Annotated in this window: 118 protein-coding genes, 2 riboswitches and 3 other annotated features (2 of these 123 cut by a window edge); of the genes, 66 read left to right on the top strand and 52 right to left on the bottom strand. The window is 45.8% G+C overall.

Annotated elements, in window-relative coordinates; genetic code table 11:
* Positions 1–144: the 5' end (the start) of a peptide deformylase gene (def, locus tag I2B62_RS04925; protein ID WP_195267839.1), read on the bottom strand. It extends 303 nt beyond the left edge of the window; only the first 144 of its 447 coding nucleotides appear in the window; it begins with the start codon at positions 142–144; the stop codon falls past the left edge of the window.
* Positions 145–282: 138 nt separating this feature from the next.
* Between def and I2B62_RS04920 the strand changes: the two genes are divergently transcribed.
* The 5 genes from I2B62_RS04920 to I2B62_RS04900 all read left to right on the top strand — a co-directional run bounded on the left by I2B62_RS04920 (position 283) and on the right by I2B62_RS04900 (position 5,128).
* Positions 283–726, top strand: a complete 444-nt coding sequence (locus tag I2B62_RS04920) for a GNAT family N-acetyltransferase (protein ID WP_195267838.1) — start codon at positions 283–285, stop codon at positions 724–726.
* Between the two features lie 185 nt (positions 727–911).
* Complete coding sequence (locus tag I2B62_RS04915; RefSeq protein ID WP_347707793.1) at positions 912–2,291, top strand: MATE family efflux transporter; 1,380 nt, start codon at positions 912–914, stop codon at positions 2,289–2,291.
* Positions 2,292–2,513: 222 nt separating this feature from the next.
* Complete coding sequence (locus I2B62_RS04910; protein WP_195267837.1) at positions 2,514–3,047, top strand: CarD family transcriptional regulator; 534 nt, start codon at positions 2,514–2,516, stop codon at positions 3,045–3,047.
* Complete coding sequence (locus I2B62_RS04905; RefSeq protein ID WP_195267836.1) at positions 3,023–3,505, top strand: hypothetical protein; 483 nt, start codon at positions 3,023–3,025, stop codon at positions 3,503–3,505. Before I2B62_RS04910 ends, I2B62_RS04905 begins: the two co-directional genes overlap by 25 nt.
* A 354-nt stretch (positions 3,506–3,859) precedes the next feature.
* Positions 3,860–5,128 (top strand): M23 family metallopeptidase, encoded by a 1,269-nt coding sequence (locus I2B62_RS04900; protein ID WP_195267835.1) that lies wholly within the window; start codon positions 3,860–3,862, stop codon positions 5,126–5,128.
* Positions 5,129–5,197: 69 nt separating this feature from the next.
* Here the strand turns inward: I2B62_RS04900 and I2B62_RS04895 are convergent, their stop codons facing one another.
* Entirely contained in the window at positions 5,198–5,656 is a 459-nt protein-coding gene (locus tag I2B62_RS04895; protein WP_207735934.1) for a TspO/MBR family protein, read from the bottom strand.
* A gap of 398 nt (positions 5,657–6,054) precedes the next feature.
* Between I2B62_RS04895 and I2B62_RS04890 the strand changes: the two genes are divergently transcribed.
* Positions 6,055–6,972 carry a ketopantoate reductase family protein gene (locus I2B62_RS04890; RefSeq protein ID WP_195267834.1) on the top strand — a complete coding sequence of 306 codons (918 nt, stop codon included), beginning with the start codon at positions 6,055–6,057 and terminating at the stop codon, positions 6,970–6,972.
* A gap of 145 nt (positions 6,973–7,117) precedes the next feature.
* On the opposite strand, the gene I2B62_RS04885 is transcribed toward I2B62_RS04890, so the two are convergent.
* Positions 7,118–8,008 (bottom strand): SDR family oxidoreductase, encoded by an 891-nt coding sequence (locus tag I2B62_RS04885; protein ID WP_195267833.1) that lies wholly within the window; start codon positions 8,006–8,008, stop codon positions 7,118–7,120.
* Positions 8,009–8,207: 199 nt separating this feature from the next.
* Between I2B62_RS04885 and I2B62_RS04880 the strand changes: the two genes are divergently transcribed.
* A complete protein-coding gene (locus I2B62_RS04880) occupies positions 8,208–8,375 on the top strand; it encodes a hypothetical protein (RefSeq protein WP_195267832.1) in 168 nt (55 codons plus the stop codon).
* A 60-nt stretch (positions 8,376–8,435) separates the two neighbouring features.
* Here the strand turns inward: I2B62_RS04880 and I2B62_RS04875 are convergent, their stop codons facing one another.
* From I2B62_RS04875 to I2B62_RS04865, 3 genes are all read right to left on the bottom strand, one after another.
* Positions 8,436–8,648 carry a hypothetical protein gene (locus tag I2B62_RS04875; RefSeq protein ID WP_195267831.1) on the bottom strand — a complete coding sequence of 71 codons (213 nt, stop codon included), beginning with the start codon at positions 8,646–8,648 and terminating at the stop codon, positions 8,436–8,438.
* 64 nt (positions 8,649–8,712) lie between these two features.
* Complete coding sequence (locus I2B62_RS04870) at positions 8,713–9,003, bottom strand: hypothetical protein (protein ID WP_195267830.1); 291 nt, start codon at positions 9,001–9,003, stop codon at positions 8,713–8,715.
* Positions 9,004–9,125: 122 nt separating this feature from the next.
* A complete protein-coding gene (locus tag I2B62_RS04865) occupies positions 9,126–9,971 on the bottom strand; it encodes a pirin family protein (protein ID WP_195267829.1) in 846 nt (281 codons plus the stop codon).
* 339 nt (positions 9,972–10,310) lie between these two features.
* On the opposite strand from I2B62_RS04865, the gene I2B62_RS04860 reads away from it, so the two are divergent.
* The gene (locus tag I2B62_RS04860) at positions 10,311–10,610 is read left to right on the top strand and encodes a hypothetical protein (RefSeq protein WP_195267828.1); all 300 of its coding nucleotides are present in this window, start codon (positions 10,311–10,313) and stop codon (positions 10,608–10,610) included.
* A gap of 34 nt (positions 10,611–10,644) precedes the next feature.
* Here I2B62_RS04860 and I2B62_RS04855 read toward each other — a convergent pair whose 3' ends face one another.
* The 3 genes from I2B62_RS04855 to I2B62_RS04845 are packed head-to-tail and all read right to left on the bottom strand — an operon-like array spanning position 10,645 to position 11,820.
* The gene (locus I2B62_RS04855) at positions 10,645–11,058 is read right to left on the bottom strand and encodes a S24 family peptidase (RefSeq protein WP_195267827.1); all 414 of its coding nucleotides are present in this window, start codon (positions 11,056–11,058) and stop codon (positions 10,645–10,647) included.
* Between the two features lie 17 nt (positions 11,059–11,075).
* Complete coding sequence (locus I2B62_RS04850; protein ID WP_195267826.1) at positions 11,076–11,345, bottom strand: barstar family protein; 270 nt, start codon at positions 11,343–11,345, stop codon at positions 11,076–11,078.
* 13 nt (positions 11,346–11,358) lie between these two features.
* Complete coding sequence (locus I2B62_RS04845; RefSeq protein ID WP_195267825.1) at positions 11,359–11,820, bottom strand: ribonuclease domain-containing protein; 462 nt, start codon at positions 11,818–11,820, stop codon at positions 11,359–11,361.
* A 134-nt stretch (positions 11,821–11,954) separates the two neighbouring features.
* Between I2B62_RS04845 and I2B62_RS04840 the strand changes: the two genes are divergently transcribed.
* Positions 11,955–12,515, top strand: a complete 561-nt coding sequence (locus tag I2B62_RS04840; protein WP_243259434.1) for a GNAT family N-acetyltransferase — start codon at positions 11,955–11,957, stop codon at positions 12,513–12,515.
* Between the two features lie 55 nt (positions 12,516–12,570).
* On the opposite strand, the gene I2B62_RS04835 is transcribed toward I2B62_RS04840, so the two are convergent.
* Positions 12,571–12,879 (bottom strand): GNAT family N-acetyltransferase, encoded by a 309-nt coding sequence (locus tag I2B62_RS04835; protein ID WP_347707790.1) that lies wholly within the window; start codon positions 12,877–12,879, stop codon positions 12,571–12,573.
* Between the two features lie 134 nt (positions 12,880–13,013).
* Here I2B62_RS04835 and I2B62_RS04830 point away from each other — a divergent pair, with 134 nt between their 5' ends.
* The 6 genes from I2B62_RS04830 (at position 13,014) to I2B62_RS04805 (ending at position 21,022) form a co-directional block, all read left to right on the top strand.
* Complete coding sequence (locus I2B62_RS04830) at positions 13,014–15,092, top strand: penicillin-binding transpeptidase domain-containing protein (protein ID WP_243259407.1); 2,079 nt, start codon at positions 13,014–13,016, stop codon at positions 15,090–15,092.
* Positions 15,093–15,179: 87 nt separating this feature from the next.
* Positions 15,180–15,773, top strand: a complete 594-nt coding sequence (locus I2B62_RS04825) for a flavin reductase family protein (protein WP_195267821.1) — start codon at positions 15,180–15,182, stop codon at positions 15,771–15,773.
* A gap of 93 nt (positions 15,774–15,866) precedes the next feature.
* Entirely contained in the window at positions 15,867–16,427 is a 561-nt protein-coding gene (locus I2B62_RS04820) for a biotin transporter BioY (RefSeq protein WP_195267820.1), read from the top strand.
* Positions 16,424–17,392: a biotin synthase BioB gene (gene bioB / locus I2B62_RS04815; protein WP_195267819.1), complete on the top strand. Its 969-nt coding sequence runs from the start codon at positions 16,424–16,426 to the stop codon at positions 17,390–17,392. Before I2B62_RS04820 ends, bioB begins: the two co-directional genes overlap by 4 nt.
* Positions 17,385–18,077 carry a dethiobiotin synthase gene (bioD, locus tag I2B62_RS04810; RefSeq protein ID WP_195267818.1) on the top strand — a complete coding sequence of 231 codons (693 nt, stop codon included), beginning with the start codon at positions 17,385–17,387 and terminating at the stop codon, positions 18,075–18,077. The genes bioB and bioD overlap by 8 nt, the downstream gene beginning before the upstream one ends.
* A gap of 251 nt (positions 18,078–18,328) precedes the next feature.
* On the top strand, positions 18,329–21,022 hold the full coding sequence (locus I2B62_RS04805) for a calcium-translocating P-type ATPase, PMCA-type (protein WP_195267817.1): 2,694 nt from the start codon (positions 18,329–18,331) through the stop codon (positions 21,020–21,022).
* Positions 21,023–21,045: 23 nt separating this feature from the next.
* Here I2B62_RS04805 and I2B62_RS04800 read toward each other — a convergent pair whose 3' ends face one another.
* Genes I2B62_RS04800 through coaBC form a run of 3 tightly spaced genes read right to left on the bottom strand, consistent with a single transcriptional unit; the run spans position 21,046 to position 23,480 of the window.
* Complete coding sequence (locus I2B62_RS04800; protein ID WP_195267816.1) at positions 21,046–21,519, bottom strand: threonine/serine exporter family protein; 474 nt, start codon at positions 21,517–21,519, stop codon at positions 21,046–21,048.
* Between the two features lie 3 nt (positions 21,520–21,522).
* Entirely contained in the window at positions 21,523–22,287 is a 765-nt protein-coding gene (locus tag I2B62_RS04795; protein WP_195267815.1) for a threonine/serine exporter family protein, read from the bottom strand.
* Entirely contained in the window at positions 22,284–23,480 is a 1,197-nt protein-coding gene (gene coaBC / locus I2B62_RS04790; RefSeq protein ID WP_195267814.1) for a bifunctional phosphopantothenoylcysteine decarboxylase/phosphopantothenate--cysteine ligase CoaBC, read from the bottom strand. The genes I2B62_RS04795 and coaBC overlap by 4 nt, the downstream gene beginning before the upstream one ends.
* 174 nt (positions 23,481–23,654) lie before the next feature.
* Here coaBC and I2B62_RS04785 point away from each other — a divergent pair, with 174 nt between their 5' ends.
* From I2B62_RS04785 to I2B62_RS04710, 16 genes are all read left to right on the top strand, one after another.
* On the top strand, positions 23,655–24,275 hold the full coding sequence (locus I2B62_RS04785; protein WP_195267813.1) for an ECF transporter S component: 621 nt from the start codon (positions 23,655–23,657) through the stop codon (positions 24,273–24,275).
* 169 nt (positions 24,276–24,444) lie between these two features.
* Entirely contained in the window at positions 24,445–25,419 is a 975-nt protein-coding gene (locus I2B62_RS04780) for an AraC family transcriptional regulator (RefSeq protein WP_195267812.1), read from the top strand.
* A gap of 71 nt (positions 25,420–25,490) precedes the next feature.
* Complete coding sequence (locus tag I2B62_RS04775; protein ID WP_195267811.1) at positions 25,491–26,069, top strand: MptD family putative ECF transporter S component; 579 nt, start codon at positions 25,491–25,493, stop codon at positions 26,067–26,069.
* Positions 26,070–26,807, top strand: coding sequence for an energy-coupling factor transporter transmembrane component T (locus I2B62_RS04770; protein ID WP_195267810.1), 738 nt, complete (start codon positions 26,070–26,072; stop codon positions 26,805–26,807). It abuts the gene before it with no gap.
* Positions 26,804–28,285: an ABC transporter ATP-binding protein gene (locus I2B62_RS04765; protein ID WP_195267809.1), complete on the top strand. Its 1,482-nt coding sequence runs from the start codon at positions 26,804–26,806 to the stop codon at positions 28,283–28,285. Before I2B62_RS04770 ends, I2B62_RS04765 begins: the two co-directional genes overlap by 4 nt.
* Positions 28,286–28,325: 40 nt before the next feature.
* Entirely contained in the window at positions 28,326–30,104 is a 1,779-nt protein-coding gene (locus I2B62_RS04760; protein ID WP_195267970.1) for an ABC transporter ATP-binding protein, read from the top strand.
* A complete protein-coding gene (locus I2B62_RS04755; protein WP_195267808.1) occupies positions 30,097–31,833 on the top strand; it encodes an ABC transporter ATP-binding protein in 1,737 nt (578 codons plus the stop codon). The genes I2B62_RS04760 and I2B62_RS04755 overlap by 8 nt, the downstream gene beginning before the upstream one ends.
* A gap of 258 nt (positions 31,834–32,091) precedes the next feature.
* Positions 32,092–32,850: a Fe-S cluster assembly ATPase SufC gene (sufC, locus tag I2B62_RS04750; RefSeq protein ID WP_195267807.1), complete on the top strand. Its 759-nt coding sequence runs from the start codon at positions 32,092–32,094 to the stop codon at positions 32,848–32,850.
* Positions 32,847–34,253, top strand: a complete 1,407-nt coding sequence (gene sufB / locus I2B62_RS04745) for a Fe-S cluster assembly protein SufB (protein ID WP_195267806.1) — start codon at positions 32,847–32,849, stop codon at positions 34,251–34,253. Before sufC ends, sufB begins: the two co-directional genes overlap by 4 nt.
* A gap of 33 nt (positions 34,254–34,286) precedes the next feature.
* Positions 34,287–35,348: a SufD family Fe-S cluster assembly protein gene (locus tag I2B62_RS04740; RefSeq protein ID WP_195267805.1), complete on the top strand. Its 1,062-nt coding sequence runs from the start codon at positions 34,287–34,289 to the stop codon at positions 35,346–35,348.
* On the top strand, positions 35,348–36,586 hold the full coding sequence (locus I2B62_RS04735; RefSeq protein ID WP_195267804.1) for a SufS family cysteine desulfurase: 1,239 nt from the start codon (positions 35,348–35,350) through the stop codon (positions 36,584–36,586). The genes I2B62_RS04740 and I2B62_RS04735 overlap by 1 nt, the downstream gene beginning before the upstream one ends.
* Positions 36,576–37,007 carry a Fe-S cluster assembly sulfur transfer protein SufU gene (sufU, locus tag I2B62_RS04730; protein WP_195267803.1) on the top strand — a complete coding sequence of 144 codons (432 nt, stop codon included), beginning with the start codon at positions 36,576–36,578 and terminating at the stop codon, positions 37,005–37,007. Before I2B62_RS04735 ends, sufU begins: the two co-directional genes overlap by 11 nt.
* A 224-nt stretch (positions 37,008–37,231) precedes the next feature.
* Positions 37,232–37,975: a nickel pincer cofactor biosynthesis protein LarB gene (larB, locus tag I2B62_RS04725; RefSeq protein WP_195267802.1), complete on the top strand. Its 744-nt coding sequence runs from the start codon at positions 37,232–37,234 to the stop codon at positions 37,973–37,975.
* Between the two features lies 1 nt (position 37,976).
* On the top strand, positions 37,977–38,840 hold the full coding sequence (locus I2B62_RS04720; protein ID WP_195267801.1) for a LarC family nickel insertion protein: 864 nt from the start codon (positions 37,977–37,979) through the stop codon (positions 38,838–38,840).
* A gap of 26 nt (positions 38,841–38,866) precedes the next feature.
* Positions 38,867–39,961: an aldo/keto reductase gene (locus I2B62_RS04715; protein WP_195267800.1), complete on the top strand. Its 1,095-nt coding sequence runs from the start codon at positions 38,867–38,869 to the stop codon at positions 39,959–39,961.
* Between the two features lie 113 nt (positions 39,962–40,074).
* The gene (locus I2B62_RS04710) at positions 40,075–40,602 is read left to right on the top strand and encodes an FmdE family protein (RefSeq protein ID WP_195267799.1); all 528 of its coding nucleotides are present in this window, start codon (positions 40,075–40,077) and stop codon (positions 40,600–40,602) included.
* Between the two features lie 39 nt (positions 40,603–40,641).
* On the opposite strand, the gene I2B62_RS04705 is transcribed toward I2B62_RS04710, so the two are convergent.
* The 3 genes from I2B62_RS04705 to I2B62_RS04695 are packed head-to-tail and all read right to left on the bottom strand — an operon-like array spanning position 40,642 to position 43,886.
* Positions 40,642–41,811 (bottom strand): ABC transporter permease, encoded by a 1,170-nt coding sequence (locus I2B62_RS04705; RefSeq protein ID WP_195267798.1) that lies wholly within the window; start codon positions 41,809–41,811, stop codon positions 40,642–40,644.
* Positions 41,798–42,943 carry an ABC transporter permease gene (locus tag I2B62_RS04700; protein ID WP_195267797.1) on the bottom strand — a complete coding sequence of 382 codons (1,146 nt, stop codon included), beginning with the start codon at positions 42,941–42,943 and terminating at the stop codon, positions 41,798–41,800. The genes I2B62_RS04705 and I2B62_RS04700 overlap by 14 nt, the downstream gene beginning before the upstream one ends.
* Before the next feature lie 10 nt (positions 42,944–42,953).
* Complete coding sequence (locus I2B62_RS04695; RefSeq protein WP_195267796.1) at positions 42,954–43,886, bottom strand: ABC transporter ATP-binding protein; 933 nt, start codon at positions 43,884–43,886, stop codon at positions 42,954–42,956.
* A 168-nt stretch (positions 43,887–44,054) separates the two neighbouring features.
* Between I2B62_RS04695 and I2B62_RS04690 the strand changes: the two genes are divergently transcribed.
* The 7 genes from I2B62_RS04690 to I2B62_RS04660 all read left to right on the top strand — a co-directional run bounded on the left by I2B62_RS04690 (position 44,055) and on the right by I2B62_RS04660 (position 52,170).
* A complete protein-coding gene (locus I2B62_RS04690; protein WP_195267795.1) occupies positions 44,055–45,137 on the top strand; it encodes a histidine kinase in 1,083 nt (360 codons plus the stop codon).
* The gene (locus tag I2B62_RS04685; RefSeq protein ID WP_195267794.1) at positions 45,118–45,738 is read left to right on the top strand and encodes a response regulator transcription factor; all 621 of its coding nucleotides are present in this window, start codon (positions 45,118–45,120) and stop codon (positions 45,736–45,738) included. Before I2B62_RS04690 ends, I2B62_RS04685 begins: the two co-directional genes overlap by 20 nt.
* A gap of 13 nt (positions 45,739–45,751) precedes the next feature.
* Positions 45,752–48,841: a DEAD/DEAH box helicase gene (locus tag I2B62_RS04680; RefSeq protein ID WP_195267793.1), complete on the top strand. Its 3,090-nt coding sequence runs from the start codon at positions 45,752–45,754 to the stop codon at positions 48,839–48,841.
* 18 nt (positions 48,842–48,859) lie between these two features.
* The gene (locus tag I2B62_RS04675) at positions 48,860–49,540 is read left to right on the top strand and encodes a Crp/Fnr family transcriptional regulator (protein ID WP_195267792.1); all 681 of its coding nucleotides are present in this window, start codon (positions 48,860–48,862) and stop codon (positions 49,538–49,540) included.
* A complete protein-coding gene (locus tag I2B62_RS04670) occupies positions 49,527–50,207 on the top strand; it encodes a SprT family zinc-dependent metalloprotease (RefSeq protein WP_195267791.1) in 681 nt (226 codons plus the stop codon). Before I2B62_RS04675 ends, I2B62_RS04670 begins: the two co-directional genes overlap by 14 nt.
* 65 nt (positions 50,208–50,272) lie before the next feature.
* Positions 50,273–50,551: a DUF1905 domain-containing protein gene (locus I2B62_RS04665; RefSeq protein ID WP_195267790.1), complete on the top strand. Its 279-nt coding sequence runs from the start codon at positions 50,273–50,275 to the stop codon at positions 50,549–50,551.
* 257 nt (positions 50,552–50,808) lie between these two features.
* Complete coding sequence (locus I2B62_RS04660) at positions 50,809–52,170, top strand: citrate/2-methylcitrate synthase (RefSeq protein WP_195267789.1); 1,362 nt, start codon at positions 50,809–50,811, stop codon at positions 52,168–52,170.
* Positions 52,171–52,206: 36 nt separating this feature from the next.
* Here I2B62_RS04660 and I2B62_RS04655 read toward each other — a convergent pair whose 3' ends face one another.
* Positions 52,207–53,721: a DUF6056 family protein gene (locus I2B62_RS04655; protein WP_195267788.1), complete on the bottom strand. Its 1,515-nt coding sequence runs from the start codon at positions 53,719–53,721 to the stop codon at positions 52,207–52,209.
* Positions 53,722–53,892: 171 nt separating this feature from the next.
* Here I2B62_RS04655 and I2B62_RS04650 point away from each other — a divergent pair, with 171 nt between their 5' ends.
* From I2B62_RS04650 to I2B62_RS04625, 6 genes are all read left to right on the top strand, one after another.
* Positions 53,893–54,372 carry a MarR family transcriptional regulator gene (locus I2B62_RS04650; RefSeq protein WP_195267787.1) on the top strand — a complete coding sequence of 160 codons (480 nt, stop codon included), beginning with the start codon at positions 53,893–53,895 and terminating at the stop codon, positions 54,370–54,372.
* Positions 54,369–54,911: a flavodoxin domain-containing protein gene (locus I2B62_RS04645; RefSeq protein WP_195267786.1), complete on the top strand. Its 543-nt coding sequence runs from the start codon at positions 54,369–54,371 to the stop codon at positions 54,909–54,911. Before I2B62_RS04650 ends, I2B62_RS04645 begins: the two co-directional genes overlap by 4 nt.
* Before the next feature lie 67 nt (positions 54,912–54,978).
* Entirely contained in the window at positions 54,979–55,494 is a 516-nt protein-coding gene (locus tag I2B62_RS04640) for an NAD(P)H-dependent oxidoreductase (RefSeq protein WP_195267785.1), read from the top strand.
* Complete coding sequence (locus I2B62_RS04635; protein WP_195267784.1) at positions 55,491–56,117, top strand: hypothetical protein; 627 nt, start codon at positions 55,491–55,493, stop codon at positions 56,115–56,117. The genes I2B62_RS04640 and I2B62_RS04635 overlap by 4 nt, the downstream gene beginning before the upstream one ends.
* 108 nt (positions 56,118–56,225) lie before the next feature.
* Positions 56,226–57,551: an HAD hydrolase family protein gene (locus I2B62_RS04630; protein WP_195267783.1), complete on the top strand. Its 1,326-nt coding sequence runs from the start codon at positions 56,226–56,228 to the stop codon at positions 57,549–57,551.
* Positions 57,552–57,608: 57 nt separating this feature from the next.
* Positions 57,609–58,874, top strand: coding sequence for a histidine kinase (locus tag I2B62_RS04625; protein ID WP_195267782.1), 1,266 nt, complete (start codon positions 57,609–57,611; stop codon positions 58,872–58,874).
* A gap of 45 nt (positions 58,875–58,919) precedes the next feature.
* Here the strand turns inward: I2B62_RS04625 and I2B62_RS04620 are convergent, their stop codons facing one another.
* Positions 58,920–59,120, bottom strand: coding sequence for a hypothetical protein (locus tag I2B62_RS04620; RefSeq protein ID WP_195267781.1), 201 nt, complete (start codon positions 59,118–59,120; stop codon positions 58,920–58,922).
* A 77-nt stretch (positions 59,121–59,197) separates the two neighbouring features.
* Positions 59,198–60,109 carry a LysR family transcriptional regulator gene (locus I2B62_RS04615; RefSeq protein WP_195267780.1) on the bottom strand — a complete coding sequence of 304 codons (912 nt, stop codon included), beginning with the start codon at positions 60,107–60,109 and terminating at the stop codon, positions 59,198–59,200.
* A gap of 144 nt (positions 60,110–60,253) precedes the next feature.
* Between I2B62_RS04615 and I2B62_RS04610 the strand changes: the two genes are divergently transcribed.
* The 8 genes from I2B62_RS04610 to I2B62_RS04575 all read left to right on the top strand — a co-directional run bounded on the left by I2B62_RS04610 (position 60,254) and on the right by I2B62_RS04575 (position 66,821).
* Positions 60,254–61,288, top strand: a complete 1,035-nt coding sequence (locus I2B62_RS04610; RefSeq protein ID WP_195267779.1) for a YeiH family protein — start codon at positions 60,254–60,256, stop codon at positions 61,286–61,288.
* 36 nt (positions 61,289–61,324) lie between these two features.
* Positions 61,325–62,371 (top strand): anaerobic sulfite reductase subunit AsrA, encoded by a 1,047-nt coding sequence (gene asrA / locus I2B62_RS04605; RefSeq protein WP_195267778.1) that lies wholly within the window; start codon positions 61,325–61,327, stop codon positions 62,369–62,371.
* A gap of 1 nt (position 62,372) precedes the next feature.
* Positions 62,373–63,164, top strand: a complete 792-nt coding sequence (asrB, locus tag I2B62_RS04600) for an anaerobic sulfite reductase subunit AsrB (protein ID WP_195267777.1) — start codon at positions 62,373–62,375, stop codon at positions 63,162–63,164.
* 17 nt (positions 63,165–63,181) lie between these two features.
* Positions 63,182–64,225, top strand: coding sequence for a sulfite reductase subunit C (asrC, locus tag I2B62_RS04595; protein ID WP_195267776.1), 1,044 nt, complete (start codon positions 63,182–63,184; stop codon positions 64,223–64,225).
* 87 nt (positions 64,226–64,312) lie between these two features.
* Entirely contained in the window at positions 64,313–64,798 is a 486-nt protein-coding gene (locus tag I2B62_RS04590) for a GNAT family N-acetyltransferase (protein ID WP_195267775.1), read from the top strand.
* 34 nt (positions 64,799–64,832) lie between these two features.
* The gene (locus tag I2B62_RS04585) at positions 64,833–65,396 is read left to right on the top strand and encodes a DUF3795 domain-containing protein (protein ID WP_195267774.1); all 564 of its coding nucleotides are present in this window, start codon (positions 64,833–64,835) and stop codon (positions 65,394–65,396) included.
* Positions 65,397–65,622: 226 nt separating this feature from the next.
* Positions 65,623–66,303, top strand: coding sequence for a TetR/AcrR family transcriptional regulator (locus tag I2B62_RS04580; RefSeq protein ID WP_195267773.1), 681 nt, complete (start codon positions 65,623–65,625; stop codon positions 66,301–66,303).
* 152 nt (positions 66,304–66,455) lie between these two features.
* A complete protein-coding gene (locus I2B62_RS04575; protein WP_195267772.1) occupies positions 66,456–66,821 on the top strand; it encodes a metal-dependent transcriptional regulator in 366 nt (121 codons plus the stop codon).
* 76 nt (positions 66,822–66,897) lie between these two features.
* On the opposite strand, the gene thiW is transcribed toward I2B62_RS04575, so the two are convergent.
* The 3 genes from thiW to I2B62_RS04560 all read right to left on the bottom strand — a co-directional run bounded on the left by thiW (position 66,898) and on the right by I2B62_RS04560 (position 70,451).
* Positions 66,898–67,419, bottom strand: coding sequence for an energy coupling factor transporter S component ThiW (gene thiW / locus I2B62_RS04570; RefSeq protein ID WP_195267771.1), 522 nt, complete (start codon positions 67,417–67,419; stop codon positions 66,898–66,900).
* 52 nt (positions 67,420–67,471) lie between these two features.
* A riboswitch (TPP riboswitch) is annotated at positions 67,472–67,580 on the bottom strand.
* Between the two features lie 31 nt (positions 67,581–67,611).
* Entirely contained in the window at positions 67,612–69,378 is a 1,767-nt protein-coding gene (locus I2B62_RS04565; protein WP_195267770.1) for an FUSC family protein, read from the bottom strand.
* A 176-nt stretch (positions 69,379–69,554) separates the two neighbouring features.
* On the bottom strand, positions 69,555–70,451 hold the full coding sequence (locus I2B62_RS04560) for a DUF445 family protein (protein ID WP_195267769.1): 897 nt from the start codon (positions 70,449–70,451) through the stop codon (positions 69,555–69,557).
* 169 nt (positions 70,452–70,620) lie between these two features.
* Positions 70,621–70,827, top strand: a binding site (T-box leader).
* A 96-nt stretch (positions 70,828–70,923) separates the two neighbouring features.
* On the opposite strand from I2B62_RS04560, the gene thrS reads away from it, so the two are divergent.
* The 11 genes from thrS to zapA all read left to right on the top strand — a co-directional run bounded on the left by thrS (position 70,924) and on the right by zapA (position 82,799).
* On the top strand, positions 70,924–72,837 hold the full coding sequence (gene thrS, locus I2B62_RS04555) for a threonine--tRNA ligase (RefSeq protein ID WP_195267768.1): 1,914 nt from the start codon (positions 70,924–70,926) through the stop codon (positions 72,835–72,837).
* 49 nt (positions 72,838–72,886) lie between these two features.
* Positions 72,887–73,006 (top strand) — a sequence feature (ribosomal protein L20 leader region).
* Positions 72,981–73,556 (top strand): translation initiation factor IF-3, encoded by a 576-nt coding sequence (infC, locus tag I2B62_RS04550; protein WP_195267767.1) that lies wholly within the window; start codon positions 72,981–72,983, stop codon positions 73,554–73,556. (Overlaps the previous feature by 26 nt.)
* A gap of 89 nt (positions 73,557–73,645) precedes the next feature.
* Complete coding sequence (rpmI, locus tag I2B62_RS04545; RefSeq protein ID WP_013380523.1) at positions 73,646–73,840, top strand: 50S ribosomal protein L35; 195 nt, start codon at positions 73,646–73,648, stop codon at positions 73,838–73,840.
* 24 nt (positions 73,841–73,864) lie between these two features.
* Complete coding sequence (gene rplT / locus I2B62_RS04540; RefSeq protein WP_195267766.1) at positions 73,865–74,221, top strand: 50S ribosomal protein L20; 357 nt, start codon at positions 73,865–73,867, stop codon at positions 74,219–74,221.
* A gap of 182 nt (positions 74,222–74,403) precedes the next feature.
* Positions 74,404–75,786 (top strand): potassium transporter TrkG, encoded by a 1,383-nt coding sequence (locus tag I2B62_RS04535; protein ID WP_195267765.1) that lies wholly within the window; start codon positions 74,404–74,406, stop codon positions 75,784–75,786.
* A 12-nt stretch (positions 75,787–75,798) separates the two neighbouring features.
* The gene (locus I2B62_RS04530; protein ID WP_195267764.1) at positions 75,799–76,467 is read left to right on the top strand and encodes a TrkA family potassium uptake protein; all 669 of its coding nucleotides are present in this window, start codon (positions 75,799–75,801) and stop codon (positions 76,465–76,467) included.
* 1 nt (position 76,468) lies between these two features.
* Positions 76,469–77,305, top strand: a complete 837-nt coding sequence (locus I2B62_RS04525; protein WP_195267763.1) for an RNA methyltransferase — start codon at positions 76,469–76,471, stop codon at positions 77,303–77,305.
* Positions 77,306–77,314: 9 nt separating this feature from the next.
* Positions 77,315–77,547: a binding site (T-box leader), on the top strand.
* A 76-nt stretch (positions 77,548–77,623) separates the two neighbouring features.
* Positions 77,624–78,649: a phenylalanine--tRNA ligase subunit alpha gene (pheS, locus tag I2B62_RS04520; RefSeq protein WP_195267762.1), complete on the top strand. Its 1,026-nt coding sequence runs from the start codon at positions 77,624–77,626 to the stop codon at positions 78,647–78,649.
* Positions 78,650–78,661: 12 nt separating this feature from the next.
* A complete protein-coding gene (gene pheT, locus I2B62_RS04515; protein WP_195267761.1) occupies positions 78,662–81,046 on the top strand; it encodes a phenylalanine--tRNA ligase subunit beta in 2,385 nt (794 codons plus the stop codon).
* A gap of 177 nt (positions 81,047–81,223) precedes the next feature.
* Positions 81,224–82,114, top strand: a complete 891-nt coding sequence (locus I2B62_RS04510) for a DNA-processing protein DprA (protein WP_195267760.1) — start codon at positions 81,224–81,226, stop codon at positions 82,112–82,114.
* Positions 82,115–82,211: 97 nt separating this feature from the next.
* On the top strand, positions 82,212–82,799 hold the full coding sequence (gene zapA, locus I2B62_RS04505; protein WP_243259406.1) for a cell division protein ZapA: 588 nt from the start codon (positions 82,212–82,214) through the stop codon (positions 82,797–82,799).
* Positions 82,800–82,844: 45 nt separating this feature from the next.
* On the opposite strand, the gene lexA is transcribed toward zapA, so the two are convergent.
* From lexA to I2B62_RS04445, 12 genes are all read right to left on the bottom strand, one after another.
* Positions 82,845–83,486, bottom strand: a complete 642-nt coding sequence (gene lexA / locus I2B62_RS04500) for a transcriptional repressor LexA (RefSeq protein ID WP_195267759.1) — start codon at positions 83,484–83,486, stop codon at positions 82,845–82,847.
* A 90-nt stretch (positions 83,487–83,576) separates the two neighbouring features.
* On the bottom strand, positions 83,577–84,539 hold the full coding sequence (locus I2B62_RS04495; RefSeq protein WP_195267758.1) for a tyrosine-type recombinase/integrase: 963 nt from the start codon (positions 84,537–84,539) through the stop codon (positions 83,577–83,579).
* Between the two features lie 173 nt (positions 84,540–84,712).
* A complete protein-coding gene (locus I2B62_RS04490) occupies positions 84,713–85,432 on the bottom strand; it encodes an NAD(P)H-dependent oxidoreductase (protein ID WP_195267757.1) in 720 nt (239 codons plus the stop codon).
* 5 nt (positions 85,433–85,437) lie between these two features.
* On the bottom strand, positions 85,438–86,013 hold the full coding sequence (locus I2B62_RS04485) for a TetR/AcrR family transcriptional regulator (protein WP_195267756.1): 576 nt from the start codon (positions 86,011–86,013) through the stop codon (positions 85,438–85,440).
* 152 nt (positions 86,014–86,165) lie between these two features.
* A complete protein-coding gene (locus I2B62_RS04480) occupies positions 86,166–86,669 on the bottom strand; it encodes an HD domain-containing protein (RefSeq protein ID WP_195267755.1) in 504 nt (167 codons plus the stop codon).
* A 141-nt stretch (positions 86,670–86,810) separates the two neighbouring features.
* On the bottom strand, positions 86,811–87,371 hold the full coding sequence (locus I2B62_RS04475; RefSeq protein ID WP_195267754.1) for an ECF transporter S component: 561 nt from the start codon (positions 87,369–87,371) through the stop codon (positions 86,811–86,813).
* Between the two features lie 12 nt (positions 87,372–87,383).
* Positions 87,384–88,367: a nucleoside hydrolase gene (locus tag I2B62_RS04470; RefSeq protein WP_195267753.1), complete on the bottom strand. Its 984-nt coding sequence runs from the start codon at positions 88,365–88,367 to the stop codon at positions 87,384–87,386.
* A gap of 81 nt (positions 88,368–88,448) precedes the next feature.
* A riboswitch (PreQ1 riboswitch) is annotated at positions 88,449–88,493 on the bottom strand.
* A 101-nt stretch (positions 88,494–88,594) separates the two neighbouring features.
* A complete protein-coding gene (gene glmM, locus I2B62_RS04465) occupies positions 88,595–89,929 on the bottom strand; it encodes a phosphoglucosamine mutase (RefSeq protein WP_195267752.1) in 1,335 nt (444 codons plus the stop codon).
* 94 nt (positions 89,930–90,023) lie between these two features.
* Positions 90,024–91,055 (bottom strand): tRNA 2-thiouridine(34) synthase MnmA, encoded by a 1,032-nt coding sequence (gene mnmA / locus I2B62_RS04460; RefSeq protein ID WP_195267751.1) that lies wholly within the window; start codon positions 91,053–91,055, stop codon positions 90,024–90,026.
* Positions 91,056–91,826: a cobalamin biosynthesis protein CobQ gene (locus I2B62_RS04455; protein WP_195267750.1), complete on the bottom strand. Its 771-nt coding sequence runs from the start codon at positions 91,824–91,826 to the stop codon at positions 91,056–91,058. It lies immediately after the preceding gene.
* Positions 91,827–93,176 (bottom strand): Mur ligase family protein, encoded by a 1,350-nt coding sequence (locus tag I2B62_RS04450; RefSeq protein ID WP_195267749.1) that lies wholly within the window; start codon positions 93,174–93,176, stop codon positions 91,827–91,829. It lies immediately after the preceding gene.
* An 18-nt stretch (positions 93,177–93,194) separates the two neighbouring features.
* Complete coding sequence (locus tag I2B62_RS04445) at positions 93,195–93,395, bottom strand: hypothetical protein (RefSeq protein WP_195267748.1); 201 nt, start codon at positions 93,393–93,395, stop codon at positions 93,195–93,197.
* Between the two features lie 211 nt (positions 93,396–93,606).
* Here I2B62_RS04445 and ilvA point away from each other — a divergent pair, with 211 nt between their 5' ends.
* Positions 93,607–94,812, top strand: coding sequence for a threonine ammonia-lyase (gene ilvA / locus I2B62_RS04440; RefSeq protein WP_195267747.1), 1,206 nt, complete (start codon positions 93,607–93,609; stop codon positions 94,810–94,812).
* Positions 94,813–94,856: 44 nt separating this feature from the next.
* Here ilvA and I2B62_RS04435 read toward each other — a convergent pair whose 3' ends face one another.
* From I2B62_RS04435 to argC, 18 genes are all read right to left on the bottom strand, one after another.
* The gene (locus I2B62_RS04435; protein WP_195267746.1) at positions 94,857–96,284 is read right to left on the bottom strand and encodes a 5-bromo-4-chloroindolyl phosphate hydrolysis family protein; all 1,428 of its coding nucleotides are present in this window, start codon (positions 96,282–96,284) and stop codon (positions 94,857–94,859) included.
* A gap of 31 nt (positions 96,285–96,315) precedes the next feature.
* Entirely contained in the window at positions 96,316–97,395 is a 1,080-nt protein-coding gene (locus tag I2B62_RS04430) for an MBL fold metallo-hydrolase (protein WP_195267745.1), read from the bottom strand.
* Positions 97,392–98,402: an ion channel gene (locus tag I2B62_RS04425; protein ID WP_195267744.1), complete on the bottom strand. Its 1,011-nt coding sequence runs from the start codon at positions 98,400–98,402 to the stop codon at positions 97,392–97,394. The genes I2B62_RS04430 and I2B62_RS04425 overlap by 4 nt, the downstream gene beginning before the upstream one ends.
* Positions 98,403–98,414: 12 nt before the next feature.
* Entirely contained in the window at positions 98,415–98,696 is a 282-nt protein-coding gene (locus I2B62_RS04420; protein ID WP_207735933.1) for a GIY-YIG nuclease family protein, read from the bottom strand.
* Between the two features lie 45 nt (positions 98,697–98,741).
* The gene (locus I2B62_RS04415) at positions 98,742–98,909 is read right to left on the bottom strand and encodes a zinc-ribbon domain-containing protein (RefSeq protein WP_195267743.1); all 168 of its coding nucleotides are present in this window, start codon (positions 98,907–98,909) and stop codon (positions 98,742–98,744) included.
* Positions 98,910–99,233: 324 nt separating this feature from the next.
* On the bottom strand, positions 99,234–99,869 hold the full coding sequence (locus I2B62_RS04410; RefSeq protein ID WP_195267742.1) for a V-type ATP synthase subunit D: 636 nt from the start codon (positions 99,867–99,869) through the stop codon (positions 99,234–99,236).
* A 3-nt stretch (positions 99,870–99,872) separates the two neighbouring features.
* On the bottom strand, positions 99,873–101,282 hold the full coding sequence (locus I2B62_RS04405; RefSeq protein WP_195267741.1) for a V-type ATP synthase subunit B: 1,410 nt from the start codon (positions 101,280–101,282) through the stop codon (positions 99,873–99,875).
* Positions 101,275–103,053, bottom strand: a complete 1,779-nt coding sequence (locus I2B62_RS04400) for a V-type ATP synthase subunit A (RefSeq protein WP_195267968.1) — start codon at positions 103,051–103,053, stop codon at positions 101,275–101,277. The genes I2B62_RS04405 and I2B62_RS04400 overlap by 8 nt, the downstream gene beginning before the upstream one ends.
* A gap of 52 nt (positions 103,054–103,105) precedes the next feature.
* Positions 103,106–103,423 carry a V-type ATP synthase subunit F gene (locus tag I2B62_RS04395; RefSeq protein ID WP_195267740.1) on the bottom strand — a complete coding sequence of 106 codons (318 nt, stop codon included), beginning with the start codon at positions 103,421–103,423 and terminating at the stop codon, positions 103,106–103,108.
* A gap of 9 nt (positions 103,424–103,432) precedes the next feature.
* Entirely contained in the window at positions 103,433–104,404 is a 972-nt protein-coding gene (locus tag I2B62_RS04390; protein ID WP_195267739.1) for a V-type ATPase subunit, read from the bottom strand.
* A gap of 3 nt (positions 104,405–104,407) precedes the next feature.
* Positions 104,408–105,013: a V-type ATP synthase subunit E family protein gene (locus I2B62_RS04385; RefSeq protein ID WP_195267738.1), complete on the bottom strand. Its 606-nt coding sequence runs from the start codon at positions 105,011–105,013 to the stop codon at positions 104,408–104,410.
* Positions 105,014–105,048: 35 nt separating this feature from the next.
* Positions 105,049–105,525, bottom strand: coding sequence for a V-type ATP synthase subunit K (locus tag I2B62_RS04380; RefSeq protein WP_195267967.1), 477 nt, complete (start codon positions 105,523–105,525; stop codon positions 105,049–105,051).
* A gap of 10 nt (positions 105,526–105,535) precedes the next feature.
* Positions 105,536–107,410 carry a V-type ATP synthase subunit I gene (locus tag I2B62_RS04375; RefSeq protein ID WP_195267737.1) on the bottom strand — a complete coding sequence of 625 codons (1,875 nt, stop codon included), beginning with the start codon at positions 107,408–107,410 and terminating at the stop codon, positions 105,536–105,538.
* Positions 107,407–107,715, bottom strand: coding sequence for a hypothetical protein (locus I2B62_RS04370; protein WP_195267736.1), 309 nt, complete (start codon positions 107,713–107,715; stop codon positions 107,407–107,409). Before I2B62_RS04370 ends, I2B62_RS04375 begins: the two co-directional genes overlap by 4 nt.
* Before the next feature lie 256 nt (positions 107,716–107,971).
* Entirely contained in the window at positions 107,972–109,156 is a 1,185-nt protein-coding gene (locus I2B62_RS04365) for an acetylornithine transaminase (protein ID WP_195267735.1), read from the bottom strand.
* A gap of 25 nt (positions 109,157–109,181) precedes the next feature.
* Entirely contained in the window at positions 109,182–110,078 is an 897-nt protein-coding gene (argB, locus tag I2B62_RS04360) for an acetylglutamate kinase (protein ID WP_195267734.1), read from the bottom strand.
* A gap of 35 nt (positions 110,079–110,113) precedes the next feature.
* On the bottom strand, positions 110,114–111,346 hold the full coding sequence (gene argJ / locus I2B62_RS04355) for a bifunctional glutamate N-acetyltransferase/amino-acid acetyltransferase ArgJ (RefSeq protein ID WP_195267733.1): 1,233 nt from the start codon (positions 111,344–111,346) through the stop codon (positions 110,114–110,116).
* A gap of 18 nt (positions 111,347–111,364) precedes the next feature.
* Entirely contained in the window at positions 111,365–112,405 is a 1,041-nt protein-coding gene (gene argC, locus I2B62_RS04350; protein WP_195267732.1) for an N-acetyl-gamma-glutamyl-phosphate reductase, read from the bottom strand.
* 351 nt (positions 112,406–112,756) lie between these two features.
* On the opposite strand from argC, the gene I2B62_RS04345 reads away from it, so the two are divergent.
* Both I2B62_RS04345 and argH read left to right on the top strand, forming a co-directional pair.
* Positions 112,757–114,004 carry an argininosuccinate synthase gene (locus tag I2B62_RS04345; protein ID WP_195267731.1) on the top strand — a complete coding sequence of 416 codons (1,248 nt, stop codon included), beginning with the start codon at positions 112,757–112,759 and terminating at the stop codon, positions 114,002–114,004.
* Positions 114,004–114,251, top strand: partial view of an argininosuccinate lyase gene (argH, locus tag I2B62_RS04340; protein WP_195267730.1) — the 5' portion only. The gene runs 1,132 nt beyond the window's last position; only the first 248 of its 1,380 coding nucleotides appear in the window; it begins with the start codon at positions 114,004–114,006; its stop codon lies off the right edge, out of view. The genes I2B62_RS04345 and argH overlap by 1 nt, the downstream gene beginning before the upstream one ends.

The following is a 114,251-nucleotide window of genomic DNA, read 5'->3' as shown; positions in this document are numbered from 1 at the left end:
TAAAGCGGCAGCGCCGGGTGTAAGCGTCAGCGTGTTCATCATCGCATCCAGCAGACTGCGGATCGAATCATCGACCACAGAAACTTTTTGGCATTTTTGTCTTAAAACAGGGTCATCATTATAGTGCAGTGTAAGCTTAGGCATGGCGCTCTCCCTTGGATAGTTATTTTGAAAATATTGTATACCGGGGATGCAACCATGTCAATGCTTGCTTTTTTTGCTGCTAATGGAGAAAAGTATGCTATAATGAGGTGAAAATGAAAGTCTTGGGAGGAAAGAATTTTGCATTACCGAAAAGCAACCATTGACGATATTGACCTCTTGTGTGAAATACGAAAGACACAATTAGTCCATGAGGGACTGGAGCCGATATTTTCTATTGATGACGAGCTGCGGGCCTTTTTCAGAGAAAGCTTTAAAAACAAGACGATGATGGAGATACTGGCAGTAGAGGATGAAAAGATTGCAGCCACCGGCGCGGTTATCTTTTACGCTTATCCGCCGAGCTATTCAAATAAAACCGGTATGTCGGCCTATATCACCAATATGTTTACAGAGCCAGCATACCGCGGACAGGGCATCGCTACCAAAATCCTGGATATGCTGGTAAAGGAAGTCAAAAACAGCGGTGTAACCATTATAAGGCTGCGGGCGTCAAAATTTGGGATGCCGGTTTATAAAAAATATGGTTTTGTCGAGGAATCGGATTGGCTGCGTCTTAAATAGATAAAATCATGCTTGATTTTTCCGGAAAAAATATGATAGAATGAGGCTGCCGAGTAGCAGATGCGTAAATCCAGGATTGGATTTACGCATTTTTTGTTGCAAAGTATTAAGAGTTTATGGCAGCTTTTCTTAAAAGTCTCCAAAATATGAGCGGAGCTCAAAAACAGGAGGTTGCTTTGAAAGCAGTGATGACAGAAAACAAAATGGGTGTGGCACCCATTGGCCGGCTGATGTTAACAATGGGTGTTCCCATGATTTTATCCATGGTACTACAGGCCTTTTATAATATTGTTGACAGCTATTTTGTGAGCTGTATGAGTGATACAGCCAGCATTACAGGGATGGGGGAATACGGTGTCAATGCCCTGACCCTGGCTTTCCCCATACAAATGCTCATGGTTGGCATAGGCGTGGGGACTGGTGTTGGGATCAACGCCCTGCTCTCACGCTATCTGGGAGAAGGAAACAGAGAGCGGGCGAGTAAAATCGCAGGAAACGCAGTTTTCCTGGGTTTTTGCACCTATGCGGTGTTTTTATTGGTAGGGCTGTTCGGCGTGGAGGCGTATATGAAGTCCCAGACCAGCGATCCGGTTATTCTGGAGATGGGGGTCGGCTATTTAAAAATCTGTACGATTTTATCCTTTGGCGCTATTTTATTTATGATTTATGAAAAGCTGCTGCAGGCTGTTGGCCGGACCGGGCTTTCAACCATTGCACAGATCGTGGGCGCTGTGGCCAACATTATTCTTGACCCAATTTTTATTTTTGGCTATTTTGGGATACCGGCAATGGGAATAAACGGTGCAGCTTATGCAACAGTTATCGGCCAGATGATTTCCCTGGCGCTTGGCTGTATCTTCCAATACGGTTTTAATAAGGATGTAGATCCAGGGTTTAAATACCTGAAACCGCAAAGGTCAATTATACGTGAGATTTATAAAATCGGGATTCCGGCGATCCTGATGCAGGCGCTGATGTCTTTTATGACCTATGGGGTAAACATCATTTTCGGCCGTGTGTCGGGCTCGGTTGTGACAGCCTACGGAGTATACTATAAAATACAGCAATTTGTATTTTTTGCGGCCTTTGGTCTGAATAACGCACTGATCCCCATTGTTGCCTTTAACTATGGCATGCAGGATAAGCAGCGTATAAAAGACGGGATTAAATACGGGATGGTCTATACCATTGCCATCATGCTCATCGGGGCTGTCTGCCTTCAGATTTTTGCCTATCCGCTTATTGGGATTTTTGCTTTGTCAGCAGAGACACAGAGCCTGTGCGTCCGCGCGATCAGGATTGTTACGCTGGGGTATCTCTTTGTAGGCGCTAATGTGGCTTTTCAGGGGATATTCCAGGCTTTTGGCAATGGAGTGCGCTCGCTGATTATTTCACTGATCCGTTTGATGGTGGTGGTTCTCCCACTGGCTTACTACCTTACAACGCTGCCAAACGCACAGGAGGTGGTCTGGTGGGCCTTCCCGATAGCTGAGGGTGCAGCGCTTCTGGTGGCTCTGTTTTTTATGAAAGGTGTTGCAAAAGAGAAAATAAAATCGATTCAATGAAAAAGAAAGCCGGGAACAAATTAAAAAGATGCCTGATATTAAACACAAAACAAATATTCTCTTAAAAAAGAACTGACAATTTTTTTCTGTAAATGTTAAAATATAGTTAAAGGTCATATAAGTGGCGATAACAAGCTCTGACTGAGAGAAAATCATAAAGCTTAAAGATATCAGCTATATTTAGAAAGTGATAACAGAAAGGATGAGAGGCGATTGTTTAAAATGAATGACACAGTTTTGTATGGAACAGAGGGCGTATGTAAAATCAAGGATATTGTCAGGGAAAACTTTGGTGGTGGAACGATGGAATATTATGTTTTACAGCCAATTTATAAGGACAGTCTGACCATTTTTGTTCATACAGGAAACGATCATTTAATTTCAAAGATGCGCCGGGTTTTATCCAGACAGGAAATTGACGAGATTATCCGAACCATGCCGGAGGAAACGCTGCTGAATATTGAAAATGAGAGCACACGTGAAATAAAATATCAGGAAATTATTAACAGCGGTGACCGCAGGGCTGTTGTCAAGTTGATCAAAACCATCTATCTTCGTCAAAAGAGTCGCAAAGAGCAGAAGAAAAAGCCCTACGCGACTGATGAACGTTTTTTAAAGGAGGCTGAGAAGCTTCTTTATGATGAGTTTGCGCTCGTCTTAAATGTAAAGCCCAACCAGGTTTTACCCTTTATTATCAAACAAATTGAACAGTCAAAGAAGGAGAAAAGTCCATGTATGCAGCCGGCGATTATCTGATTCTTAAAAATGATGGCATCTGGCAGGTATCAGAAATTGAGACAGACGCTGAAAGCGGCGAGGCTGTACGTTATACCCTCACAAACACTAGGGAGCCAGCCGTAAGTCAGAGTGTTAAGGCCAGTTCAGGGGTGCTCTTGAGAAAGGTAGCATCAAGAGAGGATTTAACAGAAATCCTGAGCAGAATTCCATACACACGTACCATACAGGCGCCGAACAATAAAATACGTGAGGAACTGTACGAGACGGCTATGGAGGCATATGATGAGCTGGAATGGATCCGCGTTATCAAGACTGCTTATTTAAGGAAAGAGGAGGGTAAACAGATGCCCTTTGAAGAAAAATACAGTCAGCAGGCTAAGGATTATTTTCACCGAGAGGTCGCGCTGGTGATGGAGATTTCCTTTGAGCAGGTGGAGACATATATCGCTGAAGCGATTGCAGATGATTTATGGTAGTTCAGGCAGCATGCTTTTATATAAGGCGGTTTGTCAGAAGGAGGTGAAATTCAGATGAAACACATTAAGGAGACTTGTTTAGAGCAGACCATTCATTCTTAAAAGACAGTATAATGCCTATGCGGTAGGCGATTATTTAAACTGACAATTTAAGATTAAAACGTACGCATAAAACTATGTGTGCGTTTTTTATTTTTGCTGATTCCGGGTATTTTCAAACGTTAAGGGTAAGAATCTATAAAACAAAAAGCTGAATTCAAATAGATCTTTTTTGTTTTTATAAGCACGGCTCAAGCGATACATTCGCCTTTTTGTGTTATAATGGGAATACTATTTGAAAGCCAGGAGGAAAAAATGAAAAAGAAGTCCGTTTTCTCTTTGACATTGGTATTATTATTTTTTGTATCAACAGTTCTTTCACCGGTTTACGCCGAATCCGAGGAAGAGCTTCAGAAAAAGAAGGAAGAAGCCAGCCAAAAGAAGGCTGAGTACGAGTATCAAATTGACATGAAGCAGGATACAGCTGAGGGAATCGAAAACGAGATCAATAAGGCTGAGGAAAAAATCAAAACCATCACCGAGAAGGTCAACAGCTTTGACGGCCAGATCAGCGAGATTAATGCCAACCTTGAGGCGAAGAACCAGCAGCTCGCAGGCACTCAGGCAAAGCAGGCCGAACAGGAAAAAGACCTTGAGGAACGTCTGAGGGTTATGTACATGTTTGGCAATGAGGGGTATGCCAGCGTCCTCTTCTCATCAAACAGCTTTACAGATTTTATCGCTAAGGCTGACATGATCCGTCTGATTGCTCAGGCTGACCGAAATGCGGTCAATGCTCTGGAGGCCACCGCAAAACAGGTTAAGGTCCAGCAGGAAGAAATAAAAACCGTTAAAGGCCAGCTGGAATCGCTGAAACAGGAACAGGAAATTGCATTGGCCAGCCAGAATAGCATTAAGGAACAAGAAAAACAACTTTTAGCAGATAATCAGCATGTGATGGATGAGCTGCAGGCAAGAGCAGACGCGGAACAGGCTATCTATGCGGCTGCTGATAACAGCTTGGCGGCTATTGCAGCTGAAAGAGAGGCCGAAGCCCAGAGGAAGCTTCAGGAATGGAGAGAGAATCAAGGCGGTGGAAACAATAGTGGTGGTGGCTCTGGCGATACAGGAGGCAGTTCGGGATCAACAGAAGAGCCAACGCCAGATCCAGGTCCGGCACCATCGGTTGGGCTTATATGGCCTATTGCTTCGCAGTATTACCCGAAAGAGTGGGATGACATGTATGGCAACCGAATTCATCCGATTACCGGCGTATGGACTTGGCATAGTGGCTATGATATGGCTGCACCTGAGGGTACATCTGTTTTTGCGCCAGGTGACGGCATTGTAACTTATGCCGGTTGGAATGGTGGCTATGGAAAATGCGTTATGGTGGCTGTGGATGGTGGAACAGTTCTGTTCGGTCATTTAAGTAGCATTGATGTTTCTGAAGGGCAATTCGTACGCCAGGGTGAACATGTTGGTGGTGTAGGCACAACCGGGAACTCCACGGGAAATCACCTGCACTTAAGTTTTCTTGTAAACAACGACTACGTCGATCCATTAAACTATATGCATTGGTAATAAAATATATTAAAAAAACAAGGTGCCGGATCATACTCTGCACCTTGTTTTTTTATTTGACCACAGTGCTTACTTGTTTTTGTACCATACAGAAGCATTCAGGCAGAGTGCGAAGGAAACCCAGAGAATATAAGGCAGCAAAAGTTTTGCGGCAGTTTTGCTTACCTTGGCGTATTCCCTGGCGGTGTAGAGGATGGCCAGCAGAAGTGTCGTCATTTCGATCAGGGCAGCGCCTCTTAAATGAAATTTGAAAAACAGAAAAGACCAGATAAAATTCAGACTGAGCTGAAGCCCATCCGCCTCCATAATTCCCTTCTTTTCATCTTCATCTGCGGCCTCGAGAGCCTTGTATTTCGCAACACCCATCAAAGTGTAGAGCGTTGTCCACGCCACAGGAAATGCCCATTTAGGCGGTGCAAAGCCGGGTTTATCCAGCTCAGAATACGCCTTGACATCCTTTGATATGGCCTTGCCAACTACCGAGCCAACAGCCAGAGGTACAGAGATGCAAGCTGCTAACCGTTTCATATTTGTTTTTTTAGAAAATTCAGACATTATAATCAATCCTTTCAATGTATTTATAAGTAATTTACCCGGAGGCATCCTTTTAAAACCAAACGTACTAAAAATCTGAAGTTTTACTAAGGCGTGAGTTATCCCGGGAACAAAAGGTATATATAAAGATAAAAAAGTAAAAAGAAAGCGAGTGACAGAGCATGTACTTATTGATTGGGTTAGGTATTTTTTCGGCAGGTGTTTTTGCCGGTATTGTAATCGCATCATTAATGGTGGTCTCGGGCCAGAATAACCGCAATCGGTTTTAACTTTATGTCAATAGAGGCAGGAAACCTGCTTCTGTTTTTTTGCCCAAAATTGGACTTGCCGGTAAGAATATGGGATAATAAATAAAAAATCGCGAGGCAGAAATGAAAATAAATAAAATTGCATTAATCGGCGCCGGCGCGCTGGGGGTTCTGTATGGAAACCGTCTGACCGAGACCTTTGGCAATGACCGTGTTTTTTTTATCGCAGACCGCGGGCGTATTGCGCGCTATCGGGAAACACCCTTTACCTGTAACGGCAAGCCCTGCGGCTTTCGCTACGTCGAGGATACTGCTGAGGGAGAAACCGCGGATCTTATCATCATCTCTGTAAAGTATACCGGTATTGATCAGGCGGTAAAGAGCATTCGCCATTTTGTGGAAAGGCATACCATAATTATTTCGCTGCTCAACGGTATTGCCAGCGAAGAGGTGATCGCCAAAGTCTACGGACAGGAGCATTTGCTTTATTGTGTGGCTCAGGGAATGGATGCGGTAAAGGAAGGGCCAAAAGTCCACTATGACAGCGGGGGCGTTTTACTGTTGGGAAGCCATGACAACAGCAGAACAGAGCCGCTGGAGGCTGTTGCGAAACTGATGGAAGAAGCCCGGATATGCTATGAGACGCCCCAGGACATTCATTACTGTCTGTGGAATAAGCTTATGCTGAATACTGGTGTCAATCAGACTGCGGCGGTTTTTAAGACCAATTACGGGGGCCTGCAGCAGGAAGGTGAGGCCAGAACCCTGATGCTGAAGGCAATGGAAGAGGCCCGGATCGCGGCAGCATATGAGGGCGTTTGCCTGACAGAAGGGGATATTGCTAAATGGATGCAGGTTCTGGATACCCTGAATCCTGAGGGAATGCCCTCCATGCGCCAGGATACCAAAGCGCACCGGAAAACAGAGGTGGAGCTGTTTTCCGGGACAATCTGCAAACTGGGTAAAATGCATGGCTTTGGAACACCGGTTAACGACTTTCTTTATAAACAGATCCGTCAAATAGAGGCTTCATATGATTAAAACCATGCCATTCGGGTAAATTATCATTAGCCGCTTAAAGAGCGGTGGGATCGAAGAGATCTCTGGGATACCCTTCAGTGTGACTGAGGGGTATTTTTTTGCCTAATAAAAAAGCCAGCGTTAGCTGACTTTTGATTGAGTTTGATTATCCGTTGACGACTTCGCCGCCGTTTACGTGGATTACCTGTCCGGTTACATAGCTTGAATCACTGCTGGCAAGGTAAACATAGGCCGGTGCAAGCTCATAGGGCTGACCGGGGCGGTCAAGGGGGACATCCTTGCCAAAGCGTTCGATGTGCTCTGGACTGAAAGTCGAGGGGATGAGCGGCGTCCAGATTGGGCCTGGCGCCACACCGTTTACACGGATTTCTTTGTCCAGGATCTCCTGATTGCCGGACAGTGCCCTTGTAAAAGAGACAATAGCGCCTTTGGTTGCAGAATAGTCCAGCAGTGTGGAGCTGCCACGGTAGGCTGTTACCGAGGTGGTGTTGACAATGGCTGCGCCCTTGCTGAAATGTGGAAGAGCCTCCTTGACCATGTAAAACATGCTGAAGATGTTGGTTCGGAAGGTGCGGTCAAGCTGGGCTGGTGTGATCGCGGTAATGCTCTCAGCCACATGCTGTTCACCTGCGTTATTTACCAGTACATCAATATGACCGTACTTTTCAATCACCTGCTGCACCGCTTTCTGAACAAAGACATCATCGCCCACATCGCCTTTTATGGACAGGGCATCAGCGCCCAGTTCCCTGACGCGCTTTACGATCGCTGCGGCGTCATCGTCAGAATCCAGATACAGGATTGCAAGTCTGGCGCCCTCTTTAGCAAAGGCGATGGCGACGGCACCGCCGATACCGCTGTCGCCACCGGTAATGACAGCGACCTTGTCCTTAAGTTTTCCGCTGCTTTGATAGTCTGGGCTCTCCATAACCGGTTCGGGTGAAACATTTTTTGTAGAATCATCAATATAATATCCCTTTTGTGGCTCCTGGGTCTTTATCCTGAGATGTGTTTGATTTTCTTTTTCATTTTTCATAATAATACACCTTTCTTTTTAATCGTTGCTACTAATTGGATACCCGATTCAGCTTTTAAAGCCACAATAACGTTTTCGCTTTTAGATACACTAAAGTTTTCTTTTTTCTGAATAAAAGCTTGAGAGATCATAGAAAATGGTAAAAGCGCTTAAAAATCGGGTAAACAGTAATTAACAATTATTAATGGAGGAAATTAACATGAAAGATGATAAAAGAATTGAACCAACTAACGACGGCAAAGGCGTAATCGAACAGCGTGCCGGTGAAAAGGAACGCCCAACCAACGACGGTAAGGGTATGGAGGGCAACGACAAGGATAAAAAATTCTTTGGCGCGCGAGCCCTGGAGGAAGACGAAAAAGAATAAAACCACATTATAAAGGAGCTGCGTATTTTCGCAGCTTTTTTTGCATAAAAAAGAAGCCAGTCAAGACTTCTTTTGCTGCGAACTGTAAATCCAGAAGCTGCCGATGGGTGTATTGTTGTTGTCAATTTGGCAGCCTAAGGCTTCAGCGGCCTGTAGTACATCCTTTTGAGAAAAAATTTCAAAGATATTAACCTTCATTTGTCCCTCAGAGTTAAAGCCGTTCTCTGCCATCTGGTCAGAAAGGTATTCTTTTAAAAATGCGATTTTATTCATATTCGTGCACTCCTTTTATTAAGTATGAATAAACATACCCAAAAAAGGAAAGAACAAATCAGGGTTACCTATCACGATCGTTTTTTTCTTTTTCTTTCTGATATTTATAGACCTTCCAGCCAACGGGGATGGCGATAACAGCCAGAATAATCAGGATAAAGATCAGCCAGGTAAATGCCCGCTGCAGATAAAAAACAGACGACTGAACAGAAAAGCTGAAGCGAATACCCACAACCATGCCGATGACAAAAATAATGGCGATTCCCACAATGTACAGGATAATCTTTGTTTTTAAATTGTTTTTCTTTTCAGGCTCTTTTTCCTGGTGAACTTTTTCAAGCTCTTGATCTTTCATAGAGAGGCCTCCTTCTAATATTTGATTTTAGTATAACCAATTTAGTTTAAAATTAACAGGTGTTTTTGATTGTAAAATATAAAAAAGTGCCGGCACTCAATTGCTGCCAGCACTTTTTGGGATTAACGGATGGCTTCGTGCTTGATAAAGGTGCCTTCTTCCAGCTCTTCAAAAGCATGCATGAGCTCATCCCGGGTATTCATGACAATGGGGCCGCCCCAGGCCACCGGTTCATCCAACCTTTTTCCGGAGAAAAAAACAAACCGGGAATCCTGACCATCCGGCGCTTTGACGGTGATGGTATCTCCAGAGCCGAACAGCACGGCTGTCTTTTCATCAATGTTTTTTCCCTCAATCACCGCGTCACCCTGGATCAGGAAAATAAAAACATTGTCCTCTGCTTTGGTGGGGAGTGTAAGGGATTTTCCGGCCTTTACGGTGACGTCATAAAGTGTCGCCTGGATATGGCGGGGCTTTACACCTGTGACACCTTCATATTCACCGGAGATTACACGAACCACAGCCGCATCGTTTTCCTTTGACTTGATCATTTCATCTGTAATATCAAAATAGGCAGGGTCAGCCATTTTTTCATCCTGCGGAAGGTTGATCCAGAGCTGAAGCCCCAACATATGATCAGAAGGCTTGGGCATTTCCTGATGGAGAATACCGCTGCCCGCAGTCATCCACTGACTTTGGCCGGATTTGATAGAGCCCTTGTTGCCAAGGCTGTCCTGATGCTCAATATCTCCTTCGATGAGATAGGTGACGGTTTCAATCCCTCTGTGAGGATGGAAAGGAAAGCCCTTTATATAATCGTCTGGATTTTTAGAATCGAAGGAATCCAGCATTAAAAACGGATCAAAATCCTGAACGTCATTATTGCCTAATACTCTTACCAGGTGGACACCCGCGCCGTCAATGGCGTATTGACCCTTTACCGTTTTGGTTATTTTACGTTCTGACATAAAAACACCTGCTTTCATTGTTTAAAATCATTTGTATTCCATAAAGAATACTCTGTATACGAAATAGATTTACCCATAAAGGACACGCCTAATGGATGCCTAAGTATTTATTAAGCTTTAGGAAAAAAGTAAAAAAATGAAAGAGTGCCCATAGGCGGATCAAAGTCTGCAGATATACGGAAAAAAGGAGTGTCGGAGGTTTGGAGCAGAAGATGGTTCAGGTCCTGAGCATAAAGATATTGTTTGATTAAAGCAGGGGATATGTGTACGCAGAGATCTTGCTATGAGATGCGATTTGTGTTATAATTTATAATCATTATGAAGTGTGGAGGAAGGGTAATGGACAAAAAAGATTATGAATGTGTTGACAGGCCCATGAAGAAGGCCTGTATTGATCCTGAGCGTTACTTCGGAGAAATGATGGAGATTATAAGAGCCGGTGAAGTTATTCCCTATCCCTCGTACGCTGCTTTTACGACGACACCGGTCATAGAGCTTATTCAGAGCGCATCTGAGGAGGACAAGGTCTGCATTGCCCGTTATCTGTTTGAAAATTCACATAACGAGCTGGAAGTCAATAACATTACAGAGTTGCCCATGGCAAGGATTAAGGAAATTAAAAAGAGATGCACCGGCTGAGGCATCTCTTGCAGGCCGTTTGGAACGGCCTTTTTTAATTGATACGGACAGCGCCCTCCACTACACCCAAAATCTGCACAGATGTTTTAGGACAGCTTTCCACTTCGTAAAACTCTGTATTGAGGGGCTTTAAAATAAGAGTATCCTCTTCGTAATAGACCCGTCGCAGCCGCACGTTTCCGTTTTCAAGAAGCACCAGAGCGTCCTGACCGTTTTCACAGGTGTCCTGAAGACCGATATTAAGAATGTCGTCCTTATAATAGCGGTCAAACATGCTGTGGTCACGCAATGTAACCAGGATATATTCGCGGCCATTCCGGATTTTTTTAGGCATGGTTTCTGCTGTGCTGGCCTGTGGCTCTGGTACTTCGATGCTTCCGTCAATGTTGACGATGGCTGAGGCGCTGTCGGAGGGGATAAAGAGCTCTACGTTGTCGTTCCAGTTCATTATTTTGCCGCCTTTCCTTACGAGAATTGAACCTGCAGAAAAGTATTTTCCACAGCGGCGTCAATAAAAACCTGCCGTAGCTTTTTGGCGTAATAGCCCAGGTGAGTTTCGGCAGCTTCAAAATGGATTACTTCAAGCCTGGTGCCAGTACCAATACCTGTGAGGATATCCCAGAGGGCATCAAGGTTTTTTCCGTAATAATCGTGGATTTCAAGCTTTTTTTCAATATAGGCGTGAGCGTTCTGGATAGTATCCATCCGCCGGCCATCAAGGGTAATTGTTCGCACCTTTTTCACTCCTTTAAAATGTGATTTCTTCAAAGCTGTTGTAATGGTCATCGGTATAGTAGATCAGCCCGTCGCTTGAGTAGATAATCCGCTCGGCGCCACGGTAGCCGCCTTCATAATTGATGTCGCATTCCTTCCAGGTACGGCCTTTGGCCTCGGGCAGCTTTTTATCATAATTTCCAAAGCGATCGCCGCCAATGCTTTTACCTTTGGCGATCTTGTCCAGATTCCCTTTCTTGTTATCCCAGCCCAGCTTTTGGGCTTCTTTTTTGGTGATGAAGTTAGAGGGGAGCTTTTGGTAGGTATGGAGATAAAGGGAAACATCCTCCTTGGTAGTATAGGTGCCGTCTTCTGTAATTTGGGCAGCACCGCCGTTTGTAGTGCCTGCGCCTGTCGGCGATGTGCTGCTGCAGCCAGTTATCAGGAGTGCGAGCATCAAAAGCGGCAAAAGTGCTTTAACTAAACGCTTTAGCATGAATAACTTCCTTTCCTTAGGTTTGAACCAATTATATCATAGACACGTAGAAATTTGAATGCCATATATCCGCCTGGACTTAAGGGGTTTTTAATAATCCCTCGTTATACTGTAAGGAATGTTAAATTTTGAAAATGCATAAGGGGAAAATGATGACCGAAGAAAGTTTTTTTGAAACAGCCGATGAGACGTCCTTTGATGAGGCCTTTGAGATATTGGACGCTTCCTTTCCAGATACCGAAAAACGCTCCTATGAGGGGCAAAAAACATTGCTTGAGCAGCCGAATTACAAGCTTTTAATTAAAAGGACTGATATGGGCAGAACTATCGCGCTGCTGGGGGTCTGGGTTTTTGACGATTTTGATTTTATCGAACATGCTGCCGTGTCTGAAAAAGCAAGGGGGGGCGGCATTGGGAGCCGGATTTTTAAGGAATATTTTAAAGAAAACGACCGGATGATCTTTTTGGAGGTGGAACATCCCAATGAGGAGGACGCCAAGCGCCGGATCAAGTTTTATAAAAATCTGGGCTTTCATCTTAATCAGTATGAGTACTATCAGCCACCTTTGAGACCAGGCATGCCTGAGCTGCCGCTCTATGTCATGACTTATCCTGACCCCATCGATGAAGAACAGTTTGAGCATTGTAAAAGTGTTCTGATGAAAACCGTCTATCACAAAGCATTAAAACCATGACGTTCTTATAAAAGTCCGCCGCTGTCAGTTTTTACAGCGGCGGGCTTTTTAGCTACTATTCGGCTAGGACATTTTTATAGGATGGATTATTTGCGAACTCCGACACAGCGAAGGAGCAAAGCGGGGTTATTTTTTTATGTCTGTCCTTAGCGTACTGGACAGCCTTTTCCACAAGCGCGCCACCGAGTCCTTTTCTGCGTGCGGCTACCGATACGCCTACATGTGTGATGATCCATTCATCACCATTTTGAGTAAAATTTAATTCACCCAATTCGGCTCCGTGCTCGTCCGTTGCCAGGATGCGGTTTTCTTCCAGTTGATACTTCATTGTTTTGAACTCCTTTGGGTGGTTTTCTAACGCCATAAAAGCGTTATGCTTATTATTATACCGAAAATTCTTAAACTTAATCATAAAATATGATATAATCATTTTAGGAAGAAGTAATCGGCTTCATATGGAAACATATGTATTGTGTTTTTCAAGAAAGGGAAAAAATAATGAATGAAGAACATGGAAAAGCAATGGACAAAAAGAAGCTGCGGATGCTGCTTGGGCTGATTGTAGCGGTGCTGATATTATGTATTGCGGCAATTCTTGTTTTTAATATGGCCAATACTCCTGAAAGGGCGCTGGAGGAATATATCGAGTTGGTCAATCAACGGGATTACGATAAAATGTACAGCATGATCAGTGATGAAAGCCAGAGCAACTACACTAAGGAAGCCTTTATCGAACGGAATAAAAACATTTATGAGGGCATTGAAGCACAAAATCTCACAGTGATCAAAATACACAGCGCTGAAAAAATAGATGCGGATTATACGAGGATCACTTACGATTCTTCAATGGACACAGTAGCAGGAGAGCTCAGGGATTTGAACTCAGTAAGCTTTAAAAAGACCGGAGTGTTTAAGCCATATCAGGTTGTATGGGATTCTTCAGTTATCCTGCCTGCACTGAAGGATGGGGATAAGGTGAGCGTAAGCAGCGAAGCCGCAGACCGTGGAAACATTGAGGATCGAAACGGCAATCTTCTGGCCTCAACTGGTGTGGCATCTTCTGTAGGACTGGTTCCGGGTAAAGTGAATACGGAAACAAAAGATGCAGATCTGGCAAAGCTCGCGGAACTGCTCAGAACGACGTTAGAAGATATCCAGACTGCTCTGTCCGTGGCATGGGTAACCGATGAGACCTTTGTCCCCATAAAGACTGTGGCAGCAGGCAATGCGGAGCTCGAAAACACACTGCTGCAGATACCGGGGGTCATGATCAACGACAAGACTGTACGAGTCTATCCCTACGGCGAGAAGACATCACAACTCACGGGCTACATCCAGGGGATCAGCGCTGAGGAGCTGGAGGAGAAAAAAGACCAGGGATATACTGAGGCCAGCCTTATCGGTAAGAGCGGGCTGGAAAGGCTGTATGATAAGCGACTCAGAGGTCAGGAGGGCGTGACCATTGCCATTAGTTACACTGAAAATAACGACGAAGTCAAAAATATTACCCTTCTGGAAAAGGAGGCAGTCAGCGGCGAAAACATAAAAACCACCATTGATGCGAACCTGCAGGGCATTCTTTATGACCAGTTTGCCGCAGATAAGAGCGCGTCGGTGGCCATTAATCCCAGAACGGGAGAGGTGCTGGCCCTTGTCAGTACACCGAGCTACGATGCCAATGCCTTTATCCTCGGCCTCAGCGATGAACAGTGGCAGAGTATGAACGCCGACCCGGCCAATCCTCTGCTCAACCGTTTTGAAGCCGCTTACGCGCCTGGCTCGTCCTTTAAGCCAGTGACCGGGGCGGCTGGCCTGCAGACCAGTGCTTTTACAGCGGACGAGGATTTTGGTGACAGTGGACTAGTCTGGCAGAAGGACAGCAGCTGGGGTGATTTTAACATCACGACGCTGGAGGAATACAGCGGTCCCGCAAATTTGGAGAACGCTCTGATTTATTCGGATAATATTTATTTTGCCAAAGCTGCTCTGAAAATCGGCGGAGACCGTTTTGCTGAGACGCTCAAAAAAATGGGCTTTGGTGAGGCGCTGCCTTTTGAACTGGGTATGACTGCTTCCCAGATTTCGGACAGTGGCAGTTTTGACAGTGAATCTCAGCTGGCCGCCAGTGGTTTTGGACAGGGCCAGGTACTCGTGAACCCGCTTCATATGGCCATGGTCTATTCAGCTTTTGTCAATGACGGCAGTATGGTCAGGCCCTATATTGAATATAAGGACAACGCGCAGGCAGAATACTGGAAACAGGAAATTATCTCCAGAGATGTGAGCAATACCATCCGAAATGATCTGATACAGGTTGTGGAAAATCCTGCGGGTACAGGCCATGAGGCTCAGATAGAAGGCATGAGCATTGCTGGTAAAACCGGGACAGCTGAGATTAAGGCGTCGCAGGAGGATACTACCGGCACAGAGCTCGGCTGGTTTAACGCCTTTACCGCCGATGCTTCGAGTGCGCAGCAGCTCATGGTTGTCAGCATGGTGGAGGATGTTAAGGACCGCGGAGGAAGCCATTATGTTGTACCGAAGGTAAAAGCTGCCTTTGAGACACTGGCCCATTAATTTTAGTATTTTCAAGTATTCGGATTGACATTTCCGTGACCGGATGGTTATACTTAAGCCACAACGAAGTGAAAGGACATTTTTAAGATGAGTAAAGCACAATGGCAGGGGGGAACCCTGCTGGCGCCGGTACCTGCGGTGATGGTATCCTGCGGTACTATGGAGAACGCCAATATTTTGACCATTGCCTGGACAGGGATTATCAATTCTAATCCACCAAAAACCTATATTTCCATAAGGCCGGAGCGCCATTCCTATGAAATCATAAAAGAAACCGGAGAGTTTGTCATCAATCTGACGACCACACCACTGGTGAGAGCCACTGATTTCTGTGGTGTGCGCTCAGGACGTGATTTGGACAAGTTTGAGAGAATGGCGCTGACAAAGGAGGCCGCAGCGCATGTAGGCTGTCCCATGATCGGAGAAAGCCCGGTGAGTCTGGAATGCCAGGTGACAGAGTGTGTTCCCTTAGGCTCTCATGATATGTTTCTGGCTAATATTCTGGCAGTCAACGTCGATGAACAGTATCTGGATGAAAGGGGAAAGCTGCATCTGGACAAGGCACAGCTGATCAGCTATGCACACGGAGAGTATTTTGAACTCGGTAAAAAGCTGGGTAGTTTTGGCTACACAGTTCGCAAAAAAAAGAAAAAAAACGGTAAAAAGAAAGCAAAGAAATAATCAAAGTCTCTATTGTCAACTGTTTTTAAATTAAGGTTGACAATAGAGGCTTTTTCTTTTATACTTTTTGATATTAAAGTTTAGGAGAAAAAGATGGAAACAACGATGACAAAAACGCGGTCCATGGTCCAGTGTGCACTGCTGGCCGCGTTGGTGGCTATTGGCGCTTTTATACAGGTCCCGGTACCATATATGGATTATTTCACCCTTCAGTTTCTTTTTGTGCTGCTGGCAGGTATGCTTCTGGGCCCTGCTCGCGGCGCGTTATCAGTTGGGGTTTACGTGTTGGTTGGGCTTGTGGGTTTTCCGGTATTTGCGGCAGGCGGGGGGATTCAATATATTTTCAGGCCGAGCTTTGGCTATCTTCTAGGATTTATCCTTGCGGCATGGGCAGCAGGTTTTATCCTGAAGCAGGGAAAGAGCCAGGGCTATTGGCGCTATCTGCTGGCCGCCTTCGGAGGGCTCCTGGTCACCTATATCATCGGCCTTACCTACAAATATATGATTCTCAACTTTTATATGGCTGAACCAACGCCCTGGAGCCTTGTACTTTTATCCTGCTTCCCGCTCGATCTTCCGGGGGATATGCTGCTTTGTTTTGTAGGCGCAGGACTGGCGCACAGGGTAAAACCATTATTGAGGGGGTTACGATGAAGATAAAAGCGTTCGCTGAAAAAATAAAATCGGGCCATGAGGCCGGCAAAGAAGAAGTGCTGGAGCTGGTGCAGGCTCTGGATATTGAAACACTGACTGCGTGCGCCGCAGACATCCGGGAATATTTCTGTGGCAAAGACTTTAATCTGTGCACCATTATCAATGGGAAAAGTGGAAGGTGCAGTGAAAACTGCGCTTACTGTGCCCAATCCGCCCACTATAATACCTATGTGGAGGAATATCCGCTGCTGCCGGAGGAAGCTGTGGTAGCGAGTGCCATCTCTAATTACAGCCAGGGCGTCCACCGGTTTTCCATTGTGACATCAGGAAAACGCCTTGAGGATGGGGAGGTGGACGCTGTTTGCCGCATCTACAGAAGGCTGGCAGAAACAATCCCGATGGGGCTTTGCGCGTCCCACGGGCTTTTGAGCTATGAAGCGCTGCGAGAGCTCAGAAAGTCTGGAGTAACGCGCTATCATAATAACCTGGAGACCTCAGAGAAATTTTTTTCAAAAATCTGCACAACACACACCTATTCAGAAAAAACAGAGGTTATTCAAAACGCCCTACGGGCAGGCCTGGAGGTCTGCAGCGGTGGCATTATCGGCCTCGGCGAATCCATGGAGGACCGTATCGACATGGTTTTTACCCTAAAGCAGCTTGGAGTAGGCTCGGTGCCGCTAAATGTCTTAAATCCTATCTCCGGAACCCCTCTGGAGAACAACATACCGCTTACCTATGATGAGGTGCTGCGCACAGCGGCCGCTTTCCGCTTTATTCTGCCAGAGGCCCAGCTGCGCCTGGCAGGAGGGCGGGCTTTGTTTCCAGACAAAGGAGAGCGTCTGATGAAAGGCGGCATCAATGCGGCGATTTCGGGGGATATGCTCACCACCGCAGGAATTGCCACCGACGAAGACATTGCGATGATCAAAGCTCTTGGATTTGAGGTGAAGGCTAATGTCTAGTGGAATTTTTGTTACCGCTACAGGCACCGATGTGGGAAAAACCTATATTACTGCCAGACTCATCAAGGCCCTCAGAAGCAAGGGCATAAATGCGGGATACTACAAGGCCGCACTCAGTGGCGCGGTGCTTGAAGGGGGAAAACGAATAGCGGGCGATGCCGCCTGTGTTTACCGTTTTGCCGGGCTTAAAGGAGATTCCAATCAGGCAGTAACCACAATTCTCGATTATCCTGCGTCGCCGCATCTGGCCGCGCAGCTGGAGGATAAAAGCATTACGCTGCCGCCGATTCTGCGGGATTTTGGCAAAGCTGCCTCGATTTATGACTATGTCGTGATGGAAGGCAGCGGAGGCATTATCTGCCCACTAAATTTAGGGGAGTCCCCCCTGATGCTGACCGATGTGATAAAGACACTCGCGCTGGACATTGTGATCGTCGCAGATGCGGGGCTGGGAACCATCAACAGCACACTGCTGACGTTTGAATATGCCAGGAACCTGAAAATAGAAACGCGTTGTATTGTATTGAACCGGTTTGATGCATCCTCTGTCATCCATCAGGATAATAAAAAGGTTCTTGAAGCCGTGACGGGGCGAAGGGTCCTGGTCTGTAATGATCATGGAGATATGGACGCCTCGTCCATTAAAAAGATTTTAGGAAAAGATTTTACTCACAAATTTACTTGACACCCTTTAAGACCTCCGATATAATAAATATTGTTAAAAGGGAGTAGTTGAAACGGTAAAGTCAACATACTGGTGCAGTGCGCCTGGTTTTACCGCCTTTATTTATTCAAAGGTAATGAGACTTTTAGCGTATTTTTAGAATACGCTGGAGGTCTCTTTTTTGATGTTAAGGCCATTTTTGTAAAACAGAACGCTGCATCAGGAGCCTGCAAGCTTTTAACATGGTAAAAATTTAAAAAGGAGTATCGTTGATGAAAGCATTTCAAGAAACGACAAGTCAGACGCTTGAACGGCTAAATGTCGATCCGGAACTGGGGATGAGTAAAAACCAGATCGAGGACAGCCGTTTAAAGCATGGGGTTAATGCGTTCACCAAGGGAAAGCCAAAATCTGTTTTCAAAAAGATATGGGATGCGGCAACAGAACCGATGATCGTCATGCTGCTGGTAGCGGCCGCGATCACCCTGGGGGTTAATTTTGTCCGCTATTTTACCGGAGGACAGACCGAATTTATTGAATGTATCGGTATTTTTGCAGCAATTTTTCTGGCAGTCGGCGTTACCGTTATCATGGAGGGCCGCAGCGAAAAGGCCTTTGAGGCCTTAAATCAGATCAATGAGGATGTGCAGGTTAAGGTTAAGCGCGGCGGCAGTGTCATGCTCATATCCCAAAAAGACTTGGTAGTCGGGGATATAATGGAGGTGGCTACCGGAGATATGATCCCGGCCGACGGCCGCGTAATCGAGTCACTGGGGCTGAGGGTTGATGAATCTTCTCTGACAGGTGAAAGCCTGCCGGTTAAAAAAGAATCCGGGCTGGTTTATGATAACCCCAAGACCCCAGTGGCAGAACGGGCCAATATGCTTTACTCCGGCTGCTTTATAACCGGTGGCAGCGGAACCATGGTCGTAACCGATGTGGGGGATAGTACCGAGTTCGGAAGCATTGCGAGAGAGCTCTCCAAAACAGAAAAGGGTTCTACGCCCCTCCAGGAAAAAATGGACCGTCTGGGTAAACTTATTACGATTTTGGGCGCAACCGCGGCCGCCATAGTTTTTGTCATTCAGCTCATTATTTTTGCCACCACCGGCACCTTTAATCTGGACACAGTATCTGAAGCTTTTATTACCAGTATTGTCCTGATCGTCGCGGCGGTACCGGAGGGGCTTCCGACCATTGTGGCTGTTTCCCTGTCCATCAACATCATTAAAATGGCCAGACAGAACGCGCTGGTAAAAAAGCTGATTGCCTGTGAGACCATCGGCAGCATCAATGTGATCTGTTCAGACAAAACCGGAACCCTGACAGAAAACCGCATGACGGTTACGGATATTTACACCGATGGCCGTTTGATTGCACCCAAAGACCTTGATGATCAAGTTTTAATTGAGAATTTCACCATCAACAGCACCGCGGATATTGAGCAGGGGGATCAGCCCAAATTTATTGGAAATCCGACAGAATGTGCGTTGATTATGGCCTATGAACGGTCTAAAGTGCGGCAGTCGCCCTATAATGAGTTGCGTAAAAACGCTCAGATTACCTTTGTTTTTCCGTTTTCCTCTGAGACCAAGAACATGACGACCATTGTGGAGCAGGGAGATGGCAGCATAGCCTACTCCAAAGGCAGTCCAGAAAAGATCATCAGCCAGTGCAGTCACATTATGCTCGATGGTCAACCTGTACCACTTTCCGAAAAACAGCTTCAGCAGATCGAGAAAGAAATGACAGGCTTTGAAAAAAAAGCCCGCCGGGTGCTTGCTTTTTCGCATAAGCCGCTTTCCGGTATCCGCACCATTACAGAGTATGAGGAGCGCCGCGCACATATCGAATCGGAAATGATTTTTGACGGCTTTGTCGCCATAACAGACCCGCTGCGTGAGGATGTCTACGAAGCGGTCAACCACTGCCGCAAAGCGGGGATTGAGTTAAAAATTCTGACAGGGGATAATATTGTAACAGCCCGTGCCATCGCCGATGAGCTGGGACTGATAAAGCCCGGTGACGCTGCCGCTGAAGCCCATAAGCTTGAAGACCTGAGTGAGGAACGCCTCATTGAGCTGCTGCCAAGGATTAAGGTCATTGCCAGAAGCACCCCTGTCGTGAAAATGCGGGTCGTCAATGCCCTTAAGAAAATGGGTAATGTGGTCGCTGTAACCGGCGATGGCATCAACGATGCGCCGGCGATTAAAAACGCGGATGTCGGCGTTGCGATGGGGATCACCGGGACCGAGGTTTCCAAGGAGGCCAGTGACATTGTGCTGCTTGACGATTCCTTTTCTACCATTGTCAAGGCGGTCCAGTGGGGACGCGGAATTTATGAGAATTTTCAGCGTTTTATCCAGTTCCAGCTCACTGTTAATCTGTCTTCGGTCATCGTTGTGCTGGCCTGTATTCTGTTGGGCTTAAAATCACCATTTACGGCCCTTCAGCTTTTGTGGATCAATATTATTATGGATGGGCCGCCCGCGCTGACACTGGGGCTGGAACCAATTCGTGACGATCTTATGAACCGCCAGCCCATCTCGCGGGACTCCAATATTGTGAGCAAGGGCATGCTTTCACGCATTGCCTGCAATGGGATTTTTGTATCCATCATCTTTATGCTGCAGGCCCTGTTTAATATTCTGGGCGGCACCGAGGGAGAACAGTACACGATTCTATTTACACTTTTTGTGGTCATGCACCTCTTCAATGCCTTTAACAGTCGAGAGCTTACAGATACCAGCGTCTTTTCCAATTTCTTCAGTAATCGGCTGATGCTGCTCGTCTTTGGCCTGACATTCATGTTGCAGGTGGTTATCACCCAGTTCGGTGGCATTCTTTACAACACGGTGCCCTTATCCCTGGGTATGTGGGTTAAGATCGTCACTTTAGGCTTATCGGTCATCGTCGTCTCTGAAGTGTTCAAGCTGATTAAAAGAAAGCTATTTAAAACAACATAAAATAAAAAAGACTCTGTTTTTCATTAATGAACAGAGTCTTTTTTTCTACGTTTTTTTAATTCCCTTCGGATATTCAACCAGATACGGATACTTGAGGAGACAATGATAATCCCCATGGCGAGCGCACCGGCAATGCCGAGGGTGTGCAGCCCTGTGTTGATGGCCTCGTCTACACGGCCATTGATGAAATGCTCCATGGTATAGTAGATACCACCGCCAGGAACAAGGGGAATAAGGGCAGCAGCAAGATAGATGGTTGCCGGCGCCTTGAAACGCCGGGCCATGATCTCTGCATAAAGCGAAACCGCTAAGGTTGCGATAAAATACTGGGGAATGTCATTGATAAAAAATCCCTGAAGCCCCATATACAAAAACCACCCCAAAGCACCGCCGATACCGGCGATAACCAAAGCCTGGCCGCGGATATTAAAGACGACGCCAAAGGCCATCGTAGCGGCGAAGGCATAAAAACATTGAAGTAAAAGACTGCTCTCCATAGGCTATGCTCCTAAAAAAGGACGCAGGAAGGTTAACGGAATGGCCGCTCCCACAGCAATCCCAGCCCCGATTAGAAGAGCCTCGGTCGTTTTTGTCACGCCTGCCAGTAAATCGCCGGCAATAATATCCCGCATGGAGTTTGTGATGGCCAGTCCGGGCACCAGCGTCATAATGGTACCGATGATGATTTTATCCATGTTGGCAGCGAATCCAGAACGGACAAAGCCCAGAGCGCACAGGGCGATCACTGCGCCACAGATAACATTTTCAAAAAATGCGTTGGTTTTAATTTTTTCCAAAGCGTTAAAGACCACCTTAGTCAAAGCGCTGATGAAAAGAGCAGCACAGGCGTCTAACAGCGTTCCTTTAAAAAGCAGGGTGAAAAAGAAGGCCACAAAGGAGAAGGCCAGTACCTGCTTGATGAGGGAATAGGGCGGGAAACGGCGGATAGCTTCAATGCGTCGCTGAACCTCCTCATAGGGCGGGATGGTTGCGCACATTTCGCGGGAGAGGGAGTTGAGGCGCTCAACCTTGTACAGGTCGGTCCCGCGGCTGAAAATCCGCTTGGTCAGCGTCAGAGGAGGCTCATCGCCGACACGGATCGTGATGATGATCGTGGTGGGAACTGCGAAAATCTCTGCGTTGTCCACACCGTAGGCTTGACAGATACGGCGCATGGAATCCTCGACACGGTAAATTTCTGCGCCACTCTCCAAAAGCATGTCACCAATTTCCATGGCCACAGTGATGAGATGTGTTGGCGTCATGGCAGACAGTCCAAAATCGTGTCAAAAATCTGCCCGGCAACCTCCTCCTTTGTCTGCTTTGGAAGCTCGGTAACGCGATCTTTGGTAATAACGGTCACGACATTTGTATCTCCGCTGAATCCCGCACCCTCTACCTTTAAATTGTTCGCGATCATCATGTCAACATTTTTGCGTATCAGTTTGGCCTGAGAATTTTCAACGAGATTCTGTGTTTCCATGGAGAAGCCGCAAAGAAACTGGTCCGGGTGTCTGTTTGCGCCCAGCCAGGCTAAAATGTCCTGAGTGCGGTCCAGAGCAATGCTCATGGCACCCTCCTTTTTCTTGACTTTTTCATCCGAGTAATCAGAGGGGGTGTAGTCTGCCACAGCAGCGGCCTTAATGACGATATCCTGCTGCTTCGATCGGCTGATGACCGCTTCAAACATATCTTCTGCTGAAACGACATTTACCATGTTCACAAACGGCACCGGTGGCAGCGCGGTTGGACCGCTGACAAGGGTGACCTCCGCTCCGCGAAGCATTGCGTTTCGTGCCAGGGCATAGCCCATCTTGCCGCTGGAATGGTTCGTAATATAACGTACAGGATCAATGGCTTCACAGGTTGGTCCTGCGGTAATCAGTACTTTTTTTCCGGACAGATCTTTTTCAAAGGCGATTTCCTTTAAAATATGGTCGATCAGCACATCTTCTTTGGGCAGCTTGCCATCGCCGATGTCTTTACAGGCCAGAACTCCAGTGTCAGGCTGGACAATTTCAAAGTGATACTTTCTTAGAATATCCAGATTGTCCTGGACGACCGGATTGTGGAACATGTTGGTGTTCATCGCAGGTGAGATAATTTTTTTGCAGGTACAGGCCAGGGCTGTGGTGGTAAGCATATCGTCAGCCAGACCATGGGCAAGCTTGGCAATCACGTTTGCAGTGGCGGGGGCGATCATGAGCAGATCCGCCCTCTTGGCCAGCGAGACGTGGGCCACATTGTAATTGATGGTCTTGTCAAAGGTATCGACAATACAGTTATTGCCTGTCAGGGTGGAGAAGGTCATCGGCGCGATGATCTCTGTGGCGTTGGGGGTCATAATAACATGGACGTCACAGCCCCATTTTGCCAGAGCGCTGGCGACATTTGCCATTTTATAGGCTGCGATACTGCCGCTGACACCGAGGATCACTGTTTTATTTTTTAAGTTCATCTTTTATGTACTTCCTTCATTCAAATTTACTAGGAGATTATATCAAAAATAAAACCTTCCGTAAATGCGGTTTGGGTAAAAAAGGCTTGAAAGGTGATCTTTTTTCATGTAAAATAATCACGATTAAGCATTGTATCCGGCTCGACTGGAACGATAGCAGGAGGAAAATCGAATATGAAAACACGAACGACCAAAGAACTGGTCCAGTTGTCACTCTTTGTGGCAATCATTGTCCTGATGGCAGTTGTCCCGTTTTTGGGATACATTCCGCTGGGTTTCACCCGTGCGACCATTATCCATATACCCGTAATTATTGGAAGTATTATACTCGGTCCAAAATACGGAGCGTTTTTAGGATTTGTTTTTGGTCTTACCAGCCTGGTGAATAATACCTTTAACCCAACTGTAACGTCTTTTGTATTTACCCCGTTTTATTCGCTTGGAACATACGATGGTAATTTCTGGAGTCTTGTTATTTGTTTTGTCCCCAGAATCTTAGTCGGGGTTGTTCCTTACTATATTTACAAGGGGTTGAAAAAGGTTAAGGACAATGATGCGCTGGCGCTGACCTGTGCAGGCGTTGGCGGTTCACTCACCAACACATTGCTGGTTATGAACATGATTTATTTCTTCTTTGGACAGAGCTACGCATCTGCCAAGGAAATGGATATTTCAGCCCTATACGGGGCCATTCTGGCCGTCATTGGCATTAACGGCGTACCAGAAGCCATTGTCGCTGGCGTATTGACATTGGCAATCTGTAAAGCGCTTTTAAAATACGGCGTTAATAAATAATCTCAGATTCAATGCACCGCATTCTTTTAAGAATGCGGTTTTTTATTGTCTTTTTGACCAAATTGACATTTTGAAAAAAGGAAAGTATAATCTAGTTAGATGTATCTAACTTAAAAACATTTAAGTACAGGATAAAAGGAAAAGGCAATTAAGAGAAGGGAGACACGCAATGTCTCAAAAAAGCTATGTGAATCTGTCGCAGTTCAGTGTTGAGTTAACGCTTGAAGAAAAGGAGTATCGCGAGTTTTCTTCGAGCGATGCTGACGGCACCATGTTTATGAGAGTATATGAAATCATGCCGGGAGTCGAAATTTACTACAATGACTATCATACGCGGAAGCACTTTAAAGGTAAGATGGATGTAGGCAATTTTTATCAGCTTGCTTACAGCCATGAGGGAATCTATCAGAGTAAAATCAATACCTATCAGGAACTGAGGTTGTCAGAGAGTGAGCTTATGCTGCTGTCGAATGTGGCCTATACCCATGACGCCTGTATGCCGCTGGGATTTTACACGGGCTTTAACGTTATGTTTTATCCCGAATGCTTTTCTGAAGAAACCTTTTCGGTCTTTAAGCACTTTTCAATTGACATTTATCAAATATTTAATGGCTTACTAAACACAAAAGCGATTATCGTTCTGGCCTGTAACGAGGAGATCTCAGATATACTGGAAAGGTTGTATCATCATAGCCTGGAAGGCAGTATTCCCCATATGAAGCTCGAGATGATCAATCTGCTGCTCCAGATGAAAAACCCCGGAGGGTTTAAGGAAGGGCGTTACAAATACCTTTCACCAGCGACCCTCCAGACTGTTAAGGCCGTTAAGACCTATATTGAAAAGAATATGACCAGACATACCACCATTAAAGAGCTGGCTGAGCAATTCCATATCTCACGCACAAGTCTGAAGGATCACTTCAAGGCTGCCTACGGCTATGCGCCCTACGAATATCTGAAACGCTATCGGATGCACCGCGCTGCAGAGCTTTTACGCGCTACGAGCCTGACCATATCTGAGATCAGTGAAATGACGGGCTACGAAAACGCCAGTAAGTTCTCCTCAGCCTTTCGCAGTGTTTTTGGCCTGCCGCCGATGGCTTATAAAAAAATATGGCTAAACAGAGCAGATGCGGCTAAATAGAGTTGTAAGAAAAATCATTTTTCTGCTAATATGAGTTAGGTAAAACTAACTGAACAGAAAGGAAAAATGATATGAAGGAAAAGCTGAAAACAAAAGATTTAATTTATGCCGGTGCCTTTGGCGCCCTCTATCTGATTCTTGTGATGATGATTGTAATGGGGTCGGGTATTATCCCGGTTTTGTATTTAATATCGCCGTTTACGGTGGGGCTTATCTGTGCCACTGTTTATATGCTTTATGTTACAAAGGTTCAGAAGCCCGGCGCGATTTTGATTCTGTCGGCGTTGTTTGGACTCCTTACAAGCACTAACTCAATATTTTCACTTGTCTGGGCACTGCTGATGGGGATTATTGCAGAGCTTATTGTGAGAGCTGGGAAGTACAATTCAAAAAAGATGTACACACTCTCCTTTTACGCTTTTAATTTAAATATGATCGGGCCGTTTCTCATGCTGGTTTACGCTAAAAACCAGTTTGTCAGTATATGTGCAGAGTATTACGGCTCTGAATATGCGGCGGCGCTGGACGCACTGACGCCTGGCTGGATTATTTTTGCACTGGCGGCTCTGGCACTCCTTGGGGCGGCTGCAGGCACACTTCTGGCCAGCCGGTTCATGAAAAAACATTTTGTAAAGGCAGGCATCGCATAAATGGATGGCTTGGGTTTAGGGAAAAGCACAAGCGGTATTATCAGCATTGATCCCAGAGTAAAGCTGTTTCTGTTTGTCGTGACCTGTGCGTTTGTCATGGGATGTACAAAGACTGCTCCCTGCTTGCTGCTTGGCAGCTTTTTAACCCTGTTGTTGATATTGAGCGGGCGCCCTTTATCTGCGATAAAAAGCTACGCGTTTTTTATGACAAGTCTTTTCATCTTTGCCTTTTTAATGGACCGACTGCACGGTGTGCCGGGCGTTCTGATCCTTACCCTCGCAGTTGTGATTCGAATGCTTACGCCCATTATTATGGCTTTTACGCTTGTTTTTCAGACCACTACAATCAGCCAGTTCATGGCATCTTTTCAGAAAATGCATGTTCCAGTTCAGGTGATCATCCCAGTGGTGGTTATGTTTCGTTTTATTCCGACAGTTCAGGAGGAATGGCAGTGTATCCGTCAGGCTATGGCTTTTCGCGGGATCAGCCTGAGCGTGGGCGGTCTGCTTAGACACCCGGTTTTAACACTGGAGCATATTCTGATTCCCCTGTTGTTCAGCGCCGCTGCGATTATGGACGAACTGGCCTCGGCTTCACTGGCTCGTGGTCTCGACAGCACCAGGGAAAGAACCTGTCTGGTTGAAGTGAAAATGGGGGCTCTGGACTACGGATTACTGCTTTGCGGCGTGATGTTTCTCGCGCTGCTCTTTATCTATAATAGCGGAGGTGTGGGGTGATTGAGCTTCAAAACGTTAATTTTAATTATCAGGATGACAGCGAAAATGCAGCCCTCCGGGACTTGAACCTGACAGTGGCGGATGGTGAGTTCGTTGTGCTCTGCGGGAAAAGCGGCTGCGGCAAGACAACAGTCACACGGCTGATAAACGGGCTCATCCCACATTTTTTTGAAGGCCGATTATCAGGAACTGTTTTGGTAAACGGGCTGAGCGTATCCGAAGAACCGCTGATCAGAACTTCTGGGATAGTTGGCAGTGTTTTTCAAAACCCCAGCAGCCAGTTTTTTAATGTGGATACCACTGGAGAAATGGCCTTTGGCTGTGAAAACCAGGGTTTGAAACGTGAGGTTATTCTGGAGCGGATTTGCGAATCGAAGCAGGCGCTTCAATTGGGAGACCTAATGGGGCGTAGTATTTTTGAGCTGTCTGGCGGAGAAAAACAGCAGGTGGCCTGCGGCTCTGTCTACGCTGCGCATCCAGAGGTGTTTGTTCTGGACGAGCCCTCATCCAACATGGATGTCCAGGCCATTGATCGCCTTCATGCTATTCTGGCAGCGCTTAAAAAGAAAGGGAAGAGTATTGTGGTCTCTGAACACCGGCTGTACTACCTGATGGATTTGGCTGACCGCTTTCTTTATATCCGGGATGGCCGGATTGCTGGCAGTTATACTCCGGAAACGCTCAGAGGCCTTTCCTGCCATGCGTTGGACGAGATGGGCCTTCGCTGCACTAGCCTTTGGGGCGTAAAAAGAGAGGGTGTAAAAGCCCAAGTAGCATCGACTGCCTCTGCGGGGGTACAGATAACCGATTTAGTCTGTAAGCGTAATAAAAAAATGGTTCTGGACATTCCCGCTCTGGAGCTGCCAAAAGGCAGTGTCATTGCGCTTGTCGGTGAAAATGGCGCTGGCAAGAGCACGCTGGCCGGGTGTCTGTGCGGTATATTGAAATGCAAAGGGAAAATCGCAGTAAACGGACAGCTTCTCAAGGCAAAGCAGCGGGCGAAGCTGAGCTATATGGTTATGCAGGATGTCAACCATCAGCTTTTCTGTGACAGTGTGATAAATGAAGTAACAATGAATCTGCCTGAGGAGCAGGCTTTAAAGGTCAGTGCTGTTTTGAAAAAAATGGAGCTCGACGCCTATGCAGAGCGTCATCCGGCCTCACTTTCGGGCGGGCAGAAGCAGCGGGTAGCCATTTGCGCCGCCCTCTGTGCGTCGAAACAGCTGCTGTTTTACGATGAGCCCACAAGCGGTCTGGACTACAGTGGGATGAAAAAACTGTGCACGTTGATACAGGCATCGCAGGAAAAGCTTCAGCTGACTGTGGTAGTCACCCATGATCTGGAATTAATTCTGGGGTGCTGCACCCATGTTCTAAAGCTTAAAAACGGCCGGGTCGAGTCATTTTATCCTTTAGACGAAACCGGTATTGATAAAGTCAGAAAAATCTTTATAACAGGAGGAGAAAAGAGTGTCTGAAAACGTATCTCAAAAAAGACAGCCATCCGGCTTTGGAAGAATGCTTCAACTGGCCGGAATCAAAAAATCACTGACAATTCCATCCGTTGTGTTATCAGCACTGGCATCTGTGGCGTCCTTTGTCCCATATCTTTGTCTCTATTTTATCATCACAGAGATTACCGCGGCATACCCTGATTTTGACGCACAGCACTCAGCGGCTATTATCCGATGGGGCTGGATTGCTTTCGGCGGTGTGGCGGCAAACGTCGTCTTTTATTTTGCCGCTCTGATTCTGTCACATCTGGCAGCCTTTGGCACGCTCTATGAATTGAAAATCAATTTCACCACTTATCTTGCCCGGCTGCCTCTGGGCTTCCATTTAAACTACGGAAGCGGTAAGCTGCGCAAAATTACGGATGAAAACATTGAAAAAATAGAGGGCTTTATTGCGCATCAGCTGCCGGATATCGTCGCAGCACTGGTGGCGCCGGTAGTCATGATTGTCATTTTGTTCTCGGTGGACTGGCGCTTTGGCCTTGTTTCTCTGATCGGCGTTATCATTGCCTTTGTGGTGGAAATGATTGGCTATGGGGGAGCGGCGGCAAAGGAAATGATGGATAAGTACCAGCAGGCAATGGAGGACATGAACAATGCGTCTGTAGAATATATCCGGGGGATCACCGTCGTCAAGGCGTTTCGCCAGACTGTTTATTCCTTTAACCGTCTGCACGCGTCCATAAAAAATTACACCAGCTTTGTAATTCCTTATACCCTCAGCTGGGAGAATATTATGTCTCTGTATACTGCCATTGTCAACAATATTTACCTGTTTCTGATTCCTCTTGCTATTTTAATCGGAGTGGGAACATCTGCCGCAGATTATGGGGAATTCGCTTCAACGGTAATCTTTTATTTGCTGTTTGTTCCATCCATATCCTCGGTAATGATGAAGGTTATGTACAGTTCGACCAACTGCATGCAGATCAGCTCCTGTGTCGACCGGATGGACGAGGTGCTCAATATGACGCCACTGCCAGAACCCGCCAACCCAAAAGCCTGCGCAGGCGGAGATGTATCATTTGAGCATGTATCTTTTTCCTATAATAGCGACCAGACAGTTCAGGCGCTAAAGGATGTGAGCTTTACAGCTCCCGCGGGATGTGTAACCGCGGTGGTGGGTCCATCTGGCGGCGGAAAATCCACCATCGCGCACCTTATCCCGAGATTTTATGATGTCACGGAGGGTCGTATCGCTATCGGCGGTGTGGACATCCGACATATCGCCAACGAAGAGCTTATGTCCATTGTCAGTTTTGTTTTTCAGGATGTGTTCTTGTTTAAACAGAGCCTGATGGAAAATATCCGGCTGGGTAAACCAGACGCCACGGATGAGGAGGTTATTGCAGCAGCCAAAGCGGCGCAGTGCCATAGCTTTATCAGCGCTCTGCCCCGGGGTTACCATACCGTGTACGGACGTGATGGTATTTACCTGTCAGGAGGAGAACAGCAGCGCGTGGCCATTGCCAGAGCGATTATCAAAAATGCGCCGGTTCTGGTGTTGGACGAGGCGACAGCTTTTTCCGATCCGGAAAATGAACATCTGATTCAGCAGGCACTGCAGGCTTTGATGGCGGATAAAACCGTTATTATGATCGCGCACCGTCTGTCGACGATCCGCAGCGCGGATAATATCCTTGTGATGGAGGATGGTGAGCTTAAAGAACGGGGAACACATGACGCGCTGATACGGAAGAATGGAAAATACAGAATGATGTGGGATACCTATATGCAGACGCTCAACTGGAAGCTTGAAAAGGAGGTGACCGCAAATGCATAAATTACAAACGCTTTTTCAACTTAGTGACAAGGGCTATGAGAATCTGAAAAAGGCTATTCTGGCCTGCACTTTGACCAATTTATCCCTTATGCTTCCTTTTTGTGTGACCATCCAGATATTTGTTGAGCTGCTGAAACCGCTCATGGGAGGTACCCTGGACTGGAACCGCATGTGGCTCCTTTTTGGACTGGGAATCGTCAGCTTTGTTCTGGTATTTCTGGCCAATAAAAATGATTATAAAAAAACCTATATTACTTCCTACATGGAAGCGGAAAACACAAGGGTATCAGTAGCGGAGCGCATACGGCTCCTGCCCATGAGCTTTTTTAACGCGAAGGACCTTTCAGAATTGACAACCAACCTGATCGGTGACTGCTCAACCCTTGAACATGTACTGAGCCATGTGGTGCCTCAGCTGATTTCAAATGCCATCTCCTGCACGGTTATCTGCGTCTGCCTTGCTTTCTTTGACTGGCGTCTGGCGCTTACGGTGTACTGCACCATTCCCATTGCCTTTGCCATCATTTTTTTGAGCAGAAAGTGGCAGGATAAAATGAACAAACGTCAGATTGATTCAAAGCTGAAGGCTTCGGAACAGGTGCAGGAGTATATTGAAGGCATCAAGGTGATCAAGTCCTGCAATATGGCCGGTGAAAAATCAAAGGAATTGAACACAGCGCTGTTGTTTATGAAAAAAATGGCCATTAAAATGGAGCTGTTTACCGGAACGCTGGTCACAGGCGCACAGTTAATTCTCCAGGCGGGTATTGGCCTCACGATTTTTGCTGGCGCACAGCTCCTGACTGGTGGTAAAATCGAGCTTATTCCACTTTTGATGTTTTATCTCATTGTTGTTCGCATCTATGGACCGATCCTCACAGAGCTGACACTGCTGCCGGAATTATTCCACTCTCTGCAGTCCGTTCGGCGGATGAAGGCACTTCGTGAGGTAGATTATCAGGAAGGGCGGGAGGACATCGAGCTTCCAGACTGTGAGATTGTGTTTGACCATGTACGCTTTGGTTACAATACCGAGGAGGTGCTGAAGGATGTCAGCTTCACCATTTCTGAAAAGGCCATCACGGCACTGGTCGGTCCATCGGGGAGCGGAAAAAGCACAGTTGCTAAGCTTGCCGCCCGCTTCTGGGATATCAGCGGCGGAAGTATTATCCTGGGAGGAGTGGACATCAGCACACTGGATCCGGAATACCTTATGGATTATATGTCTTATGTTTTTCAGGATGTTGTACTTTTTAATGATACTGTTTATAACAATATTAAAATCGGAAACATGGATGCTACCGAGGAAGAAGTTCTGGCGGCGGCAAAGGCCGCCTGCTGTGACGTGTTTATTGAAAAAATGCCTGATGGGTACAATACCATGCTGGGCGAAAACGGCAGCACCATTTCCGGGGGGGAGCGGCAGCGTATATCTATTGCCCGTGCGCTATTAAAAAATGCTCCGATTATTCTGTTGGATGAAGCCACAGCATCTCTGGACCCTGAAAATGAGATGCTCATTCAACAGGCAATTTCACACCTGATCGCGGATAAAACAGTTCTTGTCATCGCCCACCGCCTGAGAACAGTGGCCGGGGCAGACAAAATTATTGTCCTTGATGAGGGAAAGGTGGTGGAGGAAGGTACCCACGAAACACTTATGGATCATAAAGGGCTCTACCAGAGGCTGTATTCCCTCCAACAGGAAAGCATGGAGTGGTCGGTTTAAGCAGTACCAGAACCAGAAAAAGATTTACCGGTACCATATCAGGCAGAAGCACGGCTTACTGAGGTATCGGAGAATGGCCATCTGATTCAGATGGCCATTCTTTGTTTTCATCAAAGTAAAAAACTATACTGCCACTAAATTACGTGTGTTTACGCGGTTGAAAGCAAGGGTGAACAGCGCTATAATAAACGTACCATTAATTCCCAGCAAAACACTCGGAATTATCTGGCGAAATTTATGATAAACATGGAGGAAAAAATGTCACAAGCATTATTAGAGGTAAACCAGTTGTCCGTCAACGTAGGAGAAAAAGAGATTCTCCATGGTGTCGATTTAAAGATCAACAAAGGGGAAACCCATGTACTCATGGGGCCAAACGGTGCAGGGAAGTCGACTCTGGGTTATGCGCTGATGGGCGCATCGCAATATGAGGTTACAGATGGGGAAATCCTGTTTAATGGCGAAGATCTTTCGGAGAAGACTGTGGATCAGAGGGCCAGAGACGGGATTTTTCTTTCTTTTCAGAACCCTTTGGAGGTCCCTGGGATATCACTTGGAAATTTTATCCGCAATGCCGCTGAGCAGCGGAGCGGGAAGCGTTTAAGACTGTGGGATTTCAGGAAAGAGATGGAAAAGTCCATGCGTGTTTTGCAGATGGACAGTAGCTATGCGGACCGAGATCTCAATGTTGGCTTTTCCGGCGGAGAAAAAAAGAAAGCAGAGATTTTACAGCTTCTGATGCTGAAGCCAACCCTGGCGATCCTGGACGAGACAGATTCAGGACTTGACATTGACGCAGTACGCACGGTTTCCAGAGGCGTAAGGGAATATCAGAAGGACAGAAAAGGCACTCTTCTGATCATTACACACAGCACCAAAATTTTGGAATCACTGCATGTGGACGTGACGCATGTGCTGGTAGACGGAAAAATAGCCGCATCCGGCGGCCGATCTCTGGTTGAGCAGATAAACCGGAATGGTTTTGAGGGGTACACTGCAGAGGAGGAAAAGGCATGAAGGAAAAAACCTATGTGGAGGATGTCAACAGGAGCATTTATGATATAAAAAATGATGAGCGGGATACTTACCGTGTTAAACAGGGGCTGACCACAGAAATTGTCGAGCAGATTTCCCGTGAAAAAAATGATCCTTTGTGGATGGAGCTGTTTCGTTTGCGATCCCTGCAAATTTATCATGAAACGGCGTTGCCAGACTGGGGCCCCGATCTGAGTGACTTTGACATGGACCAGATTGTTACTTATGTCAGGCCAAACACCAAAATGAGCGCAAAATGGTCAGAGGTGCCGCCAGAGATCAAAAAAACCTTTGAGCTGTTAGGTATCCCAAAAGCAGAAAGAAAATCGCTGGCCGGCGTCGGTGCACAGTATGATTCTGAGCTGGTCTACCACAATGTGCGGGATGAGGTTGCGGCTCAGGGCGTTGTCTATACGGATATGGAGAGCGCTCTGAAAGGTAAATACGCTGGGATGGTCAAGAAACATTTTATGAAGCTGGTACCGCCCACAGACCATAAATTCGCAGCGCTGCACGGAGCAGTGTGGTCAGGCGGTTCGTTTGTTTATGTGCCGCCAGGGGTATCGGTTACCATACCGCTTCAGTCCTATTTCCGGTTGAACGCACCAGGAGCAGGACAGTTTGAGCACACGCTTATCATTGTCGACGAAGGTGCCAGCCTCCACTTCATCGAGGGCTGCTCTGCACCGAAATACAGTGTAGCAAATCTGCACGCAGGCTGTGTAGAGCTCTACATCGGTAAAAACGCCAGGCTGCGCTACTCAACGATTGAGAACTGGTCTAAGAACATGTACAATCTGAATACAAAAAAGGCAAAGGTTGAAAAGGGCGGTACAATCGAGTGGGTATCAGGCTCTTTTGGTTCACATATATCTTATCTGTACCCCATGAGTATCCTGGATGGCGAGGGCGCAAGGACAGAATTTACAGGTGTTACCTTCGCGGGGAAAGGACAGAATCTGGATACAGGCACAAAAGTCGTTCATAATGCTCCGGACACCTCATCCTACGTCAATACCCGCTCAATCTCCAAGGATGGCGGTATTAGTACCTTTAGAAGTGCCATTGTCGTGACAGCCAAGGCTGCGAAAAGCAAATCTGCGGCAACCTGCGAGTCCTTAATGCTGGATTCACGCTCAAGGTCCGATACAGTCCCTGCAATGGATATTCGTACACAGGATGCAGATATCGGCCATGAGGCCCAGATTGGGAAAATCAGTGACGAGGCGGTCTTTTACTTAATGTCAAGGGGTATATCCGAGGAGGAAGCAAAGGCGATGATTGTCAGCGGATTTGCCGACAATGTATCAAAGGAGCTGCCGCTTGAGTACGCGGTGGAAATGAACAACCTCATACGCCTGGAAATGAAGGGAAGTATTGGATAGGATGCGAATTAAAATAGAAAAGCGAGGATTGCGATGAATCAGGGACTTGACATGACCATAAACCATTTGCCGGTCCGCACATGGAACTGGCTTCATATGAACAATGCAGCGCTGCAGCAGGTAGTAATGGACGGAGAAGCAAATCTCGAATCAAGCCTGCCGCAGCAAATAATCGAGGAGACAAAGACATTTCCCGCTCTTGAACAGATATCAACGGGTATGGGAGAAGATATGGACCGGCTGACAGAGCACTCATCAGTATTGCCAAGAATTTTTAAAAGTACCGCTGGCAAAAAGATCAAGACGCCGGTCAAGCTGTCGCTCAGCTATGGGAAAAATGCAAGGAAAGTAAATGCCTTCAGGCTGTGGGCATCAGAAAACAGCGAAATGACCGTTATTATGGACTGCACTTCAGAAGATGCGAGCAGTGGGCTCTCGGGATTACAGACTAAAATCCTGGCGGAGAAAAATGCTACGGTCCATCTGGTACAGATCCAGCGGCTGGGACAGGATTTCACCTGTTTAAACGATATTGGCGGTATCTGCAAGGAGGGCGCGAAAATCGAAGTGGTTCAGCTGATCGCTGGCGGGAAAGAAACGTATCTGGGCTGCGCGATAGAGCTGCTGGGCGACGACAGCGTGTGGAACGAGGATATCGGCTATCTCGTACGCACAGAGGAAAAGCTGGATATGAATTATGTGGCACTGCACAGAGGAAAACGCACACAGAGTAAAATAACGGCGTCCGGTGTTCTCAGGGATCATGCCTTTAAGTTATTCAGAGGCACAATCGACTTTAAAACCGGGGCTTCCGAAGCGTCAGGAGAGGAAAAGGAGGATGTTCTCCTGATGGATGACACCGTGATTAATCAGACGATCCCTCTTATTCTATGCGGTGAAGAGGATGTCCAGGGAAGCCATGGTGCCACCATTGGCCGGCTTGATGAGGCCTTAATGTTTTATGTGGAATCACGGGGGATAAGCCAGGAGAAGGCCTATGAGATGATGGCAAAAGCGCGCATTGATGCACTGTGCCGGAAAATACCTGATGATCACACAAGAGAACAGGTTCAGCGGTATTTAAAGAGGTACTGATGATGAAAGACGAAAGAAAACAAAACCTTGATTGGATACGGAACAGCTTTCCCTTCTTAAAGAACAATCCGTTAGTTTATCTCGATAATGCGGCAACTTCACAAAAACCGGAATGTGTCCTCCAGGCTGAAAAGAATTTTTACGAACAGTTTAACGCCAATCCTTTCAGAGGTCTGTACAGCCTGGCGGAAAAAGCGACTGAGCAATATGAAGAAGCACGATGCACCGTGCAGCACTTCATCGGAGCTTCCAGCTCAAAGGAAATCGTTTTTACGCGAAACGCGACAGAAAGCCTCAACCTTGTTGCTTATAGCTGGGGTGCTCAGACGCTGCAGCCCGGCGACGAGATTGTGGTGAGCGTTATGGAGCATCACAGCAGTCTGCTTCCCTGGCAGCAGGCCGCACAGCGAACCGGCGCCGTCATAAAATATCTGGAATGTGATCCACAGGGGGGAATTGAGGAAGAAAATCTGCGCAGGATTCTTACAGATCAAACGAAAATAGTGGCAGTAACCCATATGTCCAATATATTTGGACGGATCAACGACTTAAAGAGAATTTCCCAAATATGTCATGAAAAAGGGGCTGTGGTGGTCGCGGATGGTGCGCAGAGTGTGCCTCATATTCCGGTTGATGTATCGGCTCTGGGTGTCGACTTTCTGGCTTTCTCTGGCCATAAAATGCTGGCGCCCATGGGTATCGGCGTTCTCTATGGGAAAGAATCGCTTCTGGAAAAAATGCCCCCATTCCTGTGTGGTGGTGAAATGATTGAGTCTGTCAGCAGAACAGAGATTACCCTTGCCCCGGTGCCACACAAATTTGAGGCAGGGACTGTCAACGCTGCCGGTGCAGTAGCTCTGGCCGCAGCTATTCGCTATATCAAAGATCTTGGCTTTAAAACGATTCAGGAAAGAGATGAAATCCTCACAGCAATGGCCATGGAGGCAATGCAGGCTATTCCGGGGATCACGATCCTGGGCTCAGAGCATCCCGGAGAACACCACGGTATCCTCACTTTTACACTGGAAGGGGTACACCCGCATGATGTCGCGGCTGTTTTGGATGCGGATCACATTGCCGTCAGAGCAGGACACCACTGCGCTCAGCCGCTTTTACAGTATTTAAGCATTCCCTCAGCGACACGCGCCAGCATTGCGTTTTATAATACAGAGGCGGAGATCCATCAGTTTACAAAAAGCCTTGGACAAATAAGGAGGAAAATGGGCTATGGCGAATAAAACTTTTTATAATGAGGTGCTGACAGAGCATAATCTGCACCCTTTCCACCGGAGCGCACTTGAAAACGCCGATCTTGTAATGGAAGGGATCAATCCCAGCTGCGGAGACGATCTCTGGATTCAGCTCTGCATTAAAGATGGCCGGATAACCGAGGGCGCCTTTCAGGGTGACGGCTGCGCGATCTCTCAGGCCTCCGCAGATATGATGCTCGATCTTGTCATTGGAAAGACTAAAGACGAAGCCTTAAGGCTGGCAGATCTCTTTCTCCGCATGATTAAGGAAGGCATAACAGCGGATGAACTGGAGCAGCTTGAGGAAGCCTCTGTGCTGGAAGATATTTCGCATATGCCTGCGCGTGTTAAATGCGCAGTTCTGGCCTGGCGTACCATGGAGGCCATGCTGAAACAGGAGCAGAACTAAAAACATTTGAAAAGAAACTGACCGCATTCTTGGACAGAATGCGGTTTTTTAATTGCGCTGGGGAAAAGGGCTGTGCTTAATAATGCCTGGCAGGCATTTTGTTTTATCCAATATAAGCATTAGACATAAACCTGTTCCCGCGTTAAAATATGGATGTTCAAGGTTAAAATCGTTTGATTTACCGATAATTGAAGCATAAAAGTCAAGAGGAAGGTCAGGTAAAAATGGATACCAGAGAAGTACTTAAGCAGGTAAAAGAAGGAAGTGTTTCCATTGAGGAGGCAGAGAGAATTTTCCGCAAAGCTCCCGTCGAGGATCTTGGATATGCAGAATTGGATATGCACCGTGGCATACGGACCGGCTTTCCGGAGGTGATTTACTGCAGCGGAAAGGCGAATAAGCATTTGTTAAATATTTTTAAGAAACTGTTTGAACAGGAGGGCGAGGTTCTGGGAACACGTGCTTCGGAGGAACAGTATGAGATGCTCAGGAGCGAACTGCCCGAGGTTCAATATGACCCGATCTCCCATATCTTAAAAATTGAAAAAGCAGATAAAAAACGTATTGGAAAAATTGCGATATGCAGTGCGGGAACCGCGGACATTCCAGTGGCTGAGGAAGCGGCACAGACCGCGGAATACTTTGGCAGCACAGTGGATCGAATCTATGACATTGGCGTCAGCGGCATTCATCGTTTGCTGTCGAAGCTGGAACGGATTCAGGCTGCAAACTGTATTGTGACGGTTGCAGGCATGGAGGGAGCTCTGGCCAGCGTCCTCGGTGGTTTAGTGGATAAGCCGGTGATTGCAGTGCCAACCTCTGTAGGCTATGGCGCCAGCATGAATGGATTATCTGCCCTTTTGACCATGATCAATTCCTGCGCCAACGGCATTTCCGTGGTTAATATCGACAATGGTTACGGTGCCGGGTATATTGCCACACAGATTAATCGGATGGGAGTAAAGTAAAATGCGAACACTTTATTTGGAATGTTATTCAGGAATCAGCGGCGATATGTTTACAGCCGCGCTGTTAGACCTTGGGGCAGACAGAGAGCGGCTTTTAAGCGTACTGGATACAATCCCCGCAGAGGGCTTTCAAATTAAGATTGACCAGGTCAGAAAGGCAGGACTGGACATTTGCGATTTCGAGGTGATTTTAGACAAACAACACGAAAATCACGACCACGACATGGATTACCTCTATGGTGAGGATAACAAGGAACAAGACCAGCACCAATCAGAGGAAGCCCATGGCGCGCATTTTCATCATGATCACAGCCACCGGGGAATGAAGGAAATTCGAGCTATTCTTGCGCAGACAGAGATGTCTGAAAAGGCAGCGGCGACAGCTCTGAGGATTTTCACTATTCTCGGAGAGGCTGAGGCGGAGGCACATGGGACCACACTGGAGGCGGTTCATTTTCACGAAGTTGGAGCGCTGGACTCCATTGCAGACATTGTAGCAGCCTCTGTCTGCATGGAGGATTTGGGGATCGATGAGGTGGTCATTCCAGTGGTGTACGAAGGCAGGGGCAGTATTCGTTGTCAGCATGGGGTACTGCCTGTTCCGGTTCCGGCAGTCACATGTATAGCAGAAATGTACGGTTTGCCACTTCATATCACAGAACAGCGTGAAGGCGAGCTTATTACACCTACGGGAGCTGCCATCGCTGCCGCCATAAAGACAAACGAGAGACTTCCAAAGCGCTTTAGAATTTTGAAAACAGGGATAGGCAGTGGAAAGCGTAGCTACAAAACGCCAAGTCTGCTCCGTGCCATGCTCATTGAAGAAATAAACGAAACATATGTGTTTAGCGGTCCTATTGGTTAGGCTACTGACATTTAGAGGAGGAAAGAATGGAGTATCGTAAATTGCCGAGAGGCACAGAGAAAATCAGTATTATAGGTATCGGAACAAGCAGCATCGGCCAGGCAGGGGATAAGGAAGCTGCGTCGACCGCAGCTCTGGCCTTGGAAAACGGCGTCAACTTTTTTGATATGGCCTCGGCGGATGCCGAACCTTTTGCTGCTTTTGGGCGCGTTATGGAAGGCGTGCGGGAGCAAGTTTACTTACAGATTCATTTTGGAGCAGATTATCAAACCGGAAAATACGGGTGGACGCTGGACCCGGATGCCATCAAACGCTCGGTAGAATGGCAGCTCAAAGCCCTGAAAACCGATTATATAGACTTTGGCTTTATTCACTGCATTGATGAAGCTGCGGATTTGGAGCGTATCATTACCGGCGGGGTTCTTGAACAGATTCAGGCGCTAAAAAAGGCTGGAGTGGTCCGTCATATCGGGTTGTCCTCACACACGCCGGAAATCGCCCACAAAATGCTTGATTCCAGGCTCATTGATATGCTTATGTTCAGCATTAACCCTGGTTATGACTATCGTCACGGCGCCTATGCCATTGGAAGTGTGGATGAACGTATTGCCCTGTACCAGCGCTGTGAAGCGGAGGGGGTTGGTATATCAGTGATGAAGGCTTTTTCAGGCGGCCGCCTGCTGGACGCTTCGCTGTCGCCCTTCAAGCGGGCTTTATCAGAATACCAGTGTATTCAGTATGCGCTGGATACACCGGGCGTTCTGACCGTGCTTCCCGGGGTACGAAACAGCAGCGATATGCGGCGTATTCTTGGTTTTTTGAAGGCCACTCCGGAAGAAAAGGACTATTCAATCCTCGGCAGCTTTGCGCCACAGGATGCCGAGGGCGTCTGTGTGTACTGCAATCATTGTCAGCCCTGCCACGAAGGGCTGGACGTAGCCTTGATCAATAAATATTACGATCTGTCCCGGGCAGGTGACAGCTTAGCAGAAAGCCATTACTTTAATTTAGAAAAAAAGGCATCCGATTGTATCGCCTGTGGGCACTGTAATAACCGTTGTCCTTTTAAGGTGGACCAGGTAGCGCGCATGAAAGCGATCCAGAACTATTTTGGGGAATAGGCAGGAGTGGATATCTATTTTATTCAAATACATTAAAAATAAAGGCTTTGCAGTTTTTAATAGACTTTTCCGAAAAATATAGTATAATCATTACAAAAAAGGATGTGATCACTATGAATGATGCATTATGGATAAAGGCGGTTGAATTCCATGGGCATGAGTGCCCAGGGCTGGCCATTGGCGTGCGCGTCACGGACGCGGCAAAAGAAATGCTGCACATTGGCTCGTCAGAGGATGAAGAAATCGTATGCGTTGCGGAAAATGACTCCTGCAGTGTGGATGCGGTGCAGGCGCTGCTGGGCTGTACCTTTGGAAAGGGAAATCTTTTGTACAGAGATACTGGAAAGCAGGCCTTTTCGTTTTTTAACCGTGCCACCGGAGAGAAGGTTCGTATTTATCTAAAATCCCGGAAAAAAGGGACGATGAGTAAGTCCGAATATCAGGAATATCTTTTAAATGCCCCGCTTGATGAGCTGTTTGATTATTCGATGCCTAAATTTGAGCTTCCCGAAAAGGCCCGGATTTTCACTACGGTTTTTTGTGAACTCTGCGGTGAAGGCGCGCCAGAACATAAGATGCATTTACAGGAAGGAAAAATTGTCTGTGAGGACTGTTTTAAGCCCTATAACAGAGGCTGGTAAAATAGAAAGAGGCGCCGGAGCAAAAGCCGGCGCCTTTTTTTAATTTCTGCTGAGCTGTCGGTATCGGCTGACCATCAGGCCTACGGCAAAAATTGCAACGATAAAGCCTACCAGGATCATCATATCGGCGAGAACAGGAGAAAGAGACTCCATACTGAAGCTCTTCAGGCCGATAATGGTATCATTCGCTTTAATATACCAGTAGGTCGGGGTAAAGCTGGCAATGGCTTTAACCGAGTCGCCTAAAAGGTATTGTGGGACAAAAACCCCGCTCAGAAAGCAGAGTCCCAATGAGACGACGTTGGCCACTGCGCTCTGAATATTGTAGTTTTTGATGAACTGCCCTGTCAGAAAAGCAATGCCGAGAGCCGTAAAGGTCATGAGGAGAGCATTAACACTGCAAAGCAGAACCAGGGGCAGATTTTCAGGGGTGATGTCGTAAAGCGCAAAGGCGACCACCAGCATACATACCCAGACGATAACACTGAATACAGTGCTGGCAATGGCCAGCTGCGCGTTGAAACTTTTAAGGCGCATGGGCGCACAGCTGTTCCGGCGTTTGATATCCTGATTATTAAAAACCATCATAATAGAGGAAATACCAAGAATTAAAACGGCCAGCAGGGCATAGGTCAGATAATTAAAGTAGTAAGAATAGCTCGGAACACCTTCTTCGATAGAAACCTGATCCAGAGTAACTGTTGTTTGGTCATCCATGCTGGCGGCTGTCTTTTTCGAGAGCTCAGCCTGGCTGATATCTGGAATCCCTTTTAGGTAGAGCTGAGCAGTATTAAAATACTGATTGACCAGCTGGCCCATTTGATACTGAAAATCGCTGTCCGGGACAGTGTTTTCGATAATTTCCGGATTATTGCCCGCCATAAAGCCTTGGGTAAAGCCTTCGGGAATGGTTGCGATATAGACGACCTCTCTGAAAAAAAGAGCGTCCTTGAGCGTTGACGGATCATCCTTCAATGGGACAATATCGGCATTTTGGTTAAGATAATCGGTAAAACCGCGGACCAGGTCGCTGTCTTCATCGTGATTGACAACGGCAATCACTGGTTTTCTGGGTGTGAAGCTTGTGCTGTCGTTCGTCTGTGTCATCATTGAGAATAAGACAGCCAGGCCGATAAAAATAACGATGTAGATCATCATTTGCATCAGGTTGCTTTTAATGATTTTAAAGTATGTTTTAAAGACTTGCATATTGCTGCCTCCGGGTAATAAAATAGGTGATGGCGGAAAAGATCAGGGCAAACACGCACAGAATAGTGATACAGGCGTAAAATTTTGGACCGCCGTCGTAATAATAGATGCTGTAAAAAGCATCGGTAATCTGAGCGACCGGATTGATAACCTCAGCCCAGGGTGCGCTTAAACGGATACTGTACTTGATGTCGGGGGACATCATGCCTGACAGAAAGGACATAAGCATGGCAACCGCCACAAGAATACCGGTTTTGAGGCCTTCGCCGCCTTTTACTAGAACGCCAACCATGGTGCCGAAGGTAATGCCGCAGATTGAGCCGACTAAGCTGATCAGCAGAATCTCAGGGATATGATTTCCCAGCTCAACCCCCAGCGCAAAGACCATATAAGCGATGAGAATGAGCATTTCAATAAAATGAATGGTCAGCGTCGCGCAGAAGTTGATGCCCAGCAGTTTCAGCTTATGTGTCGGCGCCATTGCTATGCGGGCAGCCTTATCCGATAAATTGGCCTGGATGTCAACCATGTCCTGAAGGCCCAGAAATGCGCCGTAAAAGCAGGCCATTGCCAGAAGTGCGTAATAACTGATGAGCAGCGTGTTCAGACTTTTATCAGTCAGAGAGCCGGCAGCAGTGAAGTCTTTGGTACTGCTGATTTCATCCATAAACCCTTGGGCGAAGGCCTGAGGATTTGTCTGCGCGACATCGGCAACAGTATGGTAGATTCGGATATACTGGTCCAGCACATTTTTAATGATGGTTTGATTGATGCCGGATTCGGTAACGGTCAGGTCAGGTTTGTCATCACTCATGGCAATGATACCGGAAACCGTACCATCAGAGAGCCATTCCATGGCTTTTTCGGTGTCAGTGGTCAGCGAGACTTTAAAAACAGGGTCCTCATCTTCGGAGATCGCTTCCAGGGTTTCTTGGAAGCTCTCACTGTTCTGATAGTCCGCGTTGTCGATCACGGCAACGGGGATCGCCTTGAAATTATGGTCTGAAAAAATATTGCTGAAACCAAAATGGAACAAGGTTGCCAGTATCATTGGAAAAAGAAGGGTCCAGAAGACCAGGGCCTTGTCCCGCAAAAGACATTTTATGCGGTTGGTATACAAAAAAGAAAACATGAAGGGCCTCCTAGTCTCTCAGCTCTTTGCCTGTGATTTCGAGGAAAACGTCGTTGAGTGTGGGTTCCTCAGAGGTGACACGGCCAAAGCTGATACCGTTCTTTTGCAGATAATTCAGAAGCTGCATCAGATTATTTTTTCCACCAGAGTAATGGATTTCCAGAAAATTATTTTGATAATTGATCTTTGAGACAGAGTCCTGCGCTTCAATGGCACGGAGATGAACATCCGAAAGGTCGAAAATTTCAACATGTACAGTTTCAGCTGAACGGATCATGGCTTTCAGCTCTTCTTTTGTGCCCATTGCCAGTGTTTTTCCTTTATCCATAATGGCAATGCGGGTACAGATTTGTTCCACCTCCTCCATATAGTGAGAGGTGTAGACAATGGTCGCACCGGCGGCGTTGAGTCTTTGAATTCCCTCCAGGATAGCGTTTCGGCTCTGGGGGTCCACGGCGACTGTCGGTTCGTCAAGAATGATGAGCTTGGGCTTATGTGCAATGCCGCAGGCAATATTCAAGCGCCTGAGTAAGCCGCCACTGAGTTTTTTAGGTGAAAACCGTTTAAAGTCTTCAAGGCCGACAAAACGGATAGCCTCCTCAACCAAAGGGCGGCGTTCCTCCTTATCCTTAATGTAGAGACCACAAAAATAGTTAATATTTTCGTAAACAGTCAGCTCATTAAAAACTGCGACATTCTGCATGACAATCCCGATGTCCCGCTTAAGGGCATAAGAGGTTGGCGTCATGGGCTTTCCAAAAACCTCGATGGTACCTTTATCATATTTGAGCAGGGATAGAATGCAATTTATGGTGGTGGACTTTCCAGATCCGTTTGGTCCGAGCAAACCGAAAATTTCGCCCTCTCTCACCTGAAGATTGAGATGATCGACGGCGACGAGCTCACCGTAACGTTTAACTAAATTTTGAACATTGATAACCATGATGGTGCCTCCTGTATGTGATGCTTTTATTTTACGCTGCCGCTGGGGGTTCCGGTAGTGCCTTACATCAATAAATTGTATGACAAATGTAATTAAGAAAATAAGTTTGTGTAAAAACTAAAAGAGTGGTATAGTAAAGTATTAAGAATTTTATAAAGGAGGAAGTTTATGAACAGCCTGTTTAACCGTGTTACACTGCTGGTTTGTTCCTGCGCACTGGTTGCCCTTGGCAGGATTACTATCTTTTCAGTTATTGCTTTTCTGGCTGCGGTGACTGTTTCGGCACTGAACTATTATTTTTCAAACCGCTATTTTAAAATCGCGGCCATCGGCGTATTTACCATTGCTTCCTTTTATTTTACTGATTTTTTCTTTTACTATCCGCTTGTATACTATGACGCTTTCAGCAAAAGCGGCATTGGGTTGTTTTTTCTGGCGGGTACGGCCCTTGTATTTAATCTTAAAAGTCTGCCCTTTAATATTGGGCTGATACTGATTATTCTTTTTGGGTTGTCTGGCCTGCTGCGCAGAAACGAGGAGCTGGTCAACCGGCTGAACGGAGAGTACCGTACGCTTCGTGACACAACGCGTGAAAATGCTATGCTGCTGGAGAGTAAAAATAAAGACCTGATGGAAAAACAAGATTACGAGATTAACCTGGCAATCTTAAACGAGCGTAACCGTATCGCCCGTGAAATACATGACAACGTGGGACACCTCTTGTCCCGTTCGATTTTACAGGTCGGCGCACTCATGGCAGTTCACCCCGGGGAGCCGCTTCAGGAAAACCTGGTTGAGATCAAGAATACGCTTTCCCAGGCCATGGACAGCATTCGTGATTCAGTACATAACCTGCATGATGAGTCCATTGACTGTGAGACACAAATCTGTTCCCTGATCGATGATTTTGATTTTTGCGAGGTAGCGCTCGATTATGGAATTGAGGGAAACCCCACAAAGGAACAGCGCTACGCCTTTATTACAATCGTAAAGGAGGCGCTTTCAAACGTAATGCGCCACTCGGATGCCAGCCAGGTAAAGATTTCTCTGCGTGAGCATCCGGCGCTGTACCAGCTTATCATCGAGGATAACGGCAGCACTGCGGCTGGAGGCCACAGCGGGATCGGGCTGCAGAATATTGCAGACCGTGTAGAGGCCTTAAAAGGCAATCTGAACATTCAGAGAGAGCACGGCTTCCACATTTTTATTTCGATTCCAAAGGAGGAACCCCATGAAAGTAATCGTCATTGATGATGACCGTCTGGTCTCAGCGTCCCTTAAAACAATTTTGGAGGCAGACCCTGAGATAGAGGTGGTAGCGCTGGGAAATAGCGGCGCAGAGGCGATCGTCCTGTATGATGAGCATAATCCTGACATTCTGCTTATGGATATACGGATGGACGGTATGACAGGGCTTGAGGCGGGTGAGCAGATCCTTGCGAAGGATCGGGGCGCCCGCGTCCTGTACCTCACTACCTTTTTAGATGATGAATATATTATCAAAGCACTTAAAATAGGCGCAAAGGGTTATCTGCTCAAACAGGCTTTTGAGAGCATTGTGCCGGCTTTAAAGGCTGTTTACAGCGGGCAGAGTGTGTTTGGCGATGAGATTGTGACGAAAATACCAATGCTGCTTGGCGGAGAGACAGCCGTGGATTTTTCCGCATACGGTATCAGCGAGCGTGACTTGGAAATTATCGAAGGGGTAGCTCAGGGGCTGAGCAACCGCGAAATCTCGGAAACCCTTTTTCTGAGTGAAGGCACTGTCCGCAACTATATCAGTAACATTTTAGACAAGCTGGAGCTTCGCGACAGAACCCAGCTGGCCATTTTTTATTTCAACCATAAGTAAGGAGGTTCTCTCCATGGACGATGAGATACTGAAAAAACCGAAAGAAAAAAAGATATTTTCCGGTGAAATCACGCACGAGGATATGGATGAATTATTGTATCCTCAGGAGATGAGCCATGAAAAATCAAAAAAACAGGTTAGAGAGACCTTCAGATGGAAGTCGAACAGCAGGGAGGAGGTGCCACAGATACAGCAAATGACGGATTCGGCTGTGCTCAGGCTGATGGACCGTTATGCGGAAAAGTCAAAAAATGCAGCTCTGGAAGGCGGAAACGGCCAAAATGTGCACCTTGAGCCTACACTGATGATCACCGACAGCTACTGGTATGGTTCCTCAGCTAAGTTGGCATTTAAGATTGGTGAAGAACGGCTTTATGTGGTGAAGGATCTGAGCGCTTTCATGGCAGCTTTTGAAAACGGAGAGGAAATCCGGTATGGCAAGGCGCTGGTGTTACGCCATTTTGAGGAAAACTTTGATGAACGAAGCCGAAAATACCTTCGTTTTTTAAAAAGCTTTTATAACGAAAGCAATAACCGGGCCCTGGCGGTCTACAAAAAAAGCTTTAATGACAATGTGAAATATATGTATCTTAACGCTCCAATGCTGGACGCCTATATGGAAATCTGGAATAAGGATCCGGAAATTCCCATTGATATTGAAGGCTCTGCTCTGTCCGCTTCTGTTGTTCATGCCAACGCGCATATCAGTATTCAGATTTCAGATATGGGCAAATCCTATGCCATTGATCTTCTGAACGACGAGGCGCTTGTGCTTGAGGGGCAGGAGCGGCTTTATATCTGTGAAAATGGAAAGCTCTATTACTGTGATCCTGCCTATAGCCGCAACACGCGGGATTTTCTGAAGGCCATCATTCGAAATAAGCTGACCATGATCGTCATGAAAGAGGATATGAAGGGCTTTTATAATACGGTTTTATCCAATCTCGAAAAATACTTTTCTTTTATTACAGACTGTGACATGAGTGCCTTTGAACCCAAACCGCTGGTGACAAAAATTTATTTCGACGCACCGCAGGAGGATTTTGTCATGGGGAAGGTATTTTTCAGCTATGACGATGAGGAGCATGAAGCGTTTAAACCAAAGGATATGATTAAAAGCCAGGATCTTCGCGGCGAGTATCAAGTGGAGCGGCTCATTAAAAAATATCTTGACAGCTACGACGCCGTTGGAAACTTTGCCTATATTGACGGCGATGAGGATAAAATTTTTGATCTTTTCAGCGAGGGGCTTGAAGCTATTGCTTCAAAGGCAGAAATTTTTGCGACGGATCAGTTCAAGGGTTTTAAGATTAAGCCGCCCGCTTCCGTTCGCGTGGGTATACGGGTAAGCGGTGATCTGCTCGACCTGGAATTCGACCTGGAGGGTCTGGATATACAGGAGTTAACCGAAGTGCTGAATTCTTACCGGCAGGCTAAAAAATACCACCGGCTTCGGGACGGCAGCTTTATCAATATTCAGGATAACGCGCTGGGTGAGTTCTCAGAGCTGGCAGATGTCCTGAACCTGAATGCGGAGGAAATCGAGCAGGGTGCTGTATCGGTTCCGAAGTTCCGAGCGCTTTATCTGGATGCCCTGTTTAAACAGAGTGAGGGGATTAAGTACAATCGGGATACCGTTTTTAAACAGATTGTCCGTGATGTCAAGGATGTATCAGATTCTGACTTTGAGGTTCCGGCCTCTCTGAAACCTGTTTTGCGTAATTATCAGAAAACAGGCTTCAGATGGCTTAAAACCATCGGCGCGTATGGGTTTGGTGGTATTTTGGCAGACGATATGGGGCTTGGCAAGACCCTGGAAGTAATTTCCCTGCTGTTGTCTCAGAAGGAAAGCGGCGCTCAGACCACTTCGCTGGTTATCTGCCCCTCGTCACTGGTTTTAAACTGGGAAAGCGAGATCGCGCGCTTTGCCCCTGAGCTTAAGGCCGTAGCTGTCATGGGAACCGCAGCAGAACGCCGGGATAAAATCGCGGGAGCGGCTGAGACTGATGTGCTGATCACTTCTTATGATCTGCTTAAAAGAGATATTTTGTATTATGAAGATCTGCATTTTCATTATGAAATCATCGATGAGGCACAGTATATTAAAAATCATAATACACAAAATGCCAAATCCGTTAAAGTGATAAACAGTGCGGTTCGCTTTGCCTTAACGGGTACACCAGTGGAGAACAGCCTGGCAGAGCTTTGGTCTATCTATGATTTTTTAATGCCGGGTTATCTCTACCCCTACCGAAAGTTCCGCGAAAAATTTGAGATTCCCATAATTCGAGAACAGGATAAGAAGGTGCTGGAGCGGCTTAATAAGCTTGTGTCACCCTTTATCCTGCGCCGCCTGAAAAACGATGTGCTCAAGGAGCTTCCTGAAAAAACTGAGACGACGATGTACGCATCAATGGAGGGTGAACAGAAAAAGCTCTATCTGGCTAATCTTGCAAAAAGCAGAGAGGACCTGGCTGGCGAGCTTAACGATGGTGATTTTGAACGTCGAAAAATTATCATTCTGGCAATGCTGACACGACTCCGACAGATCTGCTGTGACCCATCGCTCGTCTATGAAGATTATACTGCCGCGAGTGCCAAGCTCGAGCTCTGCCTTGAAATACTTGAGACCTCTCTGTCTTCTGGGCATAAAGTACTTTTGTTTTCACAGTTCACCTCAATGCTGGATATTATTGAGAGGGAACTGGTTAAACGGGAAATTGGTTTTTATAAGATAACCGGGAGGACAAAGGCACAGGAAAGACTGCGCCAGGTCAATGCTTTTAACGAGGACGATACACCGGTGTTCTTAATTTCCCTAAAGGCCGGAGGAACAGGCCTCAACCTGACTGGGGCCGATGTGGTCATACATTATGACCCGTGGTGGAACCTGAGCGCGCAAAACCAGGCTACCGACCGCGCGCACCGCATTGGACAGACAAGCAGTGTTCAGGTTTATAACCTTATTGCAAAGGACAGTATTGAAGAAAAAATACAGAAAATGCAGCAGGCTAAGGCGGCGCTGGCCGATTCCATTATCCGTGAGGGCGAAGGTGCCATTGCCAGTATGTCTAAAGATGAGATTATCGGACTTTTTGAATAAACTCAGAGAGGAAACCCTATGGAAAAATATATGGAAAATCTGAAAAGAAGCGCGCTTTTTGAATCTGTTCAAAGCGGAGACCTTTCTGCTGTGCTCAAATGCCTGGGCGCTGCTTCAAAACATTACGATAAAAATGAGCGCATTCTGAACAGCGGTGATGAGGTTATCGACGTGGGAATTCTGGCAGAAGGCCGCGCCCAGCTTATTAAGGAGGACGCCATGGGAAACCGAAATATTATCGGTGAGCTCGAGGGCGGAGACCTTTTTGCCGAATCCTTTGTCTGTGCGGGCATAAAAGAAAGCCCGGTGACAGTGGTCGCTTTGGAAAGCTGTACAGTTCTATTTATTCAGGTCAAAAAAATAATTGACGTATGCGGCAATGAGTGCAGCTTTCACAAGCAGATTATCAATAACCTGCTTAAAATAATCGCGAGGAAAAATCTTAATCTGAACAAAAAGCTGGATTATCTGAGCCTGAGAACCACCCGTGAAAAGCTGCTGGGATACCTGAACGAGCAGCAGCGCCGTGCCGGGACCAATCCCTTCAAAATCCCCCTGAACCGGGCTCAGCTGGCAGACTATCTGTGCGTGGACCGAAGCGCAATGTCGAGGGAGCTTGGCAAGCTGAGAGATGAGGAAGTCCTTCATTTTAAGCGCAGTCTTTTTTATCTGAGAGATGTCGGGAATGACGGATTATAAAATAAGAAGAAGCCGCCGGAAGACTGTGGCGATCCATATTCTTCCTGATGGTCAGGTAGAGGTCAGAGCGCCGCTAAAAACACCTCAATATCTTTTGGAGCAGTTTGTGACGGAAAAGGCACAGTGGATTGAGGATGCCAGCGCAACGGCCCGAAAACGGCATGAAAAGCGGCAGGCATTTACATTAAAAGACGGGAGCCTGCTTCTCTATAGAGGTGAAAAACTGCCTCTGGTATGCTGTGCAATCAAAAAACCTCTTTTTGACAGAGAGTGCTTTTATATTCCAGAAGAAGTTTCGGATGAAAAGGTAAAAAAGATGATTGTAAAGCTGTACCGCATGGAAGCTAAAGAGCTTTTAAATGAGAAGGTTCATTATTTTGCGAAACATATGCACGCGAATCCAACAAGTGTCAAGATTAATGGAGCCCAAACCCGCTGGGGATCATGCTCTGGTAAAAACAGTCTGAATTTTTCATGGAAGCTTATTATGGCGCCGGACAGAGCGATTGACTATGTGGTTATTCACGAACTTGCTCATACCTTTGAACACAACCATTCGGCAGCGTTTTGGAAAATTGTAGCTGCTTTTATGCCGGATTATCAAAAGCAGCAGAACATCCTTAAAGAGCTGGCATTGCTGTTAAGTACACAGGACTGGGATAACTGACCATCACTTTGTCTAAGGAATTCTGGCTTATGTATATCAAGAGAAAATTATTTTCAGGAGATAAAATGAAGGAATTGTATGAGTTTGACGCAATAATAAAAAAGGTACCGAATATCAATGGTGCTTATATTGAAATACCATTCGACGTTAAAGAAACTTTTGGGAAGGGAAGAGTGAAAGTGCATGCAACTTTTGATAACGAACCTTATGACGGAAGTCTGGTACGTATGAAAACACCTTGTCATATCCTGGGGATTCGCAAAGATATCCGCGAAAAGATTGGAAAACAGCCTGGAGATACTGTCCACGTAACCCTCAAAGAACGAATGACAGAAGAAAAATAGAAATAAAAGATTTTACTTTAAGGCAAGAAAAAATTTAGCGATTTAAAGTATCAAAATAAACCCCTAAGTTTGAAAGATTTTTAAAATAGTCTTTCAAATTTATAAGTAAAAATTTAAAAAATTCATAAAATCTTAAGAAATATGCAAAAACAACAGATAAAAATTCATCTGTTGTTTTGTTTTTTATCTTATTTTAAGGTTTGAAGGTTATAATACATACATTATAATCTGATAAATAGACGAGGGAGAGTGAAAAAATGACAAATGTATTTTCAGAAGAAAAACCCGAAGTGCTCGACTATATTGAAAAATTAGAGAAAAATAATCATATTGATCCGGAATTATTCGATAAATACCAGGTAAACAGGGGACTGCGTGACTTGAATGGGAATGGTGTTCTCACCGGCCTGACAGAAATTTCTGAAATCATGTCCTTTATTATGGATGGTGACCAGAGAATTAACTGTGACGGACAGCTTTACTACAGGGGGATAAACGTTCAGGATCTGGTAAAGGGGTTTGTAAAGGAAAAACGGTTTGGATTTGAAGAAGCAACCTATCTGCTTTTATTCGGCGAGCTGCCAAATAAACAGGATCTGGATATTTTTGTGAAGGTATTGTCGCATTATCGGACATTGCCGACAAGCTTTGTCCGCGATATCATCATGAAAGCACCCAGCCGGGATATGATGAACACACTGGCCAGAAGTGTCCTGACACTTTACTCCTACGATGATCGTGCCAGCGATACGTCCATCCCAAATGTACTGCGTCAGAGTCTGGAGCTGATCGCGCTGTTTCCACTGCTCGCAGTATACGGTTACCAGGCTTACTGTCATTATGAACTGGGGCAGAGCCTTTTTATTCATTCACCGCAGCCAGAGCTTTCTACGGCCGAAAACATTTTACATCTTTTAAGACCAGACAGCAAATATACTGAGCTTGAAGCCAGAATTCTTGACATTGCCCTGGTGCTGCATGCTGAGCATGGTGGCGGTAATAACTCTACATTTACCTGCCATGTGGTCACCTCATCGGGTACGGATACCTATTCTGCCATTGCGGCGGCGCTGGGATCACTAAAAGGACCAAAGCATGGCGGGGCCAATATAAAGGTCTGTGAAATGTTTGAAGACATGAAGAAAAATCTCCATGACTGGAACGATGAGGAAGAAATCAGTGTTTATTTGAGAAAGCTTCTTCACAAGGAAGCCTTTGATAAGGCTGGCCTTATCTATGGTATGGGGCATGCCATTTACTCAAAGTCTGATCCAAGAGCCGAAGTCTTTAAAAGGTTTGTCCGCAACCTTGCAGAGGAAAAGGGCCGCATGGATGAGTTTGCGTTGTATTCCAACGTTGAACGCCTTGCGCCGCTTATTATTTCTGATGAACGAAAGATGTATAAAGGCGTCAGCGCAAATGTCGACTTTTACAGTGGCTTTGTTTATCATATGCTGGAGCTGCCCACCGAGCTTTATACGCCGATTTTTGCCATTGCACGTATTTCAGGCTGGAGCGCCCACCGTCTTGAGGAGCTTCTCAATGCCGGGAAAATTATCCGTCCGGCTTACAGAAACGTTCACGAGCGCAGAGAGTACATTCCCATTAACGAACGATAAAATGCAAAAGCATCAGGGTTACGCCCTGATGCTTTTTTAATTGCGGATCGCAACGGAATCTTTGTTATAATATTTGGCAACACTGGTGTTTCGCCAATCGTTTTTATCCGTTTTGATATCATCGTAATACAGGACATAAGGTTTCACCGTATATGCAAGTACATCGGCCTGTTTAATGGATTGATTCTGATAGATTTCATTTCGTTCATTGGCCTCCAGGGCATATTGTGCGGCTGAACCGTCAAAAAGTGACTGTAGAGCGCTGAGGCTTGTCACTGGGGTTTTAGCCAGCGGCAGAGTCAGGACAGCGACGATCAGAGCAATACAGCTATAAAATGTCGGATGCGGTACTTGCTTTTTTAATCGGCTGCGTTGGGATAAGTCTTGAATAGGGTTACGCCTTTGTCTGTGGTGGAATATCCAGCCTGAAACATAAAAAAGTACAAAAGTCCAGAGCCATAAAAAGTTAAAATATAAAACATTCATAATGCGTGTTTCCCAGACCAGGCTTCCCGCACCCAGTGCGTAAATAGGCGGCGTAAATCCCGCTGCAAAGACACAGAATGCAAAAGCCAGCACTGCAATGGGGTACCGGAAAGCAAAATGACTTTTGCGCGCCAGTTTGACCAAAAGGACAGAGAGGAAAAAAATACCTGCCGCAACCGGGAGTGTTGTCCACTGCAGAAAATACTGTCCGGCAGATTGAAAGGACTGTAAAACAGCAGAAACAGGCGATGGCTGCGTCACAAGAGTTTTAAGGGTATCGGCCTGCCGCACTCCATTGCCGGGTGCCAAAGCTGAAATCAGCATCCCGGCAGCTGAAAAAAGAAAAACCATAACAGTGCCGAGGCTGTGCGTGTTTTTTCGGTACCAGAGCATGCCGCTCATTGCCGCGAGAAGTATAAGATTCACCAGCGAAACCACAAAGTTGCCTCCGGAAATAAGAAAACCAAGAGTGCATGCGCCGGCGAGGGCCAGATATTTATGCCGAACGGGTCTTTTTTGATAGAAAACAAGCAGCAGGCCAAAAAGGACCAGGGACATGGCGTAAACAAAAGTATAGGAAACAGCACCGTCAAACCAGTATAATCCCTGAACAGCTGAAGGTAAAAATTGAAGCTCCAATATCAGAAGTACGCAGCCAATGGAGAGTGTAGTGCTTCGATCCGCATTCAGATAATTTTCAAGCAAAATCTTCAAAAGAAAAAAGGTACTGAAGATAACAGACAATACCATAACGACCGGGACCCAGCGATACAAGCCAAAAACAGAGGGCTGCAGCGCCCCGAGAAAGGTGGCAAAGAAATTACCATCCCAAGTCATATAAGAGTGCATCATTTGATTCCACGCAGTCATCAAAGTCTGAAAAACAGAGCCGGTGTTATCCCAGGTTTGCCGCGTCAGCAAACCGTAGACATAATCATCCGCAGACGGCTGATCATAAACCGAGATCGAGAAAACAGGAACAAGGGTGATTAAAAAAACGAGGACAAGCGTTAAATTTCCATAAGTTTTATTAGAAACAGGTGTCAGCAAATTATAGCGGTTCATAGTGTTCTCCAATTATAAATTATTTTTCATATCATAGCACTTGAAAGATGAAAAGAGCTTAAACTTAAATATTATAAAGATTAAGTTTTTCTTACAACGCTTGACATAAACTTCAAAAGGTAATACACTACATATATTAAATAATATATTACCTAAATTAAGGAGGACAAAATGTACCGTGAAGAGCTGGATGCAATGGACCCTCGGTTTCGGGTTTTTGGAAGTCTTTTTTCATTGGTAACACGTTTGGAGGTTATGGGAAACAGCGTTGATTTTCTGGGTGAGCTGACCACCAAACAATGGTACCTGCTCATTCATCTGATCACTTTTTTCACAGAGCCGCCGACCTTATCTGAGCTGGCGTCTGAGATGGACACCTCGCACCAGAATGCCAAGGCAATCGCCATGAAGCTTCAGGAAAAAGGATTTCTCATGCTGGCTAAAGATGAAAAGGACAGACGAACGATGAGGGTTATACCCAATAAGAAAAAAATCGAAGCCTACGAGGCAGAATTAGGCGGGGAGAACAACGCTTTTGTCGAGGCCTTTCTTGGGGTTTTGACCAATGAAGAACTTGAAATTTTTGACCGTGTACTGATCAAATTAATGGACAAGGCAGAGGTTATCAGAAGGGAACGAAAAATAAAATGAGTAAAATCGCAATTATCTACGGATCTGAATATGGAAGCACTGAGGCCTATGCGCAGTGGCTGGCACAAGACCTCGGCGGCCAGGCAGTTTCCATAAAAAAAATAAAATCAGAAAGTCTGATGGACAAAGATATATTAATCTTTGGCGGCGGTCTTTATGCCAGCGGCATTAAAGGCCTTAAGGATTTCAAGAAAAAAAGCGGGGCATCTCAGAATAAAGAAATCATCATTTTTACGGTTGGTCTGGCCGATCCGAAGCATACAAATTATGATAAAATCCTCAGTGAAAATTTTACCGGTGAGGAACGGAAACAATTTAAGTTTTTTCACCTGCGGGGTGCTATAGATTATGACAAGCTTTCGCTGCCGCACCGCGCAATGATGGCAATGATGATGAGAATGCTTAAATCAAAACCTGAGTCTCTTCAGGAAAACGCGGAATTTATTGAAAGTTATGGAAAAAAGACTGACTTTAAAGACAGAAGTACCCTTGATCCTCTCCTTGCTTATGTCCAGAAGCTATTGGATTTAAAAGCATAATTTAAGGGACACCATTACCGTAAATATGTTATAATGCTTCCATATTCAAACCGTGAGAGGAAACAGTATGAAAGTTATTATACAAGATTTATCGGCGCAAGCTTTCAGGGCGATCTGCCCGTTATCGGTTAAAGACATCCGGGTAATTACCAATGAGGATGATCGGATTAAACATTGTATTGGCTGTTTTGGCTGCTGGGTAAAAACACCGGGAACCTGTATCCTTAAGGATGGATACGGTGATCTCGGAAAGCTTTACGCAGATTGCGATGAGCTGGTCGTCATCTCAAAAGTACAGTATGGCGGGTACAGCGCCTTCATAAAAAATGTGATGGACCGAAATATAGGCTATCTTCTTCCTTTTTTTACAATCCGCAGGGATGAAATGCACCACGAGGACCGGTATCCCGACCGACTTAAGCTGACTGTGATCGGCTATGGAGAGGATGTTACAGAGGAAGAGGCCGAAACCTTCAGAGGACTGGTTTCAGCCAATGCCTTAAACCTGAACACACAGGGCTATCGTGTTATTATGGTAAAAACCCCTGAGGAAGTTAAGAACGTATTGGAGGCTCTGGAATGAAGATAACGCTGGTTAATGCAAGCCCTAAAAAACGTGGCAGCTTTTCAAATTATATTCTTAACGAGCTGATTCCGCTTGTCAAAACAGAGCGCGAGCCAGAGCTTTTGTCCATGTCCCTGTGGGATGATGATTTTTTTGATGATCTTTGCAGCAGCGATGCGCTGGTCTTTGCATTTCCACTGTATGTGGACAGTCTGCCAGCCAGCTTTTTGCGTTTTTTAACCCATTTTGAAGAGAGGCTTAAGAATTCTCCGGCAGACATCCGGGTCTACGGGTTAGTAAATTCTGGATTTCTGGAGGGACATCAGAACCGCTTTGCGCTGGAGATTTTAGCGCATTTTTGCCGAAGAGCAAAATTGACCTGGTGCGGAGGACTTGGCATTGGCGGAGGGCCCTTTCTTCACGGCATGGCTGCTGCTCCCTGGAAATTTTCAGCTAAGCGTCCGGTATATGATGGGCTGGTTCAGCTTTCAGAGGCCGTTAAAAACGGTCAGATGCTTGAAAAGGATCTGCTGGTTACGCCCAAAATTCCAAAAAAAATATACATAGCAGCCGCGAACCATCAGTGGGTTACAGAGGCCAAGAAAAACGGGTTGAAGAAAAAAGAGCTCTATAAAAAATAAAGACTTGACAGCGCCGGGATTGCCCCGGCGTTTTTAGTTTTGCGGCAGACTTGACAGGATCTTTAAAATGCCGTATGCTGTTCACATCATTGTTAAGGGAGCCCATAAATGAAATATAAATTTCCAAAGGTAGGCATGCGAATGGTAAAAACCGCAGTGGCGGTATTTATATGCCTGCTCATTACCTTTATACGGCCTGAGAGCGTGCCGATATATTCGACCATCACGGCCATACTCTGTATGCAGCCGTATCTGTCAAATACCAAAGAGATTGCCATTAACCGGATCGTTGGCACATTGATCGGTGGACTTGCCGGTATGCTGGTTCTCACGTTCATGCGGAGCTATGTGCCATGGCCTACTGTACAGTTTGCCATTGTTGCGCTGTGCATGATTCCGCTGATCTATGTAACGTTGGTGATCAATCATTCATCAGCCTCTGCGTTTACCTGCATCGTATTTCTTGGAACTACCATTGCCGCGACGCCCGATACTGCGCCGTACATCATAGCCTCCTATCGTATGATCGACACCCTTATCGGCATACTGGTTGCTTTGGCAGTCAATGCTTTTCATCTGCCGGTTCACCGTAACCGGAGTGTGCTTTTTGTTTCAGAGCTTGATAATACCCTGCTGCATTCTGATGGAAAAATAAGTTCTTACGCAGAATTTCATATTAATCGAATGATTGATGACGGCGAATGGTTCACCATCGTCACAGACCGCACTCCGGCAACACTGGTGCCAATTCTGGAGAACCTGAACCTGAATCTGCCGGTTATCGCAATGAACGGCGCTGTGCTTTATGATGTCCAGGACCGTTCCTACTCCTTTTCTCTGCCAATGGACCGCGAGGTAAGCGATGCCGTTGAGCGCATTTTTCGGGAGGAGGGTCGAAACTGCTTTGTACACGCCATCATTAATGAGACCATGCATATTTATTACGGCGATTTTAAAAATACGGCTGAGGAGCGCTTTTATCACCGTCTTCGCCGTACAAGTCATAAAAATTACATTTTCAGCGGGCTGCCACAGGGTCAGCAGGCGGTTAACATTACTTCGGTCAATGAGGAAGCAGTGAATGACCGCATTCGCAAAAAAATTGAAGCTTTGGACATCAGTAAACGCATCGCGATTATCAATACGCCTAGCCACGACGCGGAGGGCTATACGGTTATGGAAATTTACAGTGCTGAGGCCACCCGGGAGAATGCCATCCTGAAAATGAAAAAGGACCTTTCGGTGGACCAGATTATAGCTTTTGGCAGCACAAGTCTGAATGTGCCGACCTTTAAGCTCGCTAACCGCGCATACGCAGTCGAAAATGCGGCACGCGCTTTAAAAGAGGCGGCAACTCAGACCATCAGCAACAATGACAGCGATGCGGTTGTAAAAATGATGGAGAAAAAGTTTTACCGAAAAAAGGGTATTTAAAAGACGCCCCCAGTATAAGACAGAAAGGAATTTAGAATGGAACGAAGAGGCCTGTTAATGGCTACGAACATTCCGCTTGAGGGCTTCAGCATCATTATTTCTGTTTTGCTGATTATTTGTATTATTGCCAGTAAAGAGCACACAAAGCTTAACCGTTTATTTTTGTACATGCTGGCAGTCAATGCTTTTATTTTGGGATGCGACATTTTTATCTGGATCGGCGGAGGACATCTCCCGCTGGTAGGGGCAATGAAGGCGGCGAACTTTTTTGTATTTAGTCTCGGCTATCTTCTCGTTGCTTTATTTACGGCGTATATGGTTACCTATATCCATGAGAAGGGGAGTGCAATATCCTGTAAAATTGTTCCGGTGATTGCTGTTTTCTGCGCTGTAGCTATTTTGCTGGTAGTCATCTCAATGTTTAATAATATGCTTTTTTATTTCAGTGAAACGGGTTATTTTATGCGAAGCCCGCTGCATTGGATCACTCAGATATACCCCATCATTATTATTCTTTTAGACATGGCAATCATTCTGAAGCATAGCAGGAAGCTTGGCATAAAGGATACCTTTGCACTTTTATCCTATGGTATTTTACCGGCTCTGGCCATTGCAGCGCAGATTTTCAGAAACGGCCTTGCGCTGGCATATCCGGCAACGACCATTTCACTTTTAATTATTTATGTTAATATTCAGGTAGAGCAAAGTAAACGGCTTCGGGAAAAAGAGCTGGAGCTCACCCAAAATCGTATTACGATGATGCTGAGCCAGATTCAGCCTCATTTTTTGTATAATTCGCTTACCGCCATTGCCCAGCTGTGCAGAGAGGCTCCTGACAGGGCCGGGGAAGCAACCATTGCCTTTGCGAATTATCTGCGTGGCAACCTCGATTCCCTTACGCAGGAAAACCTGGTATTTTTTGAAAAAGAGCTGCATCATATAAAAACCTATCTTTCACTGGAAAAGATGCGGTTTGAGGAAAAAATACAAGTCATTTATTCGATCAATGCGACAGATTTTATGCTGCCCTCCTTAACGGTACAGCCGTTGGTTGAAAATGCGGTTAAGCATGGGATCTGCCAAAAAGAGAGGGGAGGCACGATCTGGATCGAAACAATAGAGACGCCTGAGAGCTATATCATCAAAGTGTCAGATGACGGGGTGGGCTTTGATCCCGTCACTCTTGCCATGGATGAGAGACAGCATATCGGTATCGAAAATGTACGCTTCCGCCTTGCCTACCAATGCGCTGGAACACTCAGTATTGAGAGCCATCCCGGAATGGGAACCACAGCGGAGGTGACAATTCCCAAAAACAAATAAAAAGGCAGTAAGCTCATGTATCAGCTTACTGCCTTTTTTCTCAGTTTAAAAGGTTAATTCAATATGATCCTTGTTGCAGTTTTTACATTGGATCATCATAGATTTTAGCGCGTTGTTTTCCACCGTCACCTCGTCAATGGAAAATTTGTGATCCGCAAGAACCTTTTTAAAATCGACCAGACTGTTTGGCTTCTCATCAATCTCTACTTTATTTCCGCAGACACTGCATTGAATAATAATTTTCATAAAAATCCTCCGTTAGTTTCAGGGTTTGATAAGCTTACATTTTTATATTTACCCTTTTAATCGAAAAAACAACAGATTTAAAGCTCTGACGCCAAAACAATTCGCTTGTTTTTTCCAGACATAAAATCGGAAAGTGCCCGGTAATTTCTAGAAAAAATGCTGCCTTTTTTCCAGATAAACGCAAAATCATGGGTAATATCAAATCCGTGTATTGGAATTTCCTTCAGCGTTCCGCCTGTTAATTCCCTTCCGGCAGCCACTTCGTATAAAAAGGTAATGCCGCAGTTTTTTTCGGCCATTTCCTTTAAGGCATTGACATTGTTAACCTCAATGACTTTTGAAAAGTCCGAAATGGCGTAATTGTTCAGCTTCAGATATTGTTCGAGTATGTTTCGGCTGCCGGAACCAGGCTCACGCACGAGCAACGGTTTTGAGAACAGGGCTTCGATGGGGCAGGGGTCAGGCAACGCTTCGGCTTTTGTGCTCTGTACGGCGATAAAGCGTTCCGTAGAGTAGACTGCATAATCGTAATTGTCTTTGGGAAAATAGCCTTCGATGAGTGCAAAATCGAGATCATTATTATCCAGCTGTTTGAGCAGGGACTGGGTATTATCCACCGAGACACGAATTTGTGCCTTGGGGTACTGCTCCAGACATCGTGAGAGAATACTGCTTACCACAAACTCACCGATAGTGAGGGTTGCTCCAAAATTTAAAGAACGGATATGGAGGTGGCTGTTTTTTAAACGTTCCCTCAAAATCAGGTCATCATGCTTCATGGCAGAAGCTGTGTGATGCAAAACAGTACCTTCAGGTGTGAGCGCCATCTTTTTGCCGTGAAATTCAAAAAGGCGCACACCATAATCCTCCTCAATAAAATGAATATGCTGTGAAACAGCAGGCTGTGTTATGTTAAGCGCTTCCGCTGCACGGGTATAATTCATATATTCGCAAACTGTTAAAAAAGTATTGATTCTAAAATCTAACATTTCGGCCTTCTTTCTTATACTTTCTCAAACAACTATAACATAATTTTATGATAGTATAAAGATAAATAATTTTTCATTATCATTAAAAGGTGATATCCTTTTAATATAGCCCAAAACATATTTTACGAAAGAGGAAAAAGACATATGAATTTTATCACGAAAAGCTGGAAAGGCATCCTGCTTTGCCTTGTTATTGCCATACCGGCATGGTTTGCCGGGCAGGCGTTTCCTGTTATTGGAGGTCCTGTCATTTCAATTCTGGCAGGAATGGTTATTACGCTTTTAATAAAAAATAAAGAGCCCGTACAGGATGGTATTACTTTTGTTTCAAAAAAAATTTTGCAGTATGCAGTTATTCTGCTTGGGTTTGGCTTAAATCTTTCTGTTGTGCTTGAAACAGGACGTCAGTCTCTGCCCATCATCATCGCTACAATTTCCACCTCTCTGATCCTTGCCTTTGTACTGCACAAGGCGTTGAAGATACCAGGAAACATATCGACGCTGGTAGGTGTAGGCTCATCAATCTGCGGAGGGTCTGCCATTGCGGCCACTGCACCGGTAATTGAGGCCAATGACGAAGAGGTTGCTCAGGCCATTTCGGTTATTTTTCTGTTTAATGTACTGGCAGCAGTTCTCTTTCCGGCCTTTGGCACCATGTTGGGCTTTTCAACCACTGATGGCGGAGCCTTTGGTGTGTTCGCCGGTACAGCCATTAATGATACCTCGTCCGTTACCGCCGCTGCTGCTACCTGGGACAGCATGTATCAGCTGGGGACAGCTACCTTGGATAAGGCTGTTACGGTCAAGCTGACAAGAACCCTGGCTATTATCCCCATTACACTGGTACTGGCATTCTGGAGAACACGGAAGGAGGAGGAAGCCGAGGGCAGCAAGGTAAGCTTTAAACAAGTCTTTCCGTTTTTTATTCTGTTCTTCATACTGGCCTCGGTCATTACAACAGTAATGACCTCCTTCTTCGGTATTCCCATAGAATTTTTCACCCCGCTCAAGGAGCTGAGTAAGTTTTTTATTGTTCTTGCCATGGCCGCCATCGGCTTAAACACAAATATCGTCAAACTGGTAAAAACCGGTGCAAAACCAATTTTTCTGGGACTTTGCTGCTGGATCGGTATTACCTTTGTCAGCCTGGCGATGCAGCATTTTCTGGGAATATGGTAAAAAGTTAAATTTCTTTGAATCAAGGAGGTTTTCAAAGTGAGTTATACATTGAGTTTTTCTGAGACAAACCGTATTTTTGACACGCTGAACAAAGAGTATGAAATCTGGGCGCCTAAGCGTTTTATCGGAAAAGGACGATATTCGGATACCGATATTATCCGTTACGATAAGGTAAGCTGCGTCGAGGAAATTGAATTCAACGAAAAATCCGATTTTTCTGCCAAGGAGGTATTAACGCCTATTTCAGAATCGTTGTTCTACTTTACAGAGGATGCGTTCATGGAAAGTCGGGGAAGTTCAAAAAAGCTGCTGATTTTTATGCGTCCCTGCGATGTTCATGCGAAGTATCATCAGGAAAAAATTTATCTTCAAAATGGCGGATTTGAGGACAGCTACTATAAGCGTATGAATGAGAACGTGAAAATTGTTCTGATGGAATGTGCAAAAGGATGGGATACCTGTTTCTGTGTGAGCATGGGGACTAACAAAACAGAGGATTATTCTGCTGCTGTGCGTGCAGAAGAGAATACCCTGAGCCTCGAAATCAAAGATGAGGAGCTGACCCCTTATTTTGAGAGCTGCACGCTCTGTGATTTTAAACCTGAATTTATCCAAGAAAATGAGCTGATGCTTGAAGTACCAGAGATTAATGACCGGGAGGTTTTGTCAAAGCTGAAGGTACATCCCATGTGGAAGGAATTTGACAAGCGCTGCGTTTCCTGCGGCGCATGTACGATAGCCTGCAGTACTTGCACTTGTTTTACAACAACCGATGTTATCTACAATGAAAATACGAATGTCGGAGAAAGGAAGCGTACCGCTGCCTCCTGTCAGATCAGTGGCTTTACCGATATGGCTGGGGGCATGTCCTTCAGGCCAACCGCCGGTGACCGCATGCGCTATAAGGTGCTGCACAAATTTCACGATTATAAGGCACGGTTTAAGGACTACCATATGTGTGTAGGCTGCGGGCGCTGTATCAGCCGCTGTCCAGAATTTATTTCCATCACAGCTACAGTTAACAAGATGTCCCAGGCTATTGATGAGATACAAATTGAAGCAAAAGCACAGGAGGTACGTTAAAATGGTAAATATTATGCAGCCGCAGGCCTGTAAAATCATAAATATCAAACAGGAAAGCCAACATGAGTATACCTTTAGGGTAGAAACCGATATTCTGCCCAGGCATGGGCAGTTTTTTCAGCTCTCGCTTCCCAAAATCGGTGAAGCTCCCATTTCCGTGAGTTCTTTTGGTGATGGCTGGCTGGACTTCACGATACGCTCTGTGGGAAAGGTTACCGATGAAATCTTTGAAAAACAGCCAGGTGATGAGCTGTTCCTCCGCGGCGCTTATGGCAATGGCTGGCCGGTTGAACAGTTTAAAGGAAAGCATATGGTCGTTATTACAGGTGGAACTGGTCTGGCACCGGTCCGCAGCATGCTTCATTTTTTTATGGAAAATCCAGATTATGTTGAGAGCGTGAACTTGATCTGCGGGTTTAAAAATGAAGCGGGAATTGTTTTTCGCCAGGAATTGGAAAGCTGGCGTCAATCCTTTTCGACCCTTTATACCCTCGATAACGAAAAAATAGATGGCTGGCATAAGGGTTTTGTGACAGAGTTTGTCTCGCAGGTGCCTTTTTCTGAATTTAACGGCAATTATGCGGTGGTGCTTGTAGGGCCGCCGCCAATGATGAAATTTACAGGCATTGAGTGTGTCAAAAACAGTGTGCCGGATGAGAAAATCTGGCTTTCCTTCGAACGCCGTATGTCCTGCGCAGTAGGAAAATGTGGGCACTGCCGGATTGACGAGGTCTATGTTTGTCTGGATGGCCCGGTATTCAATTATTCGCAGGCCAAGTACCTGGTGGATTAGTGAAAGGAGAGGCAAAGATGAACCATGATATTGATGTGAAAAAAGTACGGACAAACTGTTTCAGGCAATCTAAGGTACCCGGCGAATTTATGCTGCAGATGCGCGTGCCCGGTGCGGTTATCGAGGCGAAGCATCTTAAGGCAGTGGCAGAAATCTGCGAGCGCTGGGGAAATGGCTCCTTTCATATGGGAACCCGCCAGACCCTGGATATCCCGGGTGTCAAATATGACAATATTCCAGAGGTCAATCGCTATATCCAGGCTTATATTGAAGAGGTTGATATAAAAATCTGTGATTGCGAAATGGAATCGGATAATTATGGTTACCCCACCATTGGGGCGCGTAATGTTATGGCGTGTATTGGAAACACGCACTGTATAAAAGGAAACGCCAATACCTATGAGCTTGCAAAGAAAATTGAAAAGCTGATCTTTCCATCCCATTATCATATAAAGGTCGCTGTTGCGGGATGCCCCAACGACTGCGTAAAAGCTAATTTTAATGATTTTGGCATTATGGGTGTTAATAAGCAGATCTATGACTATGACCGGTGTATAGGCTGTGGCTCCTGCGTAGATGCCTGTCAGAGCCACGCTACCGGTGTGCTTACGCTCAATAAAGACGGGAAGATAGATAAAGACGCCTGCTGCTGCGTCGGATGTGGAGAGTGCACACTGATCTGTCCTACTAGCGCTTGGACAAGAGATCCTCAAAAATTATACCGTGTTACCCTGGGTGGCCGTACCGGCAAGCAGAGTCCCCGCTCAGGAAAGCTTTTTATGAACTGGGTAACCGAGGATGTCGTCTTGGGAATGTTTGCCAACTGGCAGAAGTTTTCGGCCTGGGCGCTGGATTATAAACCAGAGTATCTTCATGGCGGGCATCTTATTGACCGTGTGGGCTATAAAGAATTTATCAAGCATATTTTTGAAGGCGTCACCTTTAATCCTGAGGCAAAGGTTGCGGATGACATTTACTGGGCAGAAAACGAGCAGCGAAGCAATATACACGTAATGCCATTGTCCCAGCACAAGCACGCTGGTCCGCAGGAATCCAGATAAAAAATACGAAGATAAGAGGCACGGGTGTTTGTTCCGGGCCCTTTTCTATGTTAAGATAGGGGTAATTGATAAACAGGAGGTAGAGGCATGAAGGTCATATCATTAAGGGAAGAGCCCATCTATACACAGGCCGCCATTGATTTTTTTCAAAATCGGTGGGGAACAGATGCTAACAAAATGATATATGAGGATTGTATTGTCCATGGGCTTACAACAGAATCACCACTGCCACGTTGGTATCTTCTGCTGGACGGCGATACGATTATCGGCGGAGCCGGTTTGATTACCAACGATTTTGTAAGCCGAATGGATCTATGGCCCTGGGTGTGCGCTCTTTATATTGAAGCATCCTACAGAGGGAATGCTTACGCCGCCCGTCTGCTCGAACGCGCGCGTGAAGATGCTGGAAAGGCCGGTTATTCTTATGTTTATATCTGTACTGATCATGTTGGTTTTTACGAACGCTATGGCTACGAATACATCGGAACCGGCTACCATCCCTGGGGAGGTTCTTCCAGAATATACAGGGTTGACACCGAAACAGCTGAGAATTTAAACGGTGCTGGAATATGAGCCGGCCTGAGAAAAAGCCTAAGGAGAAAATTTAATGAAAAAAAACGAACGGGTATATCCGCAGTTTTCTCTGTGCGGTCTTAACTGCGGGCTGTGCCCGATGTACCACGTAGAGGGAGCCGGCTGCCCAGGCTGCGGCGGCAAAGGTCATCACTCCTGTGCGGTAAAAAGATGCAGCCAGGAGCATGATCATATTGAATTTTGCTTTCAATGCAGCAGCTATCCCTGCGAGCGATATGAGACATTGAATCCTTATGACAGCTTTATTACCTATCGTCATGTCTTAAAGGACTTTCAAAGGGCTGAGCAGGAAGGCCTGGAAAGCTACAAGACAATGCTGAACGAAAAAATCGAAATTTTGAGCTGCCTTTTAACGCATTATAACGACGGCAGACGGAAAACCTTTTTCTGTCCTGCTGTGAATCTTTTAGAGCTTGAGGACATAAAGCTTGTGCTGACGCAAATAAAAGATGAAATTAATCCAGAGGGAGCGCTCAAGGAAAAAGCCCGGCAGGCAGTACAGCTCTTTCAGACCATGGCAGAAAACAGAGGCATATCAATAAAACTGAATAAACAGAAAGTGGAAAAAACCAAATAGATTTGCAGTCAAAGGAAAACAAAGGCGCCTTTTCCACGCCCTTTATTATAAAACAGGCCAAAGATCGAAAATACAGCTGCAATGAGAGCATTATACCACAAATAAGAGAAATACGATCTTTATTTAACCTGATCGATAAGATAAAATAGCGGCAGTCAAAAATCTTGACAAAGTCGTGCAAGTCGGCAATAATGAATTTATTCACTGATATTACCGGAGGCTTATTATGTCACAACGTCGAAACCATACGCATAATCATAGAGGAAACGCGCCAAACAGCCCGACACGGCCACGTATATCCAAAAAACCAATGGAGCGGCGGCAGGAAATTATCCGAACGGCCTTTTTGCTGTTCTCTAAAAAAGGTTTTGAGAACACAACCATTCAGGATATCGCTGCGCAGATGAATGTGTCTGTAGGATTATGCTACCGTTATTTTAAATCCAAAACAGAGATTTTTGAGGCCGCCTGCGAGCTTTATGCCAGCGAATCCCTCCAGCAGACCCAGATACCAATGGAACCCGGTATGTCTGCGGTTGATAAACTCAATTACTTTATCAAGGATCTTTTTGATTATACGCTGAGGCATAAAGAATTTGAGGCTAATTATCACGAAACGACTGAGATAAGAACCAGCCGAATTGACAAGGTTGCAGCCAAAATGGTCGAAAATCTGATTCCGGTTATGGAACAGGGAATTCAGGAGGGTGAGTTTCACTGTGAGAACCTAGAGACCACTACAAGATTTATTGTTTTTGGCATGCTGCATACCTTTCATGAAGAGATTCCGGCTGAAAATATTGAAGATTATATTCATCACTTCGTTATTTTTATTCGAAAAATGCTGGTCGATCTTTTGAAAATAGATGATCCTGAACGCCTCTTAGCTTGGAATAAAAGAGAATAAAAAATCTTGAGGAACCACTTGGTAAAAACTGAGTGGTTTTTTGTTTTTTTGACGAGTGAATGCATTCATTTTTTTCTTGACAATAAAAAGAAGCTGGGTTATTCTATAAGTGAATGAATTCACTCAAATATAGTAATGAGGAGAGAATGTCCATGACAAATTATTCAGCGGGCGAGAATTATCTTAAGGCAATTCTGGTTCTTCATCAAAGGCTCGACAAGGTAAGAAAAACGGATATTGCAGATTTTCTTGGCTTTACAAAAGCCAGCGTCAGCTATATGGTTAAGCTTTTAGAAGCGAATAAACTGGTGAGAGTGGAAAACAACAATGTCTGTTTAACGGAAATGGGGCTTAAAGAAGCTTTGAATATTTACGAAAGGTATTTACGTATTCGCGACTTCCTGGTTTATTTTCTTGGCATATCGGCCAAGACAGCTGAGCGGGATGCCTGCCGTTTGGAGCATGTTCTAAGCCTGGAAACTTTTGAAGCGCTCAAGGAAAAAGAGGTGAGTGTATAAAAAAAGAGACCTTTACAGGTCCCGGCAACAGGTATAAAGTTCTGCAATAACAGCGTGTGCAGCGAAATGACGGGTTTCACCGCAATGTGATGTCTGTTTTATTATCTAAAAGATGCTTCATAACACCGGTCTTCTGAACAGCCGTCACTAAAACAGCGCCCAAGACCACGCCGCCGATACAGCTGATAAAGAAGGGGACGACATAAGCGAATAAAGCCGCCTCTTTTCCCATGACCATTGTCGCAACCGGGTACGCTGCGAGGGCGCCAAGGATACTGGTTCCAAAAAGCTCACCCAGATAAGTTAGTGTCAGCTTTTTAGTGTAACGAAAAACCAGTCCGCAAATCAAAGCACCACACATGCTGCCGGGAAATGCCAGCAGACTGCCGGTTCCAAGCATCACTCGTATAAGACTCGTAATAAAAGCCATTGAAACACCATAAAAGGGACCAAGGAACACCGCGGAGAGAATATTAACCATATGCTGAACAGGAAAACACCGTGCCGCTCCAAGAGGAATACTAAAGGGAGAGCAGACGACACCTACTGCGATAAGAATCCCTGCCATTGTCAATTTCCGCACATGATTTTTTTCCATGTTAGAAGCCTCCAGATAAACAAAAATGGGATAGGCCCACGCGGCGGCATACCCCCAAAATGCGATACTGTCCCTGCGTTGGCATTATCCAAATCAGGTTGTGGGTCGAAGCGACATAGCCTCCTCTCAGCCCGCTGCAGCAAGCTCCCCATGTTTGATTCCGTTTTATTATAGCTGTTTTTGAGAAAGGATTCAACCCTGACTGCTTTTTTCTGTGTTGTTCTTGGTTGTATCAAAAGTTTTTTGAAGCGTTTCGCCAGCTTCATGAATTTCATCTTTTACGTGCTGCCATTGCTTTGGAGAGATTCCCTTTACACTCAAGTACATGCTTAGATGAACAGCCACTGCCAAAAAGTGCCGGTTTTTATTCATTATTTTTTCAAAGACCTTTGCTGGAACAAGCTTCTGCTGCCCTGATAAACTTTCCAGCTGTCCGCCGACCAGGTGGAGGTTCAGAAGGTTCTCATAAAGCAAAGGACCGGCTTCCTGCTTTTCTGCAAGATTCCACAGATTATAGAGAATAAACAAATCCGATTTAAAAAGGCTGGTGAGCTCATATCGAAAGACGTCCTGTTTGCGTGTTCTGAAGATAAAGATTCCTCCAAGTACTGCGATGGAGACACCTCCAATAACACAGAAAACCCGGAATAATACCAGGTCCATGACGCCCAGTTGTGGCAAAAACATAACGGAGGTCATTTGTGTACTGATCATGGTACTGACAATCGAGCTTTTTATGGTCAGCATAAAAACCAGACCAATAGCGACGGTAAGCGGCAGGCGGATGGACGCTGGGATATACTGTGTAACAAGAACAAAGAAAATCATTCCCAGAATGGTGCCTGTAACCTTAAAGGCTGCTTTTCTCAGTGTGTCGCGGATATAGATACTGGCAGATAAATACCCCATAAGCGGTATCCAGTAGCCATGCCACTCATTGAGCGGAATATTGAACCAATACGGAATATAGTGTGCGACAGCAGTACAGGCAGTGACAATCACAGCGGTCTGCAGTGCGAAACGCATCTGAAAAAAATCGAGACTGAACCGGCGGCGCAGGCTGAAGGACTTGTAACGAAGCCCCTCTTTAATGGAAGTGTTAAGATCTGTGCGGTGACTGTCATCCAGCAGACGGTCCCGAAGTGTCTCAAGAATCAACAGAAGCTCCCGATTCAGGCGATTTTCGGTTAGGGATGGCCTTTTTAGAAATGCCTGCAGATCAGCTGCTAATAATTGGGGATCTTCTGCTTTTTCCATTCGATCCCCCAAAACAGAGAATTGAGCCTGATCACTGGTGGGAAGCTCTTGTGAAGCTGCGCCGATAGCCTGGAGTACTTGTCCCAGTTGTTCGAGGCAGAGCATTAAACCATAAGTATATTTCTGTCTGCCGTTCATCAACCCCATTTGTCTGAAAACAGCGGGATAAATATTGCTGCTCAGCTTCTGGGAAAGGGCGTCCAGCTTTTTATCGATTGCTTCATCTTCCTTTTTGATTTTTTGGCCCAATAATTTAAATCCAGTTCCTGCGCAGGCGAGCGCTTCCTGTATAAGAGGATCAACGGCTGGTGTTTTTTGCCGTTTTTGCAGCAGAAGCGTTATTCCGGTACAGACAGCCAGGCAGTAAAGAAGGGCCAGAATACGAATCGGAAGTGCTGCCAGTGTTCCCGGGCTGATCTGCATAAGGATAAAGGCCATGCCGGGAATATAGTAATTTGTTTTTAGAAACTCATTGGCATCGGCATAGATCAGGAAAAAAATCAGTATAAAACCAAAAATAATCAATGTGGCAAAATGCATAGAAACCAGAGTTCCTAAAATGGCGTAACCAACCAGCCACAGGGCGTCAAGCAGCATATTAACAATGGACAGGCAGTTTTTAACCATTGTCTGGGTGTATAAAAGAAAAACAAGAGCGATAACCGCGTTGCTCCGGCCGAAGAGCAGAATAACAGACCCCATAAGTAACAAACCGAAAACGATGGCGGGTAAGGCTTTCGGCAATGCTTTAAAGAAATTTTTGATGGCTTTTATAATTGAGATCACTCCTTAAGGTTTTTCTTTTAAAATACCCTTTTGAGAAAAAATAAAGCAATAAAAAACGATTCTGACCATTTTCAGAATCGTTTTTATTGCTTTTAGAAGAAATTCATAATTAAGCCCATAATCATACCCAACAGACCGCCGAGCCATATAATGGCGTTTAGTTCTTTTTTCATGATGCTCAGAATGATTTTTTCCATCTCCAGAACATCGAAGCCATTGATCTGATCTTCTACCAGCTGGGGAATATCCAGAGCGGCGAGCGCCTTGGACAGGTTATTTTCAACCATATTATGATAGGCTTTAAGCAGACTTTCCTTTACTTTTGGCACACTTGAGCCAAAGCGTTCATAGAGCTCAGCCAGACTGTAATCCAGTATTTCATGGCTTTCGCGGTTTACCAGATTACCGATTATTTCCTCGCCGCGTTCAAAGACCATATTGTTGATTGTCTCCTTGAGCTTTTCACGGATACCAATCATGGTATTGTCACTGACCATAAAAGAAAAAGCTGAAAAAAGCGAATTGTTTTTGATTTCTTCCATGGCCGCATCAGCGATTATATCGCCGACATCCATCTGGCATACCTTACGGTAAAGCAGGGCAGTTGCTTTTTCAGTGGTGGTATTTGCCAGCGCTTCGGTTTTTTCTTCGTCAGTATAATGAATGATAACTTCGCGAATGGTCATGGGGCTGTCTTTGTAGGTTTCAATTTTGTTATCAATATAACCGCTGATTTTAGCGTCCATTTCCGGTGACAAAAGGCCGCGGCTCAGAACCTCTTCATTTACAAGTGTAGAGCCGATGACAGCACCTACGGATTTTGCTATTCGCGGTTTTTCCTTTGGAATAATCCCGGGTGTGAAGGGAAGGGTCCAGCCCCAAAATTTGACTGGCTTCAGTGGCCGGAACAGCATGCGTATGGCAATGCCATTGGTGATAAGACCAATAACGGCGCCGACCAATGGGCCGATTAAAAAGTGTAGATCCAATATGATCACTCCTTTATAGTAATGATTGGTTATTATAGTATTATAACGATCACGCTTATAAATGTCCATCCTCAAGTTTAACTTAAAACCATTTAAATTTACATAAATATTTTCAAAAAGGTGTTGAATCTTTTGGTGTTTAGGGGTATACTGTGTATAAATTAAACATTTAAAGATGATGACTGGGAAGAGTAAGTTAAACGAAGGTAACAGAGAGCAGGCATGATGGTGGAATTGCCGCAGCCAATCCTTAACTGAAGACCCCCCCACGAGTTGGCTGTCAAATGCAGTACCGGAAGACTGTCCGTTATCAGTATCAGAGTGGGTATACCGTGTATACCAATTTGGGTGGAACCGCGTAATGAACGTCCCATTGTCAACGACAATGGGACGTTTTTAATATTCTGTTCCGTTCAGAAGAAAATAATCGATTTAATCGAAATTAACTTATCAATTTTATGGAGGTAATCTTATGAACATAACTTTAAAAGACGGTTCTGTTAAGCAGTATGAACCTGGAATCACTGTTTATGATGTGGCGAAGGATATCAGCGAGGGACTGGCGCGCAATACAATGGCCGGCGAGTTAAACGGCGAGCTGGTAGACATCCGCAGGCCCATTACTGAAGACAGTAATTTAAACTTATTAACCTTTGATTCTGAAGGCGGCAAGCATGCTTTCTGGCATTCTGCATCTCACCTTATGGCTCAGGCCATCAAACGTATCTGGCCTGAAGCGCAGCTAACCATCGGTCCGGCCATCGATAATGGCTTTTACTACGACATTGATTTAGACCACACCTTAACACCGGAAGACCTTGAAAAGATCGAAAAGGAAATGAAGAAAATTGTTAAGGAAGCGCCTGAAATTGAATACTATACAAAATCCAGAGAGGATGCGCTGAAATGGGCAGAGTCAGAGGGTGAGACCTATAAGACCGAGCTGATCAACAATCTGCCGGAGGACGCGGTCATTTCCTTCTATGGCCAGGGTGAATGGGCTGACCTGTGTGCAGGCCCTCATATCCGCAACGCATCACAGATTAAGGCGTTTAAGCTCTTGAGCCTTGCCGGTGCCTACTGGCATGGTGACGCCAATAACAAAATGCTCCAACGTGTCTACGGGATTGCTTTTCCTAAAAAATCCGAGCTTGACGAATATTTACAGCGCTTGGAGGAAGCTAAAAAACGTGATCACCGTAAGCTGGGCAAAGAATTAGACCTTTTCTCAATGCATGAAGAGGGACCAGGATTCCCGTTTTTCCATCCTAAGGGAATGGTTCTGCGAAATGAGCTTGAAACTTTCTGGCGCACCGAACATGCGAAAAAAGGCTATAAGGAAATCAAGACACCGATTATGCTGAATGCTGATCTGTGGAGACGCTCAGGCCACTGGGATAACTATAAAGAAAATATGTATTTTACTGAAATTGACGGACAGGAGTTTGCGGTCAAGCCAATGAACTGCCCGGGCGGCATGCTTGTTTATAAAACAAGACAGCACAGCTACCGTGAGCTGCCTCTGCGTATGGGAGAGCTGGGCCAGGTACACCGCCACGAGCTCCACGGAGCACTTCATGGACTCATGCGTGTCCGTACCTTTACTCAGGATGACGCGCATATCTTCCTGACCATGGACCAGGTAAAGGATGAGGTGATCGGGATCATTGATCTGGCCAATGAGATCTATGATATTTTTGGCTTTAAGTATAAGGTTGAACTCTCTACCAAGCCGGAAAAGGCCATTGGCAAAGATGAAGACTGGGAAGTCGCAACCGCGGCGCTGCGTGAAGCGCTGGAAGCAAAAGGGATGGATTATCAGCTGAATCCTGGCGATGGAGCGTTCTACGGTCCTAAAATTGACTTCCATCTGGAAGACAGCATTGGCCGTACATGGCAGTGTGGCACGATTCAGCTGGATATGCAGATGCCGGAACGTTTTGATTTAACCTATGTCGGCAGCGACGGTGAAAAGCATCGCCCGGTTATCCTGCACCGTACTATTTTCGGGAGTATTGAACGTTTCCTCGGCATCTTAATTGAACACTTTGCCGGAAAATTTCCGCTTTGGCTGGCTCCGGTACAGGTACAGCTTATCCCGGTGTCAGATGCACACGACGCATTTACCAAAGAAATTGCCGCTAAGCTTGAAGATGCAGGTATCCGAGTAGAGATTGACTTCAGGGATGAAAAGATCGGCTACCGTATTCGTGAAGCGCAAATGCAGAAGATCCCGTATATGCTGGTTATCGGCGATAAAGAGGTCGAATCTGGACGCCTGAGTATCCGCAATCGCGATACTGGCGAGCAGGAAACTCTGAAAATTGACGAATTTAAATATCGCCTGGCTCAGAACATTGCGAATAAATCTTTGGTTTTAGATTAATTTTAAAAAGTGCTTGACAATTATTTATGGTTGCTATATACTGGTTAAGCAAACAAAGCAGAGGTGTCCACTTCTCACCTGGTCTTTTTAACAAGGCGGGTTCATAGCAATTTAAGTAATTGATTGTTTAATGCAGGTGGACTATGTCTACCTGCATTTTTGTTTTAATAAATACCCATAAATGGAGGTGTATTACTATAGCAAGAGAAGTTCAACACGAAATTAACGAGGAAATCCGTGATCGTGAAGTCCGCGTAATTGATGCAAACGGAGAAATGCTGGGTGTGATGCCAACAAAAGAGGCACAGAAACTGGCAGATGAAAAAAGTCTGGATCTCGTTAAGGTTTCTCCTAACGCGAAGCCGCCGGTCTGTAAAATTTTGGACTACGGTAAATTCCGTTATGAAGAAATGCGACGTGTTAAAGAAGCAAAGAAAAACCAGAAAGCGGTTGTTATCAAAGAAATTCGTATGTCTGTACGGGTTGAGGAACACGACATCATGGTTAAAGTCAAAAACTGCGTTAAGTTCTTAGAACAGGGCAATCGTGTCAAAGTATCCATCCGTTTCAGAGGCCGTGAAATGGCTTATACGGATCAGGGTAGGGGTGTTTTACTTGACTTCGCTGAACGTGTAACTGATTATGGTACGGTTGACAAGCCACCAAAAATGGAAGGCCGCAGCATGGTTATGTTCTTATCCCCCAAAAAGGATAAGTAAGCTAAGCCTATAATGGTATAACTTGTTATACTTCATTATATAAATAAAATAAAAAATAAGTTGACGAAGATAGGGAGGAGGAATCGACTATGCCAAAAATGAAATCCCATCGTGGTGCTGCAAAGCGCTTCAAAGTGAAAAAATCAGGTGTGATCAAACGCGCTAAGGCTTATAAAAGCCACATCTTAAATAAGAAAAGCCAGAAGAGAAAGAGAAATCTTAGAAAAGCTGGTTACTTAGTACCAAGCGACGCAAAAGTTGTTAAAAAAATGTTAATGAAATAATAGTGAGCAAGGAGGAAAATTTTAATGGCTAGAATTAAAAAGGGCGTTAACGCCAAAAAGAAGCATAAAAAAGTATTAAAACTTGCAAAAGGCTATTATGGTGCTAAAAGCAAGTTATACAGACCAGCGAACGAAGCAGTCATGCGTGCACTGCGTTCTTCTTACAGAGGTCGTAAAGAAAAGAAAAGAAATTTCAGAAGATTATGGATTACCCGTATCAATGCCGGTACCCGTATATATGGTTTAAGCTACAGCAAATTCATGTTTGGCCTGAAACAGGCTGGCGTTGAAATGGACCGTAAGATCTTAGCTGATTTAGCAATGAATGATATTAATGCATTCGCAAAATTAGTTGATGTTGCCAAAGAACATCAGGCTTAAGCTTTAAGAACCAAGACAAAAAACTTCTCAGTCCTTGGGAAGTTTTTTTTATGTGATATTTTCACCATGTTGGGTAATAGTCTCCTTTAGAAAAGGATTCATTGCAGCAAACGATCTTGCTTTTTTTTGACAGAATGGTACAATAGGTGAAAGCAAATAAAATATTTACTTGGAGCAGACAAATGATAAACATTGTTAAAAAAGGCAGCCGTATGGCAACCTTTATGCGGCACCGCTCCCCGGCCGAAATTCTGATGTTCGGCTTTGCGGCGGTAATTTTACTGGGGGCAGTGATTTTAAATCTGCCGGTCTCCAGTGCTTCCGGCCAGAGTCCGGGATTTTTGAATTGTTTATTTACGGCGACCTCCAGCGTATGTGTCACCGGACTGGTGGTTGTGGACACCGGAACCTACTGGTCGTTGTTTGGTCAGATTGTCATTATTCTCTTAATTCAAATCGGCGGTCTTGGCTTCATGTCTCTGATGACCATTTTTTTTGTGTTGGCAGGTAAACGCATCACGATTAAAAATCGTCTGCTCATTCAATCCTCTGTCAACTCCGACAGGGTACAGGGGGTTGTGAAATTCACAAAATATATTGTTGTTTCCTGTTTAGTGATCGAAGGTATCGGAGCACTGCTGCTATCTTTTGTATTTGTTCCGGATTATGGGCTGGGAAAGGGGATTTATTTCGGCATCTGGCATTCTATCTCCTCTTTTTGCAACGGCGGTTTTGATCTGATCGGCGGCTTTCAGAGCTTTACGGGATATGCCAATAATTTCCTGTTGAACTTTACTGTTTGCGCGCTTATTGTTGTCGGTGGACTTGGCTTTGCTGTTACCAGTGAAATTGTCAGCTACCGGACAACCAGACGGCTGAGCATGCATTCTAAAATTGTTTTAAGCATCACTGCGATTTTAGTGCTGGGTGGTGCAATATTGTTTTATATCTTTGAGCATGCCAATCCTGAAACAATGGGTGGACTGCCATGGTATGGCAAGATTTACGCAGCTTTCTACCAGTCTGTTACACCGCGTACTGCCGGCTCTAACACCATAAGTCAGACAGGGCTTAACCCAGTTTCCAAGGTGCTGACCATTGTGCTGATGTTTATCGGCGGATCGCCCGGATCAACAGCCGGCGGAGTTAAAACCACGGCCGTGGCCATGATGGCGATCACGCTGTTTACCGAGCTTATGGGTCGCAAGGATGTCACCTGCTTTAAACGGCGCATCCCTGAGATTACCATTAAACGGGCCGCCTGTGTACTGACCATCGGTATTTCGATTATCATCGCTATCATTATGGTTTTAATGGTCTGTGAACCCGGGGCGGACCCCATGGCAGTTACCTTTGAGGTGTTTTCGGCTTATTCCACAGTTGGGCTTACCTGCGATTTAACACCGCAGCTCCATGCCTTCAGCAAAGTGGCGCTGATTATTACAATGTTTATTGGTCGTGTCGGTCCGTTGACGATCGCATATGTTATTACCAGAAAAGAAAGAAAAGAACTTGAGAATAAAGGCCAGTTCAAGCTGCCTGAGGGCAATGTCTTGATCGGTTAAAAGGAGCATAAATTGAAGGAAAAACAATTTGCTATTCTGGGGCTTGGCCGTTTTGGCGAAGCGCTTGCCATTACTTTAAGTGAGTTGGGATCAAATGTGATCGTTGTTGATAAAAATGAGGAGAAGGTACAGAATATTGCCAACTATGTCACCTACGCAGTTCAGGCCGACGTCTCAGATATTAATGCTCTGAAGTCCATCGGGTTAAAAAATGTCGATGCCGTTATTATTTCCATTACCTCGGATATTAACAGCAGCATTATGGGCGTTGTCAACGCGCAGGAGCTCGGGATTCAGGAGATTTACGGAAAGGCGAATAACGCACAGCATGAAAAGGTTCTGCTCAAGCTGGGGGTTAAAAAGGTCTTTTCTCCAGAGCGGGATATGGGCGAGCGTGTTGGACACAGTCTTTATTCCGGCGATTTTATCGACGCCCTGGAGCTGGATACAGATCATTCGATTGTTGAGGTTGACGCTTTGCATAAATGGGAAAATCAGGCGTTGGAGTCTTTAGATATGCGTACGAAATATGGACTCAACGTCATTGCCATCCGCTCTCAGGATCATTTGAACGTATCTCCGGTGGCGACAGACATTATCCGGTCCGGTGACAAGCTGGTCGTTATTGGTGACAACGCTGATATAAACGATGTAACCCGTCTCTATCAGGCTGGAAATTAAAATGATGACAGAAGAATTGATCACCTCCCGTCAAAATGCTGCGGTTAAAAGTGTTATCAGGCTGAAACAGAAAAAAAACAGAGACCGAGAAGGGCTGTTTATTCTGGAGGGCACCAAGCTATTTATAGAAGCGGAAGCCTGGAAGGTGGATATCACTTCAGTTTATGTAACGCCGCAGTGGCTTGAAGGGTTAAGGGAGACGGCAAAAGCAGCGTTAAAACGCCTGGAAGACGCTGGTATTCCTGTAACCATGGTTGATTTCGGCGTTTTTGAAGCGATGTCCGCTTTAAAAATGCCGGAGGGTGTTTTATGTACAGCCCGAAAATTTGACGTCTCAGAAAAAAAATTTGAAGATAAATGCAAAAAAAGCGGGAAAAATTATCCAACTTATGTTATATTAGATGATGTGCAGGATCCAGGCAATGTTGGAACCATTATACGAACAGCGGATGCCGCTGGTTTTGACGGGATTGTCTGTTCACTAAAAACGGCAGATATTTACAATGAAAAAGTACTGCGGGGAGCCATGGGTTCAGTGTTTCATTTACCGGTTCTTCAAAGCTGTGATCTGGAAGAGACTGTGCTCTCTCTTAAAGAGCAGGGCGTCCGCATGGTTGGTACTTCGCTTCAGGGAAATACGAATCTGGAAGCTTCTCTGGCCGCACAGACGTCAGTTGGTATTGTGCTTGGCAATGAGTCAAAGGGAATGTCCAGGACTCTGGAAAATCTGTGTGATGTTTTATACAAGCTGCCCATGTACGGACACGCTGAATCCTTAAATGTTTCGGTGGCCGCCGGTATTTTAATGTATGATATTGCACGGGCGATTCACAAATAAAAAAATAAGATAAAGACGATGATGGAGAAAGTAGGCGGCACGCCGCTCACTTACAGAGAGAAAACCCCAGCGGCTGAGAGGGTTTTGGTGAACAGTGCTACTGAAGTTCCCTCCTGAGTTTTGACTGCCAAGGCATGGAAGTGCTTGTAGTGGTCAGCGTTAACGTGACGTTATACGTGAGGGGCCGGGCCAAACGGGCGGCGGCAACAAAGGTGGTACCGCGGAGTTTATTCGTCCTTTATGCAATTTTGCATGAAGGGCTTTTTTATTTTATAGCCGCGATCCGATAAAAATGTTATTACGAAGAAGGAGATAAAAATGCAAGAGGAATTAAACCGCATCAGAGAAAATTGTTTGGAAGATCTGAAAACTGTCAGCGATATGAAATCACTCGATGACATCCGTGTAAAATACCTTGGTAAAAAGGGTGTTTTAACCGCGGCCTTAAAGGGAATGGGTAAGCTTTCCAAAGAAGAACGCCCTGTTATTGGCAAGCTGGCCAACGAGGTTCGTGAAGAGATTGAAACCGGGCTGGCTGGAAAAAAGGAAGCGCTGGAAACAGCCGAAATGATGGCTGCCATTGAAAAAGAAAAGCTGGATGTCTCACTGCCCGGCAAAAAACCATCAGAGGGCAATTTGCACCCTCTAAGTATTATTATCAATGATCTGGAAGAAATCTTTATGGGAATGGGTTTTTCCATTGCCGAAGGACCTGAAATTGAGTGGTCCAAATACAATTTTGATTATCTTAACATGCCCCAGGAGCATTCTGCCCGGGATTTGCAGGAAACCTTTTATTACGATGATGATGCGGTCGTTTTAAGAACTCAGACGTCACCGGTTCAGGTTCGTGTTATGATGGATGAAAAGCCGCCGCTGCGGGTAATCTCGCCGGGCCGCGTTTACCGCGCTGACGAAATCGACGCGACGCATTCACCGGTATTTCATCAGATGGAAGGGCTTGTCATTGACAGAGGGATTACAATGGCTGACTTAAAAGGAACCCTGGATATGTTTGCCAAAAAGCTTTTTGGTGAAAATGTCCAGACGAAATTCCGTCCGCATCAATTCTATTTCACGGAGCCAAGCGCAGAAATGGATGTTACCTGCTTTAAATGCGGGGGCACCGGCTGTAAGGTGTGCGGCAACAGCGGATGGATTGAGCTTCTGGGCTGTGGCATGGTACACCCGAATGTGCTGCGCCACTGCGGCATTGATCCTGATGTTTACAGCGGCTTTGCTTTTGGTATGGGCCTTGAGCGGGTAGCCATGACCAAATACGGCATCAACGACTTACGTCTGCTTTTCGAAAACGACATGCGTTTTCTGACACAATTCAAATAGGAGGAGCCCCATATGTTAGTATCACTCAACTGGTTAAAAGAATATGTGAAAATCGAACAGGACCCCAAAGCTTTTGGGGATATCCTGACAATGTCCGGTACAAAGGTGGAAACCATTGATCCGGTTTCGGAAGAAGTTTCCGGTGTTATCACAGGTAAAATTGTAAAAATTGAAAAACATCCGGATGCTGATAAGCTGGTCGTCTGTCAGATTGACGTGGCAGCTGCGTCGCCATTGACCATTGTCACCAGCGCAACCAATGTTTTTGAAGGAGCCGTTGTCCCGGTTGCGGTTGAAAACTCCGTGGTTGCAGGCGGACATAAGATGAGCCGCACCGATTTCCGCGGTATTATGTCTTATGGCATGATGTGCTCTGTGGAAGAGCTGGGAATGAATACAGATCTGTTTACCCCTGAAGTGAAGAATGGCATCTATATTCTGCCCGAAGACACTGAGCTGGGAGTCGAAGTGCGTGAGCTGCTCTGGATCGACGATAGTATTATCGAGGTGGAATTAACCGCCAACCGTGGAGACTGCCAGTCTATTTATGGAATTGCCCGCGAAGCTGCGGCAGCGCTTGACGAGGCAGTAGCGCCGGTCAAGCTTTATGATAAAAAAGAAACAAAAAATGAAATTGCAGATCATTTGAGTGTAAAGGTCGAAACAGAGCTGTGTCCCCGCTATGTAGCCAAAATGTTCAAGGTTAAAAAGATTGAGCCCTCTCCACTTTGGATGCAGCTCAAGCTTTTAAACAGCGGTGTCCGCCCGATTAACAATATTGTTGACGTCACAAACTATGTAATGCTGGAGCTTGGCCAGCCGCTTCACGCCTTTGATTACAAGAGCCTTAATTCTAACGAGATTGTGGTAAAAACCGGAAATCAAGAAAAAACGGTCGTCACACTGGATGATAAAGAACGTGCCATTGATGAATCTATGATGATGATCACCAACGGTAAATATCCTGTGGCAGTCGCGGGGATTATGGGCGGCGCTAATTCTGAAATTACCGAAAACACCGAATATGTTGTCCTTGAATCCGCGTGTTTTGATAAAACAAGTATTCGCCTGACTTCCAAAAAGCTTGGAATGCGTACAGAGGCTTCCGGGCGCTATGAAAAGGGCATTTATCCTGCACTGGCTGAAACTGCTGCGCTGCGTGCAACCTATCTCTTTGACCTGATCGGTGCCTGTGATGTTCTGGAAGGAATGATTGATGTTTATCACAAACCGGAAGAATCACGTGAGATTGAGGTGAATGTGGATTGGATCAACCGCTTCATCGGCATTGATCTTTCGGACCAGGATGTGGTTAAAATTTTAGAAAGGCTGTTCTTGACCGTTGAGGATAAAGGCGATGGTAACCTCCTGGTTAAGGTACCGGACTATCGTCAGGATCTTGAAATCCCTGAAGATCTGGCTGAGGAGGTAGCCCGGATTTATGGCTATAACAGGATTCCCAGCACCATCATGGGCGGTACCACTCTTGTTGGTGGAAAGACGGTTAAACAGAAATATCAGGATATGCTTCAAGGCCTGTTGGTTGGCGCCGGATACTACCAGACTCTCACCACTTCCTTCACCAGCGTCAAACGTATCAACGCTTTAAATATGGACTGTGGTGACGATCTGGTTCCGCTTATTAATCCGCTTGGTGAAGAAAACAGTATTATGCGCAATACCTTGGTGGGCCACCAGCTGGAAGTGGTAAGTTTAAACTATAACCGTAAAAATCCTCAAGGCCGTTTCTTTGAATTTGCCCAGACTTATCATAAAAATCCAAATAAGGAAGAGCTGCCTGTAGAACGCAAACATCTGGTCATTTCTTCCTATGGAAATGCTGATTATTTCGACATTAAGGGCGTTGTTGAACTGCTGCTCGACCGGTCCGGTATTACAGGCTATGATTTTATTCTGGCAGGACCAGACCTCTATCACCCGGGCAGAAAAGCGGAAATAAGAGTGGGGGATACCCTTGTTGGCCAGGTAGGGGAGATCCATCCGCTGGTTGTCAAGAACTATGATCTTCCGAAACGTACCTATGCCTGCGAACTGGATTTTGATATTATGGCTGAACTGCAGCAGGATATCATTAAATTTGCTGAAATGCCCAAGTATCCGGGTTCCTCAAGAGATATTGCTCTGGTTCTGGATGAAGATGTACCCGCTTCAAAAATTGAAGCGACCATTAAAGCCCATGACGCAGGGATTATGGAAAGTGTCGAGCTTTTCGACGTTTACCAGGGAGAACAGATCGAAAAAGGAAAGAAGAGTCTGGCTTATTCGATTTTATTCCGCCATCCTGAAAGAACGTTAACGGACGATGACATCAATCCAGTAATGGATGAAATTTTATCTGATCTCAAAAATGGATTTAATGCCCAATTAAGGGATTAATATGGTATAATAGTAGTGTGTTAAGATCGTATAAAGATTTCACGAATCGCGTTAAGATGATATAAAGATCAATTGACAGAAATTTACCGGGGCTTTTTTAAGCCCCGGTCTTAATGCATGAATTTAAAATACCAGGCAGCACCTTCGTCTGCCTTAGCAATAGAAGGGAAGAGAATTATGAGTAAGAATGATTTAAACCGCAGTATTATAGCACTTTGCCAGCTGAAGGGCATCGGACGAAAAAAAGTGAAAACCATTTTAAAATCTGTTGAAAATCCGGCCGACTACCACCTTTTAGAGTTGGTTGAAATCGGTATATCTCTGAACGTTTTTTCACGCGGCAGTACGATCGGTACTTTTTTGGATGCACGAAAACGCGCGGATGAAATTTTAAAGTGCTGTGAAGAAAATGACATTAAGATAATCAATTCTTATTCCGAAGATTTCCCTAAGGCGCTGCTTTTTGAAGATGGTCCGGATCTCATTTATTATAAAGGCGATTTGTCGCCTCTTGCCAATGTTAACAGAGCCGCTGTTATCGGGACCCGCGTGCCGTCGGATATTGGCTATCATTTTGCCTATAATTGCGGAAAGAGCCTGGCGGAACAGGGCTATACTGTAGTCAGCGGACTGGCCCTTGGCTGTGATACTGCAGCGCATCTCGGCTGTCTGAAGGCTGGAGGAAAAACAGTTGCTTTTCTTCCGTCAAATTTAATGACGATTACACCGCGCGAAAATTTAGAATTGGCCGACCGTATTATTGCTGGCGGTGGCTGTATCATCAGCGAGTTCTCTCCTTTGTCCACTTCAAACGCCTATATGTTTATCGAGAGAGACCGCCTTCAGGCCGCGGCTTCAAACTTTGTGCTGGTATCTGAATTTGCCCGTAACAGCGGAACGATGCATACCTTGCATTTTGCCCATACCTACGGAAAACCAATTTACGTGGATGACGCCATTGTCAATTCCGATGTCGATGGTTATGACGCCATGACCGAGGAGGGAATTGCGTATGAGGTTGGCAATATGGAAGAAATTAAGCAATTTATCCTTAAAAATCGACAATAATTGTAATATTTTAATATTTTATTTGAAATTTCTTATAAGATTACTTATAATGATAAGAAGAGAACTAATTAATTTTTATATACAGGAGGTAAGTTAATTGCCTGAAGAAAAAAAAGTTGTCGAACTTCGCATATTAGAGAATGATTTTTCTGTAAAAGCTGGGGAAAGTGAGGATTATATCCGTGAAATCGCCACCTTCGTTAATGACGAGCTGACAAAGGTAAAGGAACGCAATCCTTTCACTAACCACATCCGTATTGCGATTCTTGGCTGTATGAACATCACAGAGCTTTTATTTGAAGCTAAAAAAGATGTGATTATCGCTGAGCGTAAGCAGGAGGAAGAAGCCAACAATATCAACCTTGTAAAGGAAGAATTAAAGGCTGCCGGCGAAGAAATCAATGAACTTAAAGAGAGTAAGCTTCAGCTTGTTGAGGAAAAAGAACAGCTCCAAAAAGAAATTGAAGAAAAGAATGAGCTGCTTAACCAATACCGGGAACACCTGAAACAGGCTAAAATTGAAAGTGAATCTAACCGCAAGGCGATTCTTGATCTCCAAAACCAGCTGTTTGAAAGCCAGATTGAACTGGTTAAGGCCAACAAAAAAAATCCTGAGGACACAGATCAGGATACGCTTCAGACAGATATGGAAGCAGAAGCTTCGTCAGACCGTCCGGAATCGTAAAATAAAACCTCCAGTTTACAGACTGGAGGTTTCTTTTTATGGGTTTTACATTTTACGGAGCAGACCGGTTACACGGCCCAGAATCTGAACATCGGTATCCTTTAACTCTCTTGGCTCAAAATTCGGGTTTTGAGGTTTCAGGATAATAATATCCTGATCCCGGAAAAAGGTTTTAACGGTTGCTTCTTCATTTTCAAGAAGAAAGGCAACCACAATATCACCGTCGTTAGCGGTGTTCTGTTTTTTTACAATAATATCGTCCCCGTCTAAAATCCCGGCGTTGATCATACTGGTGCCCTTAACCCTCAGCAGAAAGTGTTCGCCGGTGCCGACGAAGCTCAGGGGAAGGGGAATCTGGTCCATAATATCCTCAGCCGCCAGAATAGGGTCACCAGCGGTGATTTTACCTAAAAGGGGAAGCGTGACCATCTCACGGTCGGTCTGAAAGTTTTCAAGGCCATCGTCATCATCCTTATTAATAACATCGATGGCGCGGGTTTTAAGGGATGTTCGCCGAATATAAGAACGCTGTTCAAGTGTTTTGAGATGAGAGTGTACCGAAGAAGTGGATTTAAAGCCCACAGCCTCGCATATTTCACGGACAGAAGGCGGATACCCACATTCTCTTGTCTGTTTTTTTATAAATTCCAAAATTTGTTTTTGTTTTTCAGTTAAATCTTCATACATTTTTAGATACCCCCAAGTTTGTTGGGTTTATTATAACATAAAAGAAAACAAAAGTAAACATTTGTTCTCGAAAATTAAAGCTACGTTTGTTTATTTTTTATGCCCGGGATTTCGTTTGGCAAGAGGATTCTGATAGATCGCCTCCCGAACATCGTCTATCTCGATATGAGTATAGATTTCTGTAGTAGAAATGCTCTCATGGCCTAAAACTTTTTGAAGCGTACGAATATCGACCTGTCCATATTTATGCATGAGCGTGGCGGCAGTGTGGCGGAGTTTATGAACAGAGATTTTATCCGCGTTCAGACCAGCTTTTAAAACGTATTTTTTTACCATTGACTGTACAGTACGGTTGGAGAGCGGGGTTTTCCGTTTGCTTAAAAATACATAGGGAATTTCGGTATCCTCAGGGCGAACCGCCATATAGGCTTCCAGTGTCTCTACACAGGCGTCGTTAAGCCTTATATTACGCTCTTTATTGCCTTTGCCCACAATATGGATCGTTTCCTCCTGAATATCCTCAATTTTAAGATTTGTCAGTTCAGAAAGCCGTATTCCGCAGTTTAAGAACAATGTGATGATCGCTAGGTCACGCTCATAAAATTCGCCGTCAACGGCGTTTAAAAGGCTCAGCGCCTCATCAAGGGTGAGATAGACCGGATCACGGGATTTAACCTTTGGTATCTCAAGCCTTTGGGTTGGATCTTCCATTTTAGTATCGATGACGGTGGTCAGGTAATGATACAGATTTTTGATGGCAGCGGTTTTTCTTTTGCGGGTCGAATCAATGTTGCTGCGCTTGGAGGTGGAGTAGCTTAGGAAAGCATAAATATCCGGAAGCGTGACCTGCTTTATAATTTTCAGATCCACATCGTTTATGGCAATGGCTTCAAATTCGGCGTCTGAGTCAGCCAACTGAAAGCGTACCTTTAAAAAACGGAAAAACTGCATCAGATCGTTTCGATATGAAATTAATGTGTTTGGTGAAAAGCCTCGAATGGAGAGCAGGTAATCGTCGAGCTCGTCGAGCAGGGCATTGTGTTTGAGGTCCATTTTTATTTTCCTTTCAATAGCTATAATTGCGTATAACGTAGGTTATACGCAATTATAGCAAAAAATATAAAGAAGATCAAGTTTTTTAAGGTTCTCTCGCATCGCTTGTCCGCTTAAAAGATATTCTGCATAAAATATAAAAAGCACGTCACAATTTTGCGCCGTGCTCTTTTTTAAATCTTCCAGGGTCTGGCGCCCTCAAGCCAGCCCTGCGCCGCCCAATATTTTCCATCCAGATATTCGGGGTCGTTTTGATGTAGTGATTTTTGCATCATGCGGCAAAAATAAAATTTCAGCTTTGTGGCTAATTTTGTCCTCGCGGGTTTTGCATAATTGATATGGACAAATTTTTCGGACAAACGATTGATTTTTTGAGTAAACTCAGCCCGTTTTTTCTCAGTAAGACGGTCCCAGACAATATCGCCCATCAGGGCGCCTGTAAAGACACTGATTTTGGATATGCCCCACCAGGAAAGACTGTGTTTAATATCTTTTGCCGCAGATTTTGCGCCCGCGCCCAGACATTGAGTAAGAATAACGGCCCGCTTTCCAAACATTTCTGAAGCGGGACGGTGCGGCATCCAGCGGTAGGCAAAATGGTCCAGAAAAGCTTTCATGGCACCTGTTGTGTGAAAAACATAGGCCGGTGAAGTCATTACGATCAAATCGGCTTTTAAAAGCGCTTTTTCGATGGCGTGTACAGCTTCGGCGTCTTTACAGGTTTGTTCGCCTTTCAGACAGCAGTTTGTACAGCCGTTGCAGAAATGCGGGCAGTCCCTCGGCAGATAATATTCCGTGATCTCAGCGCGCTGTTGAAACGGTGCTAAAAACAGCTCTTTCAGCCGGTAAGTAACGCCGTGTTTTTCGGTTCCGTTTATAACTGTAATGTTCATATAGCCTATATCTCCAAAATATCGTGTAAAACCTGGGCATGGAATAATCTGCGTTTTTCTTTGTCTGTGAGATCAATTCCCTGCAGCTGTAGGATTTCTTTATGTCTTAAAAATATCTGCTGCATTGTCGCAATAAGACAAAATGTTTTTCGTTTCACGGTCATTTCATCCCAATCGGGACAGCAGGCAGAAACCAGCGGCAGATAAGCCAGGTAGGTCCTGCGCGTATTATCATCTTCTTTGGGCATGCTCATATCTGTGAGAATGGAAATTTTTGAAACGGCATCATGCTCAAATAAAAAGGTCAAAGTCATTTCTCCAAGCGTTTCAAGCTTTTTAAAGGGGGTTAGGCCTGTATCTGTTTGCTCACGAATGTACTGAAAATTATCAACGATACCGCTGATCATACGTTTTACGCATAATTCAATTAGCTTGTCCTTATTCCCAAAATGGTAATTGACAAGGCCCAATCCGACATTTGCCTTTTTACAAATTTCCCGTACTGTAATTTCATTCATCTGTTCCCCTTTTTCATTGATAAGAGCGACTGCCGCTTGAATGATGGCTTCTTTATTATCCATTTCCCCCTCCTTGAACAATGTTCAGCTTTATTATACTGAACGTTGTTCAAAAAGTCAACTCACCTGTCTTGCTATAAAGTCTTTGAAAACAAAAAAGAGGACAAGGACATACTTTCCTTACCCTCTTTCCCCCATCTTTTCTGTTTGTGCGTTTAGTCTTCATTGGCTAGAAACATGGTCTCCAAAAAACGGATTCCCGTTTTTGTTTTAAATATGCGGTCACGTATACTTTCTATTTGCGAAGGCTTCATACTGTCCTCATAAATATTTACCAGAAAATCTGCTTCGATGAGCACCTGGTAATCAACGGCCTGGATGCTGCCATATGTATGATGGTTGGCGATCAGAAAGCTGACGCGTTCCATGATTTCATCAGATACGTTATATTTTTTCAACAGGAAACGGGCCACCGGAGGTCCCTCAATTTCCTGGTAATTTCCGGCACTGGAGCCATATTTTTTTACGCTTGGTTTGATCCCTATGTCATGCAGAACAGCCGCAATTTCCAGGGTATCCCGCGTTCTTTCATCTAAACCCTCCTGTTCTGCGATGATTTTTGCAAAGGCATGAACCTTTAAAAAGTGCTGAACACGGCGGGGATTTCCTCTTTCATAGTCAATCATTTCGCTTATTAAATTCTTCAAGATGTCTTTCATTTTTATGCACGTCCTCCTTTATATAAGCATTTTACCATGTACCTTAAAGTCTACCGCTGACCAGCTCTATTGTCAATGAAGCAAAACCAGGAGTATAGGGAAAAAATTGACAAAAAAAGAAAGGCCGGAGCCTTCTTTTTCTCAATAATGCTTTACCAATTTATTTTTTAAGGGAATCGGAATAACCTTAATAATGCCAAAGACGACTGAAAAACAAATAATCTTATCCAACAGATCTGTAATGATCTGAGTTGAAAAAACAGAGGTAATAATGTTAACGCCGGAATTTTTTAAGACGGCGACAATAAAGCTCGACCCTGAAGATGTAACGCCGTTAAACACAAAGGCGACGATCACAGAGGACATAATGGAAACAAACAGAGTTACCAGCACAATGGCCAGTACAGATTTTAATCCCTCGAAACGGCCGGTTTTAAAAAGCAGTCCTGTTGATACGCCAGCCACTACCTGCACCGGTAAAAAGTAAAGGGATACCGGATCAATGGTCGCACCGTTTATCAGTGCGGTCAGGCCTCCGACAACCGCGCCGGCAGCAGGCCCCATCAGCACCGCGGAAAGCAGCGTGCCGATCGAATCCAGATAAACTGGAAGCTTAAGCACCAACGCAGCAAAACAGCCCACAAAATTCAAAACAACGGCCATGGCCATAAAAACAAGCATATTGGTGGTAAGCTTCTTCATAACCGCCACCGCCTATTCATAACCGTATTTCTCATTGGATAAAACCGCAGTAATATCTGATTGATGCTCAGGAAAAAGACGCGTCATAAACATTTCCATAAATGCTCTGGCGTGTACCTGTGTAAGAACAAAACAGTTGGGTTTTTTCTTATAAATATTACCGGCGTCTACCATACTCATCCCAATGGCCTTTCCTTCGGTAACCACGTCCACATAGTAGTCTTTGCCCGAACAAATGGAGGGATCAATAAAGTAAGCGATGGCCAGGGGATCATTGATAACGCAGCCCAGAGTCCGCTCCTGTTCCCAGTGAAAATCCAGATAAAATCGTGTAATATCAACAATGCAATCCGCCACCGGATCCTCAAGCTGGCGCAGCAGCTCGATGTAGTTTGGCGTCAGAACAACTTCCCGGGTGACATCCAGGCCCACCATGGTAATGGGGCGGTCCAACTGGTTCAAAACCATTTCAGCCGCGTCCGGATCAGCCCAGAAATTGAACTCAGCCACCGGCGAACAGTTGCCGTGGCTTTTGAAAGCGCCGCCCATTAAGACAAGCTCATCGAGCCGGCTCAGTACGGCTTTATCAGCCTGTAAGGCCAGAGCCAGATTGGTTAAGGGGCCAATGGCAAGTACAGAAACATGATCCTCGGTTTTTAATGTATTCAAAATAAAGTCGACGGCGCCCTCATGATAACGGACATTTTCGATTTTTTCAAATCTAACGCCGCCCAGCCCATCTTCGCCGTGCGTTTCCTCTGCAACGACCATATCTCTTAAAAGAGGACGTGTCGCGCCGAGATAAACCGGAATATCCAGGCGATCCATAACCTTTAAAATCTGAAGTGCGTTTTCGGCGCACTGATAACCGTTGATATTACCGGATACAATGGTAATGCCTAAAATTTCAAGTTCCGGCGAACGGCATGCCAGCATAATTGCCAGCGCGTCGTCAATCCCCGGATCGCAGTCAATAATTACTTTTCTTTTTGTCATGTTATTTTCTCCTTGGTTAAATTTAACCAGTGGATAAACGCAAAAAGAGCGCACGTGTAACCGTACGCCCTTTATAACGCTCTTTTCCTAGTTTTTTATAGAGGGATGGTTACGAACCTCTCCGTTTTAAAAACGGGTTATATGCAAAATGATTCACTTTGCAGACGGCAACAGCCGTCATTGTGCTTAAGGCTACTATAGCATATTTAAAAGGATTATACAACCTCTTAAGCCAGGCGTTCTTCAATGAGCTTAGCGAGATCTGTGGCGATACGGTTAAGCTCCGATTGATCCTTTCCTTCGATCATGACCCGCACCAGCGGCTCTGTGCCGGATGGGCGGATCAGTACACGTCCCTGACCGTCAAAATGTTTCTCAACCTCCGCTATCCGTTCCTGGATTACTGCATCTGTTAAGTAATCATTTTTAGTTTGATTGGTTACTTTAGCGTTCACCAGCACCTGAGGATAGGATGTCATTAAGGAGGCAAGCTCAGCCGCAGTACGGGTTTCTTCCTTTAAAATGGTTAAAAGAGAGACCGCGGTCAAGAGACCGTCGCCGGTGGTATTATGATCTAATAAAATAACATGGCCGGATTGCTCGCCGCCAAGGTTATAGCCTTCCTTCAGCATTTCCTCCAAAACGTAGCGGTCGCCGACATTTGTTTTTACACTTTTACAGCCGCAGTCCTTTAAAGCAATATCAAGGCCGATATTGCTCATAACGGTCACTACAACCGTGTCCTTATTCAGACGCCCCTCCTGTTTCAGCTTTGCGCCGACCAGATGAAGGATCTTATCACCGTCGATAATGCGGCCTTCATTGTCAACCGCCAGACAACGGTCTGCGTCTCCGTCAAAGGCAATTCCGATATCCGCTTTTTCTGAAAGAACATGCTCGCTGAGTTTGTCAAGGCAGGTGGAACCGTACCCGTCATTGATGTTTTTCCCGTCAGGCTCATGCCCGATCACCACTACATCAGCACCGGAATCAATAAAGAACTTCGGCGCAATGCGGAAGGATGCACCATTAGCGCAGTCCAGTACCATGCGGATACCAGAAAAATCGCAGGCAAATCCCTTTGTGATATGATCTACATATATTTTCTCAGGCTGCTCCAGAGTTTCGACTGAGCCGTCTGCACGATCATTGATCGTGAGCTGGTCAATGATACATTTTTCAATTTGATTTTCTACGTCATCTGAAAGCTTATAGCCATCGCCGTTGAAAAATTTAATCCCGTTAAACTGATAAGGATTATGCGATGCTGAGATGACAATCCCGGCATCTGCGTTAATCTCGCGCGCGATAACCGCCACCGCAGGTGTTGGTATAACGCCTGCCAGTACGACCTTGCCGCCGACGGAGATGATACCATCGGTCAGAGCTTTTTCAAGAGGATCACCCGAAATACGGGTATCCTTGCCGATAACAATTTTAGGATTATGGCTGCCTTCAGAAAGTATATAAGCGCCATAACGTCCAAGCTGATAGGCTAATTCTGTGGTTAATTCCTCACCATAGACACCACGGACACCATCAGTACCAAAAAATTTTCCCATTTCATAACCTCTATTCCATCAATCAAATAAATCAACCTCTATTATAGCTTTAAAACTGAAATAAATCAATTCATTTAAAGGATTTTATAATTTTTTACTTATAATCAATGGTTCCTCCGCCTAAAAGCGTGTCACCATCATAAAATACAGCTGCCTGCCCGGGCATGGGAGCTCGAACCCTTTCATCACATTCCAGATAACCACGGTGGGCATCTGACAGAAAAAGGGTCCCGGAATACAGATAGCCCCAGCGGCAGATTTTAAACTGAACTTTTCCTGCGTATAGGCGGCCTTCAATAAAATGAAGCGCTTTTAAAAAGATTCTTTTCTGGTAAAGCTCTGCTTCCTCGCCGAGAATGACCTCGTTGGATTCTGGGCGTAAAGCCGTAACAACGTATTTTTTTCCGGAGAGTAAAGGAATGCCGCGCTTCTGCCCCACCGTATAATGGTAAAAGCCATTGTGAGTTCCGAGAATACTGCCAAAGCGATCACGAAAACGCCCCTCTGGCATTAAGGGGATTTCTTTTTTTATGAAGCGGCCATAGTTTCCATCCGGAATAAAGCAGATGCCCTGGCTTTCTTCAGACTTTGAAATCCCGATGCCCTGCTCGTTTAGATAAGCACGCACGGCGTCCTTTGATTTAAAGGCACTCAGAGGAAAAATGAGCCGCTTCAGGCATGCCTGATTAAGCGTATAAAGATAATAGCTCTGGTCCTTTCTGGGATCATCGCTGACTTTAATCCGAATATGCCCGTGGGATCTTTCAAGTTTCAGATAGTGACCGGTCGCTATCTGGACGGCCCCTTCTCTATCGGCGTAATCCAAGAGTCCATTAAATTTCATGACCGCGTCACAACGGACACAGGGGTTAGGGGTATAGCCCTTGAGGTAACCAGCGATAAAGGGGTCGATAACCTTTTCCCTGAAATCCTGCCGCTTATCGACATATTCATGCCGGATACCGATTTTTCGGGCCAGAGCGCCAGCTTTTTCGAGAAGCGTTTCATCTCCAAAAAAATCAAAGGTTACGCCTAAAACCTCGTAACCTTTATTTTTTAAAATAAGGGCAGCGGCGGCGCTATCGACACCGCCGCTGAACCCCAAAATTACTTTTCTGTTTTTCATCTATCTTTTACAATTTGTCAGGTACGTTGTTTTTTTCAAAACAAACTGTTTTTTAGTCTCAAAGGACTTTTCCTCAAGGGACATATTGACAGAAAAATCTTCAAGAACAACGTCCTGATTATCTGCAATAATGCGGATAAAGGCTTCTGTCATCCAGGGATTGCAGACAAGCACTGGGCCGAGGGTGTTTGTGAAAACAGCGTTTTTGACCTGAACGCCCTCATTGCGGTCTTTGCCGTTGTTTCCATAGCCGTAGTTCAGCTGCCCAAACGGCTCATCATCACCTGTCAGTTTAAAATCGGCCATCTGAATCTGGTTTCCGATGATTTCCATTTGAGTGCCGTTCAGACTACAGCTGAAATAGAGATCATCGCCGTAAACCGCTTTGTTTTCAGTGGTTTCCACATCAATAATGCCGAGGCCTTTCAAAACACTGCCATCGTCTCTTTGGATTTCGTTGCCCCATAGAGCAATACTGGTTCCTGTGACAAGCATGGGGCGGCCAGCCTGAATAAAGCCGCGGAGCGAAAGGTCATAGGGCTCCAGAAAGTCGATAATGGAGGAAAAAGATGCGATCTCCCCGGGGGAACAGAATAAAAAGTCGTAATCCATCGGGGTAAAATCTTCAGTGTCGAAATCAATTTTCTCAATTTCCACCTCAAAACCTGCGGCTTCACCTATCCGCTTTAGTGCCAGGACATTTCCGCGGTCACCGTGGAGGTAAAGGGAATCGGGAAACATCCACCCGATTTTTAATGTTTTTTCATTCATTTATTTGCCCTCCTCGATGTATTTTTTCATTTTATTAAAGGTTTCAAGCCATGTAATCAGGTAAATATTAGAAGTATCCGCTTTTTCAATTTCTTCAAAAATTGTCTCGATATCATCGGTATCCTTAATGGCGATTTTTTCAGCCTCAACGCCTTCATAAATTAACCGGTTGGCAGTATCATAGCAAACATTTTGTGAAAAACAAAAATATTTTTCAACATTTGATTCTGCAAGCGGCTTAAAGTCGCAGTCAAAGCTGTAAAAGGTGTTGGTATAAAAAGGGATAAAATCTGAGACCGCGTAGAAACCAAAGCAGACCATTTTGGCTTCCTGATCCGAAGCCATGATGTTTAAGGCACTCTGGAGGGTATCCGGATTTTCCTGCTTGATGCGCATATACTTAATGGTTTTATCCTTGTAGTGAAGCACCTCAAAACGGCCGCCAATGTTTTTAAAGGATTTAAAGGCCGGGACTGCCTCCTTGACGGAAACGCCTGCAAAGCGTTCACAGAGCGCCAGAGCACCGCTGTAATTGTACAGCATAAACGGCAGATCATAAGGCATATTAAAGGTCTCATCCTCAACCGTGAAGGTCTTGTTTTCAAAGTCAACATCCTTCACAGCGTAGTGCGGCGCCGCTTCGCTGGAATAACCGCAGTTCGTACAGGTAAACGGCCCAACGCTGTCGATGGTGTAATAGTCAAAATCAATTTTATGGTAACATTTTGGACAGGCACAGGTTGGATAGGTTTCGTCCTTCTCAAAGGATTCAGAATGCTTTTCCACGCCATAATAAGTGACATGGTCCGTAAAGCGTTCAAAGGATTTTGTCCTTGGCTCCTCGTTATTTAAGTATAAGTGCATTTTAGGATTCATAAAAGAGGTGAGCTTACGATAGATAAAATCCGGGTCGCCGTTGCGCTGAACCTGATCCTTCTGCAGATTCGTGATTAACATATTTTCTGCGGGAAGCTGATCATAGATGAGCGGTAGATAACGCTCATCTGTTTCAAAGACAAAATAGTCTGCCTTGAGCTTTCCGGTCATTGTCGATTCTTTTGCCAGAATCGTCGCGATACCAGGCAGTAAATTAGCTCCCTCCAGGTTTGATACAACGGTTTTTCCGTTTTCTCTTAAAATGTGCGTCACCAGATTGGTGGTGCTCGATTTACCATTGGTTCCTGTAATAAAAACAACCTTGGAATAGTCGATCCCCTTGAAATGCTCGACCATTCTGGGGTCTACCTTTAAGGCCTTCTCTCCGGAAAGGTTAGACCCTCTCCCCTTGCTGACAAGATTGATGAGGCCGTTAATGGCTTTAGCGTACCATAACGCCAAATAAAACTTCATACTTGTTCCTCCGTTAAACTAATCGTTAAAATATTGGTTAATGCGAGATAAATCATCTTTATTGAAATCAGATACTAAAACTTCATGACGCTCCAGGTCCACTTTATATCCTTCTTTAATAGGTGCTTCATAGTTTGAGACAGGCTCGTTAACAAAAATACCATCCTCACGCTCAACGATGGCCGTTGTACCTTCAATCCGGTCTACAATACCAGTCATGATGATTCCTCCTGTTTCATACTCTGTTTTAAGACAGACGTACTGTTTCAGCCTCTGGACCACAGGTATCCAGTTTGACTTCAACTATAAAATTATAATATAAGGCAGCGCATAAGTCCAATCATATTTCCAAACTTCTTGACAAAAAAATACACAAAGGGTATATTAGCAGTTAACAACTTAAAAACGAATGATTTAAGAGAGGAAAACCATGCTGACACTTGACAAAATTTATCATGCTTCGTACACTTTAAAAAAAGTGATCCGTCCAACCGATTTGATTTATGCGCCTGGCATTAAATCGGATGGAAAAATTTATTTAAAAACCGAAAATCTTCAGGTGACTGGCTCCTTCAAGGTGCGGGGTGCTTATTATAAAATTTCACAATTAACAAAGGCGGAAAAGGAAAAAGGCGTCATTGCCTGTTCCGCTGGAAATCATGCCCAGGGCGTGGCACTGGCCGCGACTAAAAACGGTATTAAATCGTTGATATGCCTGCCGGACGGCGCGCCTATTTCAAAGGTTGAGGCGACAAAGCACTATGGCGCGGATGTCTGCCTTGTGGAAGGCGTCTATGATGACGCTTATCAGAAGGCTCTGGAGCTTCAGCAGGAAATGGGCTATACCTTTATTCATCCCTTTGACGATGAAAACGTCATTGCAGGTCAGGGTACCATTGGCCTTGAACTGCTGGACCAGCTTCCGGATATGGACGCTGTGATTGTACCCATTGGCGGCGGCGGGCTGATTTCCGGCATTGCCTTTGCCATCAAGTCTTTGAATCCGAACATCAAGGTTTATGGTGTCCAGGCCAGCGGGGCCCCCAGCATGCTCAATTCCATTGCGGATCAACAGATCGAACGTCTGGCTGAGGTATCGACCATCGCAGACGGTATTGCGGTAAAGGAACCAGGACAGCATACCTTTGAGATTTGCAGGCAATATGTGGATGAGATCGCCACGGTCACGGACGATGAAATCTCGACGGCCATTCTCACCCTTATCGAACAGCAGAAGCTGATTACCGAAGGCGCCGGCGCTGTATCTGTTGCAGCAGCTCTGTTTAATAAGTTTCCTATCAAGGGAAAGAAGGTTGTCTGTTTATTGTCTGGCGGCAATATTGATGTCACAATCCTTTCGCGGGTTATCAAACGCGGTCTCTTGAAATCAGGCCGTACCTGCTCATTAAACATTGAACTGGTCGATAAACCCGGGCAGCTCAAGGGCGTATCCGCCATTATTGCAGATATGGGCGGGAATGTCGTTTCCATTCATCATGAACGTGCCAGTGAAAATGCGGACGTGAACGGCTGTTACCTCCGGATCGAGCTTGAAACAAGAAATTATGACCATATCCACCAAATTGAAAATGCCCTCAAGGATGCCGGCTATCGTTTGAAGGATAATTTGCAGTAAATAAAAAAGCACTGGAAGGCTCAGAGGCTTCAGTGCTTCTTTTTTTATTTCCTGTCTGTCAATCCATGACTTTCAAACAGAGATAAAAGTGAGTCGATGTCTGAATGGAGGTCGATGGTGGTGTTTTGCTCAAACTGGCTGATATAGTTTCGGAAAGCCTCGATGATCGTGTCAAAGCTGGCTTCAATTTTTTCCCGTGCCTGTCTGTTTTCCTCAGTCTCCCCGGCAGGCTGGCTGAGGTTATTATAGGAGCGCACAATATCCAAGGTCATGGGCAGGTAGTTGATCTCAAATGAAAAATGATATTCCTTGGGATTTTCGGTCATATGCCCCATGATTTTTTCCGTAAGGCCTTTGATGGTTTTAAGCTTTTCTGAAATTTCAGGGCTTTCGGTATTTTGGATGGCTGTGTCCAGACAATCGGTCGCTTCCTTTAAAAGCTTCTTTTGTTCCAGAACCCGCTTTTTATCAGCAGAGAGGCTGTCCGATAAAATCTCGTCTGAAAACAGCTCTGGACAAAGCTTATCCGTGTTTTCGTTATAATAGTTTAGAACAGCGGTTTCACTGAGCGTTTCACCGGCCGCCGCGGCCTTAGAGGGTTCGTTCTCTCCCGTCGGTACAAGGCCATCTTTGAGCTTAAAATCAATGATCTTTTTAAGCGCCTCCTGTTCAGCTTTTTTAAGTGAGACGGCTGCTTTTCCCCGGTCATTGACCAGTGCAAAATTGTGCTGGCTGTTAAAGCCGTCGGGATAAACCGTGTTTTTTATGGTTGTTTCTGACGCTTTAATAAAAGCCAGCGGCTCCGGTGTAAAATCGCCGGGAGCTGTTTCGGCATAACCTATGAGTCCTTTCTGGGTTTTAACAAGATAGTATGCGTTGATATAGTACAAAAGCCAGGAAAAAGCCGTATCCGAGTGCTCGGGACAATGCTTTCTGATAACCTCAGCGCAGCCCTCTGCGGAAGGGTTTTTCACCTCAGGATCCAGTACCGGGTTGCTGCTCAGGTCGATGAACAGATTTCTTTCCTTATCGCGGTACTGTTTGACAAGCTCAGGCACAGCGGCAAAGCGGTTATCGGATAAATCCAGCATATAGGCGTAAAGGTTGAGGATGAAGCCGCCTTTATACTTGTTATTCAGCCGGGTCACATCCTCGAGACTGAACGGGATTTCCTGAATAAGGTTGTGGCTCAGATCGGCTTCCTGGAGCTTGAATAAATACTCCATTCCCTCCAATGAGCGGATCTCCATTCCAGAGGCTTTTAAGCTGTGAACCTCCTTTAAATCATCAATGGTAACCGCTTCGTTTATATTTGACAGCTTTTTTCCTGCGCGTTTGTTAAGCTCATTTAATACGCTGTGCGCAAGATTGACGTCCGGGAAAATTTCACCGAGCGGCACAGGGCGGTTTAAATCCAGTTTTCCAGGCTTATAGGGGGCGTTACCGCCAAATAGTTTTTTAAAGATACCCATGTTTTCTATTCCTTTCCTCGTCTCAAACTGCTCAGGGCCGGCAGGTTCCGCAGGGCGTGTAGCCCTGACTCACCGCGTCATCACGAGTCTCGAAGATGGTCTGGTTTTCTGCCTTTGGCAGCCCGCTGCATTTTGAAAGATGAAATTTTTTTGTTTTTTTATTTCCGATATAGATTGCAGCGTCCGCCGGGGTCACAGAGGCTTCGGCCGTTGGTGCTGTGGTTTCTTCAAGCGTTCCGCTGTTTTGCGTGATAAAGCTGATGCCCTGGCCGTTGCTGATGGCCACCACATTCCCCTCCTGGTCTGTTCGGAAAACCGTTTTATTTTTCAGCTTGCTCATGGTGCTTTTGTTGGGATGGCCATAAGCGTTATCCCTGCCGACACTGATCACCGCATACTGTGGGTTTACAATGGAAAGGAAAAGCTCTCCGGTGGAGGTATCGCTTCCATGATGTCCCACCTTCAGAACATCACTTTTAAGATTTAAGCCCGCCTGGGCCACTGCATCCTGTTCATCCTCAGCCTCTCCGTCGCCGGTAAATAAAAAGGAGGTGTCGCCATAGGTTACTTTGGTGATGGGCGAGTAATCATTGAGCTCTGTATAGCTTTTTCCCTCGACTGGCGAAAAAAGCTCAATGGAAAGGGCATCTCCTGCCGGAATATGTACGCCGGCGTGAGCGGCATTGGCTTTCAGACCTTTTTCGCTTACACTTTTCATAAAGCTTTCAAACAGCTGTGTATTATGCGCCACCTTTGGCAAATAGATACTTTCTACCGTATGGTTCTTCAGAATTTTTTCAGCCGAGCCCATATGGTCGCTATGCGGATGGGTGATCAGCATGACGTCAAGCTTTTCAACCTTCTGGGCTCTCAGATAAGTGTTGATCGTTTCGTAGTTTTCCGGGTTTCCGGTATCAATCAGAATATTTTTATTGTCTGGCGTCTGGATCAGGGTACAGTCCCCTTGTCCCACATCAATATAGTGGACCCTCAGTGTTCCCTCTGCGTCGATGACGAGTCCAGGATCCTCCTTGAGCGCAGAGCATCCAAATACCGAAAAAACAAGAAAGGCTGCTGCCAGCAGCAATGCCGCAATTTTATGTTTTGTCAAGATTCCTCCTCTTTTTTAATGGTTTCATCAATCAGTTTTTCACTGGCGTCATCTTCCGTGGCTTGTTTTTCCCGATTTTGCTGACCGATGCTGTAAGCCCCGGAGATAATCGCGCCGACAAAACAGGCTGTGCTGAATATGCTGGTAACCGAAATAACAATGGCTGTAAACTGGCTGTAAAACATGCCTTCCACGCGCACCGGATAAATATCTCCGTAGCCGATGGTCGAAAAGGATACAAACAGGTAATAGAGCAGATCCAGATAGTCCAGGGACCGCTCTGTGGCGTGCTGGAAGAAAAAGGGATTGGTTTTCCAGCAGCTATAGATCATTAAGTAAAGAATTCCAAGCTCACAGCCCATCAGTGCGCCCATGCCCTTTATGATACCAAAGGCCTCACGGTTTCTGCGCCGCTCATTGGTGGGCTTCATTAAAATATTGGGATTGATGATCGCGCGGATCATAACTGAAAAGCACAAAAACAGAGCAAAAAGAAGCCCGATAAAGGTTAAAAGAAGGCTTGGACGGGATACAAAGGTGGCAAAATAGACAAAAGAATGCCCAAGCAGCAGGTAAAAAATAACATCGACATACCGGCTGACCATATCGTCCTCAAATTGATCCAGTCCCACAAAAAGCTTTTGCACAAAATACATGATGACGATAAAAATAATGAAGGTCGCAACGAGCCCCAGAACCTCACGAAGGGTTACCATATGGCTCATGGAGATGGCGATAACCGAAATAATCAGAAGCAAGGCGTTTACAGTCAGAAGACCATGACGGTCATAATAGCGGGTTAATTTCAGGAGGTACCGCCGTACCGGGCGGATTCGTGTTCCTGCTTCCATATTTTTACGCAAAAGTGCTTTGTAGTGTTCCCTGTTAATATATAAAAAAACCTCAAACAGAAAAAGGCAGAGGACAAAAATATCATAAAAAATCAGAATGGCGTTGCCGTTTGCCAGAGTCTGATGCACAGTCAGATCGTTTACTACATTATCCATTCCAGTACCTCTCTAAAATTTTTTAATGAGCTCCAGTTTTTGTTTACGGGTGAGGTTTTTGATCGCGGCTTCGCGCCGCAGCGCGTCGCCCTTGTTGTCAAACACCTCTTTGTATACCAGCTCCACCGGATTACGCCCTTTTGTATATTTCGCGCCCTTACCGCTGTTGTGGGCTTTCAGGCGTTTCTCAATATCGGTTGTCCAACCCGTGTATAAGCTGTTATCCTTACATTTTAATATATACACGTAGTGTTTGTCCATAAACAGTATGCCATCCTTAACGATAATTTTCATTAAAAAAGATCCCCGCAGGGATCTTAAATTCCATTTGAGACAGTCCTAAAATTCATTTCTTGGTCTTCTGGTTGTCTGTTTTCTTTTAGCTCTGCATTCTTTACATCTTTTAGGTTCGTTATCGAAGCCTTTTTCTTTGTAAAATTCCTGTTCACCAACAGTGAATACAAATTCAGAACCACAATCCTGACAAACTAAAGTTTTATCTTCCATTGTGTCTAGTTACCTCCATTTAAAATTTCTTGTACAGGGTCTGATTCAGTTCTTTAAATGGAGTAGATGTTTCAGGACATGGTAACCATTTGAAATTTATGTAATCATTACTATACTATGTGTTTATTATACACTAATTATTTGTTATTTGTAAAGCGATTTCTACCGGAAATGTGTTAATTTTACATTTTATGTTTTGGCTTTTTAAAGAGCACGGCACAGAATTGTGCTGTGCCTGTGAGGCATATAAAGTAAAAAAGCGGTTACTGCATAACGCTATGCAATAACCACTTTTATAAAAAACAAACTTAATTACGAAACGTATTAATTTTGATTCTCCGCTACCATCATTTCCTTAACCTTCATCAAACGGGTGATGTTTCCACGCTCGTTATCTTCCAGCTTCATGGTAATGTACTTGATGGTTTCCAGCATTTCCGGAATCATGACGTGCTCCAGTGCGTTGACACGGCGTCTGGTCTTTTCAATTTCATCGGCCAGCATGTTACAGGTTTTTTCAACCTCTGCCAGCTCGATAAGCAGCGGTAAAAGCGCTGCCATATCCAGCACCGCACCGTCCAGCTCGCCTGAGGTAAAGGCAAAGCCGTAGGGCAGATCTGTACCGCCTTCGATGGCTGTGTACTTGATGGTCGGCACATCCACATTCATGATGTTCTGTTTTCCAAGCTCAATGGTCGCTTCACGGGCCGGGCACAGGAGTGCTTCGGTTACCGCTGCCTCGCCCATTCTGGCGCCGGCAATGGCAAAACGGCCCATGGCAGCGCCAAGCTGCGCTTCAATTTCTTCCCGGAGTTCTTTGTTTCTGCGGATATATCCCATAAAACGCCTTACCATTTCGTCCCGTTTATCCTTTAAGAGCTTATGACCTCTGGTGGCTGTTTTAAGCCTTTTCTTGAGACGGGTCAGCTCCATCCGGGTAGGATTTACACGAATAGCCATGGCTTATTCCTCCTCGTCTGTGATATCGTCGTCTTCACTTAGCGGAGAGGGAATGTACTCATCAATATATTCGTCCTTAATACGTTTGAGCTCTGTGCGCGGCAGGATAGACAAAAGCTCCCAGCCGATAGCCAGGGTTTCTTCGATGGTCCGGTTGGTCTCGAAGCCCTGGGATACATAGCGTTCTTCAAACTCTGTGGCAAAACGGGCGTAGATTTTATCGACGTCGGATAAGGCGGCGTCCCCGAGGATAACAGCCAGCTCCTTCGCGTCCTTACCACGGGCGTAGGCTGAGAACAGCTGGTTCATGGTATCGGCGTGATCCTTACGGGTCTTGCCTTCCCCGATCCCCTTGTCCTTCAGACGGCTGAGCGATGGCAGTACGTCGATCGGAGGCTCGATCCCCCTTCTGTACAGATCTCTGGATAAGATAATCTGGCCTTCGGTGATGTACCCGGTTAAGTCAGGAATCGGGTGCGTTTTATCATCTTCAGGCATGGAAAGGATTGGAATCTGTGTGATGGAGCCTTTTTTACCGCGCATACGGCCGGCGCGTTCATATAGGGTCGCGAGGTCTGTATACAGGTAGCCTGGATAGCCGCGGCGGCCCGGTACTTCTTTACGGGCAGCGGAGACTTCTCGCAGGGCTTCGGCATAATTGGTAATATCGGTTAAGATTACCAGAACCTGCATGTCCAGCTCATAAGCCAGATATTCGGCACAGGTAATGGCCATACGCGGTGTGGAAATACGTTCGACCGCCGGGTCGTTGGCGTAGTTCATAAAGAGCACCGCACGTTCGATCGCGCCTGTACGCCGGAAATCCTTAACGAAAAAGTCTGCTTCTTCAAAGGTGATCCCGATAGCGGCAAAGACAACGGCAAAGCCTTCGTCATTGTCAAGAACGCGTGCCTGACGGGCAATCTGAGCCGCCAGCTGCGCATGTGGCAGACCCGAGCCGGAGAATACCGGCAGCTTCTGTCCACGAACCAAGGTGTTCAGGCCATCGATGGCAGAAACCCCTGTTTGGATAAATTCGGCAGGATAGTCACGGGCAACCGGATTCATTGGCGAACCGTTAATGTCCAGCTTCTTTTCCGGAATAATTTCAGGACCGCCGTCGGTTGGGCGTCCCATACCGTCAAATACACGGCCAAGCATGTCCTTGCTCACGCCGAGCTCAATACCATGGCCCTGGAAACGGACCTTGGAATTGGAGATTCTCAGGCCCTGGGAGCTCTCATAGAGCTGTACCATGGCTTTGTCGCCATTGACCTCAAGGACCTTACCAAGGCGTTTTTCACCATCGGCCTGTTCGATTTCGACCAGCTCGTCGTATTTTACACCTTCTACATGGTCGACCAGCATCAATGGGCCGACGACTTCACTAATGGTTTTGTACTCTTTATTCATCGTCACCACTTCCTTCCATCAGTGCTAAGAATTCTGCTTCCATTTCGGCGGCAATGGCCGGGAAGCGCTCTTCCTTCTGGTCTTCCGGCACGTATTTCATACGGGCAATTTTTTCTCGGATATCCATGGTGATGATCTTGGCAAAGGGCACGTTCATTTCAAGGGCGGCAACGCCTTTTTCGTACCAGGCCAGAATCATGCTGAGCATGGCATACTGTTTTTCAAGTGAAGAATAGGTATCGACATCGTCAAAAGCGGACTGATGCAGGTAATCCTCACGGATGGACTGGGCACATTCCAGTGTCAGACGGTCCTTGAAGCCCAGGGCGTCTACCCCGACAAGACGGACGATTTCATCCAGCTCGGCTTCTTCCTGAAGGATCTGCATGGTCTGGCGAACATGGACAGACCAGTCGGTTTCGACAGATTTGTCAAAATAAACATTCATTTTGTCACTGTACAGAGAGTAGCTCTGCAGCCAGTCAATGGCCGGGAAGTGACGTTTGTACGCCAGGTTGGCGTTCAGGCTCCAGAATACCTTAACGATACGCAGGGTTGCCTGGGATACCGGCTCGGAGATGTCACCACCCGGAGGCGATACAGCCCCGATGGCCGAAATTGCGCCGTAACGATCTTCTGAGCCAAGACATCTGACAAAGCCTGCACGTTCGTAGAATTCTGCCAGTCTGGAGGAAAGATAAGCCGGGTAGCCTTCTTCACCAGGCATTTCTTCAAGACGGCCGGACATTTCACGGAGGGCTTCGGCCCAGCGCGATGTGGAGTCGGCCATAATTGCCACCTTATAGCCCATATCACGGAAGTATTCCGCAATTGTGATACCTGTATAGATCGACGCTTCACGGGCGGCTACGGGCATATCTGAGGTATTCGCGATGAGAACCGTACGCTTCATCAGGGACAGGCCGGTACGCGGGTCATGCAGTTCCGGGAATTCCATCAGAACGTCCGTCATTTCATTTCCACGTTCGCCACAGCCGATGTAGACAATAATGTCGGCGTCGGCCCATTTGGCCAGCTGATGCTGTACAACGGTTTTACCGGAGCCGAACGGTCCCGGAATAGCGGCAATACCACCCTTGGCGATTGGGAACAGCGTATCGATGACGCGCTGTCCGGTGACCATGGGTTCATCGGGTGCGATTTTTTCTGTATAGGGACGGCCGCGTCGTACCGGCCAGCTTCTGAGCATGGGCACTTCCACGATTTCTCCGTCCTTCTTTTTAATTTTTGCAATGGGTTCGACAATATTGGCTTCGCCGTCAAAAATCCACTCAACTGTTCCTTCCAGTTTTGGCGGCATCATAATCTTCTGAAGCACTGCCGGTGTTTCCTGGACGGTACCGATCACATCGCCGGGCTTTAACACATCGCCCTTCTGGCAGGCCGGTACAAAGGGCCATTTCTTTTCGCGGTCAAGCTTGGGAACGTCAATCCCTCTGCTGATACGGTCTCCGGATTCGTTGTAAATGGTGGTCAGCGGTCTCTGGATACCGTCAAAGATACTTTCGATCAGGCCAGGGGCCAAATCAACGGACAGGGGCTCGCCTGTCACATATACGGGTTCGCCTGGGCCTAAGCCGGCGGTTTCTTCATATACCTGGATAGAGGCTCTGTCACCTCTTAATTCAATTACTTCACCAATGAGTCGTTTTTCACTGACTCGGACAACGTCAAACATCTGAACATCGGCTAGTCCGGTCGCTACAATCAGCGGACCGGCAACCTTGACAATTGTCCCTACTTGCTTCATGGTTGATTGTTCATTGGGCTGAATCATCGTTCTATCCACCCCTTTCTATAGTTTATAAAATATCTGCGCCAATGGCTTTTTCAATGTTATCCTGAATGCCCTTCATGCCCAGGCCATTTGTTCCAAAACGGTTTGGAATCGGAATAATGGCTGGAAAGGGCTCGGTTTTGTATTTTTCGATGGCTTCCGGCACCAGGGCAGCGGCCTGTTCGGTAATGTAAATAACAGCAGTTTCTTCTTTGGCCAGCGTGTGGATGGCTTTTTCGATATCCCTTGCTGCATCGGCATAAACGGTACGAACCCCAAGCGCCTGGAAAACCATGATCGAATCCTGATCGCCGATAACGGCTAATTTAGCTTGTTCACTCATGATTTCCTCCTAAACAACGCCGAGTTCCGCCAGCGGTATTTTAATACCGGAGCGTTTACCCGCAAACATGACCCGCAGGGCCTTTCCCTCAGCCTGACGCTGGAACAGGTAGTTGGCAATAGGGCCAATGCTGAAGGAATCGCTTCTTCGCTCATGGATCATGTTAAAAGCCGCGTCCTCAAATTTCTGTTCCACCTCTGATAAATTGCCGTCCTGTGCATAGCGCTCAAGAACAGACTTGATCAGAATGCTGTGTTCCCCGTGTCCCAGCTGTTTTGCCAGCTGCTCGTTGGGAATATCCGTCGCGTCAAGCAGTGCCTTTTCTTCGATTTCACCGCCTGGTATTAAAAGGGGCTTTACCTTGAAGGTTCCCCAGTCCAGAACGTTGGCTCTGAGCACTGTCAGAATATTGGTAAAATCGATTTTCGCTTTGTAATATTTTTTCAACAGCTCGCTTGAATGCTTCTGCTGCGATAAGGTTTCTAAAATTTGTGCGTAAGCCGCATTATCAATGGTCACACTGATGACTCTGGGGTCGGTGACATCCTCGAGCCGCTTCAGCGGTTCTCTGAAGCATTCCGGCAGAAGTGTGTAATCGCCGTGCTCCAGTGCTTTCTGAAGGATATCCAGCGGAATACCGCCGCCTTCAAGCAGAAGGTTTTCGACTTCTACCCGCTGCAGCTGTCCTTTTAAAATAGCTTTGATATTATGGACATCTGTTGGGATGAGCAGAAGATCCGTCACCGTCTTATCCGGGGTGATCTCATTGATGAGATTCCGGGTTTTTGTCAGCTCTGCATCAATGAGATTATCGAGCTGGCTGTGATCCTTGGCTTCTGCGCCGTAGCCGATTTCGTCCAGAAGCTTGAGGGCTTCGGCTTCATCGGCCTCCCAGAGGCGGTTCCAGCGCGTCCGGTCGATAAGGCCTGCTTCCTGCACCTTGATACGCCCTATTGCATAGGGATAACTGGTTTCAGACATGGCCTACACCTCCACTTCAAAGAGCATTTCTGCAACCTCTCGCTCATATTTTTCGCGGGCGTCATCGATCAGTACATCGAAGGAGCCATTGACATCGCTCATTTCACCCACGAGCATAACGCCGGATTTAAAGGTAGCCGGTGTTTCATCTAAGGTCAGTTCCCCAACCTTTCCAGCATCCTTGAGGGCGGCATTCAGCTTATCCAGCAGGCCGTCCTTGTATCTTTGAAGATCCTTTGCGGGAACCTGCAGCTTTTCACTGCCGGTTTCCGAGCCGTTTACGACGATTTTTGTTACAAGCGCTTCATAACGGCTGTCGTCTAAGGCGTCGAGGTCTACTCTTGCTTTATCAAAAACTTCATCGATAACCTTGCGTTTGACAGCCAGAACATTTTTTCTGGAATCCAAACGGGTCATCAGCTGGCTTCTGCGGTGGATTTCTTCCACATCGGCCTTTTCTTTATTTTTCAGCGCGTTCAACGTCAGCTCTGTACGGCGCTCAATGGCGGCCACGGAGGACTGAACCCTTTCTGCCGTTTCCTGTTCGAGCAAAGCCACATCTTCATTGGCCTTTTCCAGGATTTTTTCAATAATTTTATCGGCACTCACACGCTTTCACCTCACTTTCACGTATTTTGCAGTTCTTATAACTGGATGCTGAAAATTAACAGGATGGATACGAGTAAGGCTAAGATCGCATAAGTTTCTACGATCGCGGTAATGGTGATCCCTTTTGCAAATGCGGTTTCATCCTTGGCGGTCATATGAATAGAGGCTGCCGCTGCTTTCCCCTGGGCGATACCAGACAGTAAACCGACGATCCCGATTGGGAAACCGGCTGCCAGGAAGGCCATCCCCTGATATAAGCTTAAATCAAGTGGTGTTCCGCCTAAAATACCAACCTGAACCATGATAAGAACCGCTGTCAGGAAACCGTAGATCCCCTGTGTACCCGGCAGAGCCTGGAGTACGAGCATTTTACCAAACATTTCCGAACGTTCTGCAACAACGCCTGCGGCGGCTTCGCCGCTGATCTGAACACCCTTGGCAGAACCAATACCTGCTAAACCGGCAGCGATTGCTGCACCAAAAATAGCTAATGCTAAACCTAAAGACATGATTTCATTCCTCCTAAACTTCTTTAGAATTGTCAATGACATCTATTGATTTTGTCTGAATTGCCAGTGGTTCGAAGTTATAACCACCGCCTTCATAAAATTTGTTAAAGAATTCAATATACTGGAGACGGCTGTCGTGTACATATGCGGACAGCAGGCTGATCGTAATATTGAAAACATGACCGATAAAGTAGATCACAAGGGATAAAATAAACCCGAGAATGTTGATCTGTACCATTCCGGCCAGAATATTCATAACCATGGCGATAACGCCGGTGGCCAGCCCTAAAGCAAGAATACGGGCGTAGGACAGAATATCACTCAGATAGCTGGTGACATCATAAAGCCCCATAATACCGCCGAAAGCCTTGCCGACAATATTTTTCTTTTCACGGCCTGCTGTAAAGAGGATAATGACCGCGCCCACAATGGCGAGTACCATTCCTACGGTTTTGGTCTGTTCTAAAAAGATCAAACCCGCACCGGAAATTAACAGCATCCAGCTGACCTGATCGAAGATCGCATCCAGCACATGGCCGGCGCGAACCTGCTCGACGATCTTGATAGCCATACCTGAGAAGATATGGAATACCCCGACCACCAGCGAGAAGATCAGCATCGCTACCGGATTATCCAGCGGCGAGAAGAGAATGGGATGGAAGGTTTCGCCAAAATAGCTGCCGAAAAGTATCCCAAAAATCATGGTTGTGATGCTGGAATAAAACAAAAGCGTGACCAGCATACCAAATTGTCCCTTGGGCTTTATGATTTTTTTCATGAGCCCAAAAACAATGGCCATGAGCGCCCCGTAACCAAAATCGCCCATCATCATCCCGAAGATTACCCAGAACCACGGTGCGGACACCGGTGTCGGGTCGATGGTGCCGGGTTTTGGCGGGGAATACATATCCGTAATGGACTCAAAGGGCTGCCAGAACTTTTTGTTTTCCAGCGCTGTCGGCGGCTGTTCGCCTTCCTCAGGGTCGCTGTATTCCAGATCGTATACATCTGTTACCTGACTGACGGCATTTTCAACCGTTTCCAGCCGGTCATTTCTTACCCAGCCTTCCACACAAACCGTTTCAACTGTTTCCATAAACCTGACAGACTGGCGTTCCTGCTCTGCCTTGTACTGCTCACTCAGGAGTTCAAGCTCCTGCTGGGATTCGGACAGTTCGGCCATCTGTTTTTCATAGGACTCAATATCCTTTTCCAGAAGCTCAATTTTTTCCTGATTGCGCTGACTGGTTTGAGACGCGGTTCCTGTTACTCTCGGAAGAGACGCCTCCACAAACCCCAGAACCTTGATGCTGTCTGAAAGGGCTGCATCGTCCTCCATAAAAGAGACAATCAGCGCTGCCTGACCTTCTGCGGTTTTGCCAAAGAGCTGAATTTCAGCATTATACCGGGCCACTGCGGCCACGATTTCTTCATGGACAAGAGGCGGTAGATAACCAATATGAAAATTGGTGTACTGCGTTGGCTTAAGGTCCTCGATGGGTACATCCATCGAAAGCCACGGCTCCAGCTGGGAGCACTCGGATTTCAGCGTCATAATCTCAGAATGTGCTGCTGAAAGCTTATCCGAGATCGCTGAAGTTTCCTGAACCAGGACTTCACCCTTTTCGTTACGGTGGATAAATTCATCATAGCCGTAAACGGGGCGGTCATTGAAAAAGCTTTTCTTTTTCTGATAGCGCTGCATAAACCGCAGCATAGCGTCTGCCTGCTGCACGTCTAAATCAATCTGTTCATTTTTTGCGGTTTGTTCTGTCTCTTCGTCGGGTGGAATAGCCATGAACTCACCGCACCTCTGAAGTGAAAGCAGAAGGGCTTCCTTATCTTCCTTCAGGGCAATGAGCTTCGCTTTTTTCATTGGAATAATCATTGCGTTTCTACCCTTTCCAAAATAAATTCAACCGCCTTCGGGACACGAGTCCTGGCCTTTTCAGCCATCTTCTCATCTGCGAGACTCGCATCGTGAAGGACGCGTTCCATTTCCTTTTCGGCCAATGCCTCCTCCTGCAGAAGAACTGCTTCAGAAGCTTCCTTGGCTTCAAGAATCAATGCGTCGCCCTTTTCCCTGGCTTCGGCCTCAGCCTGACGCAGGGTTTCACGCGCTTTTGCTTTTGCTTCAGAACGCATTTCTGCTGCACGTTCCTCAGCTTTGTTGATTGAATCCAGAATCGACATTTAATCACCACCTTTACTCTCAAATTCACACAAATTTCAGATTTTCTTTCAGATCGCTTTTATATTTATACCCAAATTCTTTCAGCAGCAAAAGAAATAACTGGATTCAAAAGCAATCTTTTTGTTGACGTTTACAGATTCGTTTTTGTAACGAAAGACAGATAACGTCTTTGGTACCCGTTCACTTCAAAAAAAAATTTAAAAGAAAACCCATGATAATATATTATCATGGGTCGGGATACTTTTCAACAAAAATTTATAGACATTCTCCAAAAATTTCGACTGCTTTGTCAATTTCTTCTTTATTAATAATTAATGGGGGAACAAATCTTATGGCATCACTGCCCGCTCCTACTAAAAGAAGTCCTTTTTCCATCGCTTTGTTTATAATTTCGCCAGTTGGGACAGAAACAGCCACGCCAACCATCAAGCCCATCCCCCGCACATCGGTAATGCAGGTATGTTCTTTTTTGAGTACACGCAGCTTTTCCATGAGGTAACTTCCCTTTTCAGCTACTTCATCGAGGAAGCCGTCACCGGTAAGCACGCTTAATACATAACGGGAAGCGGCTGAGGCCAGCGGATTACCCCCAAAAGTGGAGGCATGGGTGCCGGGGGTGAAAACCTGAGCCACCTTATCGCAGGCGATGATCCCGCCCATTGGGAAGCCGCCCGCAATGCCCTTGGCCATACAGACGACATCGGGCTTCAGGTTGTAGTGCTGGTAAGCAAAGAACTTTCCGGAACGGCCCATGCCACACTGCACTTCATCAAAGATCAGGACGAGGTTTTCATCGTCACAGAGCTTGCGGACTGCCTGTAAATATTCATAATCAGCCGGATAAATACCGCCTTCACCCTGGATGGGCTCAAGCAGCACTGCGCAGGTTTTATCGGTCACAGCGGCTTTTAAGGCGTCAAAATCATTGAAGGGGACATGTGAAATGCCCGGCAGCATGGGGTCCAGACCCTTATGGTATTTTTCCTGGCCTGTGGCTGTGATGGCGCCGTAGGTGCGGCCATGGAAGGAATGATCCATGGCAATGATCTCAACCGCGTCTTCACTTTTAAACTGTTTGGCGTAAATACGCGCAAGCTTTAAGGCCGCCTCATTGGCTTCTGCGCCGCTGTTGCAGAAAAACACCTTATCCAGCCCGCTGGCCTTTACCAGCATTTCAGCCGCGTCGATCTGAGGCCCGGTCCAGTACAGGTTGGAAACATGCATGATTTTCTGGCACTGGTCCGCGATGGCGGCGTTAAGGTCCGGGTGGTTATGCCCCAGACAGTCCACCGCAATCCCGGCCACACAGTCCAGGTATTCTTTTCCATTCACGTCTTTTAAAACACAGCCATTACCACTTTCAAAGGCAATGGGAAACCGGGCATAGGTGGGCATTATAACCCTTTCCGCCCGTTTAATCAGCTCTTCACTTTTACTCATGTCTTTATCTCCTAAATGTTCATTTTTATGCTTGTGTCAGCGAATGGCGGATCATTGTTCCACAGCCCGCAGCGGTAAAGAGTTCGAGCAGCAGAGAGTGCTCAACCTTACCGTCCAGGATATGGACAGAATTGACCCCGGAACGAATCGCATCCACAGAATTTTCAACCTTCGGAATCATACCGCCGGATATAATTCCCTCTTCAATGAGCCGTTCCACCTCGTCCACGTCCAGCCGGCGGATAATGGAGTCCGGATCGTTGGCATCCATGTAGACACCGTCCGTATCAGTCAGGTAAACCAGCTTTTCAGCTTTCAATTCCTTGGCAATGGCATAGGCCACATGGTCGGCGTTGATGTTGTAGCTCTGTCCGTTTTTGTCACTGCCGATGGGGGCGATAACAGGGATATAATCGCTTTTGAGCAGTGTCTGGAGAAGATCGCTCTTCACCTTGACGATATCCCCCACAAAGCCGATGTCCAGACCGTTGACAAATTTCTTTCTTACCTTGAGCATACCGCCGTCCTTGCCGGAGATGCCCACCGCAGTGATATCGCGGTCCTCCAGAAGCTGGACAATTTCTTTGTTGATTTTACCGGAGAGCACCATCTCCGCCACCTCGATGACATCATCATTGGTGACACGCAGGCCATCGATGAACTCGGTCTGGATATCCAGATTATTTAAGAATGCGGAGATATCCTTGCCGCCGCCGTGCACCACAATGGGGCGCAGGCCGACCAGCTTCATAAGGGCAATATCGTCCATAACGGATTTTTTAATATCATTGTCATACATAAAGCTGCCGCCGTATTTGATGACCACTGTTTTCTTTCTGAATTGCTTGATATAGGGCAGCGCCTCGACCAGGATATTGGCTTTTTCGATATACTGCGCCATGTTCTGTGTGTTATCTGACATTTTTACTTCCTTCTCTGATTGAATGTTTGTATGAATTAAGAACGGTAATCGCCGTTGATTTTGACATAATCGTAGGATAAATCGCACCCCCAGGCAGTCGCTTTATCCTCACCCTCTTTGAGGGTTACCATGATGGAGATTTCCTTTTCGGACAGCACCTTTTTGGCCATATCCTCATCAAAGGCAATGGGGACGCCTTCGTTCAGAAGCGTGATCATACCGGCGCCGCTGAAGAAAACCAGGGATACCTTAAGCGGGTCGAAAACGACCCCGGAGGCTCCGAGTGATGAAAGCACACGGCCCCAGTTGGCATCCTCGCCGAAGAGTGCTGTCTTTACCAGACTGGATTTAATAACAGCCTTTGCCAGCGTGCGGGCATCTTCATCTGTCGCCGCACCGGAGACAGTCACCTCTACAAATTTGGTAGCGCCCTCCCCATCACGGATAATGGATTTCGCAAGGTGCTCATTCACATAATAAAGGGCTTCGCTGAACACCGAAAAATCCTGTGAAGTTACATCATTAAGGGTAATTTCCTTGTTTCCGGCCTCACCGCTTGCCATTACGACCACGGTGTCGTTTGTGCTCATATCCCCGTCTACGGACATCATGTTGTAGGTATCCTGGGTGATTTTAGCGAGCAGCTTCTGGAGGCATTCCGGCTCAATGGCGGCGTCGGTCGTGACATAGGAAAGCATGGTGGCCATATTTGGGCAGATCATACCCGAGCCCTTTGCCATTCCGCCGATATGAACGGTTTTACCGTCCAGTTCAATTTCCACCGCAATAGTCTTGGTGCTCAGGTCTGTGGTGATAATGCCGTGTGCCGCGTCATCTGCGTGCTGTATATCATCACCGAGCGCGTTCACCAGAGACTGCACCCCCTTTAAAACCTTGTCGATGGGCATCACTACGCCGATAACGCCGGTGGATGAAACCAACACATCCTGTGTGCTTACACCAAGCAGCTCAGCCGCTACGCCGGCGGTCTGTTCCACATGGCGCATGCCGGTTTCTCCGGTACAGGCATTGGCGTTTCCGCTGTTGACCACGACCGCGCGTTTGTAAGGCGATTCGATCATGACGGATTTATCCCATTGCACAGGCGCTGCCTGAACCATGTTGGAGGTAGTCATTATGGCTGTTGCCGCGGGCTTGTCCGCAACCAGCAGCGCCATATCCTTATTTCCATTATCCTTTATACCGGCGGCAATGCCGGCGGCCTTAAAGCCTTTTGCGGCCAGAACGCCGCCATCAATTATTTTCATGTTTTATTCCTTTCACCATTAAACCGGAAAATCGGTAATAAAGTCGATTCCTGTTTTTTCATCAAAGCCAAACATGAGGTTCATATTCTGAACCGCCTGTCCGGCCGCGCCTTTTACCAGATTATCTATGGCCCCCACGACAATCACGCGGTTTGTACGCTGATCAACCTTCAGCCCGATATCACAGTAATTTGAGCCTTTTACCCATTTGGTTTCCGGGAGCTTATCCTCCGTCAGACGTACAAAGTACTCATCCTTATAGAAGTCACGGTAAACCTGTCTCAGGCTTTCTTCATCCATATCGGTGGTCAGATTGGCGTAGCAGAGGGCCAGAATCCCACGGTTCATGGGTGTGAGGTGCGGTGTGAACAGCAGCTTCAGGTCTGTGCCTGAAAGCAATCCCAGCTCCTGCTCGATTTCCGGCGTATGGCGGTGTGAGCCGACCTTATAGGCCTTGATGGATTCGTTCACCTCACAGTAGGAAAAGGCAGTGTCACTGCTTCTCCCTGCTCCGGTAACGCCGGATTTTGCGTCGATGATAATGCTCTGAGGGTCAACCAGCTGGTTTTTAAGCAAAGGCGCCAGGCTCAGAATGCTGCAGGTGGTATAGCAGCCTGGGTTGGATAACAGCCGCGCCCCCCGGATGTCCTCACGGTGCAGCTCACACAGGCCGTAAACAGCTTCCTTCAGCAGATCCTTATTATAATGGTTGACTTTGTACCACTGCTCATAAATGTCCACATCCTTGAGACGGAAGTCTGCGCCGAGATCAATGATCTTTGTTTTTTGGAGGACCTCTTCGGTTACCTGCTTTGAGGCGATGCCGTGGGGCAGCGCCATAAAAATCACGTCGGATTTTTCGACCAGCTCGTCCATATCCGCTGTTTCGCATAGAGCGTCTGTCACATTTTCATAGTTTCTGTAGATATCTTTTAAAGGCTGTCCCGCAAAGCTTCTTGAGCCAACGGATACGACTTCCACCTCTGGGTGTCGGTAAAGTATTCTGAGTAATTCCTGCCCGGCATAGCCGGTTCCGCCGATAACTGATGCTTTAATCATAAAATCTCTCCAATTTTAGGTTTATTTTTTATTATACAAATGGTACAATAAATTTTCGATAAATCATTAATAATGAACAATTAATGCAGATCAGTTTATTTTAAACCGAAGTCCTTAATTATTAATTGTTAATGATTCATATATAAAATAGCTTTTATGAAAACTATTTTGTAATTATACCCCTAATCATTTGAATATTCAAGCACTTTTTATGAATATTTATGAATAATTTACGCATATTTTTTCAAATATACCTTGCAATTTCGGTTTTAGTATTGTATAATCATTCACAGATTGTAAGGAAACGCAAGAATAAATCAAATGAAAACAATTAAGAGGAGGCACAGTTTTATGAGTGCAAAAAAAGTTATTTTAGCCTATTCAGGCGGATTGGATACCACCACCATTATTCCATGGTTAAAGGAAACCTATGATTATGAAGTTATCTGCGTATGCGTCGATGTTGGTCAGGGTAAGGAAACCGAAGGTCTGGAAGAACAGGCTTTATCCTCCGGCGCCAGCAAGTTATATATCGAAGATGTTACCGATGAGTTTGTTGAAGAATACTGCTGGCCGGCACTCAAGGCTGACGCGGTCTATGAGAAGAAATACCTGCTGGGGACATCCCTCGCCCGTCCGCTCATCGCCAAGGTGTTAGTAGATATCGCCCATAAGGAAGGTGCGGAAGCCATCTGCCACGGCGCTACCGGTAAAGGGAACGACCAGGTTCGTTTTGAACTGGGGATCGGCGCTTTAGACCCGCAGCTTAAAATCATCGCGCCATGGCGGATCTGGGATTTACAGTCCCGTGAGGACTGCATGGATTTCTGTATCGAGCACGATATTAAAGTCAGCATGAGCCATGACCAGAGCTACAGCCGTGACCGCAACCTGCTGCACATCAGCCATGAAGGCCTGGAGCTTGAAGATCCTTCACTGGAACCAAAATACGACCATTTATTAAAATTAACCAAGACTCTGGAAGAAGCCCCGGACACTCCGGAAGAAATCGAAATCGAATTTTTAAACGGCGAACCCATTAAGATTAACGGCGAAGCCATGAGCCCGCGCAAAATTCTTGAAACCTGTAATGAAATCGGCGGACGCAATGCCATCGGCGTGGTTGACCTCATTGAAAACCGTGTGGTTGGCATGAAATCCCGCGGTATCTATGAAACCCCAGGCGGCACCATCCTGTACCGTGCCCATGAAGAGCTGGAGCATATGTGCCTGGACCGTGAAACCTTTGCCTTTAAACAGCAGGCCGCTGTTAAGTTTGCCGAAATCACCTACAACGGCCAGTGGTTTAACCCGCTGCGCGAAGCCTTATCCGCTTTTGTGGATGAAACACAGAAAACCGTTACCGGTGTTGTAAAATTGAAGCTGTACAAGGGCAACTGTATCCTGACCTCTGTCTCTTCCCCCTACTCCTTATACAACGCAGAGATCGCAAGCTTTACCACCGGGGATTTATATGATCACAAGGACGCCGAGGGCTTTATCCATCTGTTTGGCCTGCCGCTTAAGGTTCGTGCCCTCATGCGTATGAGCCACGAAGAAAAGGAAAAAGAAGCAGAAGCAGAAAAGGAAAATAAATAATGAGTAAAATGTGGGGCGGTCGATTTAATAAAGGAACAGACGCGTTAACGGACGATTTCAATTCCTCTATTTCTTTCGACCAGCGTTTATACAAACAAGATATAAAGGGCAGCATCGCCCATGCAAAGATGCTCGGGAAACAGGGAATCATCTCTGTCCCCGAGTCTGAATTAATTGTCAAAACCCTGGGTGAAATTTTAGAGGATATCGAAGCCGGAAAAATTGACTTCTCCGTCGATATGGAAGA

Origin of the sequence: Eubacterium sp. 1001713B170207_170306_E7 (assembly GCF_015547515.1) — a bacterium.
Taxonomy (GTDB): Bacteria; Bacillota; Clostridia; order Eubacteriales; family Eubacteriaceae; genus Eubacterium.
The sequence above is the reverse complement of the archived record's forward strand: the minus strand, read 5'-3'. Positions and strand labels throughout refer to the sequence as shown.

Excerpts from the sequence above, each read along its gene's own strand:
- larB (WP_195267802.1), top strand. The coding sequence starts at position 37,232 with ATGGATACCAGAGAAGTACTTAAGCAGGTAAAAGAAGGAAGTGTTTCC.
- I2B62_RS04735 (WP_195267804.1), top strand. The coding sequence starts at position 35,348 with ATGATGAAAGACGAAAGAAAACAAAACCTTGATTGGATACGGAACAGC.
- I2B62_RS04755 (WP_195267808.1), top strand. The coding sequence starts at position 30,097 with ATGCATAAATTACAAACGCTTTTTCAACTTAGTGACAAGGGCTATGAG.
- I2B62_RS04585 (WP_195267774.1), top strand. The coding sequence starts at position 64,833 with ATGAAAAAAAACGAACGGGTATATCCGCAGTTTTCTCTGTGCGGTCTT.
- I2B62_RS04415 (WP_195267743.1), bottom strand. The coding sequence starts at position 98,909 with ATGGAAGATAAAACTTTAGTTTGTCAGGATTGTGGTTCTGAATTTGTA.
- I2B62_RS04700 (WP_195267797.1), bottom strand. The coding sequence starts at position 42,943 with ATGTTTTCTTTTTTGTATACCAACCGCATAAAATGTCTTTTGCGGGAC.
- sufU (WP_195267803.1), top strand. The coding sequence starts at position 36,576 with ATGGCGAATAAAACTTTTTATAATGAGGTGCTGACAGAGCATAATCTG.
- I2B62_RS04370 (WP_195267736.1), bottom strand. The coding sequence starts at position 107,715 with ATGTCGATTCTGGATTCAATCAACAAAGCTGAGGAACGTGCAGCAGAA.
- I2B62_RS04610 (WP_195267779.1), top strand. The coding sequence starts at position 60,254 with ATGAATTTTATCACGAAAAGCTGGAAAGGCATCCTGCTTTGCCTTGTT.
- I2B62_RS04860 (WP_195267828.1), top strand. The coding sequence starts at position 10,311 with ATGGACAAAAAAGATTATGAATGTGTTGACAGGCCCATGAAGAAGGCC.
- I2B62_RS04635 (WP_195267784.1), top strand. The coding sequence starts at position 55,491 with ATGAAGATAACGCTGGTTAATGCAAGCCCTAAAAAACGTGGCAGCTTT.
- I2B62_RS04895 (WP_207735934.1), bottom strand. The coding sequence starts at position 5,656 with ATGAAACGGTTAGCAGCTTGCATCTCTGTACCTCTGGCTGTTGGCTCG.
- I2B62_RS04845 (WP_195267825.1), bottom strand. The coding sequence starts at position 11,820 with ATGCTAAAGCGTTTAGTTAAAGCACTTTTGCCGCTTTTGATGCTCGCA.
- rpmI (WP_013380523.1), top strand. The coding sequence starts at position 73,646 with ATGCCAAAAATGAAATCCCATCGTGGTGCTGCAAAGCGCTTCAAAGTG.
- I2B62_RS04405 (WP_195267741.1), bottom strand. The coding sequence starts at position 101,282 with ATGAATAAAGAGTACAAAACCATTAGTGAAGTCGTCGGCCCATTGATG.
- bioD (WP_195267818.1), top strand. The coding sequence starts at position 17,385 with ATGTCTAGTGGAATTTTTGTTACCGCTACAGGCACCGATGTGGGAAAA.
- I2B62_RS04885 (WP_195267833.1), bottom strand. The coding sequence starts at position 8,008 with ATGAAAAATGAAAAAGAAAATCAAACACATCTCAGGATAAAGACCCAG.
- I2B62_RS04695 (WP_195267796.1), bottom strand. The coding sequence starts at position 43,886 with ATGGTTATCAATGTTCAAAATTTAGTTAAACGTTACGGTGAGCTCGTC.
- I2B62_RS04665 (WP_195267790.1), top strand. The coding sequence starts at position 50,273 with ATGAAGGAATTGTATGAGTTTGACGCAATAATAAAAAAGGTACCGAAT.
- I2B62_RS04410 (WP_195267742.1), bottom strand. The coding sequence starts at position 99,869 with ATGGCTATTCGTGTAAATCCTACCCGGATGGAGCTGACCCGTCTCAAG.
- glmM (WP_195267752.1), bottom strand. The coding sequence starts at position 89,929 with ATGGGAAAATTTTTTGGTACTGATGGTGTCCGTGGTGTCTATGGTGAG.
- I2B62_RS04615 (WP_195267780.1), bottom strand. The coding sequence starts at position 60,109 with ATGTTAGATTTTAGAATCAATACTTTTTTAACAGTTTGCGAATATATG.
- coaBC (WP_195267814.1), bottom strand. The coding sequence starts at position 23,480 with ATGAACTTAAAAAATAAAACAGTGATCCTCGGTGTCAGCGGCAGTATC.
- sufC (WP_195267807.1), top strand. The coding sequence starts at position 32,092 with ATGTCACAAGCATTATTAGAGGTAAACCAGTTGTCCGTCAACGTAGGA.
- I2B62_RS04420 (WP_207735933.1), bottom strand. The coding sequence starts at position 98,696 with ATGAAAATTATCGTTAAGGATGGCATACTGTTTATGGACAAACACTAC.
- I2B62_RS04880 (WP_195267832.1), top strand. The coding sequence starts at position 8,208 with ATGAAAGATGATAAAAGAATTGAACCAACTAACGACGGCAAAGGCGTA.
- I2B62_RS04875 (WP_195267831.1), bottom strand. The coding sequence starts at position 8,648 with ATGAATAAAATCGCATTTTTAAAAGAATACCTTTCTGACCAGATGGCA.
- argB (WP_195267734.1), bottom strand. The coding sequence starts at position 110,078 with ATGTCAGATAACACACAGAACATGGCGCAGTATATCGAAAAAGCCAAT.
- I2B62_RS04575 (WP_195267772.1), top strand. The coding sequence starts at position 66,456 with ATGACAAATTATTCAGCGGGCGAGAATTATCTTAAGGCAATTCTGGTT.
- I2B62_RS04470 (WP_195267753.1), bottom strand. The coding sequence starts at position 88,367 with ATGACAAAAAGAAAAGTAATTATTGACTGCGATCCGGGGATTGACGAC.
- argJ (WP_195267733.1), bottom strand. The coding sequence starts at position 111,346 with ATGAAAATAATTGATGGCGGCGTTCTGGCCGCAAAAGGCTTTAAGGCC.
- I2B62_RS04840 (WP_243259434.1), top strand. The coding sequence starts at position 11,955 with ATGCATAAGGGGAAAATGATGACCGAAGAAAGTTTTTTTGAAACAGCC.
- I2B62_RS04680 (WP_195267793.1), top strand. The coding sequence starts at position 45,752 with ATGGACGATGAGATACTGAAAAAACCGAAAGAAAAAAAGATATTTTCC.
- I2B62_RS04830 (WP_243259407.1), top strand. The coding sequence starts at position 13,014 with ATGAATGAAGAACATGGAAAAGCAATGGACAAAAAGAAGCTGCGGATG.
- mnmA (WP_195267751.1), bottom strand. The coding sequence starts at position 91,055 with ATGAAAAACAGAAAAGTAATTTTGGGGTTCAGCGGCGGTGTCGATAGC.
- I2B62_RS04690 (WP_195267795.1), top strand. The coding sequence starts at position 44,055 with ATGAACAGCCTGTTTAACCGTGTTACACTGCTGGTTTGTTCCTGCGCA.
- I2B62_RS04780 (WP_195267812.1), top strand. The coding sequence starts at position 24,445 with ATGTCTCAAAAAAGCTATGTGAATCTGTCGCAGTTCAGTGTTGAGTTA.
- I2B62_RS04625 (WP_195267782.1), top strand. The coding sequence starts at position 57,609 with ATGGCTACGAACATTCCGCTTGAGGGCTTCAGCATCATTATTTCTGTT.
- I2B62_RS04345 (WP_195267731.1), top strand. The coding sequence starts at position 112,757 with ATGAGTGCAAAAAAAGTTATTTTAGCCTATTCAGGCGGATTGGATACC.
- argC (WP_195267732.1), bottom strand. The coding sequence starts at position 112,405 with ATGATTAAAGCATCAGTTATCGGCGGAACCGGCTATGCCGGGCAGGAA.
- I2B62_RS04785 (WP_195267813.1), top strand. The coding sequence starts at position 23,655 with ATGAAAACACGAACGACCAAAGAACTGGTCCAGTTGTCACTCTTTGTG.
- thiW (WP_195267771.1), bottom strand. The coding sequence starts at position 67,419 with ATGGAAAAAAATCATGTGCGGAAATTGACAATGGCAGGGATTCTTATC.
- I2B62_RS04795 (WP_195267815.1), bottom strand. The coding sequence starts at position 22,287 with ATGACGCCAACACATCTCATCACTGTGGCCATGGAAATTGGTGACATG.
- I2B62_RS04710 (WP_195267799.1), top strand. The coding sequence starts at position 40,075 with ATGAATGATGCATTATGGATAAAGGCGGTTGAATTCCATGGGCATGAG.
- I2B62_RS04855 (WP_195267827.1), bottom strand. The coding sequence starts at position 11,058 with ATGAACTGGAACGACAACGTAGAGCTCTTTATCCCCTCCGACAGCGCC.
- I2B62_RS04620 (WP_195267781.1), bottom strand. The coding sequence starts at position 59,120 with ATGAAAATTATTATTCAATGCAGTGTCTGCGGAAATAAAGTAGAGATT.
- I2B62_RS04395 (WP_195267740.1), bottom strand. The coding sequence starts at position 103,423 with ATGAGTGAACAAGCTAAATTAGCCGTTATCGGCGATCAGGATTCGATC.
- I2B62_RS04660 (WP_195267789.1), top strand. The coding sequence starts at position 50,809 with ATGACAAATGTATTTTCAGAAGAAAAACCCGAAGTGCTCGACTATATT.
- ilvA (WP_195267747.1), top strand. The coding sequence starts at position 93,607 with ATGCTGACACTTGACAAAATTTATCATGCTTCGTACACTTTAAAAAAA.
- I2B62_RS04675 (WP_195267792.1), top strand. The coding sequence starts at position 48,860 with ATGGAAAAATATATGGAAAATCTGAAAAGAAGCGCGCTTTTTGAATCT.
- I2B62_RS04870 (WP_195267830.1), bottom strand. The coding sequence starts at position 9,003 with ATGAAAGATCAAGAGCTTGAAAAAGTTCACCAGGAAAAAGAGCCTGAA.
- I2B62_RS04825 (WP_195267821.1), top strand. The coding sequence starts at position 15,180 with ATGAGTAAAGCACAATGGCAGGGGGGAACCCTGCTGGCGCCGGTACCT.
- I2B62_RS04580 (WP_195267773.1), top strand. The coding sequence starts at position 65,623 with ATGTCACAACGTCGAAACCATACGCATAATCATAGAGGAAACGCGCCA.
- I2B62_RS04400 (WP_195267968.1), bottom strand. The coding sequence starts at position 103,053 with ATGAAGCAAGTAGGGACAATTGTCAAGGTTGCCGGTCCGCTGATTGTA.
- I2B62_RS04910 (WP_195267837.1), top strand. The coding sequence starts at position 2,514 with ATGAATGACACAGTTTTGTATGGAACAGAGGGCGTATGTAAAATCAAG.
- I2B62_RS04705 (WP_195267798.1), bottom strand. The coding sequence starts at position 41,811 with ATGCAAGTCTTTAAAACATACTTTAAAATCATTAAAAGCAACCTGATG.
- I2B62_RS04425 (WP_195267744.1), bottom strand. The coding sequence starts at position 98,402 with ATGGATAATGTAGTAAACGATCTGACTGTGCATCAGACTCTGGCAAAC.
- rplT (WP_195267766.1), top strand. The coding sequence starts at position 73,865 with ATGGCTAGAATTAAAAAGGGCGTTAACGCCAAAAAGAAGCATAAAAAA.
- I2B62_RS04805 (WP_195267817.1), top strand. The coding sequence starts at position 18,329 with ATGAAAGCATTTCAAGAAACGACAAGTCAGACGCTTGAACGGCTAAAT.
- I2B62_RS04835 (WP_347707790.1), bottom strand. The coding sequence starts at position 12,879 with ATGGCGTTAGAAAACCACCCAAAGGAGTTCAAAACAATGAAGTATCAA.
- I2B62_RS04455 (WP_195267750.1), bottom strand. The coding sequence starts at position 91,826 with ATGAATGAAAAAACATTAAAAATCGGGTGGATGTTTCCCGATTCCCTT.
- I2B62_RS04475 (WP_195267754.1), bottom strand. The coding sequence starts at position 87,371 with ATGAAGAAGCTTACCACCAATATGCTTGTTTTTATGGCCATGGCCGTT.
- I2B62_RS04445 (WP_195267748.1), bottom strand. The coding sequence starts at position 93,395 with ATGACTGGTATTGTAGACCGGATTGAAGGTACAACGGCCATCGTTGAG.
- I2B62_RS04685 (WP_195267794.1), top strand. The coding sequence starts at position 45,118 with ATGAAAGTAATCGTCATTGATGATGACCGTCTGGTCTCAGCGTCCCTT.
- I2B62_RS04650 (WP_195267787.1), top strand. The coding sequence starts at position 53,893 with ATGTACCGTGAAGAGCTGGATGCAATGGACCCTCGGTTTCGGGTTTTT.
- infC (WP_195267767.1), top strand. The coding sequence starts at position 72,981 with ATGTCTACCTGCATTTTTGTTTTAATAAATACCCATAAATGGAGGTGT.
- I2B62_RS04645 (WP_195267786.1), top strand. The coding sequence starts at position 54,369 with ATGAGTAAAATCGCAATTATCTACGGATCTGAATATGGAAGCACTGAG.
- I2B62_RS04800 (WP_195267816.1), bottom strand. The coding sequence starts at position 21,519 with ATGGAGAGCAGTCTTTTACTTCAATGTTTTTATGCCTTCGCCGCTACG.
- I2B62_RS04630 (WP_195267783.1), top strand. The coding sequence starts at position 56,226 with ATGAAATATAAATTTCCAAAGGTAGGCATGCGAATGGTAAAAACCGCA.
- I2B62_RS04670 (WP_195267791.1), top strand. The coding sequence starts at position 49,527 with ATGACGGATTATAAAATAAGAAGAAGCCGCCGGAAGACTGTGGCGATC.
- I2B62_RS04655 (WP_195267788.1), bottom strand. The coding sequence starts at position 53,721 with ATGAACCGCTATAATTTGCTGACACCTGTTTCTAATAAAACTTATGGA.
- I2B62_RS04905 (WP_195267836.1), top strand. The coding sequence starts at position 3,023 with ATGTATGCAGCCGGCGATTATCTGATTCTTAAAAATGATGGCATCTGG.
- I2B62_RS04450 (WP_195267749.1), bottom strand. The coding sequence starts at position 93,176 with ATGAAGTTTTATTTGGCGTTATGGTACGCTAAAGCCATTAACGGCCTC.
- I2B62_RS04390 (WP_195267739.1), bottom strand. The coding sequence starts at position 104,404 with ATGTCTGAAACCAGTTATCCCTATGCAATAGGGCGTATCAAGGTGCAG.
- I2B62_RS04890 (WP_195267834.1), top strand. The coding sequence starts at position 6,055 with ATGAAAATAAATAAAATTGCATTAATCGGCGCCGGCGCGCTGGGGGTT.
- I2B62_RS04535 (WP_195267765.1), top strand. The coding sequence starts at position 74,404 with ATGATAAACATTGTTAAAAAAGGCAGCCGTATGGCAACCTTTATGCGG.
- I2B62_RS04770 (WP_195267810.1), top strand. The coding sequence starts at position 26,070 with ATGGATGGCTTGGGTTTAGGGAAAAGCACAAGCGGTATTATCAGCATT.
- I2B62_RS04760 (WP_195267970.1), top strand. The coding sequence starts at position 28,326 with ATGCTTCAACTGGCCGGAATCAAAAAATCACTGACAATTCCATCCGTT.
- I2B62_RS04590 (WP_195267775.1), top strand. The coding sequence starts at position 64,313 with ATGAAGGTCATATCATTAAGGGAAGAGCCCATCTATACACAGGCCGCC.
- I2B62_RS04640 (WP_195267785.1), top strand. The coding sequence starts at position 54,979 with ATGAAAGTTATTATACAAGATTTATCGGCGCAAGCTTTCAGGGCGATC.
- asrC (WP_195267776.1), top strand. The coding sequence starts at position 63,182 with ATGAACCATGATATTGATGTGAAAAAAGTACGGACAAACTGTTTCAGG.
- I2B62_RS04565 (WP_195267770.1), bottom strand. The coding sequence starts at position 69,378 with ATGGGGTCTGTTATTCTGCTCTTCGGCCGGAGCAACGCGGTTATCGCT.
- thrS (WP_195267768.1), top strand. The coding sequence starts at position 70,924 with ATGAACATAACTTTAAAAGACGGTTCTGTTAAGCAGTATGAACCTGGA.
- pheS (WP_195267762.1), top strand. The coding sequence starts at position 77,624 with ATGCAAGAGGAATTAAACCGCATCAGAGAAAATTGTTTGGAAGATCTG.
- I2B62_RS04775 (WP_195267811.1), top strand. The coding sequence starts at position 25,491 with ATGAAGGAAAAGCTGAAAACAAAAGATTTAATTTATGCCGGTGCCTTT.
- I2B62_RS04900 (WP_195267835.1), top strand. The coding sequence starts at position 3,860 with ATGAAAAAGAAGTCCGTTTTCTCTTTGACATTGGTATTATTATTTTTT.
- I2B62_RS04820 (WP_195267820.1), top strand. The coding sequence starts at position 15,867 with ATGGAAACAACGATGACAAAAACGCGGTCCATGGTCCAGTGTGCACTG.
- I2B62_RS04865 (WP_195267829.1), bottom strand. The coding sequence starts at position 9,971 with ATGTCAGAACGTAAAATAACCAAAACGGTAAAGGGTCAATACGCCATT.
- sufB (WP_195267806.1), top strand. The coding sequence starts at position 32,847 with ATGAAGGAAAAAACCTATGTGGAGGATGTCAACAGGAGCATTTATGAT.
- pheT (WP_195267761.1), top strand. The coding sequence starts at position 78,662 with ATGTTAGTATCACTCAACTGGTTAAAAGAATATGTGAAAATCGAACAG.
- I2B62_RS04485 (WP_195267756.1), bottom strand. The coding sequence starts at position 86,013 with ATGGATAATAAAGAAGCCATCATTCAAGCGGCAGTCGCTCTTATCAAT.
- asrB (WP_195267777.1), top strand. The coding sequence starts at position 62,373 with ATGGTAAATATTATGCAGCCGCAGGCCTGTAAAATCATAAATATCAAA.
- I2B62_RS04525 (WP_195267763.1), top strand. The coding sequence starts at position 76,469 with ATGATGACAGAAGAATTGATCACCTCCCGTCAAAATGCTGCGGTTAAA.
- bioB (WP_195267819.1), top strand. The coding sequence starts at position 16,424 with ATGAAGATAAAAGCGTTCGCTGAAAAAATAAAATCGGGCCATGAGGCC.
- lexA (WP_195267759.1), bottom strand. The coding sequence starts at position 83,486 with ATGTATGAAGATTTAACTGAAAAACAAAAACAAATTTTGGAATTTATA.
- I2B62_RS04480 (WP_195267755.1), bottom strand. The coding sequence starts at position 86,669 with ATGAAAGACATCTTGAAGAATTTAATAAGCGAAATGATTGACTATGAA.
- I2B62_RS04375 (WP_195267737.1), bottom strand. The coding sequence starts at position 107,410 with ATGATTATTCCAATGAAAAAAGCGAAGCTCATTGCCCTGAAGGAAGAT.
- I2B62_RS04715 (WP_195267800.1), top strand. The coding sequence starts at position 38,867 with ATGGAGTATCGTAAATTGCCGAGAGGCACAGAGAAAATCAGTATTATA.
- I2B62_RS04435 (WP_195267746.1), bottom strand. The coding sequence starts at position 96,284 with ATGGGTATCTTTAAAAAACTATTTGGCGGTAACGCCCCCTATAAGCCT.
- I2B62_RS04365 (WP_195267735.1), bottom strand. The coding sequence starts at position 109,156 with ATGAGTAAAAGTGAAGAGCTGATTAAACGGGCGGAAAGGGTTATAATG.
- I2B62_RS04740 (WP_195267805.1), top strand. The coding sequence starts at position 34,287 with ATGAATCAGGGACTTGACATGACCATAAACCATTTGCCGGTCCGCACA.
- I2B62_RS04510 (WP_195267760.1), top strand. The coding sequence starts at position 81,224 with ATGAGTAAGAATGATTTAAACCGCAGTATTATAGCACTTTGCCAGCTG.
- I2B62_RS04495 (WP_195267758.1), bottom strand. The coding sequence starts at position 84,539 with ATGGACCTCAAACACAATGCCCTGCTCGACGAGCTCGACGATTACCTG.
- I2B62_RS04490 (WP_195267757.1), bottom strand. The coding sequence starts at position 85,432 with ATGAACATTACAGTTATAAACGGAACCGAAAAACACGGCGTTACTTAC.
- I2B62_RS04720 (WP_195267801.1), top strand. The coding sequence starts at position 37,977 with ATGCGAACACTTTATTTGGAATGTTATTCAGGAATCAGCGGCGATATG.